This is a genomic window from Mycobacterium sp. NGS67 (genome assembly GCF_059812185.1).
This window is the reverse complement of the sequence record NZ_JCALCF010000015.1, coordinates 1-115,343: the sequence shown is the minus strand read 5'-3', so window position 1 is coordinate 115,343 and position 115,343 is coordinate 1. Positions and strand designations below refer to the sequence as shown.

The window sequence follows — 115,343 nt, the reverse complement described above, 5'->3', positions numbered from 1 at the left end:
GTCCCCCGCCTCCATCCGCGGGTCGGAACCCCTCGCCTAATGGATGGAGCTAGGCGCGTGCTAGGCGAGGGCGGGCCCGTCTCTCGGGTTGGGTGACGAACCTGTCGAGGACGGTAGCGGTTAAACGCGTTCTCGTCACGTTCAACGAAAGTCGGCGTTTTGGTCACATCGGCGTCGCAAAACACCAGGAAGCCCCGACGTTTGCGCAGCTCATAGCACCCGAAATCAGAGCGTGGCCGGGTTGTTATCGATCCGTTACGTGATCTATTTCACAGTTTCAACCGCCGGCGAACGGCGGAAGGACATCAACCGTGTCGCCGGCGGATAACGCCGTGGCCTCATCTCGGACAGCAATTCCGTCGCGCAGATAGGAGCAGCGGCTCAGTACCGTCGCAAGTCGCGTGTCCCGCCGGGCGAGGGTTTCCACCAGTTGGGCGACCGTCACATCGGAGGGCAGCGTGAGCGTCTCCGACTCGGTTCCCGCGGCCGCCCGCGCGGCGGCGAAGTAGCGGACGGTGACCTCGATCTGAGACCGCTCAGCCACCGATCGCACTCATCGGACGGTCGGGCTGGACAAATCCGGGCTCGTTGATGCCGTGGCCGGCGGGCTTGGCCCACATCGCCGCGCGCCACGCCGCCTCGATGGCGTCGTCGTCGGCGCCGCCGCGCAACAGACGCCGCAGATCGGTCTCCTGGGACGAGAACAGGCAGCTTCGAACCTGGCCGTCAGCGGTCAGCCGGGTGCGGTCGCACGTCGCACAGAAGGCGTGCGACACCGAGGCGATCACACCGACTTTCCCCGCAGGCGTATCCGGTCCGGCGTCGACCAACCAGAGTTCGGCCGGAGCCGAACCGCGCGGCGCCGGATCGGGCCGCAGGCCAAAGTGTGGCCGCAGCGCCGCCAGCACGTCGTCAGCGCGCAGCGTCGCGTGCCGTCGCCATCGATGGTCCGCGTCCAGCGGCATCTGTTCGATGACGCGCAACTGGTAGCCGTGCTGCAGGCAGTACCGCAACAGCTCGACGACGTCGCGGCGACCGGTTTCGGGGTCCAGCACGGCGTTGACCTTGACGGGCGACAGACCGGCTTGTTGCGCGGCGGCCAGGCCGGCGAGCACGTCGTGCAGCCGATCGCGACGGGTGATGGCGGCGAAGTGCGCGGGGTCGACGCTGTCCAGCGACACGTTGACCCGATCCAGGCCCGCGGCGGCCAGTGCCCCCGCCCGCCGGGCCAGGCCGAGGCCGTTGGTGGTCAGGGAAATCTCCGGACGCGGCGAAAGTTCGGCTGCCGCGGCGACCACCTGCTCGAGGTGGCGGGCCAGCAACGGCTCGCCTCCGGTGAACCGCACGGCGGTGACGCCGAGCCGGGTCACCGCGATGCGCAGCAGCCGGGCCAGTTCGTCGGGTTGCAGCAGCTGTTCTCCGGCCAGCCAGTTCAGCCCGTCTTCGGGCATGCAGTAGGTGCAGCGCAGATTGCAGCGGTCGGTGAGTGAGACCCGCAGATCCGTGGCGACGCGTCCGTAGGTGTCGAGCAACGGGCCGGCCAGCGTGGGCCGGTGTTTGCTGGGCCGGGGAACCGCCGGCAATCCCAGCGCGGTCAGCGTCATGCCGAGGCTCGCGAGGGCCAGTCGGCGGGGACGATCTCCTTGCCGAGCGGAACCAGCGACACCGGGATCAACTTCAGGTTTGCCAGTGCCAGCGGGATCCCGACGATGGTGACGGCCATCGCGATCGCGCTCGTCAGATGCCCGATCGCCAGCCAGAGCCCGCACAGCAGCACCCAGATGACGTTGCCGATCACCGCGCCCGTCCCGGCACCCGGCTTCTCCACGATGGTCCGGCCGAACGGCCACAACGCATACGACGCGATCCGTAGGGCGGCGAAGCCGAACGGGATGGTGACGATCAGCAGAAAGCAGACGAGCGCGGCCAACAGGTATCCGAGGGCCAGCCAGAGGCCACCGAATACCAGCCAGATGACGTTCAGAACCAGGCGCATATCTCCTCCAGCGGTACCGCCAGCCTACCGAGTGTCGGGTAAACCGGAATGCTGGGCGGACAATCAGCCGAGTAGGATCTGTGATCGTCATCGCGTCCTGAACATAAAAGGACGCGTCTTTGTGTTGTAACGCCAGATCCGTCAGACAGCAGGTGAGAGCAGTGCCGACCGGCAAAGTGAAGTGGTACGACTCCGAGAAGGGGTTCGGCTTCCTGTCGCAGGAGGACGGTGAGGACGTCTACGTCCGCTCCTCGGCGTTGCCCGCGGGAGTCGAGGGCCTCAAAGCCGGCCAGAAGGTCGAGTTCGGCATTGCCTCGGGACGGCGCGGACCACAGGCGTTGAGCCTCAAGCTGCTCGACTCGCCGCCGAGTCTGTCCCGGACCCGCCGGGAGGCCGCGCGCCGCGAGGCGCCCGCCGAGCACAAGCACAGCCCCGACGAGTTGCACGGCATGGTCGAGGACATGATCACGCTGCTGGAGAGCACCGTGCAGCCCGAGTTGCGCAAAGGTCGCTACCCGGACCGCAAGACGGCCCGGCAGATCTCCGAGGTGGTCAAGGCCGTCGCGCGGGAGTTCGAGGCGTAGCCCGGGCTCGGCGTTACCCGTGCAGGTTAGCGGGTACTCAGACCTCGTTGGGACGGCGTCAACGAGGAGGCGGCGATGGCACAGCAGGCGCAGGTCACCGAGCAGCAGGCCCGAGCAGTCGCCGAAGAATCCCGCGAAAGCGACTGGGATAAAACGTCTTTCGCCAAGGAGCTGTTTCTCGGCCGCTTCCCGCTGGAGCTGATCAACCCCTTCCCGCGCCCGTCGGAGAGCGACGAGCGGCGAACCTCGGATTTCCTGGCCAAGCTGCGCGAGTTCCTGGGCACCGTTGATGGCAGCGTCATCGAGCGCGACGCGCAGATCCCCGACGAATACGTCACGGGTTTAGCCGAATTGGGTTGCTTCGGCATGAAGATCCCGGGGGAGTACGGCGGTTTGGGCATGTCCCAGGTGGCCTACAACCGTGCGCTGATGCTGGTGTCGAGCGTGCATCCCAGCCTCGGCGCGTTGCTGTCCGCCCATCAGTCGATCGGGGTGCCCGAACCCCTCAAACTGGCCGGTACCGAGGAGCAGAAGCGGAAGTTCCTGCCGCGCTGCGCAGCTGGAGCCATCTCGGCGTTCCTGCTCACCGAACCCGATGTCGGTTCCGACCCGGCGCGGTTGGGTGCGACGGCGACCCCGACCGGCGACGGGCAGGCCTACGAACTCGAAGGCGTCAAGTTGTGGACCACCAACGGCGTGATCGCCGAACTGCTGGTGGTGATGGCCCGCGTTCCCAAGAGCGACGGGCACCGAGGCGGCATCAGCGCGTTCGTCGTCGAGGCCGACTCACCGGGGATCACCGTGGAGCGGCGCAATCAGTTCCTGGGTCTGCGCGGCATCGAGAACGGCGTGACCAGGATGCACCGCGTGCGGGTCCCCGCGGAGAACTTGATCGGTCGCGAGGGCGACGGTCTGCGGATCGCGCTGACCACACTCAATGTGGGACGGTTGGCGCTCCCGGCGATGGTGACCGGATCGTCGAAGTGGTCGTTGAAGATCGCCCGCGAATGGTCGGCGCAGCGGGTGCAGTGGGGCAAGCCGATCGGAAAACACGAAGCGGTGGCAAGTCGGATCTCCTTCATGGCGGCCACCGTCTACGCGTTGGACGCAGTGGTCGAGTTGTCGGGTCAGATGGCCGACGAAGACCGCAACGACATCCGGATCGAGGCCGCGTTGGCCAAACTGTGGTGCAGCGAGATGGCCTGTGTCATCGCCGACGACCTGATGCAGATCCGCGGCGGGCGAGGCTATGAGACAGCGGCGTCGCTGGCTGCACGCGGGGAGCGCGCCGCACCGGTCGAGCAGTCGCTGCGCGACCTGCGGATCAACCGCATCTTCGAAGGATCCAGCGAGATCATGCGGCTGCTCATTGCGCGCGAAGCTGTCGACGCACATCTGAGCGCTGCCGGGGATCTGGCCAAGGCCGACGCCGACTTGCGGCAGAAGGCCGCCGCCGCGGTCGGGGCGAGCGGCTTCTACGCAAAGTGGTTGCCCAAGTTGGTGTTCGGTGAAGGCCAGCGTCCGACGGCGTACAACGAGTTCGGTGCGCTGGCCCCGCACCTGCGCTTCGTGGAACGCTCCAGCCGCAAGCTGGCCCGCAATACCTTCTACGGGATGGCGCGCTGGCAGGCCAAACTGGAGCAGAAGCAGGGCTTCCTGGGCCGCATCGTCGACATCGGCGCGGAGCTGTTCGCGATGGCTGCCGCCTGTGTGCGGGCCGAGGCGCAGCGCAGCACCGATCCCGTACTCGGCACGCAGGCCTACGAGCTCGCCGAAATGTTCTGTCAGCAGGCGTCTTTGCGTGTCGAGGCGTTGTTCAGCGCGCTGTGGACCAACACCGACAGCAGCGACGTGCGCTTGACCGACGACGTGTTGGATGGCCGATACACCTGGCTGGAGGACGGCATCATCGACCAATCCGAGGGCACCGGACCATGGATCGCTGCATGGGAGCCGGGCCCGTCCACCGAACAGAACCTGGCCCGGAAAGTCGTCTCGGCGTCCGACCCGGCCGAGGCGAAGATCTAGGGGGATCCGGGATGGCTACCTATGTCGCCGGGACCGGCGAATTCAACCGCGACACCGACTACATCACCACCCGCATCACCGCCGACGGGCGCGACGGCTACCCGGTGGAACCCGGCCGGTACCGCCTCGTCGTGGCGCGGGCGTGCCCGTGGGCGAACCGAACCATCATCGTCCGACGGCTACTCGGCTTGGAAGACGTTCTCTCCATTGGCTTTTGCGGTCCCACCCACGACGAACGCAGTTGGACTTTCGATCTCGATCCCGGTGGCGTCGACCCGGTGCTGCAGATCCCGCGACTGCAGGACGCCTACTTCAAGCGGGATCCGAACTATCCCAAGGGAATCACCGTCCCCGCCGTCGTCGACACCGAGTCCGGTGCGGTGGTCACCAACGACTTCGCGCAGATGACGCTGGATTTCTCCACCGAGTGGACCGCCCACCACCGCGAGGGCGCCCCGCAGTTGTATCCCGAAGCGTTGCGCGAGGAGATCGACGAGGTCAGCACCCGGATCTACACCGAAATCAACAACGGGGTGTACCGGTGCGGCTTCGCGGGGTCGGAGGACGCCTACGACGCGGCCTACGACCGGTTGTTCACCGCCCTGGACTGGGTGAGTGAGCGATTGGCCGGGCAGCGATACCTGGTGGGCGACACCATCACCGAGGCCGACGTGCGACTGTTCACCACATTGGCGCGCTTCGACCCCGTCTACCACGGCCACTTCAAATGCAACCGGGCCAAGCTGTCCGAAATGCCGGCGTTGTGGGGCTACGCGCGAGATCTGTTCCAGACACCGGGTTTCGGCGACACCATCGATTTCGTCCAGATCAAGCAGCATTACTACATCGTGCATTCCGACATCAACCCGACCGGCATCGTGCCCAAGGGGCCGGACCTGGCTAACTGGCTGTCGCCGCATGGTCGAGAAGCTCTGGGCGGCAGGCCATTCGGCGATGGGACACCACCAGGGCCGGTGGCGGACGGCGAGCGGGTGCTGCCTGGCCACGGGGCGGACTGACGGACTGCTTCAGTGCTGTGCGGCCTGGTTGCCGCCCCTGGCCTTCGCCGCGTACATCGCGGCGTCGGCCGAGGACACCAGATCGGTCAAGGCGGCTTCGGTGTCGGGCGCAGGTAGGTCGGCCCCGGACAACAGGATGGCGGTGCCGATGCTCGCGGTGATGCCGAACGGCAACGCGGCGATCGCGGCGCATAATTGCGTTGCGCGCGAGGTTGTTTCGCCGGGCGGCCACTGGTCGGCGAAGGCGAACTCTTCGCCGCCCAGCCGGCCGATGAGCGCCTTCTCGGTGGTCCCGTCCTGCAACGTCTTGGCCACCGCTATCAGAGCCGCATCCCCGGTCGGATGACCGTAGCGGTCGTTGAGTTGTTTGAACCGGTCGAGGTCGATGACGCCGATCACCAGATCCGCCGCGCCGTCCCGGCAGCTTTGCAGTGTCTTCTGTGCGCGCAGATAAAACGCCCGACGGTTGAGCAGGCCGGTCAGCGAATCATGGTCGGCGCGGTACGCATCGGGTCCCAGGACCTGACCGGCGACGTACAGCGCTAGCGGCGACGAAAGATTCAGCAGCACCACCAACCAGAACGCGACAAGCGCACCGGCCAAACCGAATTGAGAGACCAGCCCGACGGTCTTGACCGACGCCACCACCACCGAGCAGCCGAAGTTGTAGGCGATGATGCGCGCGGAATGGAACAACGACTGGTGGATCGCCAGCCCGGCGAACGTCGTGCAGCCCAACATGGCCGCCGCGGGATTGCTCTGCGCCAGCACCACCAGGGCGATGCCGGTGCTGGACACGATTGCGAACGTGACCGCCTGACGGTGCGTCGGCCACCGCAGCGCCCACAACAGGGAGTTGGCGGCGGCAAGGACGCCGGCGATCAGCGCCAGCGTCACCGGAATCGTCCCGTGCGGTCCGACCGGGCTCCAGATCGAGCCGATCGCCACCAGGCTCAACGACCCGGCGATGAAGCAGATGCGGGCGCGGATCGCGCGGGTCATGCCCCGTGCTTCGAGGTGCGAGCTCAGCTGCTCGAATTGATCACCCGCGCGCCACCACTGGAGCAGCAACTCCAACATCTGTCTCACGTGGACCACACCGTCGATACGACGCAAGTTTGCTCGGACATGCTAATGCAACAGTCGCACAGCGGATCCGCTCAATTTCACATGCCCGCTCAGGAGACCAGCCGAATCGACCACTCCGCATGCGGAGCCTCCCGTAGTTCACCGTTGTCGACCACCAAGGTCAACAACTGCACGACCACCCCGGTCAGCTTCCCGCGCTGCGGGTCGACGGTGGGGATGGTGACGGCCAGCTGGGTGTGCGGCCGGAACAGCGCGGAGGTGGTGTTCGCCGGGTCTTCGTAGATCTGCAGCAGCCGCCACGGCGCGCGGGAAATGGCTTCGGGCACCGACAGTTGCACCGGGTAGCGTCCGCTGACTCTCAGCTCGCCCTGGGTCTGCGGTGCCTGGCAGTCGTCGAGATTCAGCACGTTGCAGTACACGTACGGCCCTACCCGGGTCAGTTGCCCATTCGAGTAGGCGCTGATCATCGGGAGGTGCGGACCGGTCCTTCGCACCAGCAGCCAGGCGCCGATGCCCGCGCCGGCGGCTAGCAGCAGGATCGCGGCGAGCATCGCCAGCAGCCGAGGCTTCACTGCGGCATACCCGTGGTGCCCTGCCGCCGCGTGCCCTCCTGCTCGACCATCACCGGTCGGTTACCTCCCAGACCCGGGATCAACGAGTGGCCCCGGAAGCTGACCAAAGTCTGGGCGAGTCCCGGGATGAGCAGCGCGCTGACCGCCGTGAACCCCACCCACAATTCGGTGTAGACCAGCACACCGACCGCCCCACCCAGTACCCAGGCCAACTGCAACGTCGACTCCGAGCGCCCGAAACCGGAGGCGCGCGACTCCTCGGGCAGATCGTGCTGCAACGACGCGTCCAATGATGCTTTGGCGATGGCGCTGGCCCCCGACGTGACCAGGGTGGCGACGGCGGCCACGACCCACTCGCCGGCCACCGCGGCAGCCAGCGCGAACGCCGTGACGATCACGGTGCAGCGCACCACCAGCACCGCGGGTCGCCCCAGCTTCAGGCGTGCGCTGGCGAAGTTGCCGGCGAAGTTGCCGATCGCCGCCGCTGCGCCGACCATGCCCAGCATCGCCAGTTGCTCCCACCCGTCGGCGTCGTGGGCCTTGGCGACGAACGCCGGATACAGGAACAGGAACCCGACCATCACCTTGATGGTGCAGTTGCCCCACAGCGAGGTGATGATGTTGCGGCCCAATGGTTGTCGAAGCTTCCCGCCGGACTTCTTGACCTCTTCGGTCCAGCTGCGCCGCTGCGTGTCGCTGTCGCGGTGATAGCTCAGGGTGGCCGGGACTTCGCCGGCGGTCACCTCGACCCAGCTCGGGATCCGCATTGACAGCAGCGCGCCGGCGATGGTGATCCCGACGACCACGAACAGCGCTCCGGGCAATTGCAGCAGGTGGGTGCAGGCGAATTCGACACCCGCGGCGATAGCACCGCCGGCGATGGTGCCGCCGAGCAGGCCGAACACCGTCAGGCGGGAATTGACCCGCACCAGATCGATGCTCGGCGGCATCACCCGTGGAGTCACCGCACTGCGTAGCACGCTGAACGATTTCGAGAGCACCATCATGGCCAGCGCGCAGGGGTACAGAACCCACGACGGGAAGCTGCCGCTGTTGCCGTCGTAGTTCATGATGAGCACCAGCGCCAGAGCGGTGCGCAGCGCGAACGACATCGCCAGCGCGACGCGCCGGCCGTGTTGCAGCTTGTCCAGCGCCGGCCCGATCAGCGGCGCGATCACCGCGAACGGCGCGATCGTAATCAGCAAGTACAGCGCAACTTTCGACTTGCTTTCGCCACTCGCCGCGGCGAAGAACAAGGTGTTGGCCAGGGCGACCGCCATCGCGGAGTCGACGGCGAAGTTGGCCATCACCGGCCAGGTCAGCGCCGTCAGGCCGGACTTGTCGGCGCCGTCGGCGGTGGCGGCGCGCTGCACCATCCAGTACATCCGTGAACCCATCTCACGGCTGCGCATTGCCGCGGCACGGGTGACGGTGATGCGTTCGCCGTTGACGAAGCCGCGCGGCGGCTCGGGCGGAGTGTCGCGCTCGGGAGGCGGATCGTGGTCCAGCGGCGGCAGATAGCGGTTGGAGCTGGGCATGGGTGGTGGGCGGCGAGACCGGCGGTAGTCGACGTCGTCCGCCGGGTAGTTCGCCATCCCGGGATGTTGGTGAAAGGATCCGCCCGGGGTTTTGCCTGGGTCGTGCGGGGTCCGGCGGCCCGGAGGTGGGGCCATGCGGCCCGGATGATCACGCCGCCGTCCTGACACGGTTCAATTCTGTCCTATGGCGGGTGCTGGCGTAGGAAACCGGTGTGGCTGCGCCGACGTGTCTTCCGGCAGTATTGAGTGCGGATCGCAGAGAGGGGAGAGTGTGACCGGACCCATGGAGGAGGCCGTCGACGGCGGCGGTGCCGTGACGATGGCGGCATGGCCCGACGAGCTCGCGGCGGTACTCACGGGCGCCGCTGAGCAGGCCAGGGCCGCTGTCGTGGAATTCAGTGGTCCGGATTCCGTCGGCGACTACCTCGGCGTCAGCTACGAAGATCCCAACACCGCTACGCACCAATTCCTAGCCCACGTGCCCGGTTACCGGGGGTGGCAGTGGGCCGTCGTCGTCGCCAGTTACCCCGGCGGCGACCACGCCACGATCAGCGAGGTGGTGTTGATTCCCGGTCCGACCGCGTTACTGGCACCCGAGTGGGTGCCGTGGGACCAACGGGTGCAGCCCGGCGACCTGGGACCGGGTGACCTGCTGGCGCCGGCCAAGGACGACCCGCGACTGGTGCCCGGCTACAGCGCCACCGGTGACCCGCAATTGGACGAGGTCGCCGTCGAACTCGGGTTGGGCCGGCGCTGGCTGATGAGCCCGTGGGGCCGCGCGGACGCCGCCGAACGCTGGCACGAGGGCGAGTACGGACCCGACTCGGCGATGTCACGCTCGACCAAGCGGGTGTGCCGCGACTGCGGTTTCTTCCTGCCCCTGGCCGGATCGCTGGGCTCGATGTTCGGGGTCTGCGGCAACGAACTGTCCGCGGACGGGCACGTGGTGGACAAGCAGTACGGGTGCGGCGCGCACTCGGACACGCCCGCCCCGGCCGGTACCGGCTCGCCGATGTACCAGCCGTACGACGACGGGGTGCTGGAGATCGTCGAGCAACCGGTGTCCGCGGCAGAGGAACCGGCCGTCCCAGGCGCAGATGCCTTTGCGGAGGTGGCTGAGGTTCCAACGGAGGCCGGGGTTCCTACCGAGCCTGTCGCTTCGGACGAGTCTGCTTCGGACGAGCCTGCTTCGGACGAGCCGGCAGCCCCGGACGAGCCTGTAGCTTCGGACGAGCCTGCCGCCCCGGGCGAGCCTGCCTCGGACGAGCCTGCCGCCCCGGACGAGCCTGCCCCGGACGAGCCCACCGCTTCGACGGAACCGTCCGGCTAGCCTTTCTCGGCGGCGGCCTTGATATTGGCCAGCGAGGTGTTCATCCCTTCGACCAGTTCACGTTCGAAGCTGGTGTTCCCACCGAGTAGCGCCTTGACGGTGATGCTCGAGAACGCGGTGACGCCGTTTTCGGCGTGACGGGTCTCCGTCAACCTGGTGCCGTCACCTTGCGGTTCGAGTTCATAGCTCCAGATGGTGCGGTTGGCGTCGACCCGGAACGCCAGCTTCTTCTCCGGAACCACTTCGACGACCGTGCTGGTGGTCGGCCAGAACAGCCGGTTGCGACGGTTGAAGTTCAGGGTGCGGGTGCCGGGGCGCAGCGGGCCGAAAGGTCGCATCCAGCGACATTGTGGACTCCACTGCGGCATTCGGCGGAAATCGGAAATGAGCTCCCATACCTTCGCCGGCGGGGCATCGATGTCGATATGTGTTTGTAAGAGTGGTGTTGCCATATGTCCTCCCAAGGGTGCGCAACTGCTACTACTGGTCGAGATAGTTCTCCAGCCCGGCCTGCGCGCCGCGAGCGCCGCGACGTGCGGCGGCCAGCTGCCAGACGAAGATGCTGGTGCCGAGCACTCCGACGCCGAGACCGGCGAGCGCGATCGGCCGCCAACTGTGCAGTCCGGGCACCAGGAACGCCGCAACCGTAGCGATCACCCAGCCGGCCGCACCGACCATGACGACCGGCCATACCTGCAACCAAGCCCGCGGCAGCGGAGGGGGTTCGGGATCGTACGACTCGACGTTCATCGCGTCTCAACATAACGCGCCGTCATTGCAAGTCCACAGGCCGCCGAGAGTGAAGCCCACGACAGGTACCCGGCGCGTCGCGTCGTGCTTTCCACACTCGATGCGCCGCCGGGTTCGCCGTTTCTCATCCACGTTTCTCGGGTTCCGTTGTAACCTCGCGCTGTGCCTGACAGCGATGCGCGGCTGGCCGCCGATCTGTCGTTGGCGGTCATGCGGCTGTCGCGCCAGCTCCGGTTCCGGAACCCGTCCTCGCCGGTGTCGCTGTCCCAGCTGTCGGCGCTGACGACGCTGGCCAACGAGGGTGCGATGACACCCGGCGCCCTGGCGATCCGCGAACGGGTCCGGCCGCCGTCCATGACCAGGGTCATCGCGTCGCTGGCCGACGAAGGCCTGGTGGACCGCGCCCCGCACCCGGTCGACGGTCGACAGGTGCTGGTTTCGGTGTCCGAGTCCGGCGCCGAGCTGGTCAGGGTGGCCCGCCGCGCCCGTCAGGAGTGGCTCGCCGAGCGCCTGGCGAAGCTGGACGACGGCCAACGCGACATCCTGCGCAGCGCAGCCGATCTGATGTCGGTCCTGGTCGACGAAAGCCCGTGACAATCGACGTCCAGGACATCGCCGATCCCGACGACCCGCGCCTCGACGACTTTCGTGACCTCAACAGCGTCGACCGCCGCCCGGACCTACCGACCGGCAAGGGCCTGGTGATCGCCGAGGGCGTGCTGGTGGTGCAGCGCATGTTGGCGTCGCGCTTCACTCCGCGTGCCCTGCTGGGCACCGACCGGCGGCTGGCTGAACTCGAACACGATCTGGTCGGCAGCCCGGCGCCTTATTACCGCGTCTCGGCCGAGGTGATGGCGCAGGCCGTCGGCTTCCACCTCAACCGTGGCGTATTGGCGGCGGCGCGCCGTGTCCCCGAGCCGACCGTCGCCGAGGTGATCCAAGGCGCCCGCACCGTGGCCGTGCTCGAAGGAGTCAACGACCACGAGAATCTGGGCTCGATCTTCCGCAACGCGGCCGGGCTGGGTGTCGACGCCGTGATCTTCGGCAGCGGCTGCGCCGACCCGCTCTACCGCCGCGCGGTGCGGGTTTCCATGGGTCACGCGTTGCTGGTGCCTTACGCCCGGGCCGCCGAATGGCCCGCAGACCTGCGGCTACTGAAGGAACACGGCTTCCGGTTGTTGGCGCTGACACCGCAGGGTGACGCCGGCTCCCTGTTCGAGGTGATGGGCGCGGTCACCGACGAACCGGTCGCGCTGTTGGTCGGCGCCGAGGGACCGGGCTTGACGACGGCAGCGCTGCGGATCAGCGACGCGCGCGTCCGCATTCCGATGTCGCGCGGCACCGACTCGCTGAACGTCGCCACCGCGGCGGCGCTGGCGTTCTACGAGCGGACGATCCCCGATAGGCTTCGCACGTGAGCGACGAACCCGTCCCGTGGGGCACGGGTTTGGCGGTCGCCGCCTTCGTCGCCGCGGTCACCGGCGCCGCGATCGTGGTACTCAGCCTCGGGTTGATGCGAGTGCACCCGCTGCTGGCGGTCGGCCTCAACATCGTGGCGGTCGGCGGGCTGGCGCCGACGTTCTGGGGTTGGCGGCGCACCCTGGTGCTGCGTTGGTTTGTGCTGGGCGCCGGAGTCGGCGTCGTAGCAGCGTGGGTGGCGTTGATCGCGGTGGTGTTGCGGGGCGGCTAGCGCTGTCCGCTTGACCGCACGCCGAGCAGCACGTCCTCCCAGGCCGGGATGGCCGGCTTGCCTCGGCGGCTGCCGGTTGGCTGTTCGGTGGGCGTACCCGGTCCCGTTGCTGCCGGTGGGCTCGGCGCCGGCGCCGGCTCCAGCGCCTCGGGTATGGGTACGGGTTCGGGCTCGAAGGCCAGGTGGGCCACGGGTGCCAACTGGCGCGGTTTGAAGTCGGGGTCGATGAGTTCGGTCGCCGCGTCGTCGATCGCGGTGACCATGCCGCCGTGCGCACCCGGCGTGAAGCGGAAATGCGCGCGGTTGTCCGACCGCCCGGCCTGCCACCCCAACTGAACCGTCCAGCGGCTGTCCTCGTTGCGCCACGCGTCCCAGCTGAGCCGCTCCGCGCTCAACCCACGCGCCACCAGCGCGGCGGTGACGGTTTCCAGCAGCGTCAGCACCGCGGGGCCATCGGCCAGGACCGGATGCGCAGCCGTTGCCAGCTCCGCCGCGCGGAAGCGTTCCAGCAGCACCGGGTTGGCGAAACGCTGGATCCGCGCGAGGTCGGATCCCGACGCGGCGGCCACCTGTTCCACTGATGCCCCGGCCCGGATCCGGGCCTGAATCTCCTTGGGGCTCAACATGTTCGTGACGTCGATGTCGAGTGCGGGCTGCTCGGCCGGCAGTTTTTCGCCGTTCATCGCAGCCCGCAGGCGGTCGTCGGCGGGCAGCCTGAACTTCTCGGCCGAGTTGGCCCCCTCGCAGAGGACGTATTTGCCGTCGGGGTCGAGCCCAACCACTTTGAGTTCCCGCATGGCTTCTCCTCGCAGGTCAGCGCCGGACCCGTTACGTGCGCACTCTAGTGCGCCAGACGTCGTTAACGTCGCTGACACGCGGGCGTGGCTAGAGTCGCTCGACCACCCAGTCGATGCAGGCGGTCAACGCGCTGATGTCGTCGGGATCCACGGCCGGGAACATCGCGATGCGCAGTTGGTTGCGTCCGAGCTTGCGGTACGGCTCGGTGTCGACGATGCCGTTGGCTCGCAATGTCTTGGCCACCGCCGCAGCGTCGACCTCGTCGGCGAAGTCGATCGTGCCGACCACCTGTGAGCGCAACGCCGGGTCGGCGACGAACGGGGTGGTGTAGGAGCGTTCCTCGGCCCACGAGTACAACCGCTGCGACGAGTCCGCGGTGCGTTTGACCGCCCAGTCCAGGCCGCCGTTGCCCAGCAGCCAGTCGAGTTGTTCGGCCATGAGCGCCAGAGTTGCGACCGCCGGGGTGTTGTAGGTCTGATTCTTGACGCTGTTTTCGATCGCGATCGGCAGCGACAGGAAGTCGGGCACCCAACGCCCCGACGCGGCGATCGCCTCGACCCGGGCCAGCGCCGCCGGGCTCATCACGGCCAGCCACAGACCACCGTCGCTGGCGAAGTTCTTCTGCGGCGCGAAGTAGTAGGCGTCGACCTCGGTGATGTCCACCGGCAGTCCGCCCGCTGCCGAGGTCGCGTCGATGACCACCAGCGCGTCACCGGCATCGCCGGGGCGGCGTACCGGCACAGCGACACCCGTCGACGTCTCGTTCTGCGCCCAGGCGATCACGTCGACGGACGGGTCCGACTGCAGCTCGGGTGCGCTGCCCGGGTCCGCTTTGACGATGATCGGGTCGCCCACGAACGGGTTCTTGGCGACGCCGGAGGCGAATTTCGCGCTGAACTCGCCGTAGGTGAGGTGCAGCGAGCGCTTGTCGATCAGACCGAACGCGGCGGCGTCCCAGAAGGCCGTCGCCCCGCCGTTGCCCAGGATCACCTCGTAGCCGTCAGGGGTGGAGAACAGCTGGGCAACACCTTCGCGAACTCGGCCAACCAGGTTCTTGACCGGCGCCTGGCGGTGCGACGTGCCGAACAACTCGGCGGCCGTAGTGGTCAGCGCTTGCAATTGCTCGGGTCGCACCTTGGAGGGTCCGCAGCCGAACCTGCCGTCGCGCGGTTTGAGGTCGGCGGGGATCTCGAGTGAAGTCGGGAGCTGGTCAGCCATGGTGACCAGGGTAGTGAGCGGGGCCGGGGCGACGACCAAGCGGGCCGAGCTGTGACCTGAGCCACACCCGATGCGATATGCGGCCTAGGCCACAGTCGATCCGACGGCTCTGGAAAATTCCCAGTACCGGCGGTACCGTATTTCCTATCCGTCCGATCTGAACCTCGTTGGGGAGGCTTGAATGGCTAGGACGCGCATGGTTCGACGTTGGCGCCGCAACATGGAAGTGCGGGACGACGCGGAGTACGTGGAAATGCTCGCCACACTGTCCGAGGGGTCGGTGCGGCGGAACTTCAATCCGTACACCGATATCGATTGGGAGTCACCGGAGTTCGCCGTCACTGACAACGATCCCCGGTGGATCCTCCCGGCCACCGACCCGCTGGGTCGCCACCCCTGGTATCAGGCGCAGCCCGACGACGTGAAGATCAAGATCGGCATGTGGCGCCAGGCCAACGTGGCCAAGGTGGGTCTGCACTTCGAGTCCATCCTGATCCGCGGGCTGATGAACTACACCTTCTGGGTGCCCAACGGCTCCCCGGAGTACCGCTACTGCCTGCACGAGTCGGTCGAAGAGTGCAACCACACCATGATGTTCCAGGAGATGGTGAACCGCGTCGGCGCCGACGTTCCTGGGATGCCGCGCCGGCTGCGCTGGATCTCGCCGATCATCCCGCTGGCCGCGGGTCCGTTGCCGGTGCTCTTCTTCATCGGCGTGCTGGCCGGTGAAGAGCCGATCGACCACACCCAGAAGCAGGTGCTGCGCGAAGGCAAGTCGCTGCACCCGATCATGGAACGGGTCATGGCCATCCACGTGGCCGAGGAAGCGCGGCACATCTCGTTCGCGCACGAGTTCCTGCGCCGCCGACTGCCGAATCTGACTCGCCGGCAACGCTTCTGGGCGTCCCTGGCCTTCCCGCTGGTCATGCGCACGCTCTGCAACGCGATTCTGATTCCGCCCAAGGCGTTCTGGCAGGAGTTCGACATCCCGCGCTCGGTGAAGAAGGAACTGTTCTTCCGGTCCCCGGAGTCGCGGAAATGGTTGCGCGACATGTTCTCCGACGTGCGCATGCTGGCCTACGACACCGGGTTGATGGAGAACCGCTCGGCCCGGCTGATGTGGCGGATCTGCAAGATCAACGGCAAGCCGTCGCGCTACCGCAGCGAACCGCAGCGTCAGCACCTGTCCGCCGCGCCGGCCGCCTAGGGAGTTCGCGAGTCAGGTTATGCCGCACGTCATCACCCAATCGTGCTGCAATGACGGGTCCTGCGTGTTCGCGTGCCCGGTCAATTGCATCCACCCGTCCCCCGACGAACCAGGCTACGCAACGTCGGAGATGCTCTACATCGACCCGGTGGCCTGCGTGGACTGCGGCGCGTGTGTGAGCGCCTGCCCGGTCGGGGCGATCGTGCCCGACAGCCGGCTGGACCTCAGGCAACTGCCGTTCGTGGAGATCAACGCGTCGTTCTACCCGGAACGGCCCGCCGGTGAGAAGCTGCCGCCCACCTCCAAGCTGGCGCCGGTGCTGCCGGCGGCCGAGGTGCGCGCGCACGACCGGCCGCTGACGGTGGCCGTCGTGGGCTCGGGGCCGGCGGCGATGTATGCCGCCGACGAGCTGTTGGTCCAGCACGGCGTGCGGGTCAACGTCTTCGAGAAACTGCCCACGCCTTATGGTTTGGTGCGGGTCGGGGTGGCGCCCGACCACCAGCACACCAAGCGGGTCACCACGCTGTTCGACCGGGTCACCGGCGACCGTCGGTTCCGCTTCTTTCTCAACGTCGAGGTCGGGAAGCACGTCAGCCACGCCGAGCTGATGCAGCATCACCACGCCGTACTGTACGCGGTGGGGGCGCCCAACGACCGTCGTCTGGACATCGACGGGATGGGTCTGCCAGGCACCGACACCGCCACCGAGTTGGTCGCCTGGATCAACGGTCACCCCGAATTCGCCGGTCTGCCAATCGATCTGAGCCACGAGCGGGTGGTGATCGTCGGCAACGGCAACGTCGCTCTGGATGTTGCGCGCGTGCTCACCGCAGACCCCGACGATCTGGCTCGCACCGACATCGCCGACCACGCGCTCAAGGCGTTGCGCAAATCGGCCGTGCGGGAGGTGGTGATCGCAGCCCGCCGGGGTCCGGCGCACTCGGCTTTCACGCTGCCGGAGCTGGTCGGTCTCACCGGTGCGGCCGACGTCGTGCTCGACCCCGGTGACCACCGCAAGGTGCTCGACGATCTGGAGACCGCGACGGATCCGTTGACGCGCAACAAACTTCGAATCCTCAGCACCCTGGGCGACGGGACTGTCCCGGCGTCGCGACCGCGCATCCGGCTCGCCTACGGTCTTACCCCGCAACGCGTTGTGGGGGAGGGGCACGCAACCGGAATCGAGTTCACCGTCACCGGCACCGAGGAGGTGCGCCGGCTCGACGCGGGCCTGGTGTTGACGTCGATAGGCTACCGCGGCAATGCAATTCGCGATCTCCCGTTCGACGAGCGGGCCGGCGTCGTGCCCAACGACGGCGGCCGCGTCGTCGATCCCGGCACTGGCCGGTCCGTCCCCGGCGCCTACGTCGCCGGGTGGATCAAGCGCGGACCGACCGGGTTCATCGGCACCAACAAGTCGTGCTCGATGCAGACCGTCGCGGCGCTGGTCGCCGACTTCAACGCGGGCAAGCTGACCGATCCGACGGCAGGGCGCGCGACGCTGGCCCAGCTGGTGGCGGCGCGTCAGCCCGACGTCGTCGACTCCGCAGGCTGGCGTGCCATCGACGACGCGGAGGTAGCGCGCGGCAGCCGAGACGGCCGGCCGCGCAACAAGTTCACCGCGGTTGACGACATGCTCGCGGTCGCCGCGACCGCCGCGCCGCAGACGTCGTCGTTCCCCCGACGCCTGCTGGCACGGCTACGCGGCTAGGGTCGACGGCGGCGACCCGCTTCGCCCGGCTTCGCCGCGCTTGCGATCGCCGCTAGGGTCGACGGCGGCGACCCGCTTCGCCCGGCTTCGCCGCGCTTGCGATCGCCGCTAGGCCTGCGCGGACATCGCCTGCTGGATTTCCTCCATGCTGACCTCGCGTACCGGCTGTCCCAGCGACCAGTTGTGCCCGAACGGATCGGCCAGCACGCCGTAGCGGTCTCCCCAGAACTGGTCCTCGAGCGCCATCACCACCGTCGCGCCGGCGTCGACGGCTTTCTGGAACTTGTTGTCGACATCCGTCACCGTCAGATGGATGGTGACCGGGGTGCCGCCCAGTGACTTGGGCGTCATCGACTGGCCGTTACACATCTCCGGGAAGTCGTCGTTGAGCATGACGGTGGAGCCGTTGATCTTCACCGCGGCGTGGATCAACTTGCCGTCTGGGCCGGGTACGCGACCAAGCTCTTCGGCACCGAAAGCCTTGACGTAGAAGTCGATCGCAGCGGCGGCGTCGTCGACGACGAGGTGGGGGATCACTGCGGGTTCGATGTTGATGGCCATGGACTCTCCTCGGGTTGTTGGTATCGCCCGCGCGGGGCTGCACAGGTACAGACCGGGCGCGCAGACAAAACTCATCGGACGTCCGCGAGGCTAACCAGGCCCACCGACAAGTGGGACCTACCGCAACCCGGCGCTCACACCGTCGTGAGGACCCGGTCCCAGCCTTCGATGGACTCAGGGCTGCGCGGACCCGGACCGACATAAACGGCCGACGGGCGGACCAGCTTGCCGAGTCGCTTCTGTTCGAGGATGTGCGCGCACCATCCTGCGGTGCGTCCGCAGGTGAACATCGCCGGCATCATGTTGGCCGGCACCTTGGCGAAGTCCAGGATGACCGCGGCCCAGAACTCGACATTCGTCTCGATCGGCCGGTCCGGGCGGCGTTCGCGCAACTCGGCCAGCGCGGCCTGCTCCAGCGCGACGGCCACTTCGTAGCGGGGCGCACCCAGCCGCTTAGCGGTCGCTCGCAGCACCCGCGCCCGTGGATCCTCGGCGCGGTACACCCGGTGGCCGAAGCCCATCAGCTTCTCGCCGCGGTCCAGGATCCCTTTGACCAGGCCACGCGCGTCGTCGGTGCGCTCGACCTCTTCGATCATCGGCAGCACCCGCGCCGGCGCCCCACCGTGCAGCGGGCCGCTCATCGCGCCGATCGCCCCGGACAGGCACGCGGCCACGTCAGCGCCGGTCGAGGCGATCACCCGCGCGGTGAAGGTCGAGGCGTTCATCCCGTGCTCGGCCGCCGACACCCAGTAGGCATCGATCGCCTCGATGTGCCTGGGGTCCGGCTCGCCTTGCCAGCGGGTCATGAAACGCGCTGTGACGGTAGGGCATTCGTCGATGATCCGCTGGGGGACGGCCGGGTGATAGATACCGCGACCGGACTGCGCGACGTAAGACAGCGCCATCACCGACGCGCGCGCCAGTTGGTCGCGGGCCGTGGGTTCGTTGGTGTCCAGCAACGGCTTGTAGCCCCAGATGGGTGCCAGCATCGCCAGACCCGCCTGCACGTCCACCCGCACGTCACCGGTGTGGATCGGCAGCGGGAACGGCTCGGCCGGTGGCAGCCCTCGGCCGAAGTCGCCGTCGACCAGCAGCGCCCACACGTCACCGAAGTGGACCCCCTGGCCCACCAGATCCTCGATGTCGACGCCGCGGTAGCGCAGCGCGCCGCCGTCTTTGTCCGGCTCGGCGATCTTGGTCGTGAAGGCCACCACGCCTTCCAGACCTGGGACAAAATCCTCGGGGATCACAGTCATGGGCAGATTCTCGCACCCGACCCCCGCACGGTTACTACCGGCCAGTAACAACCGCCGAGTAGCGTTGGCCGGGTGACCGGATCTGACTGGCAGCGCTTGGCCGGGATGCGGGTGGAGTACGGATCCGCGGAGAAGGACGGCAGTGCCGACCTCGATGCCGACTGGCTGGCCGATGGCTGGCTTGCTTTGTTCCGCAAGTGGATGGACGACGCATGGCAGGCCGGGGTGGCGGAGGCCAACGCGATGGTCGTGGCCACCGTTGCCGACGGGCGGCCGGTGAGCCGGACGGTGTTGTGCAAGAACGCCGACGAGAGCGGGATCAGCTTCTACACCAACTACGACTCGGCCAAGGGGATCGAACTCGGGGTGACGCCCTATGCCTCGGCGACGTTTCCCTGGTATCTCCTGGGCCGACAGATTCACATCCGGGGCCCGGTGAGCAAGGTCGCTCCCGAGGTCACCCAGGATTACTGGTCGAAACGGCCGCGCGGTTCCCAGCTGGGCGCCTGGGCGTCACACCAGTCGCAGCCGATTGCCTCGCGTGCCGCGTTGCTGGACCAGCTGGCGGAGGTGACCGAGCGGTTCGCTGACACCGAGCACATCCCGGTGCCGCCGAACTGGGGCGGTTATCTGATCGCACCGCAGGTCGTGGAGTTTTGGCAGGGCCGAGAAGACCGGGTGCACAACAGGATTCGGGTGATTGGTGGTCAGGTCGAGCGACTGCAGCCCTGAGTTCTGCTCACCGTGTCCCGATGCCTCAGTCGCATCCTCCCGGCCATTACGGCGGACCGGCGAGCCCGTCCAGTCCGCGAAATAGCCGGCCGTTGCCGCCGGCACCGCCACTGCTTGGCAAGGCGAGGCCTGGCCCACCGTTGCCGCCGTTGCCGATGAGCGGGCGCTGCCAGCACCGCCGTGGTTTGAACCGTCGCGGCCGCGTCGGCTGCACCGATCGCCACTGGATGCCGGCCAAATCCGTTGCCGCCGAACTGATTATCTCCGGGACCGCAATCAAGGACGACATGTCACTGAGCGTCGTCGAACTTGGCGAGCGCGGCCTCAAGGTCTTCCTCGGCGAAGAGCTCGCAGCGGGTGATTCGGTCGCGTTCGACAATCACCACTTGGATCATGCGCCATTCGAGGTCAGAGCCCTCGCGCGAGGAGCCATACGAATGATTGGTGATGACCGCTCCGAGGTTGCTGAGCCGATGCACTGCCTCGATTCTGACCCTGAACTCCGGGGTGAAATCCCGGAAGGTACGAATTACGGCGGTCAGGTCGCTGGCTGAGAACGGCGTTCCTCGCCGGTTGTCCACGTTGACCCAATCCATTGCGGGAAACTCGTACCGGTTGAACGCGGAGTAAGTGCCTGAAATTAGCGACCAAACGAATGCATGGGTGGCCGCTTCGCCTGCGAGGTATCGGGCATCGAGTTCTTCAAAAGCGGCGTCGAAGTCGTCCATGTCGAACGTGACAGCCGCGACAATCCGGTCGTCGAAGTTGGTCTCGACAATGACGAGTACCTCGGTAGAAAACGCTTCGGAAGCCGGATCGCGATTCGAGAAGCGGCTACTGAGAAGGGCGAGCCGTGTTCCGCGGGTTGCTACGACGGCCGACGTCACGTTCATAGTGGACAGGTTGGCGATCGCGCGCACGTCCACAGTCAGGGCATCTCTACCGCTTCGGACTCCCGCACCCACCACCCGACGGCGATCGTCAGTGAAAATGTTCTCGGCCAGTATCGTCGCCATGCCGTCCCAGTTGCCTGCCGCGAGAAGCGTCAGATAGCGCCCACCCGCCTGGCTCGCCGCGTTTTCCAGTCGCGGTGCCTGCGGCCGCATTTCCTCGAAGCGCGCAAGCGCGGCGCCGAGATCGTTCTCATCAAAGAGCTCGACGCGGCTGATCTGGTCAGCGGTGCGCATCGTGATGCTCAGTTCCCGGAACTCCGCGTCGAAGCCCTGGGCTGATGTCCCACTCCACGCGTACGTGACCAATGCCCCGTGGTCGCCGAGCCGGTGCACAGCCTCGATAAATCCCCTGGAGTTCGGCATGAGATCCCATGTGGCACGAAGAAATGCGCTTAGGTCTCCGGACTCGAATGATCGTCCCTTCCGCTGGTCGACGCTGATCATGTCCGGCGTCATTGCTGGCAGCTCGTGCCGGTCGAGGGCGGCGTAAGCGGCCATAGTCACCGACCACGTTCGTGCGTGAGCCGCCGCTTCGCCGGCGAAGTAGCGGGTGTCGAGTTCCGCGAAGGCGGCATCGAAGTCATCGGCATCGAAAGCGATTTGCGCCGAGATCCGCTCGTCGGTGTCGACCTCGACGATGATGAGCATGTCGCTGCTGAAGTCGCCTTGCTGCAAATCCCGGTTCGGCGAACAGATGCGAGTGAGGGCGAGGTGCTCCCCGCGGGTCGCGACGACGGTCCACGTCGACGGCGCCGTATCGGCCAGGGCTTGCAGGTTCGCGACCACGACGTCGCGACCGTCCCAGAATCCGGAACTCGTCACGCGCCGGCGATCATCGACCAAACTGTCGTCGGTCAGGATCGCGGCCAACGCCGCCCAGTTGCGGGCGCGGAAGTACGCAAAGTTTCGGTCATTTGCCCGGCTCGCCGCGTTTTCCAGTCCAGGCCGTGGGAGTTCGTCGAACCTTGCGAGTGCGGCTTCGAGGTCGGCCTCGTCGTACACCTCGACGCGGTTGATCCGACCGGTTTTGACAGTCAGAACAAGGATCATTCGCCACTCGACGGCAAACCCGTCTGGCGAGCTTCCCCACGCGGCATAGGTGCCCACCGCTCCCACATTGCTGAGCCGATGTACCGACTCGATCAGCATGCTGAGTTCTGGTGTGACGTCCCAGATGTCGCGCATGGCTACTTGGGGATCGGTCGCGTCGATTACCGCGAGCCGTCGATGGTCGATGGCCGCCCAGTCCGCGGTCGGAAGTTCGTGCCGGTTGAACGCGGCGCATTCACGTGTGACAACAGACCAAGTCTGCGCGTGAGCGCCGGCTTCGCCGGCCAGGTATCGGGCGTCGAGTTCCTCGAGCGCAGCCTCGAAATCGGTCAGATCGAACGCGACGATTGCCGAGATCCGCTCGGCGGCGTCGATCTCAAGTACGTATAGAAGATCGACGCGAAACGCTTCGGGTTTCTCGTCGGTGCGCGAAAACCGGGCCTGGGTAAGGACGAGGCGATCGCCGCGAGTGGCAAGGGCCTCCGAAGCCATTTGCGTCACCCCCAGGTCGAGGGCCGTCCGGAACTGTCTGACCATGGCATCCCGACCGGTTCCGATGCCCTCGCCTACCAGAAGGCGACGATCTTCGGCGTAGAGGTCGTCGGCGCAGATCTTCGCTAACGCGTCCCAGTCACGGGCAGCGAAGTACGCCAGTAATCGGTCGTACACCCGGCTTGCCCCGTTTTGCAGTCGCGGTGCCGGCGCGCTGAGCTGATCGAACTTCGCGAGCGCGGCGTCGAGGTCTGTCTCCTCGAAGACCTCGCGGCGATTGATTTTGTCGCCATCAAAGGTGAGAAGACCGATTGCCCGCCACTCGGCCTCGAAACCGTCGCGCGAGCTCCCCTTCAGCACATGAGTCGCGAGCGCGCCGCGGCCGCTCAACCGATGCACAGCCTCGATGTAGATGCTGCTGCCCGGCGCGGCGTCCCACGTGGATCGGATGTACGCGGTCAAGTCACCGGGTGTGAACGATATCCCTCGGCGATGGTCCGTATTGACGCAGTCGGGCGTCATAGCGGGGAGTTCGTGCCGGTTGAACGAGGCGCAGGCACCTGCGATGAGAGACCAGGTGTCCGCGTAAGCTGCCGCCTCGCCGGTGAGATAACGCGCATCGAGCTCAGCGATGGCCGCGTCGATGTCGTCGACATCGAAGGTGATACCCGCCGTCACTTGGTTGTCGGCGTCGACTTCGACGAGGCAAAGCATCTCGAGACTGAACGGATCGGGCCGCTGGTTGCCGCCCGACATCCGGCTGCGAGTGAGCACCAGGCGCTCCCCACGGGTTGCGATGACACGCGACTCGCAGCTCCTGACCCCGACGTCGACGATGGCCCGCAGATTCGCAATCTGCGCAGCCCGGCCGCGTTGAACACCGCTGCGTATCAACCGACGACGATCGTCGTAGTAGCTGTCGTCGGTAGTCATCTCCGCCATGGAGTCCCAGTCACGAGTCGCGAGGTACGCATTGAAGCGGTCGTAGACTCGGCTTGCCGCATTCTCCAAAAGCGGTGCGGGTCGGCTCAGCCGGTCGAACGTTGCGATTGCGGTTTCCAATTCCGCCTCGTCGTAGACTTCGAAACGCTTAACCTTGTCACCGTCGACCATCTGCAAATCGATACCGCGCCACTCGGCGTCAAAACCCATAGCCGAAATGCCTTGCGCCACATGCGTACACACCGCGGCACGGTCACTGAGCCGATGTACGGTCTCGACGTAGAGTCGGACGCCTCGGAAATTGCCCAGGTTACTGAGGTCGTCGAGCAGATCACCGGGCGCGAAAGAGACCGGACGATGATCGATGCTGACGCAATCCGTTGCGAACGAGGGACGCTCGCCTCGATTGACCGCAGCGGGGCCACGTGCAATCACCGACCACGTATGAGCGTGCGGCGCGGCCTCGCCGCTGAGGTAGCGACGGTCGAGTTCGGCGACCGCGGCATCGAAGTCGTCAAGGTCGAACACAACGCGCGCCACAATCCGTTCTGTGGCGTCGATCTCGACGACGGCGAGCACGTCGATGCCGAATGCGTCCGGACGGTGGTCACCGAAAGAGGACTGGACCCGATTGAGTACTAGGCATCCGCCTCGTGTCGCAATGGTATTCGTCGCCATGCTGTTGATCCCAGCTTTGGCCACTACCGATAGTTCGGCCATCACGGCATTGCGTCCCTGTCGAAGTCCCGAGCCCACCACCTTGCGGCGATCATCTTGGACGACATGCTCGGCCAGGGATTCTTTCACCGCGTCCCAGTCGTTGCCCACGAAATATGTGTTGACCCGCTGGCATACGCGGGTCGCCGCGTTTTCGGGTCGTCGAGGCTGCGGCCGTGCTTGCTGCTCGAAGCGGGCATCCGCGGCGTCGAGTTCGGCCATCGCCGCGACAAGGTCTTCGGAGTCGAACCACACCTGCGTTGCGATTCGGCCATCCTCGTCTAACACGCAGACTTGCAGAAATTCGTCGTGCGGCGAGCCAGCAGTGTCGTCACAAGTGGTTACGGCTAACCGAGTTACCGCCATGCGTTCGCCGCGCACCGCAACGACGCCAACAATTCGGAAGCGCAGCGCGCCGTCTTCAGCGAGCCGTCGTACCTGGTGCGGCCAAGGGCCAGCAGGTAGATCGTCCAGATTGAAGCGGACAATCTTTCGCCGGCTCTCGACAACGACGCCAGGCGCAAACAACTGCTCCAATTCGTCCCAGGCCTCAACATCCAGCGCGGCCGCCACCTGTCTGACCGCTCGCACACAGGCGTTTTCTGGCTCGAGTCTGGGCGCTTCAGGCATTGGCAGCGGGGCTACGCAGAGATCTTGCTCCACGATCTTGCGGGCAATCTCGGTAAGCGCCGCAGCGCCTTTCAGCTCATACAGCTCGACGGCTCGCTCCGCAGCAGCATGGGCCTGCGCGAGGTCGTCGCAAGCCTCCAAAACCGTTGCCAGGGCAAGGCATGCGTCGCCGTGGTCCACCAGCAAGTCGGTACGCTCGGCAAGTCCCACGGCGGCCTGAGCTACGCGGCAGGCCTCGTCGTGTGCTCCGCTGCGCGACAACAGATGCGCCCGAAGGGTGCGCCACGCGATTGACGGCTTCAGTGCATGTCCGGCCAGACGCTCGCTCTCGCAGCACAACTCGTCCGCCTCGCCGTCTCGGCCCAGCGCCAAGCGGGCGCGGCCCAGCAGGGCAGCGGTTTCAGCGGTGTCGGCGTCAAGACCCATGCGACGAAAACCGTTGTAAGCCTTCATTAGATGCGGCTCGGCTGCAGCCGCGTCGTCGGCGACAAGCTCCACGATCCCGGCGAACTGCTCGACTTCGAGCAGTGCGGGCCGCAAGCCGAGCTCGGTCACGGTCCGACGCGCGGAGTCGATCATCCGCCGGGCCGCGGCCGTGCGGCCGCGGAAGGCTTCCAACACGGCTTGACACCGGGTCGAGGTGGCCTCGACCGCTGGCGAGTCGGTGGTTATTCGCAGCAGCCGCACCACGTCGAGGCACCGTCCGCCGGCCCGCGGCACCGGGTTGGGTCCCCATAAGGCCGCCAGCGGCGCACCGGCCAGCACCGCGTTCACCCGGCGGTGTTCGCGCGCGCGCCGCGCCGCCGTCAAGGCATCATCCAGGGTGGCTTCACAGTCACCGATACGCCCAAGGCGTGCAAGGCATCCGGCACGCACGGTATGGGCCTTCGCCTCCCCGGCGGCATCGGCCAAACCGGCCAACTCTTGGGCTGCGGTCTGCAACGCGACTTCTACCTCGTCCAATCGCTCGGGATGGATGAGCATCGACAACTGGCCGTCGAAGCAGGTGGCCCACGCCGACAGTTGCACCGAATCGACTGTCACCGAATGCAATTGGGAAACTGCGCCACCCGCCGAAGCTACATCACCAGCGGCCAGGAGCGCTTCGCAGCGCGCCACCAGCAGCGCGGCGGCCTGATCGTCACGGTCGGGCAGTTCCTCGTCGATCTCCTCCAACGCGTGCAAGGCATGGTCGTAGAGGTCGGCGGCACCTTCGTAAGCCAGCCGTGCCATCGCCTGGTCGGCGGCGCGTCGGCAGTACTGAACGGCCTTAGCCGCGTTGCCGGCCCAGGCGCATTCGAAATAGTGGTGAGCCAATTCGGCCAGCAACTCGTCCTCGGCGCCGGGTTGAGACTCCAACGTCGTGGCGATCCGTTGGTGCAGTCGCATCCGCCGCACCGAGGCAAGCTCGGTGAGCAGCGACTGGCGGACGATCGCGTGGTTGAAACGGTAACGGCCACCTGGCTCTTCGACGACGAGACCGGCCGCGCACGCCTCGTCGAACGCGTCGACGAGTTCACTCCCGATCACCTGCTCGACCAGTTCCAGGCCGAACCGGCTACCGACCACCGCAGCCGCCGAGAGCGCCTTGTTCGTCTCCTGCGAGAGTCGAGAAAGCCTGCGGCTCACGGCTTCTCGAACACCCTGGGGAAGGGTGCTCTGATCCCATACGCCGCCACTTTCATCGACGTGACGCAGGGCCTCAATGAGGAAGAACGGGTTTCCGCCGGTGACAGACGCCAGGGCGTGGGCGAGTTCCTCGTCGTCATAGCCGGCTTCGGCCACGTAGGTGGTCACGTCGTCTTCGTCGAGTCCGCTCAGATTCAGCCGGCTGGCGGTGCCGTTCCGGTGCAGGTCGGCCAGCATTGCCGCCAACGGGAGGGAGCGGTCCAGATCGGTGCTGCGGTACGTGCCCACGATTTGCACGCGGGCATGGTCGCCGAACCGCAGCAGATGCCGCAAGAGCAGCAGCGTCGGCTTGGCCGCCCAGTGCAGGTCGTCGAGGATCAGCACGATCGGCGCCGCGGCCGACGCGATCTCCAGGAGCGCGACGACGGCGTCGAACAGTGCGTAACGCTCGGTGTCAGGGTCCGCGCGGGCCGGGGACGCCAGATCGGCGACCGCGTCCAGCAGCCCGGGGGCCAGGGGGAGCAGCGCTTCGACGCCCCGCAGTCCCCGCAGCCGGTCCGCGCCGACGCACGGCACGAGCGCGCGCAAGGCTTCGGCAAACGGCTGATACGGCGCGCCGAGGTCCTCGTCGCAACGTCCGTAAAGCACGATCGAACCCTGTGCATACGCGCGGTGGGACCATTCGCCAGCCAGGCGCGTCTTGCCGACACCGGGTTCGCCGGCGATCAGCACCGCGTGCGCGCCGCTGCTCTGCCACGCGGTGAAAAGACGTTCCAGTTCCACGCCGCGGCCGACGAACGGGCCGGGAGCGGTCAACACGGCGGGCAGGGCGGGGCGGTCTATCGGTGCGTCGGCGACGACTTGCTCGCGCTGGTCGGTGTCCAGTCTCAGCTCGAAAACATGTTCTGGGCGCGCGAGGTTGCGCAGCTGGCGCATCCCCAGGTCGGCAAGCACGACATCGTCCGGAAGCGAGTCGATGACAAGCTCGGCGGTCGCTCGCGAGCACAAAGTCTGGCCGCCCGCGGCCAGCGAGCGCAGGCGCGCTGCCCGGTTGACCGCGCGGCCGAAGTAGTCGCCGTCGCGAAGCTCGACCTCACCGGTGTGCAGGGCTATGCGAATGCTCATCGGCTCGGCCAGTGTCCACGGCTCGTGAATGACCGCTTCCTGCAGCTCTATTGCTGCGGCAGCGGCAGCAGAGGGCCGTTCGAAGACCGAGAACGTGGCATCGCCCTCACCGCGCGTCTTGATCAGGCGTCCGCCGCGTGAGGTCACGACCTGTTCGACGAGCTCGTCGTGGCGCGCCAGCGCGGTCGCCATGGCCGCAGCGTCAGCCTCCCAGGCCGCCGTCGACCCCTCGATGTCGGTCAACAGGAACGTCACCGCCCGGGTTACCGTCGAAAGATTCTGCGCAACAGGAATTTCCAGTCCCGCGTCCTGTGCGACGACCGCTGCCTCCAGGCGGCGCAGTTCCGGACCGGGATCGACACCCAGCTCCTCGGCGAGCAGCGCCCGCGCCCGTTGATACGCGCCGAGGGCCTCGCCCTGCCTACCGGCGCGATACAGGGCGAGCATCAGCTGGCCCCATCGCCGCTCGCGTAGCGGCGCGTCAGCCACCACGGCCTCGAGCTCGCCGATGATCTCTGCGGCACGGCCCGTCGCCAGCAGCGCATCGGCGCGGTCCTCCACCAGTGCGGCGTGCTCTTCCGCCCACCGCGTCTTCTCGGCGGTTCCGCGCTGACTGTCGGGCAGTTCGGGGATTCCGCGCCATAAAGCCAGGGCCTCGTCGAAGCGAGCCACCGACTGGCCGCTGTCCCCGGCAGCGGCCGCCTCGCGACCCCGCCGAGCGAACGACCGGTAACTCGCGGTGTCAACCTCCGTCCCGGCCAGGATCCATCCGGCGCCTTCGGTCAAGACGAAGCCGTCGCCGAGGGTGCGACGCAGCAGCGAGATGTGAGTCTGCAGAGCCTTTCCGGCGGTGCGCGGCGGCTCCTTGCCCCAGAGCAGTTCGATGAGGGTGGCAGCGGAGACGACCGAACCGGCGTGCAGCCCGAGCATCGTGAGTAGGGCGCGCGGTTTTGTGTCCGGGATCATGATGGTTGCGCCATGCTGCCGGACTTGAAGAGGGCCCAAAACCCCCAGTTCCACGTCTTGAAGAGTAGTCACGAAGGCCATCGTTGGGCAGAGGATTCAACGGGCAGTCAAGGTCGAGTAAAGGCGGTCCACGCGATTGGAGTAGGCGGGTACTTGTGCCCGAGCACTCGGCATACCAGGAGCAGTTCGTCCAGAACTTGACGACCAACGCTACGTCCTATGCCGGCGCGGAAAGCGCCAACACCTTGAGTCTCAACTTGCTGTCCGGGGTGGACGCATTCAGGCTGGGGTCCACTGTGGCGTTGCTTGCTGCGGCGATCGGATATGCGGGGTTGCTTTACAACTTCGTGCCGTTCCTGCCGGAAGCATTGATATTTCCCTTGGCTGCGCCGGCCGGATTATTGTTGTTCGCTGCATTTGCGAATGCAGTGTTCTGGGCGATCGTCGAGTCCGGCTTGGCGTCTCTTCTTGGAATCGCATGATGTCGAATTACCTCGTTTGGTGAGGCGCGAACGCCGCACCGGTGTGCCGTTCGCCGCCGAATGTCACCCAGGCGTGACCGTCGCAAGCAGCAGCGGTCCTAGCTGCACGCCGCGCAGGACCTGCAGACCTGACCCCGGGCAGGCACGCCATCGTGATAACGACTACCTTCACCTATGACGCTCCTAGTGCACCTAGGGCGGGCAGCCATATCAGCCTGAGCGCAAAGGGGTTCTCGTGGGCGACACCGACGACACCGCATCTCTGAAGTACCCGGGGGGCGATATCGACCTGAAAATCGTCCGCGCCACCGAAGGTGCCGACGGCATCGCGCTCGGTCCGCTGCTGTCCAAGACCGGGCACACCACCTTCGACAACGGGTTCGTCAACACCGCCGCCTGCAAGAGCGCCATCACCTACATCGACGGCGACGAGGGCATCCTGCGCTACCGCGGCATCCCGATCGACCAGCTCGCGGAGAAGTCGACGTTCATCGAGGTCTCCTACCTGCTCATCTACGGCGAGCTGCCCACCACCGACCAACTGGCCGAGTTCACCGGCAAGATCCAGCGCCACACCATGCTGCACGAGGACCTCAAGCGGTTCTTCGACGGATTCCCGCGCAACGCGCATCCGATGCCGGTGCTGTCCAGCGTGGTCAACGCCCTTTCGGCGTACTACCAGGACGCCCTGGACCCGATGGACAACTCTCAGGTCGAGCTGTCCACGATCCGGCTGCTGGCCAAGCTGCCCACGATCGCCGCCTACGCCTACAAGAAGTCGGTCGGCCAGCCGTTCCTCTACCCGGACAACTCGCTGACATTGGTGGAGAACTTCCTGCGCATGACGTTCGGCTTCCCGGCCGAGCCCTACCAGGCCGACCCCGAGGTGGTACGCGCGCTGGACATGCTGTTCATCCTGCACGCCGACCACGAACAGAACTGTTCGACGTCGACGGTCCGGTTGGTCGGCTCGTCGCGCGCCAACATGTTCACCTCGATCTCCGGCGGCATCAACGCGCTGTGGGGTCCCCTGCACGGTGGCGCCAACCAGGCGGTGCTGGAAATGCTCGAGGAGATCCGCGAGAGCGGCGACGACGTCGGCGAGTTCGTCCGCAAGGTGAAGAACCGCGAAGAAGGCGTCAAGCTGATGGGCTTCGGTCACCGCGTCTACAAGAACTACGACCCGCGTGCCCGCATCGTCAAGGAACAGGCCGACAAGATCCTGGACAAGCTGGGCGGCGACCCGCTGCTGGACATCGCCAAGCAGCTCGAAGAGGCCGCGCTGACCGACGACTACTTCATCGAGCGCAAGCTCTACCCGAACGTCGACTTCTACACCGGCCTGATCTACCGGGCACTGGGCTTCCCGGTCCGGATGTTCACGGTGTTGTTCGCGCTGGGCCGGCTGCCCGGCTGGATCGCGCACTGGCGCGAGATGCACGACGACAGCGACAGCAAGATCGGCCGGCCGCGCCAGATCTACACCGGCTACACCGAGCGCGACTACGTCGCCATCGACGGCCGCTAGTTTCGCTGCGAGCTGGGGGCACCACCCCCTCGCGAGCAGACGCAAAAGCCCCTGATTCGTGCCGAATTCAGGGGCTTTTGCGTCTGCTCGCCGTCAAGGTCGCCAGCACGGCCATCGCCGCGTTGTGCCCGCCGATGCCCGAGACCCCGCCGCCGCGGCGAGCGCTCGCGCCGCACCGCATGATCCGCGGGTGTTCGGTGGCCACCCCCCATCGCTGTGCCGGAGTGTCCAGCGGATCGTCGTCTTCGACGAACGGCCACGACAGCGCGCCGTGGAAGATGTTGCCCGCCGTCATGCCCAGCGCGTGCTCCAGGTCCCGTGTGGTCGTCGTCTCCAGGCACGGCCGGCCCTGCGCGTCGACGAGCAACAGATCTTGAATCGGTTCGGCCAGAACGGAATTCAGCGATCCGAGTACGGATTCGGTGAGCACGACGGCGTCCGCGCGCAGTGACGGCGGTGTGTGCAGACCGAACACCGTCATCGTCTGCACACCGGGCAACTCAGGCGACACGATGCTCGGATCGGCCAGCGAATGGCAGTAGGCCTCGCACGGCAACGGGTCCGGCACGTCTCCGTCCGACGCCCTCGTGTAGGCGGCGTCGAGCTGTGACCAGGTCTCGTTGACGTGCAGCGTCCCGGCGAATGCCTGCTCCGGTGTCACCCGCGGGTCCCGTAACCGGGGCAGTCGTCGCAGCACCATGTTGACCTTGACCTGCGCGCCCGGCGCCAGGGCGGGTGCCGACTCGCCCAACAGGTCGGCCAGTAGGACCGGCCCCACCCCGCTCAGTACGAACCGCGCCTGCAGCACACACTCGTCGTCGTGCCGGCGATAGCGCACCTCGCCATCCGGGTCTATCGCGAAAACATCTGCGTCAGTGCTGATTTCAGCTCCGTAGCCGGTGGCCGCCGCGGCCAGGGCCGCCGACACCGCGCCCATGCCGCCGACCGGCACATCCCAGTCGCCGGTGCCGCCACCCAGCACGTGATACAGCAGGCAGATGTTCTGCAGCAGCGACCGGTCGTCCAGTCGGGCGAAGGTGCCGATCAGTGCGTCGGTGGCGATCACCCCGCGGACCACGTCGTTGCCGACGGTGCCGGCGATCGCCCGCCCGATCGGTTCGTCGACCAGGGCTTGCCACGCAGACGCCGCGTCGGGATCACCACCGTCCAGCACGAGCCGGCGGGCTTGTTCGCGGGTGCGCAGCGGCTCGAGCAGGGTCGGCCAAAAGCGCCGCGTCACCAGCCGAGAGCGCCGGTAGAACGCGTCGAAGCCCTGCTCGTCGGCCGCGGCGCCGAGCGCGTCGAACCCGCCGGGTGATCCGACGAGCAGACCGGTGCGTCCCCCGGTGATGGGGTCCGGGGTGTAGGACGAATACGCGCGTCGGCTCAGCCGTACCCGAACGCCCAGGTCATCGAGTATGCGCGACGGCAGCAGGCTGACCAGGTACGAATAGCGTGACAGCCGGACGTCGACGCCGTCGAAGGCCCGTGCCGATATCGCGGCGCCGCCGACGTGTGCTTGGCGTTCCAGGACCCGCACTCGCAAACCCGCGCGCGCCAGGTAGGCGGCCGCGACCAGCCCATTGTGCCCACCGCCGACGATCACGACGTCGTACCGGGGATTGACCGCCGGGCCAGTCCCGTTGGCCATCGCTACAGTCTGCCCGACGTTCCCCCGGGAACGGGCCGGGACTCGGTAGGCTGCTAATCGCCTGGAAGTGCACGAACGAGTGAGGAGCGATGGCCGGTTCAGAGGTGGGTGTGACGGAAGCACCCACGCCCGCCGAGCCCGTGGCCCAGGACCGACCGACCCGACGGCAGCTCGTCCGGCTCTGGCTGATCGGTCTGGCGCTGATCCCGTTCCTGCTCGCCCTGATCAGCTACGGCGCATACGAGCGTCCCATGGCCGTCAACGGCCCAACCGGCGATCTGCCCACGCTGTCCCCGACATCGGTCAGTATCTCGATGGCGCCCAGCCTGTCGTTGTCGCTGCTGTCCGTCAGCCGCGACGGCAACGGCATCACGTTGATCGGTGACTTTCCCGACGAGGCGTCGAAAGCGTCATTGATGAAGGCGCTCAAGGGATTACTGGCGCCGGGAGTCGCCGTCGTCGACCAGATCCGCATCGACCCGCTGGTGCACACCCTCGACTTCACCAACGCCGAACCCGTTTTCACCGCCGGCGCCCCGATTCCAGACTTCAACTTCAAGGTCGAGAAAGACACCGTCACGCTGACCGGCACCGCTACCACACCGGACCAGAAGGAGGCGATCGGCCGCGCCGCCGCCGCCGCCTGGCCGGACGTCAACCTGACCAACAAGATCGTGGTCAAAGGCCAGATCACGCCGATGCCCCCGGGTGGTACGCCGGCCCCGCCTGCCCCTGCCCCTGCGGCGGCCGCGAATTGCGGCGATCTACAGGCCGCCATCAACGCCATGACCGGTGGTCCGCTTGCGTTCGGAAACGACGGCGTGAGCCTGACACCGGAGGACAACGACATCCTGATCCGGGTGGCCGACAAGCTCAAGGCATGTCCGGACGCCCGCGTCACCATCAACGGCTACACCGACAACGCCGGCAGCGAGGCCGTCAATATTCCGCTGAGCACCCAACGGGCCACCGCCGTCGCCGAATACGTCATTGCCAACGGCGTGCCGCGCGCCCGGGTCACCGCCAAGGGGATGGGGTCGGCCAATCCGATCGCGAGCAATGACACCCCAGAGGGACGGGCCAAGAACCGCCGCGCCGAGATCGTGGTCGGCTAGGGGATCGGATATGGGTTTCGTGGTCCAGTGGTTGATCTGCTCGGTCGCTTTTGTCGGCGGTTCGGCCGTGGCTTACGGAATAGCGTTGCTGCTCAAGCCCAAACAACGCGACGCCGAAGACGCGCCCGCCCCCGAGCCCGAACCCGAACCCCGCCCCGACCCCGAACCGCAGCCCGTCGAGCAGGAGTCTTCGGAGATCGGAGCCAAAGGGTGAGCGGTCAACTGCACTGGTGGCCCGCCGCTGTCGCGTTCGGGCTCGGCATGGTGCTGACGCTGACGCTGATGATGCGCCCGGCCAAAGTCCCGATGCCGGCCTGGGTGTCGGGTCAACCGGGGCCGCTGGCCCAGCCCGAGCCGCCGACGATGAAGGTGCCGGCCAGCGAGGCGCCTACCCAACGGATCCCGGTGGCCAGGCCGCGACCGGCGAAGAAGACCGCCGCCAAAGTGCCACCGAGAAAACGCAGGCCGATTCCGCGAGACGATGCGACGGAGGCGATTGCGGTCCCAAGGAAGAGGACCGCGAAGAAGGTCCCGGCGAAGAAGGCCAGACCCAGACGCCCACCCGGTCGGATTCCTGTCACGAAAGACCTTGCGACGCAGACTGATACGCTCAGCGAAGCGCAGACGGTGCAGATACCTCTGGTGCCGTACGCGCCGTACGGCCCTGGGTCCATGCGTGCCGATCCCGACGGGACTGGGCCGGAGGGCTGGCAGGTGAAGGGCCGCACCGATTCTCGGCTGTTCTATCTTCCCGATGATCCGGGCTACGACGACGTCGAGGCCCAAGTCTGGTTCGAGGACGAGGATTTCGCCAGGCGGGCGTTTTTCATGCCGGGGCGCGACAGCGCGCCTACCAGCCCCGAGGACTAGGGCGTTTCTGACAATAGCGCCGGTCCTGGTGAGGCGGGTTGAGTTGCATGGGGGTGCGCATCCTGACGCTGGTTTCGCGCCCAGATTTTGCACGCGGAGTAAGCGTTTGGGTTGTTTCGTGATTTCGCTGTGAAGACTTGGTCTTGGGGGTGAAGGGACGGCTTTCGGGGTGAAACCAGGGCGGGAAAATCGGCGAAATCCCGCCGTGGTTTCCCTCGCAAAGCCCAGGTTTCACACTGAAAGCCCAGGTTTCACACTGAAAGCCCCAGGTTCACCCGAACTCGACACCGACTAGCTGGGGCCGGGCAGGCGCAGCACCAGTCGCGCCCCGCCCATTGCGCTGCTCTCCAAAGTCGCCGTGCCACCGTGTAATTGGGCCTGCTGAGCGACCAGCGCCAGGCCCAGGCCGGACCCGGAATGTGAGGCGGTCGAACCTCGCGAGAATCGTTCGAACACGATCCGGCGTTCCTCTTCGGGCACGCCGCTGCCGTCGTCGTCGATGGCGATCTCCACTCCGGCTCGCGAGCTGACCGCCGACACCTGGACATGGGTGGCGCCGCCGTGCTTGACGGCGTTGGCGATCGCGTTGTCCACCGCCAGGCGCAGCCCGGCCGGCATCCCGACGATGATGCACGTCGGCGACGGCACCAGGGACACGTCGACGTCGGGGTAGATGCGGGTGGCATCGTGAGCGGCCCGGTCCAGCAGATCGGTGATGTCGACCGGTACGTGGTCATCGGAGGTGGACAGCTCGCCTTGGGCGAGCCGCTCCAACGCGCTCAGGGTGGCCTCGATGCGCGACTGGGTGCGGATGACGTCGCCGAGCACTTCCTTGCGCTGCTCGTCGGGCATGTCCAGGGTGGCCAGCACCTCGAGGTTGGTCCGCATCGCGGTCAGCGGGGTGCGCAACTCGTGCGAGGAGACCGCGGCGAAGTCACGGGCCGAGGCCAGCGCCTCCTGCGTCCGGTTCTGCTCGTTCCAGATGCGTTGCAGCATGCCCCGCATGGCCTCGGCGATCTCGACGGCTTCACTGGCGCCGTGCACCTCGACCCGCGGGGCTTCGTCGCCGGCATCGATCGACCTCGTCTGTTCGGCGAGTTGTTTGAACGGCCGCACCGCGAAAGCGGCCAGCAGCCAAGCGAACACGGCGGCCGCCGCCACGGCGAAGATGCAGATCAACAGCACCCGCCGATGCAGGTTGTTGGTTTCGGCGTACGTCGCGTCGTAGGTCGCGCCGACGGCCATCGACATCGGTTCCGGTCCGGAGATCTCCACCGTGCGCACCCGGTAACGCACCCCGTTGATGTAGGTGTCGGCGTAGTCGGCCTGCAGTGGCGGCAAGGTGATGTCGGAGTTCGACTTGACCACGTTGCCGCGGCGCACCGTGATCAGGGCGTCCTGGTCGTTGGGGGAGCGCGGGATCTCGTCGAGACCGCGCGGCACGAACGGGATGGCGAAACCAGCGGCCTCGTCGAGCCGGCGGTCCAGCCGCTCTTTGCGGTCCTTGGTGATACCGACCCACACGACAACGCCCACGATCAGCACGGGAATCGCGGCGCCGATCGCCGTCGCGACCACCACCCGGGTCCGTAGCGAGGGCGTTCGGGCGAAGATCCGCGACAGGATGTTCATCGGCAATACTGCGGCCTTACTGCATCCGAAGGACGAACCCGACTCCCCGGACGGTGTGCAGGAGCCGCGGACCGCCGTTGGCCTCCAACTTGCGTCGCAGGTAGCCGATGAAGACATCGACGACGTTGGTGTCGGCGGCGAAATCATAGCCCCACACCAGCTCCAGCAACTGCGCGCGGGACAGCACTGCGGTCTTGTGCTCGGCCAGCACGGCCAGCAGGTCGAACTCTCGCTTGGTCAGGTCCACGTCCACGCCGTTGACCCGAGCCCGGCGGCCCGGGATGTCCACCTCCAGCGGGCCCACCGTGATGGTTTCCGACGACGACGTCGCGGTGGCTCCGCGGCGGCGCAGCAGCGCGCGCACCCGGGCCACCAGTTCGGCCAGCACGAACGGCTTGACCAGGTAGTCGTCGGCTCCGGCCTCCAGACCGGCCACCCGGTCGTCGACCGAGCTGCGGGCGCTGAGCACGCACACCGGCACGTCGTTGTCCATCGCGCGCAGTGCCGTGACGACGCTGACGCCGTCCAGCACCGGCATGTTGATGTCCAGCACGATCGCGTCCGGGCGGGTCTCGGTGGCGCTGCGCAGGGCTTCGGCGCCGTCGACCGCCGTCGACACCTCGAAACCGGAGAGCCGCAGGCCGCGCTCCAGCGAGGCGAGCACGTCGGAGTCGTCGTCGACGACCAAGACCCGAGGTGAGTTGACACCAGTGTCCATGGGTTCATCTTGCCTGATTGTCGGGTGCGACGGTGGGAGGCACGAGCAGTCCGCGGGATGCCGGGACCGTAGCAACGCATTGTCGAAATGGTTATCGTTTCGACGCTGCGCAGCGACCGGGCCTGGTTGCCGACGTGCAATCATCGAGATCGGGTGGCAGGTCACGACATTCGGCGTCGCGACCGAAATTCGTTGTTGCGATTCGCCTTTGACGCCATCTCTCGCAACGGGATCGGGAGACGAGCTCGATGACCGACGTCATGCCCGCCCCGTATGAGGTGGCCCAGGCGCCCGACCAGGACCCGCGTCGGTGGAGCGTCATGGGTGCGGCGGCAATCCTTACTTGCGTTGCGGCCGTTGGGTTCCCACTCATGGCGAGGGCGACGATCGATGGCCCGCTGAGCTACTACGATCACCGTGGGCTGTGGGTGCCGGGGGTGGCGGCCATCGCTTTGCTGTTGTCCGAGTCGGCGATGTGGTTGATACGCCGCCGGGTCACCGTCTGTGCGGCGACGGGCCTGGGACCCGCGATTCGCCGAGACTTGCACCAAGGCTTGCATATCTTGCCGCTGACCTTTCACCTGCGTTGCCAGACCGGGAAATTGGTGTCGCGTTCAGTGAGCGATCAGGACACCGTGCGCGGTCTGCTCTCGTTCGGCGCGGTGCTGGTGGTGCTCGACAGCCTTCAACTCGCCGTGGTGACAGTGTGTCTGCTCGCGCTGTACTGGCCGATGGGGGTGGTGGCGCTGGCCATGGTCGCGGCGCTGCTCGCCACGGTGCTGCACCATCAGGGCGAACTGAGTTTGCCCAGGTTGCCCGCGCAGGTCTGGACGGTGCTGGAGGTCATCCCCAATCTCGCTCTGGTCGTCGTGCTGGGGCACGGGGCGTACGCGGTGTGGCATGGCCTGATCACCATGGGCACGCTGACGGCGTCGCTGCTGATGACGCTGTCCCTGGTCTGGCCAGCCACCGGGCTGGGCTTTCTGTTGTCGATGACCCGCGAAGCGATGAGAGGGTCGGCTAACTGAGCGTGTTCCCGGCCTCCGGCAGGCCGATACGGCGGTAGCGCCGCAAGCGCGCGTCCAAGCGCCCGGCGTCGGGCAACATCCGCAGCGCGTGTACCTCCGCGGCGATCGCGCGGGACAGCCGCGCCGAGAACTCGGCCGGCTCGTCGGCGGCGTCGGGACGTTCGGGCACGACCGCGTCGACGATGCCGGCCGCCAACAGGTCGGTCGACCGGATACCTTGTGCCGCAGCGAGTTCCGGTGCATGTGTGATGTCACGAAAGACGATCGCGCTGGCGCCCTCGGGCGGCAGCGGGGCCAGCCACCCGTGCTGCGCGGCCAGCACCCGGTCGGCGGGCACCATGGCCAGCGCCGGCCCGCCGCTGCCCTGACCCAACAGCACCGACACCGTGGGAGTCGCCAACGTCACCAGCTCGGCCAGGCACTGGGCGATCTGCCCGGCCAAGCCGCCCTGTTCGGCTTCGATGGACAATGCCGGCCCTGCGGTGTCGATCACCAGCACCAGGGGGAGTCGCAGTTCGGCGGCCAAGGCCATACCCCGGCGCGCCTCGCGCAGCGAAGCGGGCCCGACGGCATTGCCGCCACCGGGTTGGGTCCGCTGCTGGCCGAGCACCACCACCGGCTGACCGCAAAACCGGGCCAACGCCAGCAGCGTCGTCGTACCCCGACCGGTGCCCGACAACGGCACCAAATCGGTAGCGCCGTGGCGCAACAGGTCCCGCACATCGGGCCGATCCGGGCGCCGCGAAGCCAGCACCGAATCCCAGGCACCGACGTCGGGCACCGGCTCGGCCGGCTGAGGTGCCGGCGGCGGCCCGGGGGCGTCGGCGATCACCGTCAGCGCCCGGTCGAGCGTGTCACGTAACTCACCGAGCGCGACGACGTCATCGATCACCCCGTGCCGCTGCAGGTTCTCCGCCGTCTGCACGCCGGACGGGAACGGCTCGCCATACAGCAACTCGTACACGCGGGGACCGAGAAACCCGATCAGCGCGCCCGGCTCGGCGAACGTCACGTGACCCAGCGATCCCCAGGACGCAAACACCCCGCCCGTCGTCGGGTTGCGCAGATAGACCAGGTACGGCAGGTGGGCTTGGCGGTGCAGCCGGACGGCGGCGGCTATCTTGACCATCTGCAGGAACGCGACCGTACCCTCCTGCATGCGGGTGCCGCCCGAGCTCGGCGACGCCAGCAACGGCAACCGCTCGGCGGTGGCGCGCTCGACCGCCGAAGTGATCCGTTCTGCGGCGGCCACCCCGATCGACCCGGCCAGGAAGTCGAAGTCGCAGACCACCACCGCCACCCGGCGTCCGAAGACCGTTCCCTCGCCCGTGGAGACGGATTCGTCGCGTCCGGTGGCGGCCCGGGCGTCGGCCAGCTCACGGGCGTAGGACGGCGAGGTCGGCACCGTGAGCGGGTCGGTGTCCCAGCTGAGGAACGAGCCGGGGTCGAGTACCGTGTCGCGCAGTTGATCGGTCGTGATACGGCTCACACCGACGAGGCTAGTTATCCTGGCCCCCATGATCGGTATCACCCAGACCGAAGCCGTCCTGACCATCGAACTGCAGCGACCGGAGCGGCGCAACGCGCTGAACTCCCAGCTCGTCGAGGAGCTGCGGGAGGCGTTGCTGAAGGCGGGGGACGGCTCGGTGCGGGCCATCGTGCTGACCGGGCAGGGCACGGCGTTCTGCGCCGGGGCGGACCTGTCCGGCGACGCGTTCGCCGCCGACTACCCCGACCGGCTCGTCGAACTACACCGGGTCATGGACGCCACGTTGATCCCGGTGATCGGTGCGATCAACGGTCCCGCCATCGGCGCCGGGCTGCAGCTGGCCATGCAGTGCGACCTCCGGGTCGTCGCACCGGACGCGTTCTTCCAGTTCCCGACGTCGAAATACGGTCTGGCGCTGGACAATTGGAGCATCCGCCGGTTGTCCTCGCTGGTCGGTCACGGCCGGGCCAGGTCGATGCTGCTGACCGCGGAGAAACTGACCGCCGAGGTCGCGCTACAGACCGGCATGGCCAATCGGATCGGGACGCTTGCCGACGCCCAGGCCTGGGGCGCAGAGATCGCCGGGCTGGCGCCGCTGGCCATCCAGCACGCCAAGCGGGTACTCAACGACGACGGCTCCATCGAAGAAGCCTGGCCGGAGCACAAGGAGCTGTTCGACAAGGCCTGGGGCAGTCAGGACGTGATCGAGGCGCAGGTGGCCCGGGTCGAAAAGCGGCCACCGAACTTTCAGGGGGCCTGACGGACATGACGAACCGGGCGCTGCGACTGGCCGCCGGCACCGTCTCGCTGGCAGCGGGCGGCTGGTTGCTACGCGCCCTGCACGGCGCCCCCTCGGCGCTGGGCGCCGACCCCGGAGCCATCGAAGCCGTCACAGCGGATTCGCCGAACTACCGGGACGGCGCGTTCGTCAACATCGACCCCGGCTCGCTCTACGTGATGAACCGCGAGCAGCTGCGCCAGGTCGCCTGGGAACTGGTCGGCGCACGCGTACACAGCCGTCCCGCGCGACCGATCCCGTTGGCATCGCCGTCCATTTATCAGGGTGAGCCGGCCGAATTGGCGGTCAGCTGGTTCGGTCACTCGACGGCACTGATCGAGATCGACGGTTACCGCGTGCTGACCGACCCGGTGTGGAGCGACCGCTGCTCGCCGTCGGACCTGGTCGGACCGCAACGACTGCATCCCCCGCCCGTGCAATTGGAAGGCTTGCCGGCCGTCGACGCCGTAGTGATCAGCCACGACCACTACGACCATCTCGACATCGACACCGTGCTCGCGCTGGCTCGCATGCAGCGGGCACCGTTCTTCGTGCCGCTCGGGGTTGGTGCGCACCTACGGTCGTGGGGGATACCCGAGCAGCGGATCGTCGAGCTCGACTGGAATCAGAGCGCGAAGGTCGACGAACTGACCATCGTCTGCGTACCGGCCCGGCACTTCTCCGGGCGCTTTCTGAGCCGCAACAACACGCTGTGGGCGTCCTGGGCGTTTGTCGGGCCGTCGCACCGGGCCTATTTCGGTGGCGACACCGGCTACACCAAGAGCTTTGCCGACATCGGTTCCGAACACGGGCCGTTCGACCTGACGCTGATGCCGATCGGCGCGTACAACACGGCCTGGCCGGACATCCACATGAACCCGGAGGAAGCGGTACGGGCTCATCTGGACGTCACCGACTCGGGGTCGGGGCTGCTGGTGCCGATTCACTGGGGGACGTTCCGGCTGGCGCCGCACCCCTGGTCCGAGCCGGTCGAGCGGGTGCTCGAAGCGGCCGAGGCGGACGGGGCTCAGGTGGCGGTGCCCAATCCTGGGCAGCGGATCGACACCGCCTCGCCGCTGCGATTCAGCGCGTGGTGGCGGCTCTGAGCGAACCTGGTTTCCTTCCCGCGAAACCAGATGCCGGCCCGCTTCATCGGGCGCGAGGGTCCTCAAATGTACGGCCAAAACGGCGTGTCGTCGTACATTTGAGCGCGCTCGCGGGAAAAGGATTAGCCATGAGGAAACGTGCGGCGACGGCCGCAGTCCTGCTGCTGATGGTGTCGCTGGTTGGCTGTGGTCCCGGGCGACCGGCGTCCAGTCCGTCGTCCACGCCGGTCCAGGTGCCGCCCAACGAGTTCTCCGGCTTGCAGATCCCCGCCGGCCGCATCGACGACGCCGTCGCCAAGGTCGACGGCCTGGTGGCCGAACTGATGAAGAACAGCGGCATCCCGGGTATGGCGGTGGCGATCGTTCGCGGCGGGAAGACGTTGTACGCCAAGGGGTTCGGCATCAGGGATGCAAGCAGGCCAGACGCTGCGGACAACAAGGTCAACGCCGACACCGTCTTTCAACTGGCCTCGATATCGAAGTCGATCGGTGCGACCGTGGTGGCGCACGAAGTCACCGACGGTGCCATCACCTGGGACACGCCCGTGGTGTCGAAGCTGCCGTGGTTCGCGCTCAGCGACCCTTACGTCACCGAGCACGTGACAGTCGCCGACCTTTATTCGCACCGCTCCGGGTTGCCCGACCACGCCGGCGATGCCCTGGAAGACCTGGGCTACGACCGCCGGCAAGTGCTGGAGCACCTGAAGTATCTGAGTCTGGCCCCTTTCCGGAACAGCTACGCCTACACCAACTTCGGGGTGACCGCCGGTGCCAGCGCCGCCGCGGCCGCCGCCGGCAAGTCCTGGGAGGACCTGTCCGACGAAGTGCTCTACCGACCGCTCGGGATGGCCTCGACGAGTTCCCGGCTCGCCGACTTCCTGGCCAGGCCCAACCGAGCGGTCAACCACATCAAGATCGGCGACAAATGGGAAGCACGTTTCCAGCGCGACCCCGACGCCCAGACTCCCGCGGGTGGGGTGAGCTCGTCGGTCAACGACATGGCGCACTGGCTGACCATGCTGCTCGCCCGCGGTACCTACAACGGTCAGCGCATCACCTCACCGGAAGCGTTGCAGCCCGCTCTCACCCCGCAGGTGATCTCCGTGGCCGCAAAAAACCCGCAGGCGCGGGCCGGCACCTACGGCTACGGTTTCAATGTGTCGGTGACCTCATCCGGACGTACCCAGTACAGTCACTCGGGAGCGTTCGGACTAGGCGCGGCAACGACTTTCGCGGTGTTGCCGTCGGAGGACGTGGCCATCGTCGCGCTGACCAACGCCGCTCCCTACGGTGTGCCGGAAGCGCTGACGGCCGAGTTCATGGACCTGGTGCAGTACGGCCAGGTGCGGGAGGACTGGGCCACGTTGTACCGGCAACAACTGGGTCCGATGAACCGCCCGGACGGTTCACTGGTCGGCAGGCCACCTCCGGTCAACCCGGCTCCGGCCCGGCCGCTGACCGAATACGTCGGTGTCTACGCGAACGACTATTGGGGGCCGGCCACCGTCACCGAACGTGACGGCCGCCTGCAGCTGGCGCTAGGGCCCAAGAACCAGACCTTCGACCTGACCCACTGGGACGGCGACACCTTCACATTCCCGCTGACCAACGAAAACGCCTTGCCCGGTTCGATTTCCAAAGCGACCTTCGTCGGCAGCGCGCTGAACCTCGAGTACTACGACGCCGACAAGCTCGGAACATTCAACCGATGACCGCCGCGCCTGCCGTGACCGGATTGTCCGATGCCGAAGTGGCGCAACGGGTCGCCGACGGGCAAGCCAACGACCTTCCCGAGCGCGCCACCCGCAGCATCGCGCAGATCGCGCGGGCCAACGTCTTCACCCGGATCAACGCAATCCTGGGTGTGCTGTTCGCCATCGTGCTGGTGACCGGGTCGGTGATCAACGGGCTGTTCGGCTTGTTGATCGTCGCCAACAGCGTCATCGGCATGGTCCAGGAGATCCGCGCCAAGCGGACGCTGGACGAACTGGCCATCGTCGGACAGGCAAAACCATTGGTGCGCAGGCAATCCGGAACGTGTGCCCGCCCCCCCGACGAGGTGGTGCTCGACGACGTGATCGAGGTCGGTCCGGGCGACCAGATCGTGGTCGACGGGCAGATCCTCGAAGTGGACAATCTCGAGGTCGACGAGTCACTGCTCACCGGCGAAGCCGACCCGATCGCCAAACAGTCGGGCGAGGAAGTCATGTCGGGCAGTTTCGTCGTCGCCGGCTCCGGAGCGTACCGCGCCACCAAGGTCGGCCGTGACGCCTACGCGGCCAGACTCGCCGCCGAGGCCAGCAAGTTCACGTTGGTGAAATCCGAACTGCGCAACGGTATCAACAGAATCCTGCAGTTCATCACCTACTTGCTGATACCGGCCGGACTCCTCACCATCTACACCCAGTTGTTCACCACCAACGCGGGCTGGCGCGAGTCCGTGTTGGCGACCGTGGGTGCGTTGGTGCCGATGGTGCCGGAAGGTCTGGTGCTGATGACCTCGATCGCATTCGCGATCGGCGTCGTGCGACTCGGTCGGCGCCAATGCCTGGTGCAGGAGTTGCCCGCGATCGAGGGACTGGCCCGGGTCGACGTCGTCTGTGCTGACAAGACCGGCACGCTGACCGAGAGTGGCATGCGGGTAGCCGAGGTCGAAGATCTCGGCCCGGCCGGCGAAAGTCCCGCCGACGTGCTCGCCGCGCTGGCGGCGGCCGACCCCCGTCCGAACGCCAGCATGCAGGCGATAGCCGACGCATATCCCGACCCTCCCGGTTGGACCGTCACCGCCACAGCGCCTTTCAAGTCCGCGACCAAATGGAGCGGCGTGTCCTACCGCGATCACGGGGACTGGGTGATCGGGGCGCCCGACGTGCTGCTCGACCCGGACTCGGAGCCGGCCGCGCAAGCCGAGACGCTCGGCGGGCAGGGCCTGCGGGTGCTGCTGCTCGGCACCAGCGCCACCGCGGTCGACGATCCCGAAGCGCCCGGTGCCGTCGCTCCCGTCGCCCTGGTGGTGCTGGAGCAGAAGGTGCGCCCGGATGCCGGTGAAACACTGGGATACTTTGCGGCTCAAGGCGTTACCGTCAAGGTGATCTCCGGGGATAACGCCGTGTCGGTCGCCGCGGTGGCCGACAGGCTCGGACTGCACGGCGAGACGATGGACGCCCGGCGGATGCCGTCCGAACCAGCCGAACTGGCCGAGACCCTGGACACCTACACCACATTCGGCCGGGTGCGCCCCGATCAGAAGCGCACCATGGTGCACGCCCTGCAGGCGCACGGGCACACGGTGGCAATGACCGGTGACGGTGTCAACGACGTGCTCGCCCTCAAAGACGCCGACATCGGCGTGGCGATGGGTGCGGGCAGTCCGGCGGCCCGCGCGGTAGCGCAACTTGTGTTGCTGGACAACAAGTTCGCGACGCTGCCCTATGTGGTGGGCGAGGGGCGGCGAGTGATCGGCAACATCGAACGCGTCGCGAGCCTGTTCCTGACCAAGACGGTGTATTCGGCGTTGCTGGCACTGCTGGTCGGCATCGAATGCCTACTGGCCAAGCCATTGGGTGCCGATCCGCTGTTGTTCCCGTTCCAGCCCATTCACATCACCATCGCGGCCTGGTTCACGATCGGCATTCCGTCCTTCATCTTGTCGTTGGCGCCCAACAACGAGCGTGCTTACCCGGGTTTCGTGCGGCGGGTGCTGACCTCGGCGTTGCCGTCCGGCCTCGTCGTGGGAGTCGCGACGTTCGTCTCGTATCTCACTGCCTATCACGGCCGGCATGCGACGGGAGTGGAGCAGGACCAGGCGTCGACGACAGCGCTGATCACCTTGCTCGTGACGGCGGTGTGGGTGCTGGCCGTGGCGGCCCGGCCCTACCAATGGTGGCGGTTGGCGCTGGTCATCGTCTCCGCGCTGGCGTACGTGCTGATCTTCAGCTTGCCGTGGACGCAACAGAAGTTCTTCCTCGATCCGTCGAACCTGTGGGCGACGACGACGGCGCTGGCAATCGGTGCGACGGGGGCGGCCGTCATCGAGGCCTTGTGGTGGATCCGGGCCAGGGTCCTGGGAGTGAAACCGCAAGTGTGGCGAGGTTAGCACCGGCAGATAGGGTCGTACCGGCAATCAGGGGCCCCGGGGGGAGGGGCTCTTCGAGGGAAGGGGCGATCAGATGGGATTTCTGGACAAGGCCAAGGGCCTGTTGTCGCAGAACGCCGACAAGGTCGAGACGGTGATCAACAAGGCCGGCGAGTTCGTCGACGAAAAGACGCAGCATAAGTACACCGACACCATCCACAAGGTGCAGGAGGGTGCCAAGAAGGTGGCCGGCCCCGGCGACCAGCAGGGGTAGCGGCGGATGGCGAAACTCTCCGGAGCCATCGACGTTCCGCTCCCGCCGGAAGAGGCGTGGAAGCATGCGTCGGACCTGACCCGATACAAGGACTGGCTGACCATCCACAAGGTGTGGCGCAGCAAGCTACCGGAAGTCATCGAGAAGGGCACCGTCCTCGAGTCCTATGTCGAGGTCAAGGGCATGACCAACCGGATCAGGTGGACGATCGTGCGCTACAAGCCGCCGGAAGGCATGACACTCAACGGCGACGGCGTCGGCGGTGTCAAGGTCAAGCTGATCGCCAAGGTCGCCCCCAACGGAGAGGGTTCCTCCGTCGTCAGTTTCGACGTGCATCTCGGTGGTCCCGCGCTGTTCGGGCCGATCGGCATGGTGGTGGCCGCGGCGCTGCGCAGCGACATCCGCGAGTCGCTGCAGAACTTCGTCACGGTGTTCACCCGTCCCGATCCGGGCATGAACGGGGGCCGGGTCGTCCACACCTGAGCGAGGCGGTCCGGCCGAGTTGACGGACGGTTGGCCGCCGCGACCGATCACACCGGGGCCGCGTTCAACCTGTCGTCGCTGCGGAGCTGACGCCTGTTGCCACGCTGGCGTGACGCTCGGCGCCAAACGCAACGCTGGCGTGACGCTCGGTCGAGGCAGCGGCCTTCGGTTAACCTCGCAAACATGAGTCGCCGCCCCCGCCCCGGCTGGATGGTGGCGCTGTGCGCCATGGGGCTCGCCACCAGTACCTGGTTGCCCTGGCTGACGACGCAGGTCGACGGCGGCGGCTGGGCGAACGCGATCGGGGGCACCCACGGCAGCCTGGAACTGCCACGTGGATTCGGTGCGGGCCAACTGATCTTGTTGCTGTCCTCGGCACTGCTGGTGGCCGGCGCGATGGTCGGGCGCGGATTGTCCGCCCGCTCGGCTTCGATTGCGACGCTGGTCATTTCACTGCTCGTGGTGGGACTCGTGGTGTTGTACTACCGGCGCAACATCAGCGTGCAGGTATCGGCCGAGTACGGCTTTTACGTCGGTGCGGTCGCCGCGGCCGGCGCGGTGGCCTGCGCGGTGTGGGCGGTGGTGGTGGCGGCGCTGGACGCTCGGCGCTAGCGGTCAGCCCGGAAACCGATGCGTGCCGGATGCTGAGCTGTCGACGGGCTCGTTGACCCCGTACACGAACGGGGCGAAGACGACTTCGCGACCGTCCGGGTCGCGGTAAGTGACGGCACCGGTGGCCTCCCAGTACGGATGCTGCTCGACGCGCGGAACGGCTGCCTCTTCCAGCCGGGTGATGGCGTGCTGCTGGGCTTGCCTGTCCGGAAAGTACAGGCACAGCTGGTCGTGCGGGTCCACTGCCGGCGCGGTCACGGACTCCACGATCTCCATCGTCAATGGTGAGCCGGGCAGCCCGAATATCGCGCCGTTGCTGCCGTAGCTCTCGCTGAACGTCTCGAATAGCGGCAACCCGACCAGTTCGCGGTAGAACCGTACCGTCTCGGCGTAGTTCGACGAGCGACGGGCGAAACGGATGGCGCCGATCGAGGCCAGCTGCGCCGGCCAGTGCGCGTCCCGGCCCTCGTTCACAGCCCGACCGCCGTCGCCGCTGAATCCACTTCGCCCCAACGGCGCAACTCGGCACCCGGCACCCACGTGGAATGGGTACCGCTGGAAATGCGTTCGGGCAGCGCAAGTTTGCACAGCGGTCCGTCACCGACCCGGGCCGCAGCGAACACCAGACAGTACGACGCATCGGCATTCATGTCCGTGGTCAGCGTGACCAGGTAGCCGTCGTCCTCAGCAGTGCCGCCGGCTCGGGGTGCCATCGCGGTCTCGCTGCCGTACACGCCGTCACCGAATGAGAAGCGCTCCTCGTTGCCGGTGCGCAGATCGTGTTTGACCAAGCCGTCGAACAGGAACCAGCCCGGCTTGCCACTTGCGGCGTACACATAGCGGTAGTCGCTGGTCAGGTAGTCGGTGTTGATCATCCCGAATTCGGTGACCGAGTCCGACAGCGGGCGTTCCGTCACCTTCCCGGTCACCAGGTTCAGCCGCCACCGGTGCAGGCGGGCGTCCATTCGATCCAGTGCCAGGAAGCGAAACAGTTTCTCCCACTTGCCGGTTGGTCCGGCCCCGCTCTCCAGCGGTTGGGGTGCGCCTTCGAAGAATCCGTCGAGCACGATCTCGTCGCCGTCCTCGTAGGCATTGGTGAAGTGCAGCACGTACGTCGGGTCGGCTTCGAACCACCGGATCTCCTGCGTGCCGCCCCGCCGCGGGATCACCGCGAACCGCGACGGTATGTCCGCGTGATAGCGCGGCAGGTGCACCCGGTGCTCGAGCAGCCGAGGATCCCAGAACAACGGGAAATCGTTGAGTATGGCGTAGTTTTCGGTGAACGCCATGTCGTGCGGGAGGCGTGGCCCGGGCAGTGGGATGTCGACATAGTGGACGAGGTCGTTGTTCGCGTCGACGACCCCGTAGCGCATGTACGGGTCCTGCTTGCTGTAGTTGAAGAACAATAATTCGCCGGTCTTGTTGTCCACCTTGGGATGTGCCGACACTCCCCAGTCGGACGGGAACTTTCCGTTCCAGGTTTCCTTGCCCAACGTGTTCGCCGACCGCGGATCCACCCGATACAGGTCACCGCACTGGTAGAAGCTGGTCAGGGCGACACCGCGGTGCACGACGACATCGGTGCTCGACGCATCCTTCATCAGTTCGCGCGCACCCCAACCACGTTCACGTTTGGCGATCTGTACCGGCTCGGCCAATCCGGGCCAAAGCGGTTCGCCCGCTTCGTTTTCCGCCAGGAAGCCATCGGTCTGGATGAACCGGTTTCGGTAAAATGCCTCGCCGTCGCGGAAGCCGACGATGTGCAGCATCCCGTCACCGTCGAACGGGTGATACGTCTTGAACGCCGGGTGCAACGGGTTCTCGGTGTTGCGCAGGTAGATGCCGTCCAGGTCACCGGGAAGCTCGCCGTCCACGACGGTCAGATCGTCGGCGTCCCACTCGGTGGTCTGCGGTCGCCACGGACCGGTGCGGTAGGGGTGGTCGTCATCCTCGGGCAGCGTCGACAGATACTTCCCGACAATCTGCACATCCATGGTCAAACGCCTTCACCGACAATGAAACTCACGGTGGTGGCGGTACTGCCGCCGAAGTTGAGGGTGCCGAAAGTCCGGGCACCCTCGACCTGGTAGTCGCCGGCCGTGCCGCTGACCTGCTTGGCCGCGTCCACGAGCATCCGAACTCCGGACGCCCCCACCGGGTGCCCGCCGCCGATCAGCCCGCCGCTGGGGTTGATCGGCAACCGACCGCCTATCTCGATCTCACCGTTCTCGATCGCTTTCCACGATTCGCCCGGCCCGGTCAGCCCGATGTGGTCGATGGCCAGGTACTCACTGGGGGTGAAGCAGTCGTGCACCTCGAAGCCGTCCACCTCGTCGAGCGTCCGCTGCGCGCGGCGCAACGCATCGAGCACCGCCGACCGCACGTGAGGTAGCACATAGGGGTCGTCGGCGGCGCGGTCCAGTTTCTGCCGCAATCCCAGCCCGACCGTTCGATGTCCCCACCCGTCGATCCGCCCGATCGGTCGCGCCGACGGGTGCTGCCGCAGATAGGAGTCGTTGACCAGCACCAGTCCGGCGCCGCCGTCGGTCATCTGGCTGCAGTCGAACCTGCGCAACCGGCCCTCGGTGACCGGATTGGTTGCCTCGTCGTCGGTGATCGGGTCCGGGACCGTCCAGTCACGGGTCTGGGCGTTGGGATTGCGGCGTGCGTTGGCGAAATTGAGTGCCGCGATGGCGCGCAGATGGGTGTCGTCCAGCCCGTAGCGTCGGTCGTATTCGTCGGCGACCTGGGCGAACATCGACGGCCACAGATAGCGTGCGTCGGCCCCCTCGTGTCCCGTCCAAGCCGCCGCGCCGAGATACTGGGCGGCGGTGTCGCCAGGCACGGTCTTTTCCAACTCCAGACCGACGACCAGCGCGGCGTCGTAGGCCCCGGACCGCAGATCGGCGATCGCAGCCAGGGCGGCGATACTGCCCGACGCGCATGCCGCCTCGTGCCGGGAGGCGGGGGTATCCCACAGCTCGCCGCAGACGGTTGCAGGCATCGCGCCGAGGTGGCCCTGCTGGGCGAACATCTCGCCGAAGGCGTTTCCGACGTGCACCACCGCGATCTGGGCGGCGGGAATTCGGGCCGCGGCGAGCGTGCCGTCGACGACCTCGGTGGTCAGTGCCGCAAAGTCACGGTTCTCGCGGGTCAGGTTCCGGGCAAAGTCGCTTTGGTAGCCGCCCAGGATCCACACGCCGCAGACACCGTCCATACGCGGCACGGTACTCCCAGGCCGGTACGCCCATCCGGGTTATTCACCGACCCGAAAATAAAGCGGTCCCGTCGGCTCTCGGGCTGAACCGACGGGACCTGGGTGGGCATATAGGCCGGCCGATATGCCCACCTCCGGTTCAACATTGCCATCCAAAGCGATTGACAAACATGTTGTGAGAGATATCCGGCGAATCAGGGGTTTAGCCCTTGATGGACGAGAAGTCAGGACGCGGTTCGGGTCAACTGCATGCCGGGTGTTATCGCGGCGAGCGCTTCGCCCTCGGAGTTCGCTGTCGCCAACCCGTCGTTGGGATCGCCGACGCGCAGCACTCTCTGGACTGCCCGGCTTGCCACGATGACACAGCTGGTCTTGGCGGCCCGGCACTCGTTGACGAGCGCCTGCAGCGCGAAAATTCCTTTGGCGCAGATGAAGTCGACTTCGCTGAGCTCGATGATCAGTCCAGGAGCGACGGAGACGAACCGGTGGGCGTAGTGGTAGAAGCGGTCGATGTTGGTGGCGTCGATCTCACCTGTGACTTGCACCACGGTCACGCCGTGGCGGCAGTAGGCACGCATTCTGGTGCCGTTGCAGACGACGGTGCAGGCACCGGGGGAGTATGAGGTGAAGCCGGGAGAGGTGGGCTGTGGGTAGCGTGAAGCGGTCATCGGCGAATCTCGATTCGATGGTTGCCGTAACAGGTTTCGAGACGCCGCGATGAGCAAGCAGTAACCGGTCGTCAAAATCCCTACTGGAAAGGGAACGTAGCCGGATGCACTGTGCGGCGTGTCCACAGGCTGTGGCTTCAACTTGTCCCATGAGCCTAGCTCAGTTTTCGGCCCTGCGCACAGTCCGGGCACGGTCGCCGCTTACGCCGCCGCGACCCTTCCGCTGTAACTTATTGTGCAGCAATCCAATACGCCGATGATTGCTTGGCGGCAGTCGGATGACCGACGCCGACGCAGGTGTTTCAGGCGGGCGAAGAGCCGGCAGATAGGCCGAGGGCGATCGTCAGTTCCAACACCGTCCGCGGATCGTTGAGCCGGTCGCCGTACAACTCGCGTAGCTGAGTCATCCGGTAGCGCACGGTTTGTGCGTGGACGAACAGATCGGCGGCCACCGCGTCGCGCCGCCCCTGATGTAGCAGCCATGAGCGCAGCGTCTCGGTGAGCCGGTCGGCGGTATTGGCTGGTAGGTGCGAAAGCGGACCCAGGGCCCGGGCACGCAGGTCGTCGGCGGCTTCCCGATCGGCGCCCAGCACGAGCTCGACCAGATGGTCGTCGGTGTCCAGGGCAGCGCCGGTGTCGGTGCGCACCAGTTCGCGAGCACGCAGCGCCCGCTGATAGGACGACCGGGCCTCGAGCCACGGTCTGGCCGGCCCCACGATCGCCCGGCGTGCGGAGAGCCCCGACAGCAGTCGACCCCGCAAGCCTCCCGCCATGTCCGGCACCAGTAGCACCGCAAGTGCCTCACTGGGATCCACCCCGGGCAGATCCTCCGACAGCTGCAGCGTCGACTGGCCGAACTGCGCCGCCAACCCACGGGCCTGCGTCGAGGGCAGCAGCACCGCCGTCAGCGTGTCGGGAGTCAGCCAGCCCGCGGCGTCGGCGTCGGCGAGCAACGTGGCCGACGGTTGGCCGGCCAGCAGATTCTGGGTCAGCCGTTCCAGGTAGCGCTGACGGGCGCGCCCGGACGTGGCCAGTTCGTCGGCGTGACCGGACACGCTGGATGCGGAGAGTTCGTCGATGTAGGCGAAGACCAACTCGGCGAACCTGGCGATCGTCGCCGCGGGCAGCCCCGCCGCCACCGCGGTCGTGGACAGCTCGCGCCAAGCCACTCGCGCCCCAACCCGGAAAGCCGACAGCAGCGCGTCCATCGAGCGACCCTGCCTCGCCTCCCCTCGGCCCAGCTCGTACGCACCGTCCAGCGCCGGCGACAGGGGCGGTCCGGGATCTGAATCCTCGGCGCGGGTGACCAGTCGCAGGAACGCACCCAGCGACGTCTGCACCGCATCCTCGATGTTCTGGCCCATTCGCCCGCTGAACGCATCTGCGTAGCTGGGTACCTCGATAGTGATCGCAGTCACGGTTCGCTCGGCCATGGCGGGCAGGATCGCCTCCAGCGCCCTGACCACGGGTTCATCGAGACGCAAACCCGTCAGCCGAAGCGACGAGTCCGGCATACTTATCCTTTCCGAACAAAAACAATGCAATTCTTCACACGCTTCAGTCAAGACTTTACATTCAAGAACAACGACGATGGAATCATGACGACAACCGCACCCCGGTTCGCCCTTCGGTCCGAAATCGTCGGCGGCCTGCGCGCCCGAGTGCTGGAGTTTGCCGATCGGATCGCCATACCGCTCGCCACGCCGCTGGTACCGGCCGACTATCTCGACGTCATCGACCCGCTGCGCTCCGGCGCGACCTTGCGCGGTCGCATCGTCGCGATCCATCCCGAAACCCGCGACGCCGCCACCCTGGTGATCAAACCCGGACGCGGCTGGCGGCCCCACCTTCCCGGCCAATACGTCCGGGTCGGCGTGGACGTCGACGGCGTCCGGCAATGGCGGGCGTACTCCCTGACCTCCAAGACGCACCGGCGCGACGGCTGCTTCTCGATCACCGTGAAAGCCATCCCGGGCGGAGTGGTCAGCAATCACCTCGTCCGGCGCGCCACCGTTGGCACCGTCATCCAGCTCGACCAGGCGGCCGGTGACTTCACCCTCGGTGAGCAGCCGCCGGCCAAGATCCTGTTCCTGACCGCCGGCAGCGGCATCACCCCGGTGATGGGGATGCTGCGCAACCTGGCCGGTGCCCCGGACATCGTGGTGGTGCATTCCGCACCGACGCGCGACGACGCCATCTTCGGCTGGGACCTGCGCATGCTGGCCCGTCAGGGACGAATCCGCCTGATAGAGAAGCACACCGACGTCGACGGCATGCTGGACGTATCGGCCTTGGAAGAGCTGGTCCCCGACTTCGCCGACCGCCAGACCTGGACCTGCGGTCCGGCCGGGTTACTCGACGCGCTCGAACAACGTTGGGCCGCTGACGGTATCGCCGAGCGGTTGCACATCGAACGATTCCGGCCCGCCGTCATCACGACCGGCGAAGGCGGCACCGTGACATTCGCCAGATCGGGCAGTGTCGTGGACGCCGACGGATCCCAGACGCTGCTGGATGCCGGTGAAAGCGCCGGGGTGCTGATGCCGTCGGGATGCCGCATGGGCATCTGCTTCGGCTGCGTCGTACCGCTCAAGCAAGGTGCCGTGCGCGATCTGCGCAACGGCGACATCACCATGGCCACCGACGGTGGCGACGACGTGCAGATCCAGACGTGCGTCTCGGCCGCTGCCGGCGCCTGCGAACTCGAAGTCTGAGAAGGAGTCAAACGTGACCGACCCGACCGCTCACCTGTCCGACCAGGACGTCGAAAACCTGGGGCGCGAACTCGACGCCATCCGCGCACATGTGCTGGCGGGCCGCGGCGAGCGTGACGCCGCCTACATCCGCCGGGTTATCGACGGTCAGCGCAAGCTCGAACTCGCCAGTCGCGCGGTGCTGCTGTTCTCGCTGTTCCCGCCGGCGTGGCTGCTCGGCACGGCGGGCCTGTCGATCTCCAAGATCGTGGAGAACATGGAGATCGGGCACAACGTGATGCACGGCCAGTGGGACTGGATGCGCGACCCCAAGATTCACTCCACGACCTGGGAGTGGGACAACGCCTCACCGGCGGCGATGTGGAAGCACTCGCATAACGAGGTGCACCACACTTACACGAATGTGCTTGGCAAGGACCATGATCTGGGCTACGGCATCATGCGGGTCGATGAGAACCAGCGCTGGAAGCCGTTCTACCTGGCCCAGCCGTTGTGGAACTTCGTCAACGCCTGCCTCTTCCAATACGGCATCGCTGCCTACGATCTGGAGATCGGCAAACGTCTGCAGGGCCGCGGCGACAAGAACGAGTTCAGCCGGCAGGGCAAGAAGGTGCTCGCCAAGGTGCGCAAGCAGCTGACGCGTGACTACGTGCTGCACCCGCTGTTGTCCGGACCGTCGGCCCTCACCACGTTGACCGCGAACCTGACGGCCAACCTGGTCCGCAACTGGTGGACCCACTCGGTCATCATGTGTGGGCATTTCCCCGACGGTGTGCAGACCTACGAGAAGACCTCCATCGAGGGGGAGACCCGCGGTCAGTGGTACCTGCGCCAGATGCTCGGCTCGGCGAACATCAGCGGCAACGCGTTTTTACACTTCATGACCGGCAACCTGTCTTTCCAGATCGAGCATCACCTGTACCCGGACCTGCCCAGCAACCGTTACCAGGAGATCGCACCGAAGGTGCAGGAACTCTTCGAGCGCTACGGACTCACCTACACCACCGGGAGCCTGCCGCGTCAGGTCGCCTCGGCGTGGAAGAAAGTGTTCCGGCTGTCGTTACCGAACGACTTCCCGCGCAAAGCCGCCCAGGCCGTCGCACCCGCGGCGATCAGAGAGGCGATTCTGGCCGCGCCCCGCGCGGCCGCGTGACCGTGTGACGACTGTCTCATTCGAGCCGAGGGCGGCGAAATCATTTGAGGTATCTATGATTTCGCGCCGCCACCAGTGCTTTTGCCCTGTGGCAGGGTTTCGCCGAACAGCGTGAGAGGGTACGTAGGGGTAATGCCTGAGAACACGCAGCCCCGCAAGCCGGGGACGCCTCCGCGTGCGTTGGTTCTCGGCTACACCGGCGTTCTCGCGCTGATCGCGGGATTCGTCAACGCGGTGGCGTTGCTGATCCTGGCTTTTCCGGTCGGCAATCTGACAGCCGTCACCACCCAGTTGGGCATGACCACGGCCAACCCGTGGCTTTACCAAGGGCACCTGCTCATCGCGATCTTGGTCGGTTTCCTGGGGGGAGCGACCGTCGCCGGGGCGCTGCTTGCGCCCACGAACGCGATGACCGGTCGACGACACGCCTTGATTTTGGCGCTCGAGGCGGTGCTGCTGCTGCTTGCCGCATTCGGGGTCGAAGGACAGTCCGCCAAGGACCTCATCTCCGAACTCGGCGTCGCACCGGCCGCGATTCAGGCGATGCTGGCGGCTGCCGCTTTGGGTCTGCAGAACGGTCTGACCTCCAGCCTTCGCGAGATGGCGGTACGCACCACTCACTTCACCGGTACCGTGACCGACCTGGGGCTGATCCTGGGACGGAGTCGCCAGGACGGGATCGACAAGTACAAGGCGGCGATCCTGTCGGTCACGCTGTTGCTGTTTCTCGGCGGCGGTGTCGCGGGGCTTCTGGTCGGTGCCAGCATCAATGGCTACGCGCTTATTGTGCCGGCGGTGGCCTGCATGGCCGTAGCGGTCGCCAACTTGCTGTACAGCCGGTCGTATCGCAACCAGCGGCGGAGCGAGCCTGAGTCTGTCAGGGTCTGAGCCGGTCTGCCGCTCGAGCGTCAGGCCAGTGTGGCTGTGGCTTTGCGCGCCGAGCGTCACGCCAGCGTGGCTTTGGGCGTCGAGCGTCACGCCAGCGTGGCTGTGGGCGTCGAGCGTCACGCCAGCGTGGCTGTGGGCGTCGAGCGTCACGCCAGCGTGGCTGTGGGCGTCGAGCGTCACGCCAGCGTGGCTGTGGCTTTAGGCGCCGAGCGTCAGGCCAACGTGGCTTTTGGCTTTGGACGTCGAGCGTCACGCCAGTGCGGCTTTGGGCGTCGAGCGTCACGCCAGCGTGGCTTTGGGCGTCGAGCGTCACGCCAGCGTGGCTTTGGGCGCCCAGCGTCACGCCAGTGTGGCTTTGGGCGTCGAGCGCCGAGCGCCGAGCCAGCGTGGCTGTGGGCGTCGAGCGTCACGCCAGCGTGGCTGTGGGCGTCGAGCGTCACGCCAGCGTGGTTTTGGGCGTCGAGCGTCACGCCAGCGTGGCTTTGGGCGTCGGGCGCCGAGCGTCACGCCAGCGTGGCTGTGGGCGCCGAGCGTCACGCCAGCGTGACGTGCTATGGTTGTCGACAAGCGTCACGCGCGCCAATCGCCTACGCGCAGTTGACCGTTCTTTCGCAGGCAAGATCGGATCATTCCGATCCTCCAGTCCTCGAAGCTTTGAACGTAATGTCGGTGCACCGCAACGACTCTCATGCGGCGATCGATTTTGCCACCGGCAATCTCGCCACACACGACTTTGAAAGTTCCTCTCCATGAATACAACTGCATCCTTTGCCGATCTGCGCGTGGGTCAATCCACGATCCGGGAGCTGGCCGCCCGCGGTATCACGTCCCCGTTCCCGATCCAGGTCGCAACCCTCCCTGACACGCTGGCCGGCCGCGACGCACTCGGACGCGGAAAGACCGGCAGCGGAAAGACACTGGCGTTCTGCATCCCGCTCGTCGAACGGCTGGCCGGACAACGGTCGTCGGGCGGTCCGAAAGGCTTGATACTGGCCCCCACTCGCGAACTGGCTTCCCAGATCGCCGCTGTCTTACAACCTTTGGCCGCTGCACACCGGCTGAAGGTCACCACGATCTTCGGTGGCGTGCCGCAGAACCGGCAGGTCGCCGCGCTCAAGACCGGCATCGACATCGTCGTTGCGTGCCCGGGCCGCCTGGAAGATCTGATGAAGCAGCGGCTGATCAGCCTCGACGGGGTCCGGATCACGGTGCTCGATGAGGCCGACCACATGGCCGATCTCGGATTCCTGCCGTCCGTGACCCGCATCCTGGCCGCGACCCCGACGGATGGGCAACGGATGTTGTTCTCCGCAACCCTGGACAACGGTGTCGACAAACTGGTGCGACGCTTCCTGCGAAACCCGGTGACGCACTGCGTCGATACCGCCGACTCGCCGGTGCCGGCCATGACCCACCACGTGTTCCACGTCGACGGGGTCGACGCCAAGAAGGAACTGGTGCACCGGCTGGCCTCGGGCAGCGGCCGCCGAGTGCTGTTCATGCGCACCAAGCACCACGCGCGCAGACTGGCCAAGCAGCTCACGCAAGCGGGTGTTCCGTCAGTTGACCTGCACGGCAACCTTTCTCAGCCGGCGCGTGATCGCAACCTGGCTGCCTTCAGCACCGGCGAGGCACGGGTATTGGTGGCCACCGACATTGCGGCGCGGGGCGTTCACGTCGACGGGGTCGAACTGGTCGTGCATGTGGACCCACCCGCTGACCACAAGGCGTATCTGCACCGCTCCGGTCGTACGGCGCGGGCCGGTAACGCCGGGGACGTCGTGACCGTGGTGCTTCCCGAACAGCGCAGAGACCATCAACTGATGATGCGCAAGGCGGGCATCGACGTGCGTCCCCAACAAGTCAGCGTCGACTCCGCGCCGGTGCAAGCGTTGGTCGGTGCCATCGCTCCGTTGCGTGCTCCCGTGGCCGCGGCGCCGGATGAACCCGTCCGAAGCCGTAGTACGCAGCAGCGCAACTCTGGGCGAGGACACCGCGTCCAAGGTGCCAGTGGTCGGCAGAGCGCACGACGGCGTCGTGCGGTTCGTCCGCAACAAGCCGGCAGCGCACGCTAGCGGCACTTTCGGAGGCGGCCCCGCCACCCCCTGGGCTACGGTCGCAAGCATCGTGCGCTGATTACGCAGGGTGTGGTCGCAGCTCAGTTGGGCGGGGCCGGTGCTTCCATCGGACGATGGTAGGCGGCTTCGACCACTGGCCGAGTTGCTATGTCCTGCAACCGCTTCTGGTCATCCGGCGTGAGGAGTTTCAGGGTGATCATCGGCAGGTAGTACGTGGCAGGCGCACCCAGGATGTAGGTGGCGTTTCCCTCCACATACGTCTTGTTGCCTGGATCGGACAGGCTCAGACTGCTGTAATCGCCGTGCGGTCCTTTGTACTGTCCTCTGCCCGCGACGAAGAACGAGGCGATCCTGTTCCACAACGCGGTGAAGTTCGAAAGGTCGTTCGGGCAATCGGACCAGAAATCGTATTGGCGGGCAACAACTTTGACGGTGTAGCGGGTGTCGGCTGGAAATCCCTTGCCACCGTAGGCGGCCCGGCAACCGCTATTGGGCACGCTGGCACAGCCGTTGTACTTGCTTTCCAGATCGCCGGTGAGCACGAAGGTCACCGTCGTGGGATCGATGTCGCTGCCCGGGCCGTACCGTCGCAACCAATCGTCTTCCACTTGTGCGCCTTCGCTGTGACCCAGGACGATCTTGCGTCCCGGGTAGGCATGCAGAAAACGGTCGAGGGCGTCGGATCCTCGGTGGACGTTGATCTCAGCGGGAAAGTTGTTATACGGGACTTTGACTGTGACATTCGGGGCTGCGAACAATTCACCGCGTAACCAATTCGATGGCAGCGCCGAGAATGCGGGGTCGAGTGTCAGTACCACGGCCCCGGTCGGCGCCACCTCCTCGGCGTGTGCCTGAGCGGGCGCGAATCCGACGACATTGCCGGCGATCGCCAACGTCAATGCAACTGAAGTCACCGAACGTCCCAGCACCGCCACCCCTGGCGCTCCTCCCCGCCGAATTGCCCGCACCGGCACCTTTTCCGCCATGACTCGAACTGGCAGCTCAAAAAGGCAATCGAAGTTATATCACCGGCGACAGCTGATACTTCGCTCTGTATTACAAAGTGACATCACAATGTGGCCGACGGTATACACGCTGCAATTTACTTTTCACAACGGCCGGATTGTCACTCCGACAATCGAGGATTGTTCGGTGATTCTTGGTAGCGTCCGCTCTCATGGATGACGACTACTTGGGTTTCAGCGCGCTCGTATTCTTCACAACGTTGATTTTCGTCTGGCTGCTCTCTGCGATAGTGGCCGGATTCATTGCGATGGCTCGGGCCCGCAGCTTCTGGGCGTTCGCCACCATCACGTTCTTCTTTCTCGGTCCGCTGGGACCCGGTTTTGCCCTCGTTGCTCCTGACGGCGAGGTCGAAGAACTGCTGCTTGAAAGCAGGGAGCACGGCAGCTCTCAGCCGGCTAAACGAAAAATCGCGGACGGGCGCCGCCGATTTAGCTGTCCACGCTGCGGCGCGGACAACGACATCCCCGAAACTGATCAGAGCTACGACTGTTGGAGGTGCTCGGAACACAGAAAGGTCCAAGCTCGGGTCGACAGGCCTGCCCAAACGACGGCAGACTAGCTGCCGTTCCCTGACGCGCCCTTATTTCCGGTCAAAACAATTGCCGGCGGACATTCTCGAAACATTAGTTCGTTGCGGCCGAGAAAAGCGATCGTAAATGACGTAAGAGACCAACGTGCCTCCAGCAGTGGTCAACGACGGCACCACGGCCTATACGCCGACATACACCGAGCCCAGCTCGCTTACTTGGTGGCCGCCGTCGCCACCGTCGTCTACCTCAGGGAGACCCGCTGGAAACGGCGGCAGAACAGACGCAACCGCAACGTCTGAGCGGCGACCACTCGAGTCAACGATGTCCCCAGGCAGGCCAGGAGTGCCCCCGGCAGGATTCGAACCTGCGACACCGGCTTTAGGAGAGCCGTGCTCTATCCCCTGAGCTACGAGGGCGGCGACCGAAAATGCGGAGTAAGACCGGGGTCAGCCTACCGCGAGAGACCGTAACCGGATCAGTCGACGGTGATCGCCCGGGTCACGGCGTCGGCGACCTGCTCGTCGGTGAGAGTGCTGCGTTCGATCAACGTGTGCGAAAGCACTGTGCGGACAATGATTTCGGCCGCCTGAAGGGGCGGCAACAGCGGGCGCGGATACTCATTGGCGGCGATCACCGGTGCGACGATGGCGGCGACCGTCTGCACGACGTTCATCCGGGTCTCGCCGATCTGCAGCACCGCCTGTAGCAGCCAGTGCGGCTCGTGGTCGCGCACGTAGGTGAAGGCGGCGTGGTTGCGCAGGTACTGCAATGCCGAAAGGACGGTCGAGCCGACCGTAGTCATCGGATCGGCGTGTGCGTCGACGCGGGACATGACGTCGAGGACCATCTGCTGAATCTCGTGCTGCGCGACCGCCGAGATCAAGCCGTCTTTGTCGCCGAACTCCCGGTAGGCCGTCGCCCGCGACACACCGGCGCGCCTGGCTACCTGGCTCAGGGTCAAGGCATCGACTCCGCTCTCGGTGATCAACTGCAGCGTCGCCTGCAGCAGCGCTTCAGTGGATCGGGTCGCGGGCATCACCGGTATTTGTACCGCAGCGTCGCGTCGCGGCATGTTGACTGAGCTTCGGACTGAGACTACCTTCACGATTAGTCTCAGTTGTTTACGGCTGAAGGAGCGCACGTGGCGGCAAGTTCGACTCAGTCAGCTTCCCTACCCGACCTGACGAACTTGCCGGGCCTGCGCCGCTATCTGACGTCGCTGCCGCACGAGGAACGTGCTCGAGCCACCGACCGGCTCGCGGCGCTGTCGGGCGCGGATCTGCTCAGCCTCGGCGTCAGCGAACCGCAGTACGGCGAATACGACTACCAGGTAGCACAAATCGACGGCAGCATTCCGTCGGAGCTGTCTGGGACGCTGTACCGCAACGGTCCGGGCCGTTGGGAGGACCACACCGGCCGTCCGTTGCACCACCTGTTCGACGGAGACGGCATGCTGTCCGCCTTCACTATCCGCGACGGCAACGTCCACTACCGAAACCGGTATGTGCGCACCCGGCATTACCGGGGCAAAAGCGGTACGACACACCTCGGCACGGCGGCGCCGGGCGGCTGGCGGAAAAACATCGCCAAGACACCGCCGAACTTGGCCAACACCAACATCGTCGAGCATGCCGGCCACCTGTATGCGCTGTGGGAGGGCGGCGCCCCCTACGCAATCGATCCGGACACACTGGACACGTTCGGGTTATGCCGATTCGGCGGCGAGTTGCGCCCGGGGGCCACGTTCTCCGCGCATCCCAGCACATGTCCGAGCACCGGCGAGATGTTCAACTTCGGTGTCGAATTCCTTCCGCGACCACACCTGCGCATCTACCGCGCCGATCGCCGAGGCACGCTGCGCCGTATCCGCTCCGCCCGGTTGCCGTACCTGGCGATGGTGCACGACTTTTCGATTACCCAGCGCTATCTGGTGTTCCTGGTGTCGCCGATAGTCGCCGATCTGGTACAGGTCGCGTTGGGCCGCAAGCCAATCGGTGATGCGCTGGAGTACCGCCCGGACAAGGGCAGCGTCTTCATCCTGGTGCCGCGTGACGGCGGAAAGATCCGTCAGGTCGACTCCCCGGCCGTCCTGCAATTCCATCTCAGCAACGCGCACGACGACGGTGACGACGTCGTCGTCGACGCGATCACCTATCAGAACTCGCAGTTACTCAAGAGCATTGCGCGATTCCAAACCACTCCGCTGAACGCGTCGCCGTCGGAATTCACCCGTTTCCGACTCACCAGCGCCGGTCGGGTCATCCGAGAGTCGTTGAGCGACAGCGCATGCGAATTTCCCCGGCACCACCCCGACCGCGAGGGACGCCACCACCGCTACGTCTATCTCAACACCCGACGCCAGCTCTCGTCGCTGTACGACTCGGTCACCAAACTCGACCTTGCCGACAACACCGAGACCACCTACACCGCGGCGGGGGCCGGCAACAGCTTCTGTGAACCGGTATTCGTTCCGCGCCCAGACGCGAAAGACGAGGACGACGGCTGGTTGCTTAGCGTCGAATACCAAGCCGGACAACACCTGTCCCGGTTGGTCGTCTTCGACGCCGAAGACCCGGCGCGCGGACCCGTTGCCACCGCCCAACTCACCCACCACATCCCGCAGGGCTTCCACGGCCACTTCGCACCCCGGGCACGCTGACTACCGCAACTCCGCGATGACCTTCGCGAAGTTCTCGATGTGGTTGTCCTGCACGGTAATCGAGGTCACCCCGTACTTGTCGCGATACTCCCGCAGGGTGTCGGCGATCTCGCGCGGTGACCCGCTGAGCACCGAGTGCAGCGCCAGCAGCTCGTCGTCGGAGAGGCCGGGCGTGTATCGGCGGGTCATCGCCAAATCCGGCAGGGTCTCACCGGCGTGCGGCATCGCGGTAATCGCCAGGTTGAGTTCCAGCGCGTCGAACCGGTCGCCGGCCGCGGCGCGGACGAACTCCACCCGTTCGGCCAGCGGATCGTCGGCCTCCCGCACCCTGGCCCCGGTCAGCCCGACGATGTGGGCGTGCCGGGCTGCGAGGGTCAGCACCCGGTCCCCGTTGCCGGCAATCAAAATCGGCATCTGCGGGTGCTGCTCGCTCAGATACTTCGTCATGTGCTCGAGGTAGTCGACCCGCGCGCCGGCGCTGGGGTAGGGCAACTCGGCGGCCTCGAATTCCTCTCGGACGTAACCTGTTCCGAGTCCCACCTCGACACGGCGGTCGCTGATCAGGTCGAGGCCGCCGAGGTCTCGGCTGAGCAGGGCGGGCTTGTAGAACGCGGCATTGAGCACATACATGCTCACCCGCAACGTCGTGGTCACCATGGCGACCGCCGTCAGCGTCGGAAACGGTGCGGCGGCACCGAGATGGTCGGGTACGCAGAGGATGTCGAATCCCGAATCTTCGGCTCGCTTCGCGGTGTCCACCAGCGCGTCGCGAGACTTGAAGAAGCGCAAGCTCAGTCCGAACCGAAAATCCTTGGCCACCAACAACCTCCATCTAGTCCGAAGAAAACCGCCAGGATCGTGCCGCGTCCGCCAGCCCTGCCACCAGGGCGGTGGTAACCGGCGACAACCCGTCCGGCCCGGGCAACCCACTGCGGGGGCTCAGGCCTCGTACCCGCACGCAGAGCTCCAATTGTGTTCCGCCGTCACGCACCCGGTTGACCGGGTTGTCGGGATGCAGGCCGCGCAGCTCGGACGGGATGGCGTCGAGATCGGTGACCACCTCGTATCCGGGTAGTCGGACGTGGCGCGCCACATGCTCGGCCAGCGCGCGGTTGCGCCCTCCGGCCAGCAACTGGGTGCCGCGCCCGATCCGGCCGTAACCATGCAGTGAAACGGCCACGTCGACGTGATCGAGAAACTCGGCCAGGCAGGCGGACTCGGCCGGATCGAACCGCGCCGACGGCAGATGGTGCGGATATCGGTCGGGATGAGCCAGCACATACACCGACGCGCCGGCGGCTTCGGCAGCCCGCTCGGCGATCACGTCGGTCGTCCGTTCCAGACCGCCGCCGTGGATGGCGAGAAACCCGAAGCGTGAGCGCAACCGGTTCGTCTCGACCATGCCGGGCTCATCGAGCAGCGCTGAAAGCGATTGCGGCCCCGCACCATTCGAGATGAAGGGCTGCGGCCAATGCAAAGGGTCCCAGCGGTGCAGGAAATCGATCCACCGTTGCGGCAGCCCGTGGTGCAGCGCGCCGTCGATGATGCGCGGCAGGTATCCCGGCCGCGGTGGTCCCGTCGTCACCCGCGGGTCGATGTACACCCACGCTGCCGACGATCCGTCGTCCGTCTGCACCGTCAGACGGTCGCGCCGGTAGCGCACCGGCACGCCCTCGGCGCTGTCCAGGCGCGCCAGGTCGTAGTCGGAAAGCCACCAGAGCACGCCGTGAACCTCGTTCCCCGCCAACGGCTCGACCGTGGCCACTCCGCGCTCGTTGATCAGCCACTCATGGTCGCTGAGTACCGCGGGCCGCGCATCGCCTGCGTCGGGGCAGCGTGCCGCCATCTGCCGTACGCACAAGTTGGATCCGTAGGCGAAGTAGGGGTGCCGGCGGGCCGGCATTCAGCCGGTCACCGTCAGATAGATCAGCACCACATTGAGCAGACTAATCATCACCGCGACCACCCAGCCCACGACGGTGGTGACCCGGTGGTTGGCGTCGTTGCCCATCAACTCGCGGTTGCCGGTGAGCCGGACCAGCGGCAGCACCGCGAATGGGATGCCGAACGACAACACCACCTGGGACAACACCAAGGTGCGAGTCGGGTCGACGTTGAAGGCCAGCAGCGCGATCGCGGGAGCCACGGTGACCAGGCGGCGCACCACCATCGGGACCGACCAGTTCAGCAGGCCCTGCATGATCATCGCCCCGGCGTAGGCGCCCACCGACGACGACGCCAGCCCGGAGGCCAACAGTCCGATTGCGAACAGCACGGCGATCAACGGTCCCAAGGTGTCGCGAACCGCGACGTAGGCGGCATCGATCGACCCGACATCCCCGTGGCCGCGCATGTTGAACGCAGCGACCAGCAACATCGCGGCGTTGACGCCGCCGGCGATCACCATCGCCACGCCCACGTCCCAGCGGGTGATGCGCAGCAGGCGCCGGCGGGGCAGTCCGGGTTCGGGATGCCCGTGCCGGTCACGGGCCAGCCCGGAGTGCAGGTATACCGCGTGCGGCATCACGGTGGCACCCAATATGGCCGCTGCCAGCAACACGCTTTCGGTGCCGTGGAAACGGGGGACCAGACCCGACAACACCTCGGCGGCCGGCGGCGTCGAGACGAAGAAACTGGCGGTGAAACCGAGCGCAATCACCAGCAACAGTCCGGTGATGACCACCTCGAACAGGCGCTGACCGCGACGATCCTTGATCATCAGCAACAGCAGGGAGACTGCCCCGGTGATAATGCCCCCGATCGGCAGCGGCAGATCGAACAGGATGCGTAACGCGATGGCCCCACCGATCACTTCGGCCACGTCGGTCGACATCGCCACGATCTCGGCTTGAGCCCAGTACGCCAGCCGGGCCGGCCGGCCCATCCGCTGGCCGATCGCCTCGGGCAGCGAACGTCCGGTGACCAGCCCGAGTTTCGCCGACAGGTACTGCACCAGTCCCGCCATGACATTCGCCGCGACGATCACCCAAAGCAACAGGTAGCCGAACTGGGTGCCCGAACTGACGTTGGCGGCGACGTTTCCGGGGTCGACGTAGGCGATCGCCGCGACGAACGCCGGCCCCAGCAGATACCAGTTCGCTTTGCCGGACGTGGTGGTTTCCTGCGTCAACTCACCACCCTTTGATCCCGCGCGCCGAATAAAAAAGTGAGGTTAGCCGAAATCTGCGGGGCGCGACCACCGGCCCGCAGGGTCTTACAGGTCCGGGACCGGGATCTCCAGGTTGGGGAACGTCAGGCCGCCGTCGACCTCCAGGGTCTTGCCGGTGAGGAAACCGCCGGCCGGCGAGGACAGGTAGACCGCGGCGGCGGCGATGTCCAGCGGGTCGCCGAGACGGCGCAACGGTGTGGCCTGTTCCATCGGCGCGCGCAGTTCGTCGTTGTCGGCCACCACGTCGAGTGCCGAGGTCAGGATCGAGCCCGGGGCTATCGCATTGACCCGGATCCGTGGGCACAGGTCCAGCGCCGTCAACCGGGTGTAATGCGACAGGGCGGCCTTGGCGGTGCCGTAGGCGGCGAAACCCCGTCCCGCCAGTCGGCCGATGGCCGAGGTGATGTTGATGATGCTGCCGCCGCCGGAGTGCTCCAGCATCAGCGGCACCGCGGCGACGGTCAGCGCGTGCGCAGTGGCGACGTTGAACGTGAAGGCGTCTCTGAGGTCCTTGGTCGACGTCGTCAGCAGCGTGTTGGGCATGCTGCCGCCGACGTTGTTGACGACGATGTCGAGCTTGCCGAAGGTGTCGACGGCCTGCGCGGCCAGTTGCGCGGTGTCGTCCGGACGAGCCAGATCTGCGGCCACCACGTGGGCTCGTCGACCGACGGCCGCGACCTGCCCGGCAACCTCGTCCAACTGGGACTGTGTCCGCGACGCGATCACGACGTCGGCACCGGCTTCGGCGAATGCCACCGCGATGGCTGCGCCGAGACCGCGGCCGGCTCCGGTGATGACGGCGACCTTGTCGTCCAGGCGGAACCTGTCCAGGATCACTGCGGCCTCGTTTCACGGGTCGAGCCGAGACGGGAACGCCAGCGGCCGGGGGATTTCTGTAACAGGTTCTAGTTTGTCACACGTCCAGTACCGCCGTGTTCCAGACCTTGACGCGGCGGCATGATCGTCATTAGCTTGCGCGTCAATCCCGTTGCGCGCGTTGATGAAGATAGCGTCGTGCGAACCGCGGCGTTGTCGCCGAGTGATCATCGACCCTTTAAAGCCACGTTACAGGTTGTTAATGTAGCTGCAAGGCTGCAATGAAAGGGGTTGTCACGTGCCGCGACGGGTGGGCGGCATCTAGTATGTTTCATCACTACCGTTAGGAACTGGATTGAAACTCAACCGATTTGGTGCCGCGCTGAGCGTCCTGGCTTCAGGTGCGCTCGTTTTGTCGGCGTGTGGTAGCGACAACAACAACGCGGGCGGGGGACAGGGTTCGTCAGGAAGTCCGTCGTCGGGCAGCGTGAGCTGCGGCGGGAAAAAGACGTTAAAGGCCAGCGGTTCCAGCGCGCAGAACAACGCGATGACCCGCTTTATCAAGGCATTCGAATCGGCCTGTCCCGGACAGACCTTGAACTACACGCCCAACGGCTCCGGTGCCGGTATCAGCGAATTCAACGGAAACCAAACCGATTTCGGTGGTTCGGACTCGCCGCTGACCAGCGAGGAAGCCGCGACTGCGCAGCAGCGCTGCGGGTCACCCGCCTGGAACCTGCCGGTGGTGTTCGGTCCTATCGCGGTCACGTACAACATCGCTGGGGTCAGTTCGCTGAACCTCGATGGGCCCACCCTGGCCAAGATCTTCAGCGGGGCCATCAAGACCTGGAACGACCCCGCGATCGTCGCGCTCAATTCGGGCACCAACCTGCCCGGCACCGACATTCACGTCGTCTTCCGAAACGACGAGTCGGGCACCACCGACAACTTCCAGCGCTACCTTGACGCCGCGTCCAACGGGGCATGGGGCAAGGGCGCCGGCAAGGTGTTCAAGGGCGGTGTCGGCGAGGGCGCCAAGGGCAACGACGGCACCGCCGCGGCCATCAAGACAACCGAAGGCTCGATCACCTACAACGAGTGGTCGTTCGCTCAGGGGCAGAAGTTGAACATCGCCAAGATCATCACCTCGGCCGGTCCGGAGCCGGTCGCCATCGGCACCGACTCGGTGGGCAAGACGATTGCCGGAGCCACCATCGCCGGTCAGGGCAACGACTTGAAGCTGGACACGATTTCGTTCTATCGGCCCACTCAGCCCGGGTCCTACCCGATCGTGCTGGCCACCTACGAGATCGTCTGCTCGAAGTATCCCGACTCCCAAACCGGCACGGCGGTCAAAGCTTTCCTGCAGTCGACCATCGGTGGGGGCCAGAACGGGTTGGGGGACAACGGATATGTCCCGATCCCGGACTCGTTCAAATCGAGGTTGTCGACCGCGGTCAACGCGATCTCCTGATCTGAGGTTGACGTGGCCAAACCCCCGCTGGCAAGACAAGCGCTAGCGGAGGTGGACGTACGCGCGTCGCGGCGGGCCGACCGCCTGTTCAAGTCGGCCGCCGCGGCCGCGGGGTCCACCATCGTGGTGGCGATCGTGCTGATCGCAGTGTTCTTGTTGATCAAGGCGATTCCGTCGTTGCGGGCCAACACCGTCAACTTCTTGACCAGCGCCCAGTTCGATACCGCCTCCGACGACAAGCTTGCGTTCGGCATCCGCGACCTGCTCATGGTCACCGTGCTGAGTTCGCTCACCGCGCTGACGCTCGCGGTGCCGATCGCCGTCGGGATCGCGGTATTCGTCACCCAGTACGCGCCCAAACGGTTGTCCCGTCCGTTCAGCGCGATGGTGGACCTGCTGGCCGCGGTGCCGTCGATCATCTTCGGGCTGTGGGGGATCTTCGTGCTCGCGCCCCAGCTGGAGCCACTCGCGAGATTCCTCAACCGTCACATGGACTGGCTATTCCTGTTCAAACAGGGCAATGTGTCCCTGGCTGGCGGCGGGACCATCTTCACCGCCAGCATCGTGCTCGCGGTGATGATCCTTCCGATCGTGACGTCGGTGTCGCGCGAGGTCTTCCGGCAGACTCCGCCGATGCAGATCGAAGCGGCGCAGGCGCTCGGTGCGACGAAGTGGGAGGTGGTGCGGATGACCGTGCTGCCCTTCGGTCGCAGCGGGGTGGTGGCGGCGTCGATGCTGGGATTGGGTCGTGCGCTCGGGGAAACCGTGGCGGTGCTGATCATCCTGCGTTCGGCCGCCCGCCCCGGAAATTGGTCGCTGTTCGACGGCGGCTACACGTTCGCCTCCAAGATTGCTTCGGCGGCAGCCGAATTCAGCCGACCGCTACCGACGGGCGCCTACATCTCAGCGGGCTTTGCGTTGTTCGTCCTGACATTTCTGGTCAATGCGGCTGCCCGCGCGATCGCCGGTGGAAAGGTCAACGGATGACCCGAGCCACTGTCGACGCGCTCGAACAGCCGGTGAAGACGGTCGTCTTTCGCCCGTTGAGCACCGCGCGCCGCGTCAAGAACGACATCGCGACCGTCTTCTTCTACACCTCGTTCGTGATCGCGCTGGTGCCGTTGGTGTGGCTGCTCGGCGTGGTTGTCCTGCGCGGCTACCACGCCGTCATCCACACGGACTGGTGGACGCACTCGCTGCGCGGCGTGCTGCCGGAGGAGTCCGCCGGCGGGGTGTACCACGCTTTGTTCGGGACTTTGGTGCAGGCCGGTGTGGCGGCCGTCATTGCGGTGCCGCTTGGTTTGATGACCGCGGTCTATCTGGTCGAGTACGGCACCGGTCGCCTGGCCCGAGTGACCACGTTCATGGTGGATGTGCTCGCCGGGGTGCCCTCCATCGTGGCTTCGCTATTCATCTTCAGCCTGTGGATCGCGACCTTGGGTTTCCAGCAGAGCGCGTTCGCCGTGTCGCTGGCCCTGGTCTTGCTGATGTTGCCGGTCGTGGTGCGCTCCACCGAGGAGATGCTGCGACTGGTGCCCGACGAACTACGCGAAGCCAGCTACGCCCTGGGCGTCCCGAAATGGAAGACGATCGTGCGGATCGTGGCCCCCATCGCGGCACCGGGCATCGTCTCGGGTGTGCTGCTGGCGGTCGCGCGGGTGGCCGGAGAGACCGCGCCGGTGCTGGTGCTGGTCGGATACAGCCGCTCGATCAACACCGACATCTTCTCCGGCAACATGGCCTCGCTGCCGCTGCTGATCTACACCGAGCTCACCAACCCCCAGCACGCCGGCTTCCTGCGGGTCTGGGGCGCCGCGCTGACGCTGATCATCATCGTGGCCGTGATCAACCTGTTGGCCGGCGGTATGAGTTTCCTGGCCACCCGGAAACGCTGACCTAGGTGTTGGTCGGGACGAGCCGCAACACTCTGCCGTTGCCGCGGTCGGCCACGTAAACGTTGCCCTTCTTGTCCACCGCGACCGATAGCGGGGTGTTCAGACCCTCGAACGGCAGTATCACTGACGTGGTGGCACCGGCGGGCAACTTGGAAACCGTGTTGTTGTCGTGGTCGGTGACGTAGATGTTGCCTGCACCGTCAATGGTGATGCCCCACGGCGCGCTGATGCCGGTGAACGGCAACGCGGTCTGATTGGTGGTGCCGGCATCGAGCTTGAGCACCCGGCTGTTGTCGGTGTCGGTGACATAGATGTTGCCGTCACCGTCGACGGCCACCCCGTCGGGATGCTTCAAGCCCTCGAACGGCACCTCGGTCTGCTCCTTGGAACCGGCCGGCATTTTCAACACCCGGCTGTTGCCGCGGTCGGCGACGTACACGTTGCCCTGGGCGTCCACCGCGACACCTTCGGGATAGCTCAGCCCGACGAAAGGCACCTCGACCTGGTTGTTCGAGCCGGCCGACAACGCCACCACCCGATTGTTGAAGTCACTGACGTAGATCTTTCCCGAGCCGTCTACCGCGATACCTTGCGGTTCGTAGAGGCCGCTGAACGGCTTGACCGTCGGTGACGACGAGCCGTCCGGCAACGTCACCACCTTGCCGTACATGGTTTGGTTCGTGACGTAGAGCGTCCCGCTCGGGTCCATGGCCACCCCGCCCGGCGCGAAACGGAAGGTGAGCCCGGAGAACGGCATCACCGCTTGGCCGTTGGCTTGCTCCTCGCCGCCGTCTTTTCCGCCGAACACCATGAACGCGGTGACCGCGGCCACCGCCAACAAGACCGCGGCGACGACCGCGCCGATCACCAGCGGCTTGCGCGACTTGCGCTCCGACGGCGGGGTGGTGGTCGCATAGGGTCCCGACGGCTGGTCGTACGACGGCCCGGTGGCGACCCCGGGCTGGCTGGCCCATCCCGCGCCGGCGACCGGGGCCGCCTGCGTCCATTGACCCGAATTCCCAGCAGGCGCGGAACGCCAGCCGCCGGCGTTCGACGGCAGCGGCTGAGCCATGGTCTGGTCCCCGGAGTGTTGCGGGGGCACGGGCGTTCGCATGGTCTGGTCCCCGGACTGGTACGGGGGCACGGGCGTGCGCATGGTCTGGTCCCCGGACTGGTACGGGGGCACGGGCGTCCGCGTGGTCTGGTCCCCGGACTGGTACTGGGGCACCGGTGCGTACTGGGTCTCGGCGCCGCTGTTGTATGAGGGACCCGCGGGTTGCACGTAGGCACCAGACGAATGCTGGCCCGAGCCGCCGTAGCTGTTCCAGCCGCCATTCAAGCTGGGGTCGACGACGGGTGCGATCAGCGTCTCGTTGTCACCTTGGCGCAGGATGGTGGCCTCTTGACGCTGTTCGGGCGTGGTGAGGGCGTCGTGGGCGGCGCTGGCCAGGTCGCCGGCGGTCATGTAGCGGTCATTGGGGTTCTTGGCCATGCCCTTGGCGATCACCTGGTCGAGGGCCTCTGGCACCTGTCCCGGGCGCAGCACGCTGGGCCGGGGTACCGGTTCCATCAGATGCGAGGCGATCAATCGTTCGACGCTGTCCGCCCGGTAGGGCGGCGCACCGGTCAGACACTCGCCCAGCACGCAGGCCAGCGCGTAGATGTCGGCCCGGTAGGTGACCTCGTCACCGGTGAACCGTTCCGGCGCCATGTAGTTGTAGGTTCCGACCGCCATCCCAGCCTGGGTGACGTTCGGGTCGTGGGCGGCGCGGGCGATGCCGAAGTCGACCAGATAGGCGAAATCGTTGTTGGCGATCAGGATGTTTTCCGGTTTGACGTCGCGGTGGGTGATCCCGGTGGTGTGGGCGGCGTCCAGGGCAGCGGCGATCTGCCGCACGATCGCCACCGTTCGCGCGGGGGTCAGCGGACCGAACTGGGTCAGCATCGAGCGCAACGAGACGCCGTCGATCAGGCGCATCTCCACGTAGAACTGGCCGTCGATCTCGCCGTAGTCGTGAATCGGCACGATGTGCGGCTCGGTCAACCGTCCCGCGGTGTCGGCTTCGCGTTGCATCCGCGTGCGGAACACCGGGTTGTCGGAATACTGCGAGGAGATCAGCTTCAGCGCGACCACCCGGTGCTTGCGGGTGTCCTCGGCCTCGTAGACCTCACCCATCCCGCCGCGACCGATCAGGCGCACCAATTTATAGGGACCAAATTGCGACCCCACTCGCGATTCCGACCCGGTGTTGGTCACCGTCGACGCTCCCTTCGCCCGGCCACCACTGCCGTCGGCCGCAACGGGCAGCAGCGGCACTCCGACGCCGCCCGTGCAGCCACGCCGAACCTGATGGTTAACCCACGGTAAATGCTCGATGAGCGGGCACACAACCAAATCCGGCGACTCGGCACGAATTTTCAATCACGAGTCAGTAACGGGGACCAGCGGGCCGGCACTGGCCGGATGACCCAGCGAAGTCGTCCAGCGGACAAAATTGTTAGAGCCGTGGGGGTTTCGCTGACTGATGTCGGAGGGATCGTGCAACGCCGTCCCCCGACTACCGGTCATGCGATGGCGTTGACGATCGGTGTGAGCTTTGATTGCAACGACTTCGGCAACGGAATGTATCCGTACTCGTCCAAGCCGATCTGACCGTCACCAATTGTGGCTTGCATGAACGCCTTTACCGCTTTGCCTGTGGGTTCGTCGGGGTACTTGGAGCAGACGACTTCGTAGGTGACCAACACGATGGGGTAGGAGCCGGCCTGGGTGGGGAGATAGAACGACGCGGTGTCCACGATCAGGTCGCGCTCGTCGCTGCCGGGCTTGAACTTGGCGCCGCTGATCGTCCTGCCGACCGTCTCCGGGCTGATCGACACGGGCTCGGGTCCCGCCGAGGTGATGATCTGCGCCTTGTTCAGCTGGTGCCCCTCGGCGAAGGACCATTCGTTGTAGGTGATCGACCCGTCGGTCTTCTTCATGGCCTGCGAGGTGCCGTCGTTGCCGGTGGCGCCTTCGCCGACACCCCCGTTGAACACCTGACCGGCGCCTTTACCCCACGCACCGTTGGAGGCGGCGTCCAGATACTTCTGGAAGTTGTCGGTGGTCCCGGACTTGTCGGCGCGGAACACGACATGGATCGGAATCGCGGGCAGGTTGGTATTGGCGTTGAGGGCTTTGATGGCCGGATCGTCCCACTTGGTGATGGCCCCGTTGAAGATCTTGGCGATGGTGGGCCCGTCCAGGCTGAGCGAATTGATCCCGTTGATGTTGTACGTGACTGCGATCGGGCCGAATACGACGGGAATGTCCCACGCAGGGGAATTGCAGCGCGCCCGGGCGCTGTCGGGTTCGCCTTTGTCCGCGTTCATCGGTGAGTCCGAGCCCGCCAGATCAACCTGGCCCCCGATGAATGCCGCCATCCCGGCACCGGATCCGTTGGCGTTGTAGTCCAGGGTGTGTCCCGGACATGCATGGATGAAGGCGTAGACGAACTGTTCCATCGCGTTCTTCTGCGCGGTCGATCCCGCGGCCAGGATCTTCTTCTTTCCGCCGCAGTCCACCGGGATGACGGGGGCGGTCGACGACGACGAGGAGGCCGACTTGTTGGAATCGCCGCCGCACCCGGACAGCACCAGCGCCATGCCGACGAAGAGGCTGAATGCAACGACAGACCGAGCGAACTTCACGGCAACTCCTCTGCAGAACAGTCGACCCGTTGAGGGTGAACCCAGAATGTCACTGGTGACCCCGTGCCGGTCAAGGGCTCTTAAGATTTCGACTCCGCTTTGGAACCCGCCTTCTTCGCCGGTGCCTTCTTCGCCGGCGTCTTCTTGGCCGGTGCCTTTTTCGCCGCGGACTTCTTGGCCGGCGCCTTGCCGTCACCCGAGCGCGCCTTCACGCTGGCCTCGAGTTTGGCCAGCAGATCGGAGACATCTTCGGTCTCGTCCAGCTCGGTTGGCTTCTCCTCGACCGTAAACGCTTCCCCGCCTTCGAGTTTGGCGTCGACCAGTTCCCGCAGCTGCTCCTGGTAGTCGTCGTGGTAGCGGTCCGGGTCGAACTCGTCGGCCATCGACTCCACCACTTGCCCGGCCATCTTGAGTTCGGCCGGCTTGATGTCGACCTTCTTGTCCAGCACCGGGAAATCCGGGTCGCGGATCTCGTCAGGCCACAGCAGCGTGTGAATCACCATCACGTCGCGCTTGCCGAAGTCCTTGACGCGCAACGCGGCCAGTCGGGTCTTGTTGCGCAGCGAGAAGTGCACGATCGCCATCCGGTCGGATTCGGCGAGCGTCTGGGCCAGCAGCACATAGGATTTGGAAGATTTCGAATCTGGCTCCAGAAAGTAGCTGCGGTCGAACAGCATCGGGTCCACTTCACTGGCCGGGACGAACTCCAGCACTTCGATTTCGCGGCTGCGCTCTTCGGGCAGGGTGGCGATGTCGTCGTCGGTGATGATGACCGACCGGCCGTCGTCGGATTCGAAGGCGCGGGCGATGTCACCGTATTCGACGACTTCGCCGCAGACCTCGCAGACCCGTTTGTACCTGATGCGTCCGTTGTCCTTGGCGTGCACCTGGTGGAACTTGATGTCGTGGTCCTGGGTGGCGCTGTACACCTTGACCGGGACGTTGACGAGCCCGAACGCGATCGAGCCCTTCCAAATGGAGCGCATTGCCTCAGTATGCCCAGTTAATGCCGAGGGATCGCAAAAGTACCCGACACGCCGAGCGTGCGAGGGCCATTGCGGCTGCTCGCCTCAGGGGCCGGGGCGGCTCACCGCGCGTGCCGCCGCCGCGGCCGCGGCCTCCAGCGCCGACGTCAGCGTGTCCAACCCGATCCTGCGCAGGAGGGTTCGCCGGTCACCGCCCAACAGGCCCGCTTCCCAGAGCGTGTCGAGCAGACCGACCATGAACGCGTCACCGGCACCGACGGTGTCGACGACCTCTACCGGACGCGCCGGCACCGTCACCTCACCGGCCGCGCAGAGCGCCAGCGAGCCGCGCTCACCCATGGTCAGGGCGATGATCGCCGGCCCGGACGCCAGCCAGCCACGCGCGGTGTCCCGCGGCGGGCGGTCGGGTGCGAGCCAGCGCAGGTCCTCCTCGCTGACCTTGACGATGTCGCTGCGCTCGACGAGCTTGTCGACGCGGTCGCGCGCCTGCTCGCGGTCCACGATCAGCGACGGCCTGACGTTGGGGTCGAAGGTGACGGTGGCAGACACCCGGTAGGCATCCAGCAGCGCGGCCACCGCCAGGCAGCCCGGCTCGCGTACCGCGGCCACCGACCCGGTGTGCACGAACAGTGGGGGCGGGACGGGCGGGGTCCCCGAGAGCTGCCAGTCCAGCTCGAAGCAATAGCTCGCCGAGCCGTCGGCGGCGATGGTCGCCGTGGCGGTAGGTGTCCGGGTAGCGGCAACGCTGCCCGAAACCAGCTGCGCGCCAGAGTCTTTGACATAGGCCGCGATGCGGCGGCCGTTCGCGTCGTCAGCGATGTGGGTCAGGAAATCGATACCGCGACCCAGGCGGGCAAGGCCCACGGCCACATTCAGCGGGCTGCCGCCGACATGCCGGGTGGTAGACGGTCCCGCCACGATGTCTATCAGCGCTTCGCCGATCACGAGCCCGCGCTCCATGCCCGACACGTTACGTTGACATCATGGGTTCGGCACGCGAGCAACAGGTGCGCCTGACCAATGCCGACAAGGTGCTCTACCCCGCCACCGGGACCACCAAGCGGGACATCTTCGACTACTACACCGGTATCGCCGAAGTCATGGTGCCGCACATCGCGGGTCGGGCCGCGACGCGCAAACGCTGGCCCAACGGTGTCGACGAGCCCTCGTTCTTCGAAAAGCAGCTGGCGTCGTCGGCGCCGGCCTGGCTACCGCGCGCCAGCGTCACGCACCGGTCGGGTACCACGACCTACCCGATCATCAACAGCGCCGACGGGCTGGCGTGGATCGCGCAGCAGGCCGCGCTCGAGGTGCATGTGCCGCAGTGGCGCTTCGTCGCCGAGTGGACCCGCAAGGGCGCCGAAGAACTCAAGCCCGGCCCGGCCACCCGCCTGGTGTTCGACCTGGACCCCGGCGAGGGTGTGACGATGGCGCAGCTCTGCGAGGTTGCCCACGCCGTCCGAGAACTGATCACCGATATCGGACTGACCCTCTTTCCGTTGACCAGCGGTAGCAAGGGTCTGCACCTCTACGCCCCGCTGGAGGAACCGGTCAGTAGCGCCGGCGCCACGATCTTGGCCAAACGTGTTGCGCTGCAACTGGAGAAGTCCATGCCCAAGCTGGTCACCGCGACGATGACCAAGAGCTTGCGCGCCGGCAAGGTCTTTTTGGACTGGAGCCAGAACAACGGCGCAAAGACCACCATTGCGCCGTACTCGCTGCGCGGCCGAGAACATCCGACGGTAGCGGCGCCCCGGACGTGGGAAGAGATCGAGGACCCCGAGCTGCGCCACCTGCTTTACGACGAGGTGCTGGCCCGCGTGCAACGCGACGGCGATCTACTTGCCCCGTTGGACGCCGACGCCCCGGTGGCGGACCGGCTGACGAAATACCGCAGTATGCGCGATCCGTCCAAGACTCCGGAACCGGTGCCGAGTTCGAAACCCGTTACCGGGCAAGGCAACACCTTTGTCATCCAAGAGCACCACGCCCGTCGCCTGCACTACGACTTCCGGTTGGAGCGGGACGGGGTGCTGGTGTCGTGGGCGGTGCCGAAAAATCTGCCCGAGACCACCGCGGTGAACCACCTGGCGGTGCACACCGAAGACCATCCGCTGGAATACGGGGGGTTCGAGGGCATCATCCCCAAGGGCGAATACGGCGCCGGCAAGGTCGTCATCTGGGACTCAGGAACCTACGACGCCGAGAAGTTCCTTGATGACGAGGTCATCGTCAACCTGCACGGCAACCGGATCTCCGGACGGTACGCGTTGATCCAGACCAACGGCAACCAGTGGCTGGCGCACCGGATGAAGGACCAGAAGGCTTTCGACTTCGACGGTCTCGCACCGATGTTCGCCACGCACGGTTCGGTCGCCGGGCTGACGAAGGGTCAATGGGCGTTCGAGGGGAAATGGGACGGCTACCGCCTACTGGTCGACGCCGAATACGGCCAGATGCGGCTGCGTTCGCGCAGCGGCCGGGACATCACCGCGGAGTTTCCCCAATTGGCCGCGGTGGCAGCCGATCTCGCCGAACATCATGTGGTGCTCGACGGCGAGGTCGTCGCGCTCGATGACGCGGGCGTACCCAGCTTCAACCGGATGCAGAACCGGGTCCGCGCCACCCGCATCGAGTTCTGGGCGTTCGACCTGCTCTACCTCGACGGCCGCTCACTGCTGCGGGCCAAATACGCCGATCGGCGCAAGCTGTTGGAAACCCTGGCCAGCGCAAGCGAACTCATCGTTCCTCCGTTGCTCTCCGGCGGCGACGGAGCCGAGGCGCTGGAGTATTCGGCCAGGCAAGGTTGGGAGGGCGTGGTCGCCAAGAAGCGTGACTCCAGTTACCAGCCGGGCCGCCGCTCCGCCTCGTGGATCAAGGACAAGCATTGGAACACCCAGGAAGTCGTGATCGGCGGCTGGCGCGCAGGCGAAGGTGGGCGCAGCAGCGGCATCGGAGCACTGTTGATGGGCATACCGGGACCCGACGGACTGCAGTTCGTCGGACGAGTCGGAACCGGCTTCACCGACCGCGAGCAAGCCAAGCTGAAGGAAACCTTCGCGCCTCTGCACACCGACGAATCACCTTTCGCCGTCAAGCTTCCCGCTCGCGAAGCCAAGGGCGTTACGTTCCTGGAGCCGAAGTTGGTGGGCGAGGTGCGCTACAGCGAGTGGACCCCGGAAAACCGGCTGCGCCAACCGAGCTGGCGAGGGCTGCGCCCCGACAAGAAACCGAGTGAGGTGGTACGGGAATGACATCCAAGGACGCAGCCCGCCCTCAGTTAACGCGAATGTCCGTCAGCTCGATGGAGACGACCAGCTGATCAAGCATGGGATGTCCCGCGTCATCGCGTACGAAAATCATGCGCCTTGCCGGAACAATCATGCCGTCGACGTCGAACTCCGAGACATAGTGCGCCGCAGGTGATCCGCCGGCAATGTCAACTTGGTAGTCACGTCGCCGGATCAGGCCGTCCTCGTCGATGTAGAGCACCTGTTGCGGACTGTGGGTGGCGATGTCCGGCGGGTAGTCGACATGGAGCCGACGCCAGAGTGCTCATGGCAGTTAGGTTTCCAGCCCGCGGGGACAGTCGGTATAGGTCGGATGACTAGCCTCGGCGTTTACGTCAGGTGGGTTTGGAAATGAGGATGACGTCCGTCGGCTCGACGATCTGACCGTCGCGGCGTCTCAGCACCGCTCGCACCGGCTTGCGCGTAACGCTCTCGACGAACCGATTGCTGCTGTCGGTGGCAGAGGGCAGGTGCGTCCGGCCCCACTGTCCCAGTGCAACGAGGATGGTGCTGACCTCGTGGCCGGCATCCGTCAACTCGTACCGCTGCCGCCTGCGGTCACCGGGTTCCTGGTAGTCGACGACCTCGAAGACGCCCGCTGCGACCAGGGCCGACAAGCGGTTGCTCAGAATGTCTGGTGCGACGCCGAGTTCGGTACGGAACTCGGAGAATCGCGTGCGCCCCAACATGGCTTCGCGCAGGATCAACATCGACCATCGCTCGCCTAGTACCGCCATCGCGCGTGCAATCGGGCAGTCATCGTCCACATTCATCGGCACTCAGCGGCACCCCCGATCATCTGGATTGGAATAACCTACTCAGCGATGTTACCGTCAAACCCATGACCCGGGGCGCGGGGGTGCGATGTCGATGATCGGCCGCACCGACGAGTTCACTGCACTGACTTCGGCGGCGTCGAATATCACCCAGTCGGGCCGCGCACTCGTCGTCGAGGGCGAAGCCGGCATCGGGAAGACCACGCTGCTGAACGCCGTCGCGAGGTGGGCCGGCGACAACGGATTCACTGTGCGTTCGTGCGCGGGTGTGCAATCTCAGGCGAAAGTGGGTTACGCGGCCGTTCACGAGCTCGTTCATCCCCTCCTGGGTCATGCCGAAGCCTTACCGAACCACCAACGCAGAGCCCTGCTGGCGGCATTCGGGATGGAGGAGCACGAACTCCCCAACCCTCTGTTGATCGGGGTGGCGATGCTCGGCTTGCTCGAGGAAGCGGCGGCTCACCAACCGCTCATCCTCATCGTGGACGACGCTCAGTGGCTCGACGGCTCCTCGTTGCATGTGTTGACCTTCGTCGGACGCCGGCTGGCGAATTCGCCTGTCCTGCTGCTGTGCGCCGCGAGACCGAACCTGGACGGTGAGCCGGAGCGGCTCGTCTCGCTGTCGCGATTCCCGCTCGGGCCCATCGATGACGACACGTCGCGGGCACTGTTGGCCGAGGCGGTAACCGACACGGGCGCAGGCACTCTCAGTGATGTGGCTCAACGCCGGATCCTGGCCGAGGCCGGAGGCAATCCCTTGGCCATCGCCGAGTTGGCCAAAGCCGTGTTGGCGAGCGACGAGCACACGGTGCTGACGGCGACGACACCGCTGCCGACCACTCGGCGTATCGAGCGTGTCCTGCTCGAGCAGCTCGATTCGCTTCCCGAGCCAAGTCGTCAGCTATTGGCCTTGATATCAGCCGGAGATGATGCACCGCTGGCCGAGCTGGTCGATGCTGCCCGACGGGTGGGGCTGTCCGAAAGCGACTTGGACCCGTTGGAGCGCAATGGATTGATCACCGTCGGCGCCGGTGCGCTTCGCGTTCGCCATCCGTTGATTCGGTCGGTCGCCTATAACGCGGCAGGGCTCTCGCAACGCTCGACCTTCCATCGCGCTCTCGCCGAGGCAGCGACCGATCCGATGCGTGCAGTATGGCAGCGTTCCGCAGCGGCCTACGGGCCCGATGAGACCATTTCCGCCGAGCTGGAAAGACTGGCCGACAGTGCATTACACCGCGGCGCGAACGACGAAGCGGCCGCGGCATTGCGGCGCGCTGCGGCGTTGTCACCATCGCCGGACAGACGCGTTCGTCGCCTGGTGAGCGCGATCATGCCGGCCTACCGCGCAGGGCTGACGGTGGAAGCGATCGACATCCTGGGCGAGGCAGAACCGCTCGCCACCGACTCCCTCGACTTGTTCGAGCTCGCCTTCGCGCGCTTCACGATGGGTATCACCACAGGCGTTGCGGCCCCGAAGGTGTCGGATCTCGTTTCATTGGCAGACCGACTCGGCGACAACGGCGAACATAAGTATCAGACGCGTCTACTGGCAGCCGCGGCCGCTCAGTGTCGCATGCACGGCATGGACGAGCGTGACAGGCATATGGCGGCCGAAGCGCTGCATTCGATCGAGTACCGCGGAGACCCCTCCATCGAGATCGCCCTCGCCATCGCCGAGGACACCAAGTACGCCCGTCACTTCCGTTCTGAGGCAGAGCGGCTGCGCACTCAGGTGGCCGGCGACGTCACCGCGTTGATGTCGATGGGCCTTGCCGCGGAATCGGTGTCGGACTTGAACATCGCGCAAGGCTGTTGGACCGAGGCGGCCGCAGTCGCCCACGCCACCGGGGCACCCACCATCGAGTGCGAAGCGCTCCGCGGTTCCGCGCGTGCGCAGATCATCGCCGGACACCTACAGGAGGCGACGGTCAGCGCTCAAGGCGCTTTCCGCATAGCGACCGATGCCAACCTATCTATCAGTACCGGTGCCGCGGCAGCGCTCCTGGCGAGATCGCATGCCTGGCGCGGAGAGATCCGGGCAGCAGAGCAAGCGCTCGCAACCGCCCGACAGCATCTGCCGACCGACACGCCGCTGCTCTGGTTGGACGACCTCTCTTGGGCCAGCGGATTGCTGGCACTCACGGTGCACGATTACCAGCAGGCATTCGTCGACCTCTCGCAGATGACCCGTGACCGCAGTGCCCGCCGCTGGGCGATCGGCGATCTGACCGAGGCGGCGGTCGGTAGCCGACATCCGAGCATGGTCGGCGATCTCATCGACGAGATTGCCTCGGAGGCAACCACTCTGGGATCCGAGCACATTGCGATGCTGGTGCACCGCAGCCGCGCCCTGCTCGCGGGCAGTGACCCCGATGCCGAGCATCACTTCAACGCCGCACTCCAGTGCGCGGATGCGACTGAACGGAGTCCGTTGGAGTACGCCCGCACGCAGCTCTGCTACGGCGAGTGGCTGCGACGTCAACGCCGTATCGTCGACGCCCGCGCACAGTTGTCGACTGCGCTGCGCGTGTTCGAAGCGCGTGGAGCGCATCCGTTCGCGCAGCGTGCCCGCGGGGAGTTACGCGCTGCCGGAGTGCAACTGCCGGGGCACGTGACTGCGGAGGATCAGGTCGCGGAGTTGACTGCACAGGAACTGCAGATCGCTCAACTGGCCGCAGCCGGTCTCAGCAACCGGCAGATCGCCGACCGGATCTACCTATCCCACCGGACTGTCGCGGCGCACCTGTACAAGATCTTTCCCAAATTCGGCATCACCAGTCGCAACCAGCTTCGGGATGCGCTCGGCGATGGGATCCCGTCCCAGGGTGACATCTGAGCCTCCGGCATAGGTGAGGTGACTGAGACAGCGAACTCGTCTGGGCTCCAGACTGCGGAAATCAGTGGCGGCGCCGGCGGCACGCCACTGCGCCGAACGACGGTCGGTGTGCTGATACCGAAGTGTCCACCGATCTGGTGTCGTTACGGCATGAATTCGTATCGGGCGTATCAGGTGACCGGCCAACGCAACTTCGCGATGGTGGAGCGCGAATTGCGCGAGCCACTCGAAGGGGAGGTGCGCATCCGGACAGCGGCGTGCGGCGTGTGCCACAGCGACATGCTCGGCGTCGAGGGGCAGCGGGCGGATCCGACGCAGCCGATCGTGCCGGGACACGAGGTGATCGGCACGATCGACGCGGTTGGACAGGCAGTGGACGATCGCTGGCGCGTTGGCGATCGCGTCGGGCTGGGCTTCCTGGGCGGACATTGTGGACGATGTGAATACTGCCGCTACGGCGATTTCGTGAACTGCACCGATCAACCGCAGCCGGGCACGACCGTCGATGGCGGTTACGCCGAGATCGTGTACGCCCGCCCCAGCGGGTTGGTGCGCATCCCCGAGGGATTCGACGTGCTGACCGCTGCGCCGCTGCTGTGCGCGGGAGTGACCGTCTTCAACGCGTTGCGCGCCGGCCAGGCTCCGCTGAACACCCTGGTCGCCGTCCAGGGCATCGGTGGTCTGGGCCACCTCGGGATCCAATACGCAAAGCGGATGGGGTACCGCGTCGCCGCGGTGGCCCGAGGTACGCAGAAAGCTTCGCTGGCAAGGGATCTGGGTGCCGACCACTACATCGACAGTGCGGCCGAAGACACCGCCGGGGCGCTCACCGCACTGGGCGGCGCGACCGCCATCGTCGCCACGGCGGCCAGTGGCGCGTCGATGGCGGGTCTGATCCCCGGGTTGCGGCCGCGCGGCCGTCTGGTGGTCGTGGGTGCCTCACCCGAGCCGATACCCGTGCAGACACCAGACCTCATCTTCGGCGGACGCAGCATCATCGGCAGCCTGACCGGGTCTGCGATCGAGAACGAAGACAATCTCGGGTTCGCGCTCACTCATCAGATTGCCCCGATGATCGAGCCGCTCCCGTTCGGCGAGGCACCACGGGCCTACGAACGCATGATGTCGGGGCGTGCGCGCTTCCGCGTCGTCCTCGACTTCACGTGAGCATTCCCAGCAACTGGTTGAAACACTCCGACATCGACGGATGGGTGTAGATCCCATCGCGTAGCGTGCTGGCAGTGATCCCGTGCCGCATCGCCAATGCGACCAGGTTGATGACTTCGTGGGCGTCGTGGCACAGCAGCGTCGCACCGAGGATCCTGTCGGTGGTGGCGTCGACGACCACCTTCATCATCCCGGCGGTTTGACCGACAATCCGCGCGCGTGCGACTGTCGCGAGATTGACCACGGGACTTGCGGCTACACGGACCTCGTAACCCGCTGTGCGCGCTTGGGATTCGGTCAAGCCGACGCGTGCCAGCGGCGGTGTGAGGAACAGGCAGTTGGGCACCACATCGCGCTGCGAGGCCCGGCGGGGCACCGGTGCGTCCGTGAGTTGATCGAGAACGATGCGATAGTCGTCGAGCGAGATGTAGGTGAACTGTGGTCCGCCGTTCACATCACCGACGGCGAAGATGTGCGACTGGCTCGTGCGCCGGTAATCGTCCACGACGACGGCACCGATATCGGTGGTCTCCACGCCGGCACGATCGAGACCCAGATCGGCGGTGTTGGGCGTGCGCCCGAGCGCGACGAGTACGGCGTCGGCGTCGACGGTGGCCGAACGACCGTCAACCAGATACTCCACGCGCGCTGCCGGTGGACCGCCTTGACGCATGATCGTCTGCAACCCAACGATGTTCGCGCTGGTGATAATGGTGGCGCCCCGCTGCCGCAGCAGCGCCCGCGCAGCGTCGGCCACGTCGGTATCCTCGTTCGCCAGCACGGTGGGACGATGCTCCAGGATGGTGACGGCGCTTCCGAACCCGGCGTACATCGACGCGAACTCCAGACCGATGTAACCTCCGCCCAGGATGACGAGTTGGTCAGGTCGCGACGTCTTCCGGAGGAGCTCCGCGCTGGTCACCACTACCGGGTTCTCCCTGAGCCCCGGCAGATCTGGGATGTTCGGTGTCGACCCGGTACCGATGACGATGTGACCGGCGGTGATCACCACGGGCCCCGAAGCCGTGGAAACCTCCACGTTCTCGGGATCGAGAAAACGCGCCTTGCCGGTCAGGACCGTCACCGACGGGAGGGGTGCCATCGATGCGCGGTTGGCTGCGCGCAGACCGGCTGTCAGTCGCTCGGTGGAGGCCATCGCGTCTGCGTAGGCCGACGCGCCGGAGACCGCCGCTATCTGATGCTCGCCTCGGTGCACCATCGACTTCGTGGGGACGCACCCGGTGTTGATGCACGTCCCGCCGTACATCGCGGCTGACTCTTCGACCAAGACCACGCGGTGACCGCGCCGGCCCATATCGGCGGCCAGGGTCTTGCCACCCTTGCCGAAGGCGATGACCAGCAGGTCCGCGGCCAGGTGATCCTGAGCTGAACTCGGTTCCATGGCGGCGACATTGCCGGGCCGCGGCGGTGGCCGGTATCCGTCGGATGACCTAATCACGAAGCCAGGAAAGTGAGCACCTCCATCGTGAAGTCATCGATGTGCTGAAAGAGGAAGCCGTGGCCGGCATCGCTGTAGAGGATCACCTTGGCGTTGGGCAGGCGGCCCGCCATCGCGTACGTGGCGTAGGCATCAATCATGTGGTCGTGTGCGCCGTTGGCAACCAATGCCGGAATCGTCAACTCGCCCAGGCGATCCCACACGCTTGATCCGGTAGATCCGATGACGGCCAACTGAGCCTGCATCGTTTCCAGCGAAACCGCCACGTGGTCCTCGGATAGCGTGCGGGTGTCCAGACGGCGCAGCGACTGGATGCCCAGTTCGCGAGCACGGTCGGTATCGGGGAAGAACAGGTAGAGGAAATCGTCGTCGTCGTTGACGGGCTTGGTCGCCACCTGCCAGATCTTCGGATCGGCCTGCGGCATACCGGGAACGCCGCCACCGGGAGAGCTGCCTGCGACAACCAGGCGACGCACTAGATCGGGGCGCTGCAGCGTCACCGCCTGCACCACAATTCCGCCGAGCGACCATCCCAACAGGTCGATCTGGGTCACACCCAGAGCCTCGACGAATTCCAATAGTCCGCCTGCGAGCGCGTCCATGGTGGTGGGTGCGGTGCCATCGGTTCTGCCGTGACCCACGTTGTCGAAGATGATCACATCGCGTTCTGCAGCCAGCCGATCGAGGAACACCGGATCCCAGTGGTCGATCGTGCCGCGAAAGCGTAAGGCCAGCACCAGCGGTACCCCGGATGTGCTGCCGAACCGGCGATAGGCGAATCGGGCGTTCACCCCGTCCACGAATCGGGTCTCGGCGTCTGCAGCGGGTGATGACGACATGTTGGTACCTTCGCTCGGTGCGGTCTGATCAGCCGCTGGCATTCGCCGCGGTCTGGATTCAGCGTGCTGTCGAGCACGGTGCGAGTCCATACGCACGTTGACTGAATAGTTCGACGTTCTCCGTGGGATCCTGCTGCGGATGGCGACCCCGCGAGGGTCGCGCGGGAACGACTCCGCGCAAACAGACCTCGAGTTCGACGGGTGATCGGCTACTGGCCGCACGCAGTGGCCGATCGGCCGTGATGGATGATCGGGGAATGCCGCGCACTTCGAATACTGCAACTCCGCCGGTGGTACGGGAATGAAATGGGTCACCTTCCGGGACCGGGACGACGAGCGCGTCGGTGTGCTGTCCGGCGACGACGTCTACGCCGTGGAGCCGGGTCGTACGTTGCTAGACCTGATCTCGGCGGGGCCGGACGCGCTGCGTGCGGCCGGAGAAGCGGCGCTGCAATCACCGTCGTCGGTGATTCGGCTGGTTGACGTGACCCTGGCCGCCCCGATCCCGCGGCCGCCGTCGATCCGCGACACCCTGTGCTTCCTGGACCACATGCGCAACTGTCAGGAGGCCACCGGCGGCGGCCGGGTGTTGACGGACACCTGGTACCGGATCCCGGCATTCTATTTCGCCTGCCCGGCAACCGTATTGGGGCCCTACGACGATGCCCCGATGGCGCCCGGAAGCGCCTGGCAGGACTTCGAACTGGAAATTGCGGCGGTGATCAGCTCCCCCGGAAAAGACCTGACGGTGGAGCAGGCCGAGCAGGCCGTCGTGGGGTACATGATCTTCAACGACTGGTCCGCGCGCGACCTGCAGATGCTGGAGGGCCAGTTGCGGATCGGTCAGGCCAAAGGCAAAGACAGCGGGGTCACCCTGGGACCGTGCCTGGTGACCGCCGACGAGCTGGCACCCTTTTGCCGCGACGGCAAACTCAGCCTGCAGGTCACCGCACTGGTCAACGACACCGTCGTCGGCTCGGGATCCACCGGCACGATGGACTGGAGCTTTCCCGAGGTGATCTCCTACATCTCTCGCGGCGTGACGCTGCGCCCCGGCGACGTGATCGGTTCGGGCACCGTGCCCACCTGCACGCTCGTCGAGCACCTGGGTAGGCCGTCGTTTCCGGGCTGGCTGCGCGACGGGGACGTGGTGACGCTGCGGGTCGAGGGACTGGGGGAGACGCGTCAGACCGTGCGGGCGTCACCGGCCCCGTATCCGCTTGCGCCGCGGCCCAATCCGTCTTCGGCCGGGCTCGCGCAGCGGGTGAATCCGGCTGTGGCGAAGGTGCCCTACACCCGCGGGCTGCACGAGGTCGCCGAACGGGTGTGGGCATGGACGCTGCCCGACGGCGGATACGGTTGGAGCAACGCGGGTTTGGTGACCGGCGACGGGGCGTCGCTGTTGGTGGACACGCTGTTCGACCTGACGCTGACCCGTGAGATGTTCGACGCGATGCGTCCCATCACTGACCGGGCGCCCATCACCGACGCGTTGATCACCCATTCCAACGGCGACCACACGCACGGTAACCAGTTGCTGGACAGTCGAGTTCGGATCATCACCGCCGCCGGCACCGCCGAGGAGATCGCGCACGAACCCAACGCGGACCGGTTGGTCGGGATCCAGACCGCCGACCTGGGTCCGGTCGCGACGAAGTACGCGCGAGACCGGTTCGGCCACTTCGACTTCAGCGGGATCACCATACGCAACGCCGACCAGACCTTCGACCGCGAACTGACCGTCGACGTCGGCGGCCGCCGCGTGGACCTGCTGAACCTGGGACCCGCCCACACCGGTGCCGACTCGGTGGTGCACGTGCCCGACGTGGGGGTGCTGTTCGGCGGGGACCTGCTGTTCATCGGCTGCACACCGATCGTGTGGGCGGGTCCGATCGCCAACTGGATCGCGGCCTGCGACGCGATGATCGCGCTGGACCCTGCTGTGGTGGTGCCAGGCCACGGGCCGGTCACCGACACCGACGGGATCCGGGCCGTCCGTGGCTATTTCGTGCACCTCATCGAGCAGGCCGACGCGGCTCATACCAAGGGCTTGTCGTTGGCGGAGGCCGTCGATACCGTCGACCTCGGTGAGTACGCGTCCTGGCTGGACTCCGAACGCGTCGTCGTCAACATCTTCCGGCGCTACTGCGAACTCGATCCCGACACACCGCAGCCGGAATTGATGGGGTTGTTCGCGATGCAGGCCGAGTGGTTGGCCAAGCGGCAGGGTTAGGGGTCGCCCGGAACACCCCCGTCAGCCGGATGTCCTACGGTTTCGATATGGCACCCGAACCCGCAGTCACACTGGAAACTCTCGAAGACGGCATCGCCTGCCTCACGCTGAACCGGCCCAAACTGTTGAACGCCATCGACGGGTCTCTCATCAGAGCCACCGACGAAGCGCTGGATGTGCTGAGCAGGGGTGAACATCGGACAGTGATTCTGACCGGCGCCGGACGAGGCTTCTGCGCGGGCGCCGATCTGAGTGGCACCGGCGAAGCCTGGACCGACGTCAACCCGTCGACCCCCGGTTTCAAGGTCACCTACGACGCGCAGGTGCGGCTGGCCGATCTGTTCGTCCGGCTCTACGAGCTGCCGATCCCGGTGATCGCAGCGGTCAACGGTGTCGCGGTCGGCGGCGGCCTGGCGTTCGCACTGCATTCCGATATCCGCATCGCTTCCGAGACAGCACGATTCGGCTCGGCGTTCATCAAGGCCGGCTTCTCCTCGATGGACATGGGCACCAGCTACCTGCTGCCGAAGATCGTCGGCGCCGGAGTGGCACGTGAGCTGATGTTGACCGGTCGGATGATCGACGCCGAGGAGGCCCACCGGATCAAGCTGGTGCACCAGGTGGTTCCGGCCGAGGACCTGATGACTGCCGCGCTGGACAAAGCCCGAGAGATCGCGCAGAACAACGCATTCGGGGTGTGGCAGACCAAGATCGGCCTCAACGCCGCCCTGGATGCGCCCAGCCTGCGGCATGCCATCGAGATCGAGAACCGCACCCAGATCCTGACCGGCTTCACCAACAATCCCGCCGAGGCGGCGCGGGCGCATCGCGAGAAACGTGCACCGAAATGGGATACGTTGTGACGGTCAGGCTTTGGCGATCACCTGATCGGCGTACTTCTCCAGCAGATGAATCTTCTTCGCCAGCGGGTCCTTATCCGGGCCGACGATGTAGGGCCAGCGGAAACCCACGATCACGTCGGTGACGCCGTTGTCCTCGAGACGCTTGATCCCGTCGACGGTGTAGGCGTCGGTGGAGATGACGTGAATCTCGAACGGGCCGGTCTTGCCCTCTTCGTCGCGAAACTGCTTGACCCGGGCGATGAGTCGATCAAGTTCCTCCGGGGAGCTGCCACCACCGTGCATCCAGCCGTCGAGCCGCGCGGCCCGTCGCAGCGCAGCGTCGGCGTGCCCGCCGACCAGGATCGGGATCGGCTCAGTGGGCGCCGGACTCATCTTCGTCTTGGGGATGTCGTAGAACTCGCCGTGGAATTCGAAGTACTCGCCGGTGGTCAGACCCTTGACGATCTCGATGCATTCGTCCATTCGCTTGCCGCGCTTGGCGAACGGGATGCCCATCAGCTCGTAGTCCTCCGGCCACGGGCTGGTCCCCACGCCGAGTCCCAGCCGGTTGCCGTTGAGCGCCGCCAGCGAACCGGCCTGCTTGGCGGTGAGCGCCGGGTGCCGGACGGGTAGCTTCAGGACGAAGAAGTTGAGCCGCAACGTCGTCGTCACCGCGCTCAAAGCCGCTGTCAGAACGAATGTTTCGACGATCTCTTTGCCGTCGAGGAACTCCCGGCTGCCGTCGGGGGTGTAGGGATATTTCGAGTCCGACTCGAAGGGGTAGGCGAGGCTGTCGGCGATCGTCATGCTGTGGTAGCCGGCCCGCTCGGCTGCCTGAGCCAGCGGAATGTAGAACTGCGGGTCGGTCAACGACTCCGCGTAACTGAAGCGCACGGCATCCTCCTGTTACGCCGAGCGTGTAGCCACCGCGAAAAATCGGCTGTTTTTTCGCACTGGCTACACGCTGGGCGAAGCTGAATGTCAGAGCTGGTTTTCGGGTCCGATGATCGCCCAGACCGTCTTGCCCGCCGCCGTCGGGGTGCTGCTCCAGGCGCGCGACAACGCGTCGACGATGGCCAGCCCGGACACGTCGATGCCCTTGGGCGGCGACGCCAGACGCACTGCGGGCGCGTTGCTGGTGTCGGAAACCGCGATGGTCGCGGTCTGGCCGTCGCACTCGATCCTCATCACCGGTTCGCTTCCGGTGTGCTCCAGCACGTTTTCGATGAACACGTTGACCACCACCAGCGCGACGGGGATGAGTCCCGGCTTCGACCAGGTGGTCAGCCATTCGCGGACCAGCTGACGTGATTCCCGCAGGCTGGTCAGGTTGGCCGGCAGCTTGGCCTGGGCGTGCTTCAGCTTGCGGCGCCCGAGCCGCTCGACGGCCTTGATGGCCGCTTTCTCGGTCGGGTACACCGGCATGAATCGGGCGACGCCGCTGCGCGCGATCGCCTCGCGAGCCGCGCGGTTGGCGGTGACCAGCACGATCGGGACGTCCGGACGCGCGTCCATGTGCCAGCGTGCGCTGACGAAAGCCGACCAGGCGGCCTCGTCGGGGACCTGCAGCCCGCTGACGTCGACCACGACCGCGGCGGGGACGTCATGCGTGGCCTTGGTGATGTTGTCGCGCAGCTCGGCGGAGTTTTTGGCGTCGAGCACTCCCTCAGCGGACAGCAGGACTATCGATTGCTCGGTTCGGGATTCCAGCCCCAACGAATTGGAGGACTTGGCCACCGCACTCATACGAACCATCCCGGATTGCGGGACGTCTCGAGAAGGCACGCCGGTTGCATCGTGTCGTCCGATTCCATGTCCCGCTCCTCGAACCCTGCCCGGTTGTCAGCTGCTGCCGCCCTCGATGGCGGAGACGTCTATCTTCGGGCAAATCTCCCGATTTGTGAAAGTGGCGGCTTGGCGGCGGATGTCAGTGCTCCCGCGCGCACTGGATTAGGCACCGGATAGCTGTGCCACCCGGTCGTGTGATGCAACCCCACCACTGCCACGCTGAAGTCGTCGTTCCTGCTGTCGTGCCCGTCTTTGCGCACGATCTCAGTGGAACTACCCACCCCAGCGCGCGGTCAATCCCGAACGGGGCATACCCAAGCTAGACGTGTTTGAAGCAGCCGACGTCAGGCGCCGCTTCGAGCGTAGGGAGGCGCACCCACGCCGGCGACCGAATGAGTGCCCCACGGCGTTTGTTCGACGATGCGCGCGGGCGCGGTGCGATCGCCGACGCACAGCGTGACCGTCCGCGCCCGCTTCATCGAGTCGTCGGGCAGGTCGTCCAGGACGGTGCCTTGCCAGTGGTAGTTGCCGTCAAGCGGGTCGAGGTGACCGGTCAATCGGACGTGCACCGGGTAACGGGTGCCCGAAATCTCCAGAGTCGCATCGCCGTCGTAGGTGTCTTCGTAATCGGGCGCGCTGGACGACAGGTCGAACGTCTCGAACGCCCCCGTCACCGAGGGCGGCGTGGTGGGTGCGAGTTGAGCGCGCTCGTTGAAAACCTGCTGGCTGGAGCGGCGTACCTCGATACGACGGCTGCCGGTGCGCGCCATCACCGTGAGGCACTCGGCGATGTAGCGTGCCTGCGTCTCGGTGTCGGGGCCGGTGAGGAAGAAGTAGTTCGGAAATCCGTGCACGGCCATCCCGAGGAACGGTTCCATGCCGTCGTGCCAGGCCTGCTGGATGGTCTGTCCGCCGGTGCCGACCAACGGCTGACTGTCGATCGAGAACCCGGTGCCATAGATGATCGCGTCGACGGGGTGTTCGACGCCGTCGCCGGTCCGGATGGCCGCCGTCGTGATCTCCTCGATCGGCGACGTCACCACCATCGGGCCCGGTTGCGGGCGGCGGCGCCGCCAGCGCTGCGTCCACGGTGTGATGTTGGTGACAATGCGGCGCGGCGCATGTCCGAATACGGTTACCGATCCGGCTGATTCCAACAGCCGGCCCAGACGGTGGCCGGCCGAGGAGTCGGTGCCCACGACTGCTATGCGCTTGCCGGTGGGGCGGAAGTGCGGATCCCACGCCGCGGCGTGGAACGACTCCCCGGCGAAGTCGCTGCGACCGTCGATATCCGGTACCCAGGGGACGTAGCGGGTCGGGCTCGACTCGACGACCACACCCGCCCGCAGGGTTTCGTCAGCCGTGGTCTGCAGCACCCAGGTGTCGGTCTCGTCGTCGAACACCGAACGGACTACCTCGCCGTCAAACGTCGCGACGTCGGTGATTCCGGCCTGCCGCAGTTCGGCCGCCGCGCCGACTGCTCCCGCGCCGACGATCAGCGTCACAGAAACCTGCTGCGCTTCCAACCGCGGCGCGCCACCGGCCCCATCAGACCCACTTCGGTCAAAAAGGCTGCCAGCGGGGCGAATCCGGCGATCTGCACCTCGCGGCGGTGTGCGCTGTGCCGGGCGAGTTGTCGGGCCCGCTTGGCATCCAGGCCGGTGCGCGCGTACGGCACGGGATTGCTGAACAGGTAATTGAAGAAGTACCCGCCCAGCCCGTTGATGTTGGCCATGAACCATCGGTTCACGCGCGGCATCTCGGTCACCCGCTTGCGCGCGCCGTCGCGCGCGAACTGAATGTGCCGGGCCTCTTCGGTGACGTGAATCCGCATGAGGCGCTGGATGATCGGCTGCAGTTCGGGGTCGTCCATCATCTGGCGTTGCAGCGAGTCGAAGATCTCCTCACCGATCAGCGCGGCCACCCACAGCATCGACCCGCGCTGGAACGCAAGTGGCAGCAGATTGATGACGTAACGGTGAAAACGTTTCGGCCGCACCGGTTTTGCGCCGATGCGCTCGATGGCTTTTCCGAACATCACCATGTGGCGGGTTTCGTCGCCCAGTTCGGTCAGCTTGTAGTGGGTGGACCTGCTCGTCGGGTCCTCGTGCAGGATGGTCCGCAGCAATGACTGATTGAGCATGTTCTCGAACCAGATCCCGGCCGAGAGCGTGTTCACCAATTCCTGCCGGGACAGCTCGATCTGCTGGGCACGGGTCATCTGGTCCCACATCGGGGTGCCGTACAACGAGACCAGCCTCGGGGGCAGGAAGAACTTGTCCGGATCCAACGGGGCGTCCCAGTCGATGTCGACGACGGGTTCGTAGGACTTCTTGACCGAGCCCTTGAGCAGGCGCTCGGAGAACTCTTCCCGACTGGGTCCACTTGGTCGTACCGCAGTGGTCATCGCTGTGTCCCTTCATGTGCCTTGCCAGGGCCTGGGTTTCGACGTTAGGAAGATCACACTCGATAGTCAATACCCAGGGTACTGGGTACCGGCGGTCTCGGCTAGACGGCGCGCGGTCTCGATGAGGTTCTCGATTAGGTTGAGGCCCTATGAGCCGGCACATTCACGTCATCGGCATCGGTGCTGGTGACCCGGACTATGTGACCGTGCAGGCGATCGACGCACTCAACGACACCGACGTGTTCTTCGCGATGGACAAAGGCGAGGCCAAGAGCGACCTCGTCGAGCTGCGCCGGAAGATCTGCGCGCGGTTCATCCGCAAGCCCGGATACCGATTCGTCCAGTTGCCCGACCCGCGGCGCGCCTCGGGCACCGACTACCGGCAGGCCGTCTCGGACTGGCACGCGTCCCGCGCCCGTCTCTGGGCGACGGCCATCGAAACGGAACTGGAACCTGACGGCGTCGGAGCCTTTCTGGCCTGGGGCGACCCGTCGCTCTACGACAGCACGCTGCGCATCCTGGACCGGGTCGCGGACGAGGTCGAGATCAGCTACGACGTCATCCCGGGCATCACCGCAGTTCAGGCACTGACCGCGCGTCACCGCATCCCGCTCAATGACGTGGGCGAACCGGTACTGGTCACCACCGGACGGAAGTTGGATGCGCACGGTCTCGCCGGCTCGGCCGTCGTGATGCTCGATGCCGACTGCTCTTTTCAGGCATGCGCGCCGTCCACGCGGATCTGGTGGGGCGCCTACCTCGGGACCGCCGACGAGTTGTTGGTGGCCGGGACGGTCGGGGAGGTCGGAGCGCGCATCGTCGAAATGCGTGCGCAGGCCCGCGCTCAGCACGGCTGGATCATGGACACATATCTGCTGCGCTCGTCCGGCGAATGCGAAGGCTGACGGCGCTCAATGGGCGTATTCGTCGGCATATGCGCCGCAATTTGGGACGTGTCCGTCATAGCTTGGGATTTGCGCAACCGGGATTTCGAGAACGCGTGCTCCCGGCACCGTACGTCGGGTTAACATTCATTTGGCGTGCTATACACGTGCTGAATGCGAGCTCGCAGTCGGGAGAGGTCGTCGAATGTCGTTTGTGTTTGCTACGCCGGATTGGGTCGCTGCCGCGGCCACCGATCTGGCCAGCATCGGTTCGTCGATCAATGCTGCTAGTTCGGCTGCGGCCGCCCCCACGGAAGCGGTGCTGGCTGCGGGAGCCGACGACATTTCGGCCGCGATCGCCGCGCTGTTCAGTTCACACGCCCAGGCATATCAGGTTCTCAGTCAACAGGCCGCACTATTCCACCAGCAGTTCGTCCAATTGATGAGCGGTGGTGCGACCCAGTACGCCTCCGCGGAAGCGCTCAACGCGACAATGCAGGAAGCCGCGTCGGGTATCAGTGCGCCACTTCAAGCGCTGGCCGGGGGTGCCCCCGCCGGCGGGTCCGCCGCTCCGGTTGCGGGCAACAGTGACGAGCAGGTCCTGCTGACCACCAACGGCGGAACCTACGTCCAGATCGGTACCGGCGCCAACGCCGCTGCGGCCGGTGCAGGGGTGCACGGGGCGGCGAGTCCGAACGGGGCCGCGGGGACCGGTGGCGTCAGCTCGAATCCGGGCGGATTCCTCCCCGGTGCCGGGACAGGGGTCAGCGCACCGACTGCGCCACCTCCCGTGACTGCGCTCCCCGTCGCTGCCGCGGTGGACGGCCCCGTTGCCGGAGTGGACGGAAACGCCGCCGGTCTCGGTGGAGTCGGTCCCGTGGTCTTCGGTCCGGGTCAGACCGGGGTAGCGGGCGGCCCTGCGCTCGGCGGGGCGCAAACCGGTGCGAGCGCTGCGCCGGCCGCGAGCAGTCACAGTGAGCAAGTCGACAACGACGGTCACACCGGGCTGCGCGGCAACAGTGGGTGGTTGTACGGCGACCATGCGCTCGGTTCGAATACCGCGCTGTTCGGCGACGGTGGCGCCGGGGGCAGCGCGGCGTTGGGCGCGAATGGCCAGGTCCCCTTGGCTACCGGTGAGGGAAGCTTCTTCGCCGGGAATGCAGATCTCGGAAACTCGGCCGGCGTTGTCGACGGAACTCGTCAACAGGCCTGACGCTCCGTAGCCACAACCGGCAGACTGGACGGGTGCCCGAACTCCCCGAGATCGAAGCGCTGGTCGACCATCTGCGCCGGCACGCCGTCGGCTTGCCGGTAGGCCGCGTCGACGTCGCCGCGTTGTCGGTGCTCAAGACCTTCGACCCGCCGATCAATGCGCTGCACGACCAGACCGTTGTCGGCGCTTCCCGGTGGGGCAAGTACCTGGGCCTGCAAGCCGGCGACTTGTGGCTGATCACCCACCTGTCCCGGGCGGGATGGTTGCGGTGGTCGGACAAGCTGGCCGCGGCGCCGCTGCGCCCGGGCAAGGGTCCGATCGCGTTGCGTGTGCACCTCGGAACTCCGGGCGAAGCACCGGGGTTCGACCTGACCGAAGCCGGCACCCAGAAACGTCTGGCCGTGTGGCTGGTCGGCGATCCCGAGCAGGTGCCGCAGATCGCCGCCCTGGGGCCGGACGCGCTCGAACTGGGGCCCGAGGACCTGGCCCGCGTGTTGGCCGGCAACACCGGCCGGATCAAGACCGTCATCACCGACCAGAAGATCATCGCGGGTATCGGCAACGCCTATAGCGACGAAATACTGCACGTCGCGCGCATCTCGCCGTTCGCCACGGCGGCGAAACTGAGCGACGAACAAGTCGTCGTCCTGCACGACGCGATGATCTCCGTCCTGACCGACGCGGTGAGCCGATCCGTCGGCCAGGGCGCAGCAACCCTCAAGGGTGAGAAGCGCTCCGGGCTGCGGGTACATGCCCGTACCGGGTTGCCATGTCCGGTCTGCGGTGACACGGTGCGCGAAGTGTCGTTCGCGGACAAATCGTTTCAGTACTGCGCGACCTGCCAGACCGGCGGCAAAGTACTGGCCGATCGGCGCATGTCAAGGCTGCTCAAGTAGTCTGCCCCGGTGACTCGCCAGAAAATCTTGATTACCGGGGCCAGTTCCGGTCTGGGCGCCGGGATGGCCCGGGCTTTCGCCGCCAAAGGCCGTGATCTGGCGCTGTGCGCCCGCCGCACCGACCGGCTGGAAGAACTCAAAGCCGAACTGTTGCAACAGCATCCGTCGATCAAGATCGCGGTGGCGGCGCTGGACGTCAACGACCACGATCAGATCCCGAAGGTGTTCGCCGAACTCGGCGACGAGCTGGGTGGCATCGACCGGGTGATCGTCAACGCCGGTGTCGGCAAGGGCGCGAAGCTGGGGTCGGGCAAGGTGTGGGCGAACAAGGCGACGCTGGAGACCAATCTGGTTGCGGCGCTGGTGCAGATCGAGACCGCGCTGGAAATGTTCATCGGCTCCGGCTCGGGGCACCTGGTGCTGATCTCCTCGGTGCTCGGCAACAGAGGCGTACCGGGTGTCAAGGCTGCTTACTGTGCGAGCAAGGCGGGGCTGACCTCGCTGGGCGAGTCGCTGCGCGCGGAGTACCACAAGGGGCCGATCAAAGTCACCGTGATCGAGCCGGGCTACATCGAGTCGGAGATGACGGCCAAATCCAACAGCACAATGCTGATGGTGGACAACGAAACCGGCGTCCGGGCGCTCGTCGACGCGATCGAACGCGAACCCGGCCGCGCCGCGGTGCCGCGGTGGCCGTGGGCGCCGCTGGTGCAGCTGATGCGGGTGTTGCCGCCGCCGATGACCAAGCGGTTCGCCTGAGTCCCGCGAGCAGACGCAAAAGCACCTCATTTCGGTACGAAATGGGTGCTTTTGCGTCTGCTCGCGCAAGTTAAGACGCGCGGCCTCGTTCGCTGCGGTAGCGGCGCACCAGCGCGTCGGTCGAGCTGTCCGACTGCTTCTCCGGTGCATCGTTGCTGGTGATCACCGGCAGCAGGGCCTTGGCCTGCGTCTTGCCCAGTTCCACACCCCACTGGTCGAACGAGTCGATACCCCACACCACACCCTCGGTGAACACCTGGTGCTCGTAGAGCGCGATCAGCTGGCCGAGTGCCGAAGGCGTCAGGCGGTTTGCCAGGATCGACGTCGACGGACGGTTGCCGGGCATCACCTTGTGCGGCACTACGTCGTCCGGCGTTCCTTCCTCGGCGATCTCCTCGGCGGTCTTGCCGAACGCCAGCACTTGCGTCTGAGCGAAGAAGTTGCTCATCAAGAGGTCGTGCATGCTGCCGTCGCCCTCAGCGGTCGGCAGGTCGTCGAGGGGTTGACTGAACCCGATGAAGTCGGCCGGGACCAGCCGGGTGCCCTGGTGCAGCAGTTGGTAAAAGGCGTGCTGGCCGTTGGTTCCCGGCTCGCCCCAATAGATTTCGCCGGTATCCGTGGTGACGGGGGAACCGTCGGCGCGGGTCGACTTACCGTTGGACTCCATGGTCAGCTGCTGCAGGTAGGCCGCGAACCGGGCCAGATCGTTGGAATAGGGCAGCACCGCGCGGGATTGGGCACCGAAGAAGTTGGAGTACCACAGGCCGATCAGGCCGAGCAGCGCAGGCGCATTGGACTGCAGGGGGGCGGTCCGGAAGTGTTCGTCGACGATGTGGAACCCGGACAGGAAGTCCGCGAACGCTTCTCGGCCGATCACCGCCATGACCGAAAGTCCGATTGCCGAGTCCACCGAATAGCGTCCGCCGACCCAGTCCCAGAACCCGAACATGTTGTCGGTGTTGATACCGAAGTCGTCGACCAGCTTCTTGTTGGTGGACACGGCGACGAAATGCCTTGCCACAGCGTCGTCGCCGAGCGCCTCGGTGAGCCAGCGGCGCGCCGCGGTTGCGTTGGTCAGGGTCTCCAATGTCGAAAACGTCTTGGAGGCGACAATGAAAAGTGTTGTGGCAGGGTCTAAGTCAGCCAATGTTGCGACCAGGTCGGCCGGATCTACGTTGGAGACGAAGCGTGCCGCGATGCCCCCGTCGGCGTAGTGACGCAGCGCCTGACAGGCCATTACCGGTCCCAGGTCCGAGCCCCCGATGCCGATGTTGACCACGGTCTTGATCCGCTCGCCGGTGGCGCCTTTCCAGTCGCCGCTGCGCAGCTTGTCGGTGAAATCGCCCATGGCGTCGAGCACCTCGTAGACGTCCCTCACGACGTTCTGGTCCTCGACGATCAGGTCGGCATCGCGGGGCAGCCGCAGCGCGGTGTGCAGCACGGCGCGGTCTTCAGAGGTATTGATACGGGAGCCGGCGAACATCGCGTCGCGGCGCTCTTCCAGCTTCGCCGTCCGCGCCAGGTCGACCAGCAGCTGCACCGTCTCGCGGGTGATGCGATGTTTGCTGTAGTCGATGTAGAGGTCGCCGACGGTGAGGGTGAGTTCGCGGCCGCGGTCCGGATCGTCGTCGAAGAGTTGCCGTAGGTGGGTTTCTCCGATCTGATCATGGTGCTTGAGCAGGGCGTCCCAGGCCGGGGTGGCGGTGATGTCTGATGGCTCGGAGGTCATAGTTCGACCCTAATGCGGCATCGGGGACGAGTCAGGGTGGATGCGGACTGCCGAGCACTTGTTGCAGATCGGGCAACATCGCCTGCAGTTGTTGACCCCAGTACGACCAGGTATGCGTGCCGTTGGCGGGAAAATTGAACAACCCGTTGTGGCCGCCCTTGAGTTGGTAGCGGGCCTGGAACACCTTGTTGCTGATGCGGGTAGCGCTTTCCAGCAGACTGGCATCCAGCTTGGTGCCCAGATCGTGATCGTCGCCGTTGCCGGTATAGATCCAGATCCGGGTGTTGTTGGCGACGAGTTTGGCGGCATTGACCGTGGGGTCGTGGTCGGCCCAGGCCGGGTCGCCCGGCGGGCCCCACATCGCCTCGGAGCGGAAACCTCCGGCGCCCAACTGCACGGCGCTGAGCAGGGCAGGCCAGTTCCCGGCGGACAGGTTGAGGAAGCCCGACATCGAAGCCGCATAGACGAAATGTTGCGGGTGGTCGGCGGCCAGGATCAGCGCCGCCGAGCCGCTCATCGACGCACCCACCACCGCGTTGCCCGTCTGACTGACGCCCTTGTTCGTCGCCAACCAAAGCGGCAGCTCCTGGGTCAGGAAGGTTTCCCACTTGTAGGTCTGCGTTCCGTTGCCGCCCACGGCCGGGCGATACCAGTCGGAATAGAAGCTCGCCGTTCCGCCGGTCGGCATCACCACCGACAGGCCGGACTGGGTGAACCATTCGAACACCGGCAGATGAATATCCCAGCCGTTGAAGTCGTCACGGGCCCGCATCCCGTCGAGCAAATAGACCGCGTGCATGCCGCCGCCCTGATATTCCACCTTGATCTGGCGGTTCATCGACGCCGACGGGACCATCAGGTATTCGATCGGCTGGCCCTGCCTCGACCACGCGGACGAGGTCGCCGAGCTGCAGCCCAAGGCAAGCAGGGTCACGACCGACAGCAAGATCAGCCGGCGCACGGGCGAAAACCCAATCGTTATTGCCGTGACCATTTCCGGCGAAATTTACTCCGGCAAACGCGCGATTCGTCGAATGTAACGGCGGGAGTAACCGTTTAGTGGCCGAGTCGTCCCCGGCCCAGACGCAAAAGCAACATCGCCAGATCTTTCCCGTCGGGACCCAGCTCGCTGTAGCGCTCGATGACTTTCATTTCGCGGTTGTGCACCAGCCGGGTGCCTCCGGACGCCATGCGGGCCCGTCCGATCGCTTGGGACACTTCGGCGCGCCGCTTCACGGCCGCGAGGATCTCGGCGTCGAGCCGGTCGATCTCTTCGCGCAATTGGTCGATATCGAGCTGCTGGGTATCGAGGGTCTCGGTGTTCATCTTTGCTATCTCCGCATTTTCGTGAGGTGGGGGTTCTGGTCTCATCCGGTTTGGGCCTCACACAAGAGACGAGCCCCGAATCCGGAAGCGGACCACGGGGCTCTGCGATAGCAGCTAGACCACGGGCACCGCTGGGGGGTACCCATAGAAAAATCGGGGCTGCACGTTGAGCACGACCCGAGTGTGCCACCAAGGGCCACACGCGCGCAAAAATATGCACGAAAAATGCCTGGTCTGTCGAATGAGTCAAGCCCGAACGGACATACGCGGCCTGATTCTGCGAGGTGTCGGCGGGCGGCGGTAAGTTTGGACCGACATGAGTGTGCACGCAACTGAGGCAAGATCCGAAGCCGAACAACTCCTCGACGGACTCAATCCGCAACAGCGCCAGGCTGTCGTCCACCAGGGCTCGCCGCTGCTGATCGTCGCGGGCGCCGGTTCGGGCAAGACTGCGGTGCTGACCCGGCGCATCGCCTATCTGATCGCCGAGCGGGGCGTCGGGGTGGGTCAGATCCTGGCCATCACCTTCACCAACAAGGCCGCCGCGGAAATGCGCGAACGTGTGGTCAATCTGGTCGGCAACCGGGCGCGATACATGTGGGTGTCGACCTTTCACTCGTCGTGCGTACGCATCCTGCGCAACCAGGCTTCGCTGATCAAAGGTCTCAACTCCAACTTCTCCATCTACGACGCCGACGACTCCCGCCGGCTGCTGCAGATGATCGGCCGCGACATGGGCCTGGACATCAAGCGCTACTCGCCCCGGTTGCTCGCCAACGCCATCTCCAACCTGAAGAACGAACTGATCGACCCGGAGCAGGCGGTGTCCGATCTGACCGACGAGTCCGACGACCTGGCGCGCACCGTCGCCTCGGTCTTCGGGGAATACCAACGCCGGTTGCGGGCGGCCAACGCACTGGATTTCGACGACCTGATCGGCGAGACCGTCAACGTGCTCCAGACCTTTCCCGAGATCGCGCAGTACTACCGGCGGCGGTTCCGGCACGTCCTGGTCGACGAGTACCAGGACACCAACCACGCGCAGTACGTGTTGGTGCGGGAATTGGTGGGCCGCGACACCCAGGACGGTGTCCCGCCTGGTGAACTGTGCGTTGTCGGCGACGCCGACCAGTCGATCTATGCGTTCCGCGGCGCCACCATCCGCAACATCGAGGACTTCGAACGCGACTACCCGGACGCGACAACCATTCTGCTGGAACAGAATTACCGCTCCACGCAGAACATCCTGTCGGCGGCCAACTCGGTGATCGCGTGCAACTCGGGACGCCGCGAGAAACGGTTGTGGACCGACGCCGGCGAGGGCGAACTGATCGTCGGCTACGTCGCCGACAACGAACACGACGAGGCCAGGTTCGTCGCCGACGAGATCGACGCGCTCGCCGACCGCGGTGAGATCACCTACAACGACGTCGCGGTCTTCTACCGCACCAACAACTCGTCACGGTCGCTGGAAGAGGTCTTCATCCGCGCCGGGATTCCGTACAAAGTCGTTGGGGGAGTGCGCTTTTACGAACGCAAGGAGATCCGCGACATCGTCGCCTATCTGCGGGTGCTGGACAACCCGGGTGACGCGGTCAGCATGCGGCGCATTCTCAACACGCCCAGGCGTGGCATCGGCGACCGCGCCGAGGCGTGTGTGGCGGTGTACGCCGAGAACACCGGCAGCAGCTTCGCCGACGCGTTGCAGGCCGCGGCGCAGGGCAAGGTGCCGATGCTCAACACGCGCGCCGAGAAGTGCATCGCCGGTTTCGTCGAACTCCTCGACGAGTTGCGGGGGCATCTGGACGACGACCTCGGCGACCTCGTCGAAGCGGTCCTGGACCGCACCGGCTACCGCCGCGAGCTGGAGTCGTCAACCGACCCGCAGGAATTGGCGAGGCTGGACAACCTCAACGAACTCGTCAGCGTCGCACACGAATTCAGCATCGATCAGGCGAACGCGGCGGCGCTGGCAGCCGAGACCGACCCCGACGACGAGGACGTGCCCGACACCGGTGCCCTGGCGGCGTTCCTCGAGCGCGTGTCCTTGGTGGCCGACACCGACGAGATCCCTGAGCACGGCTCCGGTGTGGTCACGTTGATGACGCTGCACACCGCCAAGGGTCTGGAGTTCCCGGTGGTGTTCGTGACCGGTTGGGAGGACGGCATGTTCCCGCACATGCGGGCGCTGGACGACCCGAGAGAGCTTTCCGAGGAGCGGCGGCTGGCCTACGTCGGCATCACCCGTGCCCGGCAGCGGTTGTATGTGAGCAGGGCCATCGTCCGCTCGTCGTGGGGACAGCCGATGCTGAACCCGGAATCCCGCTTCCTGCGCGAGATTCCACAGCAGCTCCTCGACTGGCGGCGCACCGCGCCCAAGGCTTCGTTCAGCGCGCCGGTCAGCGGCGCGGGCCGGTTCGGGACCCCACGAAGCGCCCCGACCCGATCAGGTGCGAGTAAGCGGCCGCTGATCGTGCTCGAACCCGGCGATCGGGTGACGCACGACAAGTATGGGCTGGGCCGCGTGGAAGAGGTCTCCGGTGCGGGTGAGTCGGCGATGTCGCTGATCGACTTCGGCAGTGCCGGGCGGGTGAAGCTGATGCACAACCACGCTCCGATCAGCAAGCTTTAGCCCTGCTACTCCACCCAGCGTCTGGTCTGGGGCAGCATCGCCAGCACCCCGCCCGCGACCGGCAACAGCGGCAGCAGATGCACCAGCCCAGCCACCTTTGCGCCCGCGATGAACACACCGAGATAGGTCAGCAGCGCGACCACCGCCCCGGCCACCACGAGATAACGGCCCACCGGACGGCGTAGCAGCAGCATGATCACCCCGGACACGGTGGTGATCGCGAAGACCAGGGCCAGGAAGCCGACCGCGACGCAGAACAACCGGTCGGACCGCCACCAGCCGGCGATCAGTTCGGTAGCGACGACAGACGTGGCCCAGCCGCTGACGATGCTGACGGCGCTGGCTGCCACGGCCGTCCGGGGTGACGGCTCAGCGGCCAGTACCCGGGGCAGGGCCGGAAACACGTTGGCACGCGCCGCATCTGAGGATGGTGCGCGCCGGATTATCTGCGTGGTCTGCGCCGAAGCCGGTATCGACGGAAGCGGGCCGGTCGGTGCGCGCCGGATGATCCGCGTTCGTGGTTCGTCGGAAGACTCGGGGGTCTCGGGCGTAGCCGGATCGTTCGGCTCGGTCACCGGTCAGCCGGCGTAGTTGCCGACGGACAATCCGCGCTTGGCCAGCCACGGCACCGGGTCGATCCGCTCCGAGCCGCCGAGGAGAACCTCGAAGTGCAGATGGGGTCCAGTGGAAAAGCCCCGGTTTCCCATCGTCGCGATCTGGTCGCCGGCCATCACTCGCTCCCCGACGCTGACCAGCGTGGTGTTGACGTGGCCGTACAGCGTGACGGTGCCGTCGGCGTGCTGCAGCTTGACCCACATGCCGTAGCCGGCGGTCGGCCCGGCATCGATGACCACGCCGTCGGACACCGCGTAGATCGGGGTGCCGATCGAATTGGCGAGGTCGATGCCGGCGTGCAGCACACCCCAGCGGTAGCCGAAGTTCGACGTGAAGATTCCCTTGGTCGGCATGACGTACAGCGGCTGCTGCAACCGCGCCTCGCGCTGCGCGCGCTCCTGCGCGAAGGCCACGCCGCGGGCGAATTCTTCGTTGTGGACCGTGACGTTGCCCGGTTGGGCGCCGATGACCTGCGCTCCTCGCGGCGCGTTGGCGCCGGGGGACCCACCGGACATCGTCGACGCGTTGGCGGTCAGCACCGTCTCGATCTTGGGTGTGTCGGACTGGTTGAGCGCGGTGTGTGTCGCAGCGGCGGCCGCGCCGGCGGCCATTGCGCCGATCAGCAGACGCCCCTTGGCGGCGGTGGTCGGCTGCTTGCGGTGACTTCCCCCTCGGCGGGGCACCGGGATGACATCGGTGACCTCGACGGCCTTGGGTTCGACGACTACCCGGGTGAGCACCTCGGTGGCCGGCGCGGCCAGCCACAGCGGGGTCAGATCGTCGGTGTCGTTCAGGTCGTCGAGTTCGGGGGCCTGCAGCAGCTGCTCGTCGATGTCGAACTCGGAATCCCCGAAGTCGAGGTCGTCGAGATCGGCGAGTTCCATGTCGTCGAGTTCATCAAAGCCATCTAACGGGATGATCTCGGTGACTTCGTTGCGGTGATGATGCAGCCACCGGTCCCGGGGTGCTCGGACTGCTACTGCGCTGGCAGAGCGGGCGATTCGGTGCTGGGACAAAGCTGGAATGTCCTCGGTTCGTAACCATAACGTTATCTGGACCCTGAGACGGTATCCGCAAACGGGTGAGGGTGGCAACCTCGGTATGGAAACTGGCTGATTTTGTGACTTGTATCACGGTTTGAGCCAGATCGAGGTTCGGTGACCTGCGCCACAGCGGTGGATGCGGCGGCAAAGTGCAATTCGGGTGCCGATACAGTTCCTCGGGGCGAGGTACCGAAACGGGACGCCGCCCCACTGGACTAGTAACTAAGCCGAGCAAAGGCAGTGACGCCCATGGATCTGTTCGAGTATCAAGCCAAGGAATTGTTCCTCAAGCACGGAGTGCCCGGTACGCAGGGCCGCGTGACCGACACCGCCGAAGGTGCGCGTGCCATCGCCGAGGAAGTCGGCAAGCCCGTCATGGTCAAGGCACAGGTCAAGACCGGGGGACGCGGCAAGGCCGGCGGCGTGAAGTACGCAGCCAACCCGGAGGAGGCCTACGAGCACGCCAAGAACATCCTGGGCCTGGACATCAAGGGCCACATCGTGAAGAAACTGCTGGTCGCCGAGGCCAGCGACATCGCCGAGGAGTACTACCTGTCCTTCCTGCTGGACCGGGCGAACCGCAGCTACCTGGCGATGTGCTCGGTCGAGGGTGGCATGGAGATCGAAGAGGTCGCCGCGACCAAACCCGACCGGCTCGCCAAGGTTGCGGTGGACGCGGTCAAGGGCGTCGATCGGGACTTCGCGCGCTCCATCGCCGAGCAGGGTCACCTGCCCGCCGAGGTGCTCGACGCCGCCGCCGTCACGATCGAGAAGTTGTGGGGGGTGTTCGTCGGCGAGGATGCGACGTTGGTCGAGGTCAACCCGCTGGTGCGTACGCCGGACGACAAGATCCTGGCGCTGGACGGCAAGGTGACGCTGGATGCCAACGCCGACTTCCGTCAGCCCGGCCACGCCGAATTCGAGGACCGCGCAGCCACCGACCCGCTGGAACTCAAGGCCAAGGAACACGACCTCAACTACGTCAAGCTCAGCGGTGAGGTCGGGATCATCGGCAACGGCGCCGGGCTGGTGATGTCGACCCTGGACGTCGTCGCCTACGCCGGGGAGAAGCACGGCGGCGTCAAGCCGGCCAACTTCCTGGACATCGGCGGCGGCGCCTCGGCCGAGGTGATGGCGGCCGGACTGGACGTGATCCTGGGCGACCCGGAAGTCAAGAGCGTGTTCGTCAACGTCTTCGGCGGCATCACCGCGTGCGACGCGGTCGCCACCGGGATCGTCAAGGCGCTGGAAATCCTCGGCGACGAGGCCAACAAGCCGCTGGTGGTGCGGTTGGACGGCAACAACGTCGAGGAAGGCCGCCGCATCCTGGCCGAAGCCAACCATCCGCTGGTCATCCAGGCCGAGACGATGGACGCCGGTGCCGATAAAGCCGCCCAGCTCGCGAACGCCTGACAAAGAGAGATAACCCAATGGCTATTTTCCTGACCTCCGAAAACAAGGTCATCGTCCAGGGCATCACCGGGGCCGAGGCCACCACGCACACCGCACGGATGCTCAAGGCCGGCACCCAGATCGTCGGCGGCGTCAACGCCCGCAAGGCCGGCACCACGGTTTCGCACAAGGACGCCGACGACAAGGACATCGAGCTGCCGGTGTTCGGCACCGTCGTCGAGGCGATCGAGAAGACCGGCGCGGACGTCTCGATCATCTTCGTGCCGCCGAAGTTCGCCAAGGACGCGATGATCGAGGCCATCGACGCCGAGATCCCGCTGCTGGTGGTCATCACCGAGGGAATCCCGGTGCAGGACAGCGCGTATGCGTGGGCCTATAACGTCGAAAAGGGCAAGAAGACCCGCATCATCGGACCGAACTGCCCGGGCATCATCAGCCCCGGACAGTCGCTGGTCGGCATCACCCCGGCCAACATCACCGGGCCCGGTCCGGTCGGGTTGGTGTCGAAGTCGGGCACCCTGACCTACCAGATGATGTATGAGCTGCGCGATTTCGGGTTCACCACCTCGATCGGCATCGGCGGTGACCCGGTGATCGGCACCACGCACATCGACGCTATCGAGGCGTTCGAGAAGGACCCCGACACCAAGCTGATCGTGATGATCGGCGAGATCGGTGGTGACGCCGAGGAGCGGGCGGCCGACTTCATCAAGGCCAACGTGACCAAGCCGGTCGTCGGCTATGTCGCGGGATTCACCGCGCCCGAAGGCAAGACCATGGGCCACGCGGGTGCGATCGTGTCCGGCTCGTCGGGCACGGCGGCTGCCAAGAAGGAAGCGCTGGAGGCGGCCGGTGTGAAGGTCGGCAAGACGCCGTCGGAGACGGCGGCGCTGGCGCGAGAAATTCTGCAGTCGCTCTAACGCTTCCCCGGCCAGCAGACGCAGAATCGCACGTTTCGGTCCCGAAACGTGCGATTCTGCGTCTGCTCGCGGAACCGAGCCGGGCCACTCTGTACCCCCCGCCGAGCGGCGATGCGCGGTGGGGTATTTAGTTGAACTATGAATATTGATCCGCGGACGCCCGTCGTCGTCGGCGTCGGACAGGCGGCCGAGCGCATCGACGACCCCGGTTACCGGGCCATGTCACCGGTCGAGTTGGCCGCCGCCGCCGCGCAATCCGCCCTCGACGACTGCGCTGCCGCGGCTGTGGCAGCCGAGATCGACACCATCGCGGCGCTGCGGCAATTCGAGATATCCGGGCCGATGGCCGACGCCCCGTTGGGCCGGTCCAACAACTACCCGCGGTCGGTGGCCAAGCGCATCGGTGCCGAGCCTCGCCGCGCGATCCTGGAGATCGTCGGTGGGCAAGGCCCGCAGCATCTGATCACCGAGCTGGCCGGGGAGATCGCCGCCGGTCGTTCCGAGGTGGCGTTGATGTTCGGCTCGGATGCGACCTCGACCCTGCGCCACTTCGCCAAGGCCGACGAGAAGCCCGACTTCAGCGAGACGGTCGAGGGTGACCTGGAGGATCGCGGAGCCGGCATCGAGAAACTGATTTCCCGCTACACCGTCATCCACGGTCTGGTGGACGCGCCGACTCAGTATGCGCTGATGGAGAACGCCCGACGGGCGACGACCGGGCTGGGGCCGGCCGAATACCTGCGCCGGATGGCCGAGTTGTTTGCGCCGTTCAGCAAGGTCGCCGCCGGTAATCCCTACGCGGCCGCGCCGGTGGAGCGCACTGTCGAGGAACTGATCACCGTCACCGACAGCAACCGGATGATCGCCGAGCCGTATCCGCGGCTGCTGGTCGCCCGCGATCAGGTGAACCAGGGTGCGGCGGTCTTGTTGATGTCGGTGGGGACGGCCCGGCGGCTTGGTGTTCCCGAAGACAAGTGGGTGTATCTGCGCGGGCATGCCGACTTGGAAGAGCAGGCGCTACTGGAGCGACCGGAGTTGGGTCGTTATCCAGCGGCGGTCATGGCGGCACGGGAGGCGCTGGATGTGGCCGGGATCGGTGTCGACGACGTCGCCACCTTCGATCTGTACAGCTGCTTCCCGGTGCCGGTGTTCAACTTCTGCGACGGAATGGGCGTGGCTCGCGACGACCCGCGCGGTCTGACGCTGACCGGCGGGCTGCCGTTCTTCGGCGGCGCCGGCAACAACTACTCGACGCATGGCGTCGCCGAGACGGTAGCCCGGATGCGAAGCGCGCCAGGGCAGTTCGGCCTCGTCGGTGCCAACGGCGGCATCCAGAGCAAGTACTCGGTCGGGGTGTACTCGACGTCGCCCGGACCGTGGCGACCGGACCGCAGTGCGCAGTTGCAGGCCGAGATCGCCGGACGGCCCACCGTGGCGGTCACCGAGAACGCCGACGGCCGCGGCACCGTCGAGACCTACACCGTGCGTCGCGACAACGGGCGTCCGACCGGGATCATCATCGGGCGCCTTGAAGACGACAGCCGCTTCCTGGCGACCACCGAGGACGACGAGTTGATCTCCCTGTTGATTGACGGCGACCCGCTGGGGCAACAGGTCCAGGTGCGGTCGTTCGACTACGGCAACCGCTGCACCCTCTAGCCCGAGCAGGCACTCTCTAGGGCGAGCAGACGCAAAAGCCCCTCATTTCGGCACGAAATGGGGGCTTTTGCGTCTGCTCGGCATCAGACGAACGAGGCGAGCTTGCCGGCCAACCGCTCCACATACGCGGCGACCTTGTCCTCATCGCTGTCGGGCATTCCGAACAGCACCTCGGTGACGCCGAGTTCGGCCCAGCGCGCCAGCTTCTCCGCATCCGGCTTGAAGTCCAGCGCCACGATCTGCGGGGCGCCGTCCCGGCCGGCCGCGGCCCAGGTGTCCTGCAGCAATTTCACCGGCTCGTCGATGTCGAAGTCGCGCGGCGTGGTGATCCAACCGTCCGCACTGCGCGCGATCCATTTGAAGTTCTTCTCGTTGCCGGCGGCGCCCACCAGCACCGGAATGTGCGCCTGCACCGGCTTGGGCCAGGCCCAGCTCGGCCCGAACTTCACGAACTCGCCGTCGTATTCGGCCTCCTCCTGAGTCCACAGGGCGCGCATCGCCTCCAGGTATTCGCGCAACATGGTGCGACGGCGGCCGGGCGGTACGTTGTGGTCGGCCAGCTCGTCGGTGTTCCAGCCGAAACCGACGCCGAGGCTCACCCGTCCCCCCGACAAGTGGTCCAGCGTGGCAATGCTTTTGGCCAGCGTGATCGGGTCATGTTCGACCGGCAGCGCCACCGCGGTGGACAAGCGGACCCGCGACGTTACCGCGGACGCCGCCCCCAAGCTCACCCACGGATCCAGCGTGCGCATGTAGCGGTCGTCGGGCAGGGTCTCGTCACCCGTGGTCGGGTGGGCAGCTTCGCGCTTGATCGGAATGTGAGTGTGTTCTGGCACGTAGAACGTGCGAAACCCGTGATCGTCGGCAAGTTTGGCGGCTGCCGCCGGGGCAATACCGCGGTCGCTGGTGAACAGAACGAGGCCGTAGTCCATGCCCCAATTTAGAACGTGTTCTACTTTTGCCCGCGGGCGGCCCCCGTCCGCACCGGTAAGTGGACGGGCGCGCTGGTCAGCGGCCAAGGGCATTTGCCATCCAACGTGCGCTAGCGTGGTTGGTCGATGGCGTCGCAAACAGCAGCGTGGCAGTGGCGCCGCCCCGGCACCGGAAGCAACAGGAGGAGTCCATGACCTTTTCGCCCGGTAGTCCCGGCTATCAACCCGCGCAACAGGCCGGTTCGTACAGCGGCGGCACGCCGGCCGCCACACCCGCCCAAGCCGACCCCGCAGCCCCCCACGAAAGCAAGCTCGGGCAGTACTTGGCACTCGCGGTGGTGGCCCTAGGTCTGTTGGCCTACTTCTTCAGCTTCGGGCCGATGTTCCCCCATGGCTCAGAACCCGGTAGTTCCGGTGGCGAAGTGTCCTACAACGTCGCGGCGGTGGCGGCGATCACCGCAGCCGTCCTGGCCGCACTACTGGCCGGGGTTAGTCTGCTCCCCAAGGTCGCCGGCTACGTGACGACCTCGGGGGTGCTCTCGGTACTCGGCGTGCTGCTGATCATCTTCGCCATCTTCAACAAACCCGACTCGTCTTCGGCCGGCTGGGCGCTGTGGATTGTTCTGGTGCTGATCGTGTTTCAAGCGGTCGCGGCCGTCGGAGCGTTGCTGCTCGATGCCGGAGTCATCACCGCCCCGACGCCGCGCCCCAAGTACGACCCGTTCAGCGGGTACGGCCAGTACGGTCAATACGGTCAATACGGCGGGCAGCCCGGCGGGTACTACGGTCAGCCAGGTGCACAGCAGTCCGCGCCCAACCCGGTTCAGGCGCAGCAGCCGCCCGGGTACGGCTCGCAGCAGTTCGGCAACTACTCGTCGAGCCCGAATCCCCAATCCGGCGGATTCCCTGCGCAGCCGACACAGGTCGTCTCCCAGCCGCAGCATCAGCCGCCGGCGAGCCACACTCCGCCCACCGGATTCCCCAGCTTCAGCCCGCCCCCGCCGGTCAGCGCCGGCTCGGGTTCGCAGGCTGGGTCGGCGCCGGTCAACTACGGCAACCAATCCGGTGGACAACAGTCGTACGGCCAGGATCAGCAATCGTCGCCTGGTTCGGCTCCGGTCTAACCGTGCGCTGTCGCGCCTAGTCGGTCCCGCGCGCCAAGAGTGACACGGGTGTCGGCACGAAACGAGGACAACCGGGTAGCGGGGGCCCGTCAGGCGCGCGACCTCGTCCGGGTCGCTTTCGCCCCGGCCGTGGTAGCGCTCGTCGTGATCGCCGCGGTCACGCTGCTGGAACTGTTGATCGCCAACAGCGACATGACCGGCGCACTCGGCGCCATAGCCAGCATGTGGCTCGGCGTGCACCAGGTGCCGATCTCGATCGCCGGCCGCGAGTTGGGCGTCATGCCGCTGCTGCCGGCGATGTTGATGGTCTGGGGTACCGCACGGACCACCGCGCGGGCGACTTCGCCGTATTCGTCGTGGCTGGTGGTGCGCTGGGTCGTCGCCTCGGCCCTGGGCGGCCCGCTGCTGATGACGGCGATCGCGCTGGCGGTCATCCACGACGCGTCCTCGGTGCTGACCGAACTGCAGACGCCCAGTGCGTTGCGGGCGTTCACCAGCGTGCTGGTGGTGCACGCGATCGGGGCTGCGATCGGCGTGTGGTCCCAGGTGGGACGACGGGCGTTGGGTGCATCCCCGTTGCCCAATTGGCTGGGCGATTCGTTGCGCGCGGCCTTCGCCGGTGTGGTGGCGTTGCTGGGGTTGTCGGGGATGGCGACGACGGGATCGCTGGTCGTCCATTGGGCGACCATGCAGGACCTGTTCTCCATCACCGACTCCATCTGGGGTCAGTTCAACCTCACCGCGCTGTCGCTGCTGTACGCGCCCAACGTCATCGTCGGCGCCTCGGCGATCGCGGTAGGGTCCAGCGCGCACATCGGCTTCGCGACGTTCAGCTCGTTCACGGTGTTCGGCGGCGACGTGCCGGCACTTCCTATCCTGGCCGCCGTACCCACTCCCCGGCTCGGTCCGGTATGGGTCGCGCTGCTGATCATCGGAGCGGCATCCGGCGTGGCGGTGGGCCAGCAGTGCGCGCGGCGACCGCTGCCGGCGGTTGCCGCCTTCGCCAAACTAGTGGTGGCCGCCGTCGTCGGAGCTTCGGCTATGACGTTGCTCGGCTACGCCGGTGGCGGCAAATTGGGCAACTTTGGTGACGTGGGGGTGGAGCTGAGCACGCTGTTCCTCGGCACACTCTTCTGGTTCGCCGGGGTCGGCGCGCTGACCGTGGTGATGGCCGGGGGGATCCGACGGCGTCCCCGACGACCTCGCCCGAAACCCGACGCGGAAGAGGAAACCGTGTTGGGGGCATACGACGAGGATCTCGAGCAGGACGAGGATCTCGAGCAGGACGAGGTCGTCGAGGACGAGGACGCGCCCGTCGACCGAGATGAGGACGAAGTGCAGGAGTTGCCGCGCGAGAGTTGAGCGCTCCCCCACGCTGCCGCGCGGGCGTTGAGCGCTTCTCGTCCGCCCACGCTGCCGCGCGGGCGGCATCGTCGCCCGCAGCTGCCGGATTTGTCGGGCTCCTCCTCCCCCCACGCTGCCGCGCGGGCGGCATTGTCGCCCGACTAGGCTCGCCTCGTGCCGGAACCCCTGCGTGTACCTCCCAGTGCACCGGCGCGGCTTGTAGTGCTGGCATCGGGCACCGGTTCGCTGCTCGACGCGATGCTCAAGGCGGCGACGGGCCAGTACCCGGCGCGGGTGGTGGCCGTCGGCGTGGACCGCGACTGCCGGGCTACCCAGATCGCCGCCGAGGCCGCGATACCGGCCTATGCCGTGCGGGTCGGCGACCATCCCAGCCGCGACGCCTGGGACGCCGCGATCACCGAAGCCACCGCCGCACACGAGCCCGACCTCATCGTCTCCGCCGGATTCATGAGAATCCTTGGCCCGCAATTCCTTTCACGATTCTCTGGCCGCACGATCAACACTCACCCGGCGTTGCTGCCGGCCTTCCCCGGTGCCCACGGCGTGGCCGAAGCGCTGGCCTACGGTGTGAAAGTCACCGGCTGTACGGTGCACCTGGTGGATGCCGGCGTGGACACCGGTCCGATCCTGGCGCAGCACCCCGTCGAGGTGTTCGACGGCGACGACGAAGAAAGCCTGCACGAACGCATCAAAGTCGTGGAGCGACAACTGCTGGTGGATGTAGTGGCCGCGATGGCCACCCGAGGCGTAACGGTGACGGGACGGAAGGCGGCCATAGGATGAGCACACGATGAGCACCGACAAGAAGCCGATTCGTAGGGCATTGATCAGCGTCTACGACAAGTCCGGATTGATCGACCTCGCCCAGGGGCTCGCCGCCGCCGGGGTCGAGATCGTCTCGACCGGATCGACCGCCAAGACCATTGCCGACAAAGCGATTCCGGTCACCCGCGTCGAGGAACTGACCGGCTTCCCGGAGGTGCTCGACGGGCGAGTCAAGACCTTGCATCCGCGCGTGCACGCCGGACTGCTGGCCGATATGCGCAAGCCCGAACACCAAACCGCCCTGGCCGAACTCGGCATCAAGGCGTTCGAACTCGTGGTGGTCAACCTCTATCCGTTCAGCCAGACCGTCGACTCCGGCGCGGGCGTCGACGACTGCGTCGAGCAGATCGACATCGGCGGGCCGTCCATGGTGCGCGCCGCTGCCAAGAACCATCCCAGCGTCGCCGTGGTCACCGACCCGCGCGGCTACGACGGCGTGCTCGCCGCGGTGCGCAACGGCGGATTCACGCTTGCCGAACGAAAGAAGCTGGCCTCGTTGGCGTTTCAGCACACCGCCGAGTACGACATCGCGGTCGCCACCTGGATGCAGTCCACCCTGGCCCCCGAGGAACCCGCGCAGGAATTCCCGCACTTCGTCGCCCGCAACTGGCGTCGCGCAGCGACGTTGCGCTACGGCGAGAATCCGCACCAGCAGGCCGCCCTGTACACCGACCCGGCGGCCTGGCCCGGTCTGGCGCAGGCCGAGCAGCTGCACGGAAAAGAGATGTCCTACAACAACTTCACCGACGCCGACGCCGCCTGGCGCGCGGCGTTCGACCACCAACAGACCTGCGTGGCAATCATCAAGCACGCCAATCCGTGCGGCATCGCCATCTCCGATGTCTCCGTCGCCGACGCGCACCGCAAGGCCCACGAATGTGACCCGCTGAGCGCTTTCGGCGGAGTGATCGCAGCCAACACCGAGGTCACTGTCGAGATGGCCGAGTACGTCAGCACCATCTTCACTGAAGTGGTCGTCGCGCCGGCCTACGCGCCGGGGGCCCTGGAGGTGCTGACGCGCAAGAAGAACATCCGGGTGCTGCTGGCCTCCGAACCGATGGCCGGCGGCCACGAACTGCGCGCGATCAGCGGCGGTTTGCTGATCCAGCAACGCGACCAGCTCGACGCCGCGGGTGACGATCCGAACAACTGGACCCTGGCCACCGGAGAACCCGCCGACCCCGCCACCCTCACCGACCTGGTCTTCGCCTGGCGCGCCTGCCGCGCCGTCAAGTCCAACGCGATCGTGATCGTCGCCGACGGTGCCACCGTCGGTGTCGGCATGGGTCAGGTCAACCGCGTCGACGCCGCCCGGCTGGCCGTCGAACGAGGCAATGCACGCGGCGACCAGCGGGTCAGGGGAGCGGTCGGCGCATCGGATGCGTTCTTCCCGTTCCCGGACGGGCTGGAGACGCTGACGGCCGCGGGAGTCAAGGCCATCGTGCACCCCGGTGGCTCGGTGCGCGACGACGAAGTGACGGCGGCGGCCACCAAGGCAGGGATCACGTTGTACCTCACCGGGGCCAGGCACTTCGCGCACTAGCTCCGTCCGCCGAGAGTGAAATCCACGACCGACACGCCGCAGAGTGCGTCGGGAAAGTCACTCTCGTCGGCACAACCCAAGGCAGGGTCGTAGCGTGGAGAGGTGACTTCACCGAGCAATCTGCCCCGTACCGTTGGCGAGCTGCGTGCCTCCGGCCATCGTGAGCGCGGCGTCCGGCAGGAAATCCGGGAAAATCTACTGACCGCTTTGGCCGACGGCGACGACGTGTGGCCGGGGATCCTAGGTTTTGACGACACCGTGATCCCCCAGTTGGAGCGGGCACTGATCGCCGGACACGACTTCGTCCTGCTGGGTGAACGCGGCCAGGGCAAGACCCGGCTGCTGCGGGCGCTCACCGGACTTCTCGACGAGTGGACGCCGGTGATCGCCGGCGCAGAGCTCGGCGAACATCCCTACAGCCCCATCACCCCCGAGTCGATCAAGCGGGCCGCGCAGTCCGGTGAAGACCTGCCCATCGCCTGGAAGCACCGCAGTGAGCGTTACACCGAGAAGCTGGCCACCCCGGACACCAGCGTCGCTGACCTGGTCGGAGACATTGATCCGATCAAGGTGGCCGAGGGCCGCAGCCTCGGGGATCCCGAAACCATCGCCTACGGGCTGATCCCGCGGGCACACCGCGGCATCGTCGCGGTCAACGAACTGCCCGACCTCGCCGAACGCATCCAGGTCTCGATGCTCAACGTGATGGAAGAGCGCGACATCCAGGTCCGCGGCTACACGCTGCGGCTGCCGCTCGACGTCCTGGTGGTGGCCAGCGCCAACCCCGAGGACTACACCAACCGCGGCCGCATCATCACCCCGCTCAAGGACCGGTTCGGCGCCGAGATCCGCACCCACTATCCGCTGGAGCTCAGTGCCGAGATCGGGGTCATCGCCCAGGAGGCGCACTTGAGCGCAGAGGTGCCCGACTACCTGCTGCAGGTGATCGCGCGGTTCGCCCGCTACCTGCGCGAGTCCAGCTCGGTCGACCAGCGTTCGGGCGTCTCGGCGCGATTCGCCATCGCGGCGGCCGAGACGGTCGCGGCGGCAGCACGGCACCGCGGGGCGATTCTGGGGGAGACCGATCCGGTCGCCCGCGTGGTCGATCTGGGCACCATCATCGACGTGCTGCGCGGCAAGCTGGAATTCGAATCCGGCGAAGAGGGCCGCGAGCAGGCCGTGCTGGAGCACCTGCTGCGCCGCTCGACGGCCGACACCGCGTCTCGGGTGCTGGGCGGCATCGACGTCGGCACTTTGGTCGCGGCCGTCGAGGGAGGCTCGGCGGTGACGACGGGCGAGCGGGTATCGGCCAAGGACGTGCTGGCCGCGGTTCCCGGCCTGCCGGTGGTGGACAAGATCGCGACCAAACTGGGCGCCGAGTCCGAAGGGGAGCGGGCCGCGGCACTGGAGTTGGCTCTCGAGGCGCTGTACCTGGCGAAGCGGGTCGACAAGGTGTCCGGTGAAGGGCAGACGGTCTATGGCTCGTAGCGGGCACTCATCGCGTTACTCGGCGTACACCGGCGGTCCCGACCCGCTGGCCCCGCCGGTGGATCTGCGGGAGGCGCTCGAGGCGATCGGGCAGGACGTCATGGCCGGCACTTCGCCGCGCCGCGCGTTATCGGAGTTGCTGCGGCGCGGCACCGAGAACATGCGTGGGGCCGACCGGCTGGCCGCCGAGGCCAACCGCAAACGACGGGACCTGTTGCGGCGCAACAATTTAGACGGCACGTTGCAGGAAATAAAGAAGCTGCTCGACGAGGCGGTGCTCGCCGAACGCAAGGAACTGGCGCGTGCCCTCGACGACGACGCCCGCTTCTCCGAGTTGCAGCTGGAGGCGCTGCCGCCGTCGCCGGCCAAGGCCGTGCAGGAGCTCTCCGAATACGACTGGCGCAGCGGCGAGGCCCGTCAGAAATACGAGCAGATCAAGGATCTGCTGGGCCGGGAGATGCTCGACCAACGCTTCGCCGGGATGAAAGAAGCGCTGCAGGGCGCCACCGACGAGGACCGTCAGCGCGTCAGCCAGATGCTCGACGACCTGAATGACCTGTTGGACAAGCACGCCAGAGGCGAGGACACCCAGCAGGACTTTCAAGATTTCATGGACAAGCACGGCGAGTTCTTCCCGGAGAACCCGAGCAATGTCGAAGAGCTGCTCGATTCGCTGGCCAAGCGGGCCGCCGCGGCGCAGCGGTTTCGCAACAGCCTGTCCCAGGAGCAGCGTGATGAGCTGGATGCGTTGGCGCAGCAGGCATTCGGGTCACCGTCTTTGATGCAGGCGTTGAGTCGGCTCGACTCGCATCTACAGGCGGCGCGACCCGGTGAGGACTGGACCGGGCAGGAGCAGTTCTCCGGCGACAATCCGTTCGGCATGGGCGAGGGAACCCAGGCTCTGGCCGACATCGCCGAGCTGGAGCAGCTGGCCGAACAGCTCTCGCAGGCGTACCCAGGGGCCACGATGGACGACGTCGACCTCGACGCACTCGCCCGCCAGCTCGGAGACGAGGCCGCCGTCGACGCCCGGACACTGGCCGAACTCGAGCGTGCCCTAGTCAACCAGGGCTTCCTGGACCGCGGCTCCGATGGTCAATGGCGGCTGTCCCCGAAGGCCATGCGCCGATTGGGCGAGACCGCGCTACGTGATGTGGCGCAACAACTTTCGGGTCGTCACGGTGATCGGGAGACCCGTCGGGCGGGCGCGGCCGGCGAACTGACCGGCGCGACACGGCCCTGGCAGTTCGGCGACACCGAGCCGTGGAACATTTCCCGGACGCTGACGAACGCCGTCCTTCGGCAAGCCGGCACCTCGACGCTCGACGGGGGACTGCGCATCAGCGTCGACGACGTGGAGGTCTCGGAGACCGAAACCCGCACCCAGGCCGCGGTCGCACTGCTGGTGGACACCTCGTTCTCGATGGTGATGGAGAACCGGTGGCTGCCGATGAAGCGCACGGCGCTGGCGCTCAACCATCTGGTGTGCACCCGGTTCCGCTCGGATGCGTTGCAGATCATCGCTTTCGGCCGCTACGCCCGGACGGTCAGCGCCGCGGAACTGACGGGTTTGGAAGGTGTCTACGAGCAAGGCACCAACCTGCATCACGCGCTCGCGCTGGCCGGCCGTCACCTGCGTCGGCACCCCAATGCGCAACCCGTGCTGCTGGTGGTGACCGACGGGGAACCGACCGCGCACCTGGAGGATTTCGACGGCGACGGGAGGGGTTCTGCTGTGTTTTTTGATTACCCGCCGCATCCCCGGACCATCGCGCACACGGTGCGCGGATTCGATGAGATGTCCAGGCTCGGTGCGCAAGTCACGATCTTCCGGCTAGGCAGCGACCCTGGTCTGGCGCGGTTCATCGACCAGGTCGCCCGTCGTGTGGAGGGCCGGGTGGTGGTGCCGGATCTGGACGGGCTGGGTGCGGCGGTGGTGGGCGACTATCTGCG

The 115,343-nt window shown here is 66.2% G+C and carries 97 protein-coding genes, 1 tRNA gene, 2 pseudogenes and 1 riboswitch (1 of these 101 running past the window's edge); of the genes and pseudogenes, 52 read left to right on the top strand and 48 right to left on the bottom strand.

The features are described 5' to 3' along the window. Positions 1-30: riboswitch (cyclic di-AMP (ydaO/yuaA leader) on the bottom strand; it reaches 148 nt to the left of the window's first position. A 247-nt stretch (positions 31-277) separates the two neighbouring features. The 3 genes from AC5Y4D_RS16075 to AC5Y4D_RS16065 are packed head-to-tail and all read right to left on the bottom strand — an operon-like array spanning position 278 to position 1,996. Continuing rightward, on the bottom strand, positions 278-544 hold the full coding sequence (locus tag AC5Y4D_RS16075; protein ID WP_499945533.1) for a MoaD/ThiS family protein: 267 nt from the start codon (positions 542-544) through the stop codon (positions 278-280). Beyond that, a complete protein-coding gene (moaA, locus tag AC5Y4D_RS16070) occupies positions 537-1,604 on the bottom strand; it encodes a GTP 3',8-cyclase MoaA (RefSeq protein ID WP_499945531.1) in 1,068 nt (355 codons plus the stop codon). Before moaA ends, AC5Y4D_RS16075 begins: the two co-directional genes overlap by 8 nt. After that, the gene (locus tag AC5Y4D_RS16065; RefSeq protein WP_499945530.1) at positions 1,601-1,996 is read right to left on the bottom strand and encodes a YccF domain-containing protein; all 396 of its coding nucleotides are present in this window, start codon (positions 1,994-1,996) and stop codon (positions 1,601-1,603) included. The genes moaA and AC5Y4D_RS16065 overlap by 4 nt, the downstream gene beginning before the upstream one ends. Before the next feature lie 161 nt (positions 1,997-2,157). Here AC5Y4D_RS16065 and AC5Y4D_RS16060 point away from each other — a divergent pair, with 161 nt between their 5' ends. From AC5Y4D_RS16060 to AC5Y4D_RS16050, 3 genes are all read left to right on the top strand, one after another. After that, positions 2,158-2,580 carry a cold-shock protein gene (locus tag AC5Y4D_RS16060; RefSeq protein ID WP_499945528.1) on the top strand — a complete coding sequence of 141 codons (423 nt, stop codon included), beginning with the start codon at positions 2,158-2,160 and terminating at the stop codon, positions 2,578-2,580. A 75-nt stretch (positions 2,581-2,655) separates the two neighbouring features. After that, the gene (locus AC5Y4D_RS16055) at positions 2,656-4,608 is read left to right on the top strand and encodes an acyl-CoA dehydrogenase family protein (RefSeq protein WP_500037584.1); all 1,953 of its coding nucleotides are present in this window, start codon (positions 2,656-2,658) and stop codon (positions 4,606-4,608) included. Positions 4,609-4,619: 11 nt separating this feature from the next. Next, positions 4,620-5,627, top strand: a complete 1,008-nt coding sequence (locus tag AC5Y4D_RS16050) for a glutathione S-transferase family protein (RefSeq protein WP_499945524.1) — start codon at positions 4,620-4,622, stop codon at positions 5,625-5,627. 9 nt (positions 5,628-5,636) lie between these two features. Here AC5Y4D_RS16050 and AC5Y4D_RS16045 read toward each other — a convergent pair whose 3' ends face one another. The 3 genes from AC5Y4D_RS16045 to AC5Y4D_RS16035 all read right to left on the bottom strand — a co-directional run bounded on the left by AC5Y4D_RS16045 (position 5,637) and on the right by AC5Y4D_RS16035 (position 8,961). Continuing rightward, the gene (locus tag AC5Y4D_RS16045; protein WP_499945570.1) at positions 5,637-6,707 is read right to left on the bottom strand and encodes a GGDEF domain-containing protein; all 1,071 of its coding nucleotides are present in this window, start codon (positions 6,705-6,707) and stop codon (positions 5,637-5,639) included. 98 nt (positions 6,708-6,805) lie between these two features. Then, on the bottom strand, positions 6,806-7,267 hold the full coding sequence (locus AC5Y4D_RS16040; RefSeq protein WP_499945569.1) for a DUF2771 domain-containing protein: 462 nt from the start codon (positions 7,265-7,267) through the stop codon (positions 6,806-6,808). Positions 7,268-7,284: 17 nt separating this feature from the next. Beyond that, on the bottom strand, positions 7,285-8,961 hold the full coding sequence (locus tag AC5Y4D_RS16035; protein ID WP_499945523.1) for an MFS transporter: 1,677 nt from the start codon (positions 8,959-8,961) through the stop codon (positions 7,285-7,287). Positions 8,962-9,097: 136 nt separating this feature from the next. Here AC5Y4D_RS16035 and AC5Y4D_RS16030 point away from each other — a divergent pair. After that, positions 9,098-9,895, top strand: a pseudogene (locus tag AC5Y4D_RS16030) (DUF3027 domain-containing protein); the annotation flags it as partial. A 257-nt stretch (positions 9,896-10,152) separates the two neighbouring features. Here the strand turns inward: AC5Y4D_RS16030 and AC5Y4D_RS16025 are convergent. Next, positions 10,153-10,608 carry an SRPBCC family protein gene (locus AC5Y4D_RS16025; RefSeq protein ID WP_499945521.1) on the bottom strand — a complete coding sequence of 152 codons (456 nt, stop codon included), beginning with the start codon at positions 10,606-10,608 and terminating at the stop codon, positions 10,153-10,155. Between the two features lie 28 nt (positions 10,609-10,636). Next, entirely contained in the window at positions 10,637-10,906 is a 270-nt protein-coding gene (locus tag AC5Y4D_RS16020) for a DUF2530 domain-containing protein (protein WP_499945520.1), read from the bottom strand. A 162-nt stretch (positions 10,907-11,068) separates the two neighbouring features. Here AC5Y4D_RS16020 and AC5Y4D_RS16015 point away from each other — a divergent pair, with 162 nt between their 5' ends. The 3 genes from AC5Y4D_RS16015 to AC5Y4D_RS16005 are packed head-to-tail and all read left to right on the top strand — an operon-like array spanning position 11,069 to position 12,596. Beyond that, a complete protein-coding gene (locus AC5Y4D_RS16015) occupies positions 11,069-11,500 on the top strand; it encodes an Rv0880 family HTH-type transcriptional regulator (RefSeq protein WP_499945518.1) in 432 nt (143 codons plus the stop codon). Further along, on the top strand, positions 11,497-12,324 hold the full coding sequence (locus tag AC5Y4D_RS16010) for a TrmH family RNA methyltransferase (protein WP_499945517.1): 828 nt from the start codon (positions 11,497-11,499) through the stop codon (positions 12,322-12,324). Before AC5Y4D_RS16015 ends, AC5Y4D_RS16010 begins: the two co-directional genes overlap by 4 nt. After that, on the top strand, positions 12,321-12,596 hold the full coding sequence (locus AC5Y4D_RS16005) for a DUF2537 domain-containing protein (RefSeq protein WP_499945516.1): 276 nt from the start codon (positions 12,321-12,323) through the stop codon (positions 12,594-12,596). The genes AC5Y4D_RS16010 and AC5Y4D_RS16005 overlap by 4 nt, the downstream gene beginning before the upstream one ends. Here the strand turns inward: AC5Y4D_RS16005 and sepH are convergent. Further along, positions 12,593-13,393, bottom strand: coding sequence for a septation protein SepH (gene sepH / locus AC5Y4D_RS16000; RefSeq protein ID WP_499945514.1), 801 nt, complete (start codon positions 13,391-13,393; stop codon positions 12,593-12,595). The genes AC5Y4D_RS16005 and sepH overlap by 4 nt on opposite strands. A gap of 88 nt (positions 13,394-13,481) precedes the next feature. Further along, on the bottom strand, positions 13,482-14,612 hold the full coding sequence (gene serC, locus AC5Y4D_RS15995; RefSeq protein ID WP_499945513.1) for a phosphoserine transaminase: 1,131 nt from the start codon (positions 14,610-14,612) through the stop codon (positions 13,482-13,484). A gap of 181 nt (positions 14,613-14,793) precedes the next feature. On the opposite strand from serC, the gene AC5Y4D_RS15990 reads away from it, so the two are divergent. Further along, positions 14,794-15,819 (top strand): AurF N-oxygenase family protein, encoded by a 1,026-nt coding sequence (locus tag AC5Y4D_RS15990; protein WP_499945511.1) that lies wholly within the window; start codon positions 14,794-14,796, stop codon positions 15,817-15,819. Between the two features lie 19 nt (positions 15,820-15,838). Further along, positions 15,839-17,530: an FAD-dependent oxidoreductase gene (locus AC5Y4D_RS15985; protein WP_499945510.1), complete on the top strand. Its 1,692-nt coding sequence runs from the start codon at positions 15,839-15,841 to the stop codon at positions 17,528-17,530. Between the two features lie 108 nt (positions 17,531-17,638). On the opposite strand, the gene AC5Y4D_RS15980 is transcribed toward AC5Y4D_RS15985, so the two are convergent. Beyond that, entirely contained in the window at positions 17,639-18,091 is a 453-nt protein-coding gene (locus AC5Y4D_RS15980; RefSeq protein WP_499945509.1) for a VOC family protein, read from the bottom strand. 134 nt (positions 18,092-18,225) lie between these two features. Beyond that, positions 18,226-19,347, bottom strand: coding sequence for a citrate synthase 2 (locus tag AC5Y4D_RS15975; RefSeq protein ID WP_499945508.1), 1,122 nt, complete (start codon positions 19,345-19,347; stop codon positions 18,226-18,228). A gap of 105 nt (positions 19,348-19,452) precedes the next feature. Between AC5Y4D_RS15975 and pdxH the strand changes: the two genes are divergently transcribed. Next, the gene (pdxH, locus tag AC5Y4D_RS15970; RefSeq protein ID WP_499945567.1) at positions 19,453-20,079 is read left to right on the top strand and encodes a pyridoxamine 5'-phosphate oxidase; all 627 of its coding nucleotides are present in this window, start codon (positions 19,453-19,455) and stop codon (positions 20,077-20,079) included. 46 nt (positions 20,080-20,125) lie between these two features. On the opposite strand, the gene AC5Y4D_RS15965 is transcribed toward pdxH, so the two are convergent. Both AC5Y4D_RS15965 and AC5Y4D_RS15960 read right to left on the bottom strand, forming a co-directional pair. After that, entirely contained in the window at positions 20,126-20,368 is a 243-nt protein-coding gene (locus tag AC5Y4D_RS15965) for a PE family protein (RefSeq protein WP_499945507.1), read from the bottom strand. Position 20,369: 1 nt separating this feature from the next. Beyond that, positions 20,370-28,637 (bottom strand): BTAD domain-containing putative transcriptional regulator, encoded by an 8,268-nt coding sequence (locus AC5Y4D_RS15960; RefSeq protein ID WP_499945505.1) that lies wholly within the window; start codon positions 28,635-28,637, stop codon positions 20,370-20,372. A gap of 101 nt (positions 28,638-28,738) precedes the next feature. Between AC5Y4D_RS15960 and AC5Y4D_RS15955 the strand changes: the two genes are divergently transcribed. Together AC5Y4D_RS15955 and AC5Y4D_RS15950 are read left to right on the top strand one after the other, a co-directional pair. Beyond that, a complete protein-coding gene (locus AC5Y4D_RS15955; protein WP_499945502.1) occupies positions 28,739-29,065 on the top strand; it encodes a hypothetical protein in 327 nt (108 codons plus the stop codon). 235 nt (positions 29,066-29,300) lie between these two features. Continuing rightward, positions 29,301-30,593: a citrate synthase gene (locus AC5Y4D_RS15950; RefSeq protein ID WP_499945501.1), complete on the top strand. Its 1,293-nt coding sequence runs from the start codon at positions 29,301-29,303 to the stop codon at positions 30,591-30,593. Positions 30,594-30,660: 67 nt separating this feature from the next. Here AC5Y4D_RS15950 and AC5Y4D_RS15945 read toward each other — a convergent pair whose 3' ends face one another. After that, entirely contained in the window at positions 30,661-32,244 is a 1,584-nt protein-coding gene (locus AC5Y4D_RS15945; protein WP_499945500.1) for a phytoene desaturase family protein, read from the bottom strand. Between the two features lie 89 nt (positions 32,245-32,333). Here AC5Y4D_RS15945 and arfA point away from each other — a divergent pair, with 89 nt between their 5' ends. Genes arfA through arfC form a run of 3 tightly spaced genes read left to right on the top strand, consistent with a single transcriptional unit; the run spans position 32,334 to position 34,229 of the window. Next, positions 32,334-33,359, top strand: a complete 1,026-nt coding sequence (arfA, locus tag AC5Y4D_RS15940; RefSeq protein ID WP_499945498.1) for a channel-forming protein ArfA/OmpATb — start codon at positions 32,334-32,336, stop codon at positions 33,357-33,359. Positions 33,360-33,369: 10 nt separating this feature from the next. After that, positions 33,370-33,573 carry a hypothetical protein gene (locus tag AC5Y4D_RS15935; RefSeq protein ID WP_499945496.1) on the top strand — a complete coding sequence of 68 codons (204 nt, stop codon included), beginning with the start codon at positions 33,370-33,372 and terminating at the stop codon, positions 33,571-33,573. Beyond that, the gene (arfC, locus tag AC5Y4D_RS15930) at positions 33,570-34,229 is read left to right on the top strand and encodes a channel accessory protein ArfC, sunset domain variant (protein ID WP_499945494.1); all 660 of its coding nucleotides are present in this window, start codon (positions 33,570-33,572) and stop codon (positions 34,227-34,229) included. The genes AC5Y4D_RS15935 and arfC overlap by 4 nt, the downstream gene beginning before the upstream one ends. A gap of 291 nt (positions 34,230-34,520) precedes the next feature. Here arfC and AC5Y4D_RS15925 read toward each other — a convergent pair whose 3' ends face one another. Both AC5Y4D_RS15925 and prrA read right to left on the bottom strand, forming a co-directional pair. Continuing rightward, entirely contained in the window at positions 34,521-35,861 is a 1,341-nt protein-coding gene (locus AC5Y4D_RS15925) for a HAMP domain-containing sensor histidine kinase (protein WP_499945492.1), read from the bottom strand. A gap of 16 nt (positions 35,862-35,877) precedes the next feature. After that, the gene (prrA, locus tag AC5Y4D_RS15920) at positions 35,878-36,579 is read right to left on the bottom strand and encodes a two-component system response regulator PrrA (protein ID WP_036364553.1); all 702 of its coding nucleotides are present in this window, start codon (positions 36,577-36,579) and stop codon (positions 35,878-35,880) included. A 371-nt stretch (positions 36,580-36,950) separates the two neighbouring features. Between prrA and AC5Y4D_RS15915 the strand changes: the two genes are divergently transcribed. Next, entirely contained in the window at positions 36,951-37,607 is a 657-nt protein-coding gene (locus tag AC5Y4D_RS15915) for an ABC transporter transmembrane domain-containing protein (protein WP_499945489.1), read from the top strand. Here AC5Y4D_RS15915 and AC5Y4D_RS15910 read toward each other — a convergent pair. Next, complete coding sequence (locus AC5Y4D_RS15910; RefSeq protein WP_499945487.1) at positions 37,600-39,096, bottom strand: carboxyl transferase domain-containing protein; 1,497 nt, start codon at positions 39,094-39,096, stop codon at positions 37,600-37,602. The genes AC5Y4D_RS15915 and AC5Y4D_RS15910 overlap by 8 nt on opposite strands. A gap of 28 nt (positions 39,097-39,124) precedes the next feature. On the opposite strand from AC5Y4D_RS15910, the gene AC5Y4D_RS15905 reads away from it, so the two are divergent. The 7 genes from AC5Y4D_RS15905 (at position 39,125) to AC5Y4D_RS15875 (ending at position 46,424) form a co-directional block, all read left to right on the top strand. Continuing rightward, on the top strand, positions 39,125-39,856 hold the full coding sequence (locus AC5Y4D_RS15905) for an enoyl-CoA hydratase (RefSeq protein ID WP_499945485.1): 732 nt from the start codon (positions 39,125-39,127) through the stop codon (positions 39,854-39,856). A gap of 5 nt (positions 39,857-39,861) precedes the next feature. After that, entirely contained in the window at positions 39,862-40,980 is a 1,119-nt protein-coding gene (locus AC5Y4D_RS15900; protein ID WP_499945483.1) for an MBL fold metallo-hydrolase, read from the top strand. 128 nt (positions 40,981-41,108) lie between these two features. Continuing rightward, positions 41,109-42,692: a serine hydrolase gene (locus AC5Y4D_RS15895; RefSeq protein ID WP_500037583.1), complete on the top strand. Its 1,584-nt coding sequence runs from the start codon at positions 41,109-41,111 to the stop codon at positions 42,690-42,692. Continuing rightward, positions 42,689-45,076, top strand: a complete 2,388-nt coding sequence (locus AC5Y4D_RS15890) for a cation-translocating P-type ATPase (protein ID WP_499990222.1) — start codon at positions 42,689-42,691, stop codon at positions 45,074-45,076. Before AC5Y4D_RS15895 ends, AC5Y4D_RS15890 begins: the two co-directional genes overlap by 4 nt. 73 nt (positions 45,077-45,149) lie before the next feature. Continuing rightward, complete coding sequence (locus tag AC5Y4D_RS15885; RefSeq protein WP_499945477.1) at positions 45,150-45,329, top strand: antitoxin; 180 nt, start codon at positions 45,150-45,152, stop codon at positions 45,327-45,329. 6 nt (positions 45,330-45,335) lie between these two features. Next, positions 45,336-45,812 carry a type II toxin-antitoxin system Rv0910 family toxin gene (locus AC5Y4D_RS15880; protein WP_499990224.1) on the top strand — a complete coding sequence of 159 codons (477 nt, stop codon included), beginning with the start codon at positions 45,336-45,338 and terminating at the stop codon, positions 45,810-45,812. A 183-nt stretch (positions 45,813-45,995) separates the two neighbouring features. After that, positions 45,996-46,424, top strand: coding sequence for a hypothetical protein (locus tag AC5Y4D_RS15875; RefSeq protein WP_499990225.1), 429 nt, complete (start codon positions 45,996-45,998; stop codon positions 46,422-46,424). Between the two features lie 3 nt (positions 46,425-46,427). Here the strand turns inward: AC5Y4D_RS15875 and AC5Y4D_RS15870 are convergent, their stop codons facing one another. The 5 genes from AC5Y4D_RS15870 to AC5Y4D_RS15850 all read right to left on the bottom strand — a co-directional run bounded on the left by AC5Y4D_RS15870 (position 46,428) and on the right by AC5Y4D_RS15850 (position 51,823). Then, positions 46,428-46,898, bottom strand: a complete 471-nt coding sequence (locus AC5Y4D_RS15870; RefSeq protein WP_499990226.1) for a VOC family protein — start codon at positions 46,896-46,898, stop codon at positions 46,428-46,430. Further along, positions 46,895-48,418: a carotenoid oxygenase family protein gene (locus tag AC5Y4D_RS15865; protein ID WP_499990228.1), complete on the bottom strand. Its 1,524-nt coding sequence runs from the start codon at positions 48,416-48,418 to the stop codon at positions 46,895-46,897. Before AC5Y4D_RS15865 ends, AC5Y4D_RS15870 begins: the two co-directional genes overlap by 4 nt. A 2-nt stretch (positions 48,419-48,420) precedes the next feature. Next, positions 48,421-49,641 carry an acetyl-CoA acetyltransferase gene (locus AC5Y4D_RS15860; RefSeq protein WP_499990229.1) on the bottom strand — a complete coding sequence of 407 codons (1,221 nt, stop codon included), beginning with the start codon at positions 49,639-49,641 and terminating at the stop codon, positions 48,421-48,423. A 224-nt stretch (positions 49,642-49,865) separates the two neighbouring features. Beyond that, positions 49,866-50,309 (bottom strand): STAS domain-containing protein, encoded by a 444-nt coding sequence (locus tag AC5Y4D_RS15855; protein ID WP_499990230.1) that lies wholly within the window; start codon positions 50,307-50,309, stop codon positions 49,866-49,868. Positions 50,310-50,611: 302 nt separating this feature from the next. Then, positions 50,612-51,823, bottom strand: a complete 1,212-nt coding sequence (locus tag AC5Y4D_RS15850) for a PucR family transcriptional regulator (protein WP_499945466.1) — start codon at positions 51,821-51,823, stop codon at positions 50,612-50,614. Positions 51,824-51,907: 84 nt separating this feature from the next. Here AC5Y4D_RS15850 and AC5Y4D_RS15845 point away from each other — a divergent pair, with 84 nt between their 5' ends. The 4 genes from AC5Y4D_RS15845 (at position 51,908) to AC5Y4D_RS15830 (ending at position 57,139) form a co-directional block, all read left to right on the top strand. Beyond that, the gene (locus AC5Y4D_RS15845) at positions 51,908-53,023 is read left to right on the top strand and encodes a ferredoxin reductase (protein ID WP_500037582.1); all 1,116 of its coding nucleotides are present in this window, start codon (positions 51,908-51,910) and stop codon (positions 53,021-53,023) included. A gap of 13 nt (positions 53,024-53,036) precedes the next feature. Further along, entirely contained in the window at positions 53,037-54,176 is a 1,140-nt protein-coding gene (locus tag AC5Y4D_RS15840) for a fatty acid desaturase family protein (protein ID WP_499945463.1), read from the top strand. Positions 54,177-54,308: 132 nt separating this feature from the next. Next, a complete protein-coding gene (locus tag AC5Y4D_RS15835; RefSeq protein ID WP_499945461.1) occupies positions 54,309-55,064 on the top strand; it encodes a DUF1275 family protein in 756 nt (251 codons plus the stop codon). Between the two features lie 749 nt (positions 55,065-55,813). Beyond that, complete coding sequence (locus tag AC5Y4D_RS15830) at positions 55,814-57,139, top strand: DEAD/DEAH box helicase (protein ID WP_499945459.1); 1,326 nt, start codon at positions 55,814-55,816, stop codon at positions 57,137-57,139. Positions 57,140-57,222: 83 nt separating this feature from the next. Here the strand turns inward: AC5Y4D_RS15830 and AC5Y4D_RS15825 are convergent, their stop codons facing one another. Continuing rightward, positions 57,223-58,056, bottom strand: coding sequence for a PE-PPE domain-containing protein (locus tag AC5Y4D_RS15825; RefSeq protein ID WP_499945457.1), 834 nt, complete (start codon positions 58,054-58,056; stop codon positions 57,223-57,225). 263 nt (positions 58,057-58,319) lie between these two features. Here AC5Y4D_RS15825 and AC5Y4D_RS15820 point away from each other — a divergent pair, with 263 nt between their 5' ends. Further along, the gene (locus AC5Y4D_RS15820) at positions 58,320-58,727 is read left to right on the top strand and encodes a hypothetical protein (RefSeq protein WP_499945455.1); all 408 of its coding nucleotides are present in this window, start codon (positions 58,320-58,322) and stop codon (positions 58,725-58,727) included. 314 nt (positions 58,728-59,041) lie between these two features. Here AC5Y4D_RS15820 and AC5Y4D_RS15815 read toward each other — a convergent pair. Beyond that, positions 59,042-59,114 (bottom strand) — tRNA-Arg (locus AC5Y4D_RS15815). Positions 59,115-59,173: 59 nt separating this feature from the next. Next, positions 59,174-59,734 carry a TetR/AcrR family transcriptional regulator gene (locus AC5Y4D_RS15810; protein WP_499945453.1) on the bottom strand — a complete coding sequence of 187 codons (561 nt, stop codon included), beginning with the start codon at positions 59,732-59,734 and terminating at the stop codon, positions 59,174-59,176. Positions 59,735-59,839: 105 nt separating this feature from the next. Between AC5Y4D_RS15810 and AC5Y4D_RS15805 the strand changes: the two genes are divergently transcribed. Further along, positions 59,840-61,357 carry a carotenoid oxygenase family protein gene (locus tag AC5Y4D_RS15805; protein ID WP_499945451.1) on the top strand — a complete coding sequence of 506 codons (1,518 nt, stop codon included), beginning with the start codon at positions 59,840-59,842 and terminating at the stop codon, positions 61,355-61,357. Here the strand turns inward: AC5Y4D_RS15805 and AC5Y4D_RS15800 are convergent, their stop codons facing one another. The 4 genes from AC5Y4D_RS15800 to AC5Y4D_RS15785 are packed head-to-tail and all read right to left on the bottom strand — an operon-like array spanning position 61,358 to position 65,363. Continuing rightward, positions 61,358-62,182, bottom strand: a complete 825-nt coding sequence (locus AC5Y4D_RS15800) for an LLM class F420-dependent oxidoreductase (protein ID WP_499945449.1) — start codon at positions 62,180-62,182, stop codon at positions 61,358-61,360. Positions 62,183-62,189: 7 nt separating this feature from the next. Further along, positions 62,190-63,260, bottom strand: a complete 1,071-nt coding sequence (locus AC5Y4D_RS15795; RefSeq protein ID WP_499945448.1) for a poly-gamma-glutamate hydrolase family protein — start codon at positions 63,258-63,260, stop codon at positions 62,190-62,192. Then, positions 63,261-64,517: an Nramp family divalent metal transporter gene (locus tag AC5Y4D_RS15790; protein WP_499945565.1), complete on the bottom strand. Its 1,257-nt coding sequence runs from the start codon at positions 64,515-64,517 to the stop codon at positions 63,261-63,263. It abuts the gene before it with no gap. Positions 64,518-64,571: 54 nt separating this feature from the next. Then, positions 64,572-65,363: an SDR family oxidoreductase gene (locus AC5Y4D_RS15785; RefSeq protein WP_499945447.1), complete on the bottom strand. Its 792-nt coding sequence runs from the start codon at positions 65,361-65,363 to the stop codon at positions 64,572-64,574. A gap of 334 nt (positions 65,364-65,697) precedes the next feature. Between AC5Y4D_RS15785 and pstS (AC5Y4D_RS15780) the strand changes: the two genes are divergently transcribed. From pstS (AC5Y4D_RS15780) to pstA, 3 genes are read left to right on the top strand one after another with little or no spacing between them, the layout of a single operon-like run. Next, a complete protein-coding gene (gene pstS / locus AC5Y4D_RS15780) occupies positions 65,698-66,816 on the top strand; it encodes a phosphate ABC transporter substrate-binding protein PstS (RefSeq protein WP_500037581.1) in 1,119 nt (372 codons plus the stop codon). Positions 66,817-66,828: 12 nt separating this feature from the next. After that, a complete protein-coding gene (gene pstC / locus AC5Y4D_RS15775) occupies positions 66,829-67,803 on the top strand; it encodes a phosphate ABC transporter permease subunit PstC (protein ID WP_500037580.1) in 975 nt (324 codons plus the stop codon). Continuing rightward, entirely contained in the window at positions 67,800-68,711 is a 912-nt protein-coding gene (pstA, locus tag AC5Y4D_RS15770) for a phosphate ABC transporter permease PstA (protein WP_499945444.1), read from the top strand. Before pstC ends, pstA begins: the two co-directional genes overlap by 4 nt. A gap of 1 nt (position 68,712) precedes the next feature. Here pstA and AC5Y4D_RS15765 read toward each other — a convergent pair whose 3' ends face one another. From AC5Y4D_RS15765 to AC5Y4D_RS15750, 4 genes are all read right to left on the bottom strand, one after another. After that, positions 68,713-70,968 (bottom strand): serine/threonine-protein kinase PknD, encoded by a 2,256-nt coding sequence (locus tag AC5Y4D_RS15765; RefSeq protein WP_500037579.1) that lies wholly within the window; start codon positions 70,966-70,968, stop codon positions 68,713-68,715. A gap of 308 nt (positions 70,969-71,276) precedes the next feature. Beyond that, the gene (pstS, locus tag AC5Y4D_RS15760) at positions 71,277-72,401 is read right to left on the bottom strand and encodes a phosphate ABC transporter substrate-binding protein PstS (RefSeq protein WP_499945443.1); all 1,125 of its coding nucleotides are present in this window, start codon (positions 72,399-72,401) and stop codon (positions 71,277-71,279) included. An 80-nt stretch (positions 72,402-72,481) separates the two neighbouring features. Beyond that, positions 72,482-73,387, bottom strand: a complete 906-nt coding sequence (gene ku / locus AC5Y4D_RS15755) for a non-homologous end joining protein Ku (RefSeq protein ID WP_499945441.1) — start codon at positions 73,385-73,387, stop codon at positions 72,482-72,484. An 84-nt stretch (positions 73,388-73,471) separates the two neighbouring features. Then, positions 73,472-74,347 carry a carbohydrate kinase family protein gene (locus AC5Y4D_RS15750; protein ID WP_499945440.1) on the bottom strand — a complete coding sequence of 292 codons (876 nt, stop codon included), beginning with the start codon at positions 74,345-74,347 and terminating at the stop codon, positions 73,472-73,474. 23 nt (positions 74,348-74,370) lie between these two features. Here AC5Y4D_RS15750 and AC5Y4D_RS15745 point away from each other — a divergent pair, with 23 nt between their 5' ends. Beyond that, a complete protein-coding gene (locus AC5Y4D_RS15745) occupies positions 74,371-76,641 on the top strand; it encodes an ATP-dependent DNA ligase (RefSeq protein WP_499945439.1) in 2,271 nt (756 codons plus the stop codon). Between the two features lie 22 nt (positions 76,642-76,663). Here AC5Y4D_RS15745 and AC5Y4D_RS15740 read toward each other — a convergent pair whose 3' ends face one another. Both AC5Y4D_RS15740 and AC5Y4D_RS15735 read right to left on the bottom strand, forming a co-directional pair. Beyond that, positions 76,664-76,879, bottom strand: a complete 216-nt coding sequence (locus AC5Y4D_RS15740) for a hypothetical protein (RefSeq protein ID WP_499990235.1) — start codon at positions 76,877-76,879, stop codon at positions 76,664-76,666. Between the two features lie 133 nt (positions 76,880-77,012). Beyond that, on the bottom strand, positions 77,013-77,450 hold the full coding sequence (locus AC5Y4D_RS15735; RefSeq protein WP_499990236.1) for a winged helix-turn-helix transcriptional regulator: 438 nt from the start codon (positions 77,448-77,450) through the stop codon (positions 77,013-77,015). A gap of 91 nt (positions 77,451-77,541) precedes the next feature. Between AC5Y4D_RS15735 and AC5Y4D_RS15730 the strand changes: the two genes are divergently transcribed. Together AC5Y4D_RS15730 and AC5Y4D_RS15725 are read left to right on the top strand one after the other, a co-directional pair. Continuing rightward, entirely contained in the window at positions 77,542-80,289 is a 2,748-nt protein-coding gene (locus AC5Y4D_RS15730) for an ATP-binding protein (protein WP_499990237.1), read from the top strand. Between the two features lie 150 nt (positions 80,290-80,439). Continuing rightward, positions 80,440-81,456, top strand: a complete 1,017-nt coding sequence (locus AC5Y4D_RS15725; protein ID WP_499990238.1) for an alcohol dehydrogenase catalytic domain-containing protein — start codon at positions 80,440-80,442, stop codon at positions 81,454-81,456. On the opposite strand, the gene AC5Y4D_RS15720 is transcribed toward AC5Y4D_RS15725, so the two are convergent. Further along, positions 81,449-82,915, bottom strand: coding sequence for an FAD-dependent oxidoreductase (locus AC5Y4D_RS15720; protein ID WP_500037578.1), 1,467 nt, complete (start codon positions 82,913-82,915; stop codon positions 81,449-81,451). The two genes, AC5Y4D_RS15725 and AC5Y4D_RS15720, sit on opposite strands and share 8 nt — an antisense overlap. Beyond that, the gene (locus AC5Y4D_RS15715) at positions 82,912-83,754 is read right to left on the bottom strand and encodes an alpha/beta fold hydrolase (RefSeq protein ID WP_500037577.1); all 843 of its coding nucleotides are present in this window, start codon (positions 83,752-83,754) and stop codon (positions 82,912-82,914) included. Before AC5Y4D_RS15715 ends, AC5Y4D_RS15720 begins: the two co-directional genes overlap by 4 nt. 301 nt (positions 83,755-84,055) lie before the next feature. On the opposite strand from AC5Y4D_RS15715, the gene AC5Y4D_RS15710 reads away from it, so the two are divergent. Beyond that, positions 84,056-85,987: a fumarylacetoacetate hydrolase family protein gene (locus AC5Y4D_RS15710; RefSeq protein ID WP_500037576.1), complete on the top strand. Its 1,932-nt coding sequence runs from the start codon at positions 84,056-84,058 to the stop codon at positions 85,985-85,987. Positions 85,988-86,034: 47 nt separating this feature from the next. Continuing rightward, entirely contained in the window at positions 86,035-86,850 is an 816-nt protein-coding gene (locus tag AC5Y4D_RS15705; protein ID WP_499990243.1) for an enoyl-CoA hydratase/isomerase family protein, read from the top strand. Positions 86,851-86,853: 3 nt separating this feature from the next. Here the strand turns inward: AC5Y4D_RS15705 and AC5Y4D_RS15700 are convergent, their stop codons facing one another. The 4 genes from AC5Y4D_RS15700 to AC5Y4D_RS15685 all read right to left on the bottom strand — a co-directional run bounded on the left by AC5Y4D_RS15700 (position 86,854) and on the right by AC5Y4D_RS15685 (position 91,024). Further along, complete coding sequence (locus tag AC5Y4D_RS15700; protein ID WP_499945435.1) at positions 86,854-87,723, bottom strand: TIGR03619 family F420-dependent LLM class oxidoreductase; 870 nt, start codon at positions 87,721-87,723, stop codon at positions 86,854-86,856. Positions 87,724-87,810: 87 nt separating this feature from the next. After that, on the bottom strand, positions 87,811-88,584 hold the full coding sequence (locus tag AC5Y4D_RS15695; protein WP_499990286.1) for an STAS domain-containing protein: 774 nt from the start codon (positions 88,582-88,584) through the stop codon (positions 87,811-87,813). Between the two features lie 377 nt (positions 88,585-88,961). Then, positions 88,962-89,906 (bottom strand): DUF4873 domain-containing protein, encoded by a 945-nt coding sequence (locus AC5Y4D_RS15690; protein WP_499945559.1) that lies wholly within the window; start codon positions 89,904-89,906, stop codon positions 88,962-88,964. Positions 89,907-90,118: 212 nt separating this feature from the next. After that, entirely contained in the window at positions 90,119-91,024 is a 906-nt protein-coding gene (locus tag AC5Y4D_RS15685; RefSeq protein WP_499945433.1) for an AurF N-oxygenase family protein, read from the bottom strand. A 149-nt stretch (positions 91,025-91,173) separates the two neighbouring features. Between AC5Y4D_RS15685 and cobF the strand changes: the two genes are divergently transcribed. The 5 genes and pseudogenes from cobF to AC5Y4D_RS15660 all read left to right on the top strand — a co-directional run bounded on the left by cobF (position 91,174) and on the right by AC5Y4D_RS15660 (position 94,776). Next, on the top strand, positions 91,174-91,929 hold the full coding sequence (gene cobF, locus AC5Y4D_RS15680) for a precorrin-6A synthase (deacetylating) (RefSeq protein ID WP_499990244.1): 756 nt from the start codon (positions 91,174-91,176) through the stop codon (positions 91,927-91,929). Between the two features lie 184 nt (positions 91,930-92,113). Next, positions 92,114-93,121 (top strand): PE family protein, encoded by a 1,008-nt coding sequence (locus AC5Y4D_RS15675; RefSeq protein WP_499990245.1) that lies wholly within the window; start codon positions 92,114-92,116, stop codon positions 93,119-93,121. Between the two features lie 32 nt (positions 93,122-93,153). Further along, a pseudogene (locus tag AC5Y4D_RS15670) lies at positions 93,154-93,396 on the top strand (DNA-formamidopyrimidine glycosylase family protein); the annotation flags it as partial. A 153-nt stretch (positions 93,397-93,549) separates the two neighbouring features. Then, positions 93,550-94,017, top strand: coding sequence for a zinc finger domain-containing protein (locus tag AC5Y4D_RS15665; RefSeq protein ID WP_499945557.1), 468 nt, complete (start codon positions 93,550-93,552; stop codon positions 94,015-94,017). Between the two features lie 9 nt (positions 94,018-94,026). After that, on the top strand, positions 94,027-94,776 hold the full coding sequence (locus AC5Y4D_RS15660; protein WP_499945428.1) for an SDR family oxidoreductase: 750 nt from the start codon (positions 94,027-94,029) through the stop codon (positions 94,774-94,776). 70 nt (positions 94,777-94,846) lie between these two features. On the opposite strand, the gene pgi is transcribed toward AC5Y4D_RS15660, so the two are convergent. The 3 genes from pgi to AC5Y4D_RS15645 all read right to left on the bottom strand — a co-directional run bounded on the left by pgi (position 94,847) and on the right by AC5Y4D_RS15645 (position 97,876). Continuing rightward, positions 94,847-96,505 carry a glucose-6-phosphate isomerase gene (pgi, locus tag AC5Y4D_RS15655; RefSeq protein WP_499990247.1) on the bottom strand — a complete coding sequence of 553 codons (1,659 nt, stop codon included), beginning with the start codon at positions 96,503-96,505 and terminating at the stop codon, positions 94,847-94,849. Positions 96,506-96,536: 31 nt separating this feature from the next. After that, positions 96,537-97,499, bottom strand: coding sequence for an esterase family protein (locus AC5Y4D_RS15650; RefSeq protein ID WP_499990248.1), 963 nt, complete (start codon positions 97,497-97,499; stop codon positions 96,537-96,539). 62 nt (positions 97,500-97,561) lie between these two features. Further along, positions 97,562-97,876 carry a chorismate mutase gene (locus tag AC5Y4D_RS15645; RefSeq protein ID WP_499990249.1) on the bottom strand — a complete coding sequence of 105 codons (315 nt, stop codon included), beginning with the start codon at positions 97,874-97,876 and terminating at the stop codon, positions 97,562-97,564. Positions 97,877-98,147: 271 nt separating this feature from the next. Here AC5Y4D_RS15645 and pcrA point away from each other — a divergent pair, with 271 nt between their 5' ends. Then, positions 98,148-100,463, top strand: coding sequence for a DNA helicase PcrA (gene pcrA, locus AC5Y4D_RS15640; RefSeq protein WP_499990250.1), 2,316 nt, complete (start codon positions 98,148-98,150; stop codon positions 100,461-100,463). 5 nt (positions 100,464-100,468) lie between these two features. On the opposite strand, the gene AC5Y4D_RS15635 is transcribed toward pcrA, so the two are convergent. Next, positions 100,469-101,038, bottom strand: coding sequence for a hypothetical protein (locus AC5Y4D_RS15635; protein ID WP_499990251.1), 570 nt, complete (start codon positions 101,036-101,038; stop codon positions 100,469-100,471). A gap of 3 nt (positions 101,039-101,041) precedes the next feature. Beyond that, complete coding sequence (locus tag AC5Y4D_RS15630; RefSeq protein WP_500037575.1) at positions 101,042-102,094, bottom strand: M23 family metallopeptidase; 1,053 nt, start codon at positions 102,092-102,094, stop codon at positions 101,042-101,044. A gap of 276 nt (positions 102,095-102,370) precedes the next feature. Between AC5Y4D_RS15630 and sucC the strand changes: the two genes are divergently transcribed. From sucC to AC5Y4D_RS15615, 3 genes are all read left to right on the top strand, one after another. Next, the gene (sucC, locus tag AC5Y4D_RS15625) at positions 102,371-103,534 is read left to right on the top strand and encodes an ADP-forming succinate--CoA ligase subunit beta (RefSeq protein WP_499990253.1); all 1,164 of its coding nucleotides are present in this window, start codon (positions 102,371-102,373) and stop codon (positions 103,532-103,534) included. A 17-nt stretch (positions 103,535-103,551) separates the two neighbouring features. Continuing rightward, positions 103,552-104,454: a succinate--CoA ligase subunit alpha gene (gene sucD / locus AC5Y4D_RS15620; protein WP_499945421.1), complete on the top strand. Its 903-nt coding sequence runs from the start codon at positions 103,552-103,554 to the stop codon at positions 104,452-104,454. 138 nt (positions 104,455-104,592) lie between these two features. Beyond that, on the top strand, positions 104,593-106,113 hold the full coding sequence (locus AC5Y4D_RS15615; protein ID WP_499990254.1) for an acetyl-CoA acetyltransferase: 1,521 nt from the start codon (positions 104,593-104,595) through the stop codon (positions 106,111-106,113). A gap of 83 nt (positions 106,114-106,196) precedes the next feature. Here the strand turns inward: AC5Y4D_RS15615 and AC5Y4D_RS15610 are convergent, their stop codons facing one another. Further along, positions 106,197-107,045: an LLM class F420-dependent oxidoreductase gene (locus AC5Y4D_RS15610; RefSeq protein WP_499946590.1), complete on the bottom strand. Its 849-nt coding sequence runs from the start codon at positions 107,043-107,045 to the stop codon at positions 106,197-106,199. 191 nt (positions 107,046-107,236) lie between these two features. Between AC5Y4D_RS15610 and AC5Y4D_RS15605 the strand changes: the two genes are divergently transcribed. The 6 genes from AC5Y4D_RS15605 to AC5Y4D_RS15580 form a co-directional block, all read left to right on the top strand. Then, on the top strand, positions 107,237-108,169 hold the full coding sequence (locus AC5Y4D_RS15605) for a DUF5336 domain-containing protein (protein WP_499946589.1): 933 nt from the start codon (positions 107,237-107,239) through the stop codon (positions 108,167-108,169). A gap of 39 nt (positions 108,170-108,208) precedes the next feature. Beyond that, positions 108,209-109,531 carry a cell division protein PerM gene (locus AC5Y4D_RS15600; RefSeq protein ID WP_499946588.1) on the top strand — a complete coding sequence of 441 codons (1,323 nt, stop codon included), beginning with the start codon at positions 108,209-108,211 and terminating at the stop codon, positions 109,529-109,531. Positions 109,532-109,687: 156 nt separating this feature from the next. Beyond that, a complete protein-coding gene (purN, locus tag AC5Y4D_RS15595) occupies positions 109,688-110,317 on the top strand; it encodes a phosphoribosylglycinamide formyltransferase (protein ID WP_499946587.1) in 630 nt (209 codons plus the stop codon). Between the two features lie 7 nt (positions 110,318-110,324). Beyond that, positions 110,325-111,902: a bifunctional phosphoribosylaminoimidazolecarboxamide formyltransferase/IMP cyclohydrolase gene (purH, locus tag AC5Y4D_RS15590; RefSeq protein ID WP_499946586.1), complete on the top strand. Its 1,578-nt coding sequence runs from the start codon at positions 110,325-110,327 to the stop codon at positions 111,900-111,902. A 102-nt stretch (positions 111,903-112,004) separates the two neighbouring features. Beyond that, on the top strand, positions 112,005-113,390 hold the full coding sequence (locus AC5Y4D_RS15585) for a sigma 54-interacting transcriptional regulator (RefSeq protein ID WP_499946585.1): 1,386 nt from the start codon (positions 112,005-112,007) through the stop codon (positions 113,388-113,390). Further along, a partial coding sequence (locus tag AC5Y4D_RS15580) for a VWA domain-containing protein (RefSeq protein ID WP_500037574.1) occupies positions 113,380-115,343 on the top strand: 1,964 nt, incomplete at its 3' end. The genes AC5Y4D_RS15585 and AC5Y4D_RS15580, both read left to right, overlap by 11 nt.

Excerpts from the sequence above, each read along its gene's own strand:
- moaA (WP_499945531.1), bottom strand. The coding sequence starts at position 1,604 with ATGACGCTGACCGCGCTGGGATTGCCGGCGGTTCCCCGGCCCAGCAAA.
- AC5Y4D_RS16065 (WP_499945530.1), bottom strand. The coding sequence starts at position 1,996 with ATGCGCCTGGTTCTGAACGTCATCTGGCTGGTATTCGGTGGCCTCTGG.
- AC5Y4D_RS16055 (WP_500037584.1), top strand. The coding sequence starts at position 2,656 with ATGGCACAGCAGGCGCAGGTCACCGAGCAGCAGGCCCGAGCAGTCGCC.
- AC5Y4D_RS16050 (WP_499945524.1), top strand. The coding sequence starts at position 4,620 with ATGGCTACCTATGTCGCCGGGACCGGCGAATTCAACCGCGACACCGAC.
- AC5Y4D_RS16045 (WP_499945570.1), bottom strand. The coding sequence starts at position 6,707 with ATGTTGGAGTTGCTGCTCCAGTGGTGGCGCGCGGGTGATCAATTCGAG.
- AC5Y4D_RS16040 (WP_499945569.1), bottom strand. The coding sequence starts at position 7,267 with ATGCTCGCCGCGATCCTGCTGCTAGCCGCCGGCGCGGGCATCGGCGCC.
- AC5Y4D_RS16035 (WP_499945523.1), bottom strand. The coding sequence starts at position 8,961 with ATGGCCCCACCTCCGGGCCGCCGGACCCCGCACGACCCAGGCAAAACC.
- AC5Y4D_RS16025 (WP_499945521.1), bottom strand. The coding sequence starts at position 10,608 with ATGGCAACACCACTCTTACAAACACATATCGACATCGATGCCCCGCCG.
- AC5Y4D_RS16020 (WP_499945520.1), bottom strand. The coding sequence starts at position 10,906 with ATGAACGTCGAGTCGTACGATCCCGAACCCCCTCCGCTGCCGCGGGCT.
- sepH (WP_499945514.1), bottom strand. The coding sequence starts at position 13,393 with ATGCGGGAACTCAAAGTGGTTGGGCTCGACCCCGACGGCAAATACGTC.
- serC (WP_499945513.1), bottom strand. The coding sequence starts at position 14,612 with ATGGCTGACCAGCTCCCGACTTCACTCGAGATCCCCGCCGACCTCAAA.
- AC5Y4D_RS15990 (WP_499945511.1), top strand. The coding sequence starts at position 14,794 with ATGGCTAGGACGCGCATGGTTCGACGTTGGCGCCGCAACATGGAAGTG.
- AC5Y4D_RS15985 (WP_499945510.1), top strand. The coding sequence starts at position 15,839 with ATGCCGCACGTCATCACCCAATCGTGCTGCAATGACGGGTCCTGCGTG.
- AC5Y4D_RS15980 (WP_499945509.1), bottom strand. The coding sequence starts at position 18,091 with ATGGCCATCAACATCGAACCCGCAGTGATCCCCCACCTCGTCGTCGAC.
- AC5Y4D_RS15975 (WP_499945508.1), bottom strand. The coding sequence starts at position 19,347 with ATGACTGTGATCCCCGAGGATTTTGTCCCAGGTCTGGAAGGCGTGGTG.
- pdxH (WP_499945567.1), top strand. The coding sequence starts at position 19,453 with ATGCGGGTGGAGTACGGATCCGCGGAGAAGGACGGCAGTGCCGACCTC.
- AC5Y4D_RS15965 (WP_499945507.1), bottom strand. The coding sequence starts at position 20,368 with ATGTCGTCCTTGATTGCGGTCCCGGAGATAATCAGTTCGGCGGCAACG.
- AC5Y4D_RS15945 (WP_499945500.1), bottom strand. The coding sequence starts at position 32,244 with ATGGCCAACGGGACTGGCCCGGCGGTCAATCCCCGGTACGACGTCGTG.
- arfA (WP_499945498.1), top strand. The coding sequence starts at position 32,334 with ATGGCCGGTTCAGAGGTGGGTGTGACGGAAGCACCCACGCCCGCCGAG.
- AC5Y4D_RS15935 (WP_499945496.1), top strand. The coding sequence starts at position 33,370 with ATGGGTTTCGTGGTCCAGTGGTTGATCTGCTCGGTCGCTTTTGTCGGC.
- AC5Y4D_RS15925 (WP_499945492.1), bottom strand. The coding sequence starts at position 35,861 with ATGAACATCCTGTCGCGGATCTTCGCCCGAACGCCCTCGCTACGGACC.
- prrA (WP_036364553.1), bottom strand. The coding sequence starts at position 36,579 with ATGGACACTGGTGTCAACTCACCTCGGGTCTTGGTCGTCGACGACGAC.
- AC5Y4D_RS15915 (WP_499945489.1), top strand. The coding sequence starts at position 36,951 with ATGGCGAGGGCGACGATCGATGGCCCGCTGAGCTACTACGATCACCGT.
- AC5Y4D_RS15905 (WP_499945485.1), top strand. The coding sequence starts at position 39,125 with ATGATCGGTATCACCCAGACCGAAGCCGTCCTGACCATCGAACTGCAG.
- AC5Y4D_RS15900 (WP_499945483.1), top strand. The coding sequence starts at position 39,862 with ATGACGAACCGGGCGCTGCGACTGGCCGCCGGCACCGTCTCGCTGGCA.
- AC5Y4D_RS15895 (WP_500037583.1), top strand. The coding sequence starts at position 41,109 with ATGAGGAAACGTGCGGCGACGGCCGCAGTCCTGCTGCTGATGGTGTCG.
- AC5Y4D_RS15890 (WP_499990222.1), top strand. The coding sequence starts at position 42,689 with ATGACCGCCGCGCCTGCCGTGACCGGATTGTCCGATGCCGAAGTGGCG.
- AC5Y4D_RS15885 (WP_499945477.1), top strand. The coding sequence starts at position 45,150 with ATGGGATTTCTGGACAAGGCCAAGGGCCTGTTGTCGCAGAACGCCGAC.
- AC5Y4D_RS15880 (WP_499990224.1), top strand. The coding sequence starts at position 45,336 with ATGGCGAAACTCTCCGGAGCCATCGACGTTCCGCTCCCGCCGGAAGAG.
- AC5Y4D_RS15875 (WP_499990225.1), top strand. The coding sequence starts at position 45,996 with ATGAGTCGCCGCCCCCGCCCCGGCTGGATGGTGGCGCTGTGCGCCATG.
- AC5Y4D_RS15865 (WP_499990228.1), bottom strand. The coding sequence starts at position 48,418 with ATGGATGTGCAGATTGTCGGGAAGTATCTGTCGACGCTGCCCGAGGAT.
- AC5Y4D_RS15860 (WP_499990229.1), bottom strand. The coding sequence starts at position 49,641 with ATGGACGGTGTCTGCGGCGTGTGGATCCTGGGCGGCTACCAAAGCGAC.
- AC5Y4D_RS15855 (WP_499990230.1), bottom strand. The coding sequence starts at position 50,309 with ATGACCGCTTCACGCTACCCACAGCCCACCTCTCCCGGCTTCACCTCA.
- AC5Y4D_RS15850 (WP_499945466.1), bottom strand. The coding sequence starts at position 51,823 with ATGCCGGACTCGTCGCTTCGGCTGACGGGTTTGCGTCTCGATGAACCC.
- AC5Y4D_RS15845 (WP_500037582.1), top strand. The coding sequence starts at position 51,908 with ATGACGACAACCGCACCCCGGTTCGCCCTTCGGTCCGAAATCGTCGGC.
- AC5Y4D_RS15835 (WP_499945461.1), top strand. The coding sequence starts at position 54,309 with ATGCCTGAGAACACGCAGCCCCGCAAGCCGGGGACGCCTCCGCGTGCG.
- AC5Y4D_RS15830 (WP_499945459.1), top strand. The coding sequence starts at position 55,814 with ATGAATACAACTGCATCCTTTGCCGATCTGCGCGTGGGTCAATCCACG.
- AC5Y4D_RS15820 (WP_499945455.1), top strand. The coding sequence starts at position 58,320 with ATGGATGACGACTACTTGGGTTTCAGCGCGCTCGTATTCTTCACAACG.
- AC5Y4D_RS15810 (WP_499945453.1), bottom strand. The coding sequence starts at position 59,734 with ATGCCCGCGACCCGATCCACTGAAGCGCTGCTGCAGGCGACGCTGCAG.
- AC5Y4D_RS15795 (WP_499945448.1), bottom strand. The coding sequence starts at position 63,260 with ATGCCGGCCCGCCGGCACCCCTACTTCGCCTACGGATCCAACTTGTGC.
- pstA (WP_499945444.1), top strand. The coding sequence starts at position 67,800 with ATGACCCGAGCCACTGTCGACGCGCTCGAACAGCCGGTGAAGACGGTC.
- ku (WP_499945441.1), bottom strand. The coding sequence starts at position 73,387 with ATGCGCTCCATTTGGAAGGGCTCGATCGCGTTCGGGCTCGTCAACGTC.
- AC5Y4D_RS15750 (WP_499945440.1), bottom strand. The coding sequence starts at position 74,347 with ATGGAGCGCGGGCTCGTGATCGGCGAAGCGCTGATAGACATCGTGGCG.
- AC5Y4D_RS15745 (WP_499945439.1), top strand. The coding sequence starts at position 74,371 with ATGGGTTCGGCACGCGAGCAACAGGTGCGCCTGACCAATGCCGACAAG.
- AC5Y4D_RS15735 (WP_499990236.1), bottom strand. The coding sequence starts at position 77,450 with ATGAATGTGGACGATGACTGCCCGATTGCACGCGCGATGGCGGTACTA.
- AC5Y4D_RS15730 (WP_499990237.1), top strand. The coding sequence starts at position 77,542 with ATGTCGATGATCGGCCGCACCGACGAGTTCACTGCACTGACTTCGGCG.
- AC5Y4D_RS15725 (WP_499990238.1), top strand. The coding sequence starts at position 80,440 with ATGAATTCGTATCGGGCGTATCAGGTGACCGGCCAACGCAACTTCGCG.
- AC5Y4D_RS15715 (WP_500037577.1), bottom strand. The coding sequence starts at position 83,754 with ATGTCGTCATCACCCGCTGCAGACGCCGAGACCCGATTCGTGGACGGG.
- AC5Y4D_RS15710 (WP_500037576.1), top strand. The coding sequence starts at position 84,056 with ATGAAATGGGTCACCTTCCGGGACCGGGACGACGAGCGCGTCGGTGTG.
- AC5Y4D_RS15705 (WP_499990243.1), top strand. The coding sequence starts at position 86,035 with ATGGCACCCGAACCCGCAGTCACACTGGAAACTCTCGAAGACGGCATC.
- AC5Y4D_RS15695 (WP_499990286.1), bottom strand. The coding sequence starts at position 88,584 with ATGGTTCGTATGAGTGCGGTGGCCAAGTCCTCCAATTCGTTGGGGCTG.
- AC5Y4D_RS15685 (WP_499945433.1), bottom strand. The coding sequence starts at position 91,024 with ATGACCACTGCGGTACGACCAAGTGGACCCAGTCGGGAAGAGTTCTCC.
- cobF (WP_499990244.1), top strand. The coding sequence starts at position 91,174 with ATGAGCCGGCACATTCACGTCATCGGCATCGGTGCTGGTGACCCGGAC.
- AC5Y4D_RS15675 (WP_499990245.1), top strand. The coding sequence starts at position 92,114 with ATGTCGTTTGTGTTTGCTACGCCGGATTGGGTCGCTGCCGCGGCCACC.
- pgi (WP_499990247.1), bottom strand. The coding sequence starts at position 96,505 with ATGACCTCCGAGCCATCAGACATCACCGCCACCCCGGCCTGGGACGCC.
- AC5Y4D_RS15650 (WP_499990248.1), bottom strand. The coding sequence starts at position 97,499 with ATGGTCACGGCAATAACGATTGGGTTTTCGCCCGTGCGCCGGCTGATC.
- AC5Y4D_RS15645 (WP_499990249.1), bottom strand. The coding sequence starts at position 97,876 with ATGAGACCAGAACCCCCACCTCACGAAAATGCGGAGATAGCAAAGATG.
- pcrA (WP_499990250.1), top strand. The coding sequence starts at position 98,148 with ATGAGTGTGCACGCAACTGAGGCAAGATCCGAAGCCGAACAACTCCTC.
- sucC (WP_499990253.1), top strand. The coding sequence starts at position 102,371 with ATGGATCTGTTCGAGTATCAAGCCAAGGAATTGTTCCTCAAGCACGGA.
- sucD (WP_499945421.1), top strand. The coding sequence starts at position 103,552 with ATGGCTATTTTCCTGACCTCCGAAAACAAGGTCATCGTCCAGGGCATC.
- AC5Y4D_RS15615 (WP_499990254.1), top strand. The coding sequence starts at position 104,593 with ATGAATATTGATCCGCGGACGCCCGTCGTCGTCGGCGTCGGACAGGCG.
- AC5Y4D_RS15610 (WP_499946590.1), bottom strand. The coding sequence starts at position 107,045 with ATGGACTACGGCCTCGTTCTGTTCACCAGCGACCGCGGTATTGCCCCG.
- AC5Y4D_RS15605 (WP_499946589.1), top strand. The coding sequence starts at position 107,237 with ATGACCTTTTCGCCCGGTAGTCCCGGCTATCAACCCGCGCAACAGGCC.
- purH (WP_499946586.1), top strand. The coding sequence starts at position 110,325 with ATGAGCACCGACAAGAAGCCGATTCGTAGGGCATTGATCAGCGTCTAC.